This window comes from Pseudoalteromonas sp. 1CM17D (genome assembly GCF_023161805.1).
Taxonomy (GTDB): domain Bacteria; phylum Pseudomonadota; class Gammaproteobacteria; order Enterobacterales; family Alteromonadaceae; genus Pseudoalteromonas; species Pseudoalteromonas atlantica.
On sequence record NZ_JALNTP010000004.1, the window covers coordinates 115,344 to 230,686 of the forward strand.

General features: G+C 41.9%; 93 protein-coding genes, 1 tRNA gene and 1 pseudogene (2 of these 95 cut by a window edge). 33 read left to right on the plus strand and 62 right to left on the minus strand.

What is annotated here, in order from left to right; all coding sequences use genetic code 11:
* The 3 genes in view from trpS to rpe are tightly spaced (at most 33 nt apart) and all read right to left on the minus strand, a layout consistent with a single transcriptional unit that may run on beyond the window.
* On the minus strand, positions 1-725 hold the 5' portion of the coding sequence (trpS, locus tag MSC25_RS09300; protein ID WP_029771853.1) for a tryptophan--tRNA ligase. The gene continues 280 nt to the left of window position 1, outside the view; 725 of the gene's 1,005 nt are visible here — the first part of the coding sequence; its start codon is at positions 723-725; the stop codon falls past the left edge of the window.
* Between the two features lie 33 nt (positions 726-758).
* A complete protein-coding gene (locus MSC25_RS09305) occupies positions 759-1,424 on the minus strand; it encodes a phosphoglycolate phosphatase (RefSeq protein ID WP_055254629.1) in 666 nt (221 codons plus the stop codon).
* Positions 1,424-2,107, minus strand: a complete 684-nt coding sequence (rpe, locus tag MSC25_RS09310) for a ribulose-phosphate 3-epimerase (protein WP_029771856.1) — start codon at positions 2,105-2,107, stop codon at positions 1,424-1,426. Before rpe ends, MSC25_RS09305 begins: the two co-directional genes overlap by 1 nt.
* Positions 2,108-2,532: 425 nt before the next feature.
* Here rpe and MSC25_RS09315 point away from each other — a divergent pair, with 425 nt between their 5' ends.
* Together MSC25_RS09315 and MSC25_RS09320 are read left to right on the plus strand one after the other, a co-directional pair.
* Complete coding sequence (locus MSC25_RS09315) at positions 2,533-2,829, plus strand: hypothetical protein (RefSeq protein ID WP_248443240.1); 297 nt, start codon at positions 2,533-2,535, stop codon at positions 2,827-2,829.
* A gap of 3 nt (positions 2,830-2,832) precedes the next feature.
* Positions 2,833-3,018: a DUF2970 domain-containing protein gene (locus MSC25_RS09320; RefSeq protein ID WP_024032525.1), complete on the plus strand. Its 186-nt coding sequence runs from the start codon at positions 2,833-2,835 to the stop codon at positions 3,016-3,018.
* Here MSC25_RS09320 and MSC25_RS09325 read toward each other — a convergent pair.
* From MSC25_RS09325 to MSC25_RS09365, 9 genes are all read right to left on the minus strand, one after another.
* Positions 2,966-3,832, minus strand: a complete 867-nt coding sequence (locus MSC25_RS09325; protein ID WP_004589353.1) for a Dam family site-specific DNA-(adenine-N6)-methyltransferase — start codon at positions 3,830-3,832, stop codon at positions 2,966-2,968. The two genes, MSC25_RS09320 and MSC25_RS09325, sit on opposite strands and share 53 nt — an antisense overlap.
* Before the next feature lie 53 nt (positions 3,833-3,885).
* Positions 3,886-5,256: an AAA family ATPase gene (locus tag MSC25_RS09330; RefSeq protein ID WP_248443241.1), complete on the minus strand. Its 1,371-nt coding sequence runs from the start codon at positions 5,254-5,256 to the stop codon at positions 3,886-3,888.
* Positions 5,256-6,326 (minus strand): 3-dehydroquinate synthase, encoded by a 1,071-nt coding sequence (gene aroB, locus MSC25_RS09335; protein ID WP_248443243.1) that lies wholly within the window; start codon positions 6,324-6,326, stop codon positions 5,256-5,258. The genes MSC25_RS09330 and aroB overlap by 1 nt, the downstream gene beginning before the upstream one ends.
* A 28-nt stretch (positions 6,327-6,354) precedes the next feature.
* Positions 6,355-6,873, minus strand: a complete 519-nt coding sequence (gene aroK, locus MSC25_RS09340; protein ID WP_004589350.1) for a shikimate kinase AroK — start codon at positions 6,871-6,873, stop codon at positions 6,355-6,357.
* Between the two features lie 184 nt (positions 6,874-7,057).
* Positions 7,058-9,148, minus strand: coding sequence for a type IV pilus secretin PilQ family protein (locus tag MSC25_RS09345; RefSeq protein ID WP_248443244.1), 2,091 nt, complete (start codon positions 9,146-9,148; stop codon positions 7,058-7,060).
* On the minus strand, positions 9,135-9,671 hold the full coding sequence (locus tag MSC25_RS09350; RefSeq protein WP_248443245.1) for a pilus assembly protein PilP: 537 nt from the start codon (positions 9,669-9,671) through the stop codon (positions 9,135-9,137). The genes MSC25_RS09345 and MSC25_RS09350 overlap by 14 nt, the downstream gene beginning before the upstream one ends.
* The gene (locus tag MSC25_RS09355; RefSeq protein WP_096041062.1) at positions 9,668-10,273 is read right to left on the minus strand and encodes a type 4a pilus biogenesis protein PilO; all 606 of its coding nucleotides are present in this window, start codon (positions 10,271-10,273) and stop codon (positions 9,668-9,670) included. Before MSC25_RS09355 ends, MSC25_RS09350 begins: the two co-directional genes overlap by 4 nt.
* Positions 10,263-10,835, minus strand: coding sequence for a PilN domain-containing protein (locus MSC25_RS09360; RefSeq protein WP_096041061.1), 573 nt, complete (start codon positions 10,833-10,835; stop codon positions 10,263-10,265). Before MSC25_RS09360 ends, MSC25_RS09355 begins: the two co-directional genes overlap by 11 nt.
* Positions 10,823-11,902 (minus strand): pilus assembly protein PilM, encoded by a 1,080-nt coding sequence (locus tag MSC25_RS09365; protein WP_096041060.1) that lies wholly within the window; start codon positions 11,900-11,902, stop codon positions 10,823-10,825. Before MSC25_RS09365 ends, MSC25_RS09360 begins: the two co-directional genes overlap by 13 nt.
* Before the next feature lie 131 nt (positions 11,903-12,033).
* On the opposite strand from MSC25_RS09365, the gene MSC25_RS09370 reads away from it, so the two are divergent.
* Positions 12,034-14,547, plus strand: a complete 2,514-nt coding sequence (locus MSC25_RS09370) for a PBP1A family penicillin-binding protein (protein WP_248443246.1) — start codon at positions 12,034-12,036, stop codon at positions 14,545-14,547.
* 54 nt (positions 14,548-14,601) lie between these two features.
* On the opposite strand, the gene metL is transcribed toward MSC25_RS09370, so the two are convergent.
* Together metL and metB are read right to left on the minus strand one after the other, a co-directional pair.
* Complete coding sequence (metL, locus tag MSC25_RS09375) at positions 14,602-16,947, minus strand: bifunctional aspartate kinase/homoserine dehydrogenase II (RefSeq protein WP_248443247.1); 2,346 nt, start codon at positions 16,945-16,947, stop codon at positions 14,602-14,604.
* 6 nt (positions 16,948-16,953) lie between these two features.
* Entirely contained in the window at positions 16,954-18,201 is a 1,248-nt protein-coding gene (metB, locus tag MSC25_RS09380) for a cystathionine gamma-synthase (protein ID WP_248443248.1), read from the minus strand.
* Between the two features lie 268 nt (positions 18,202-18,469).
* Here metB and metJ point away from each other — a divergent pair, with 268 nt between their 5' ends.
* A complete protein-coding gene (gene metJ, locus MSC25_RS09385) occupies positions 18,470-18,790 on the plus strand; it encodes a met regulon transcriptional regulator MetJ (protein ID WP_004589341.1) in 321 nt (106 codons plus the stop codon).
* Between the two features lie 61 nt (positions 18,791-18,851).
* On the opposite strand, the gene MSC25_RS09390 is transcribed toward metJ, so the two are convergent.
* Together MSC25_RS09390 and rpmE are read right to left on the minus strand one after the other, a co-directional pair.
* Complete coding sequence (locus tag MSC25_RS09390; protein WP_029771819.1) at positions 18,852-20,093, minus strand: malic enzyme-like NAD(P)-binding protein; 1,242 nt, start codon at positions 20,091-20,093, stop codon at positions 18,852-18,854.
* Between the two features lie 520 nt (positions 20,094-20,613).
* Positions 20,614-20,829 (minus strand): 50S ribosomal protein L31, encoded by a 216-nt coding sequence (gene rpmE, locus MSC25_RS09395; RefSeq protein WP_004589339.1) that lies wholly within the window; start codon positions 20,827-20,829, stop codon positions 20,614-20,616.
* A gap of 232 nt (positions 20,830-21,061) precedes the next feature.
* Here rpmE and priA point away from each other — a divergent pair, with 232 nt between their 5' ends.
* From priA to MSC25_RS09420, 5 genes are all read left to right on the plus strand, one after another.
* Positions 21,062-23,248 (plus strand): primosomal protein N', encoded by a 2,187-nt coding sequence (gene priA, locus MSC25_RS09400; protein WP_248443249.1) that lies wholly within the window; start codon positions 21,062-21,064, stop codon positions 23,246-23,248.
* An 11-nt stretch (positions 23,249-23,259) separates the two neighbouring features.
* Positions 23,260-23,787, plus strand: coding sequence for an SPOR domain-containing protein (locus MSC25_RS09405; RefSeq protein ID WP_004589337.1), 528 nt, complete (start codon positions 23,260-23,262; stop codon positions 23,785-23,787).
* A gap of 79 nt (positions 23,788-23,866) precedes the next feature.
* The gene (gene hslV / locus MSC25_RS09410) at positions 23,867-24,385 is read left to right on the plus strand and encodes an ATP-dependent protease subunit HslV (RefSeq protein ID WP_004589336.1); all 519 of its coding nucleotides are present in this window, start codon (positions 23,867-23,869) and stop codon (positions 24,383-24,385) included.
* Positions 24,386-24,396: 11 nt separating this feature from the next.
* Complete coding sequence (gene hslU / locus MSC25_RS09415) at positions 24,397-25,725, plus strand: HslU--HslV peptidase ATPase subunit (protein ID WP_004589335.1); 1,329 nt, start codon at positions 24,397-24,399, stop codon at positions 25,723-25,725.
* A gap of 62 nt (positions 25,726-25,787) precedes the next feature.
* A complete protein-coding gene (locus MSC25_RS09420) occupies positions 25,788-26,162 on the plus strand; it encodes a gamma-butyrobetaine hydroxylase-like domain-containing protein (RefSeq protein ID WP_248443250.1) in 375 nt (124 codons plus the stop codon).
* A 31-nt stretch (positions 26,163-26,193) separates the two neighbouring features.
* Here MSC25_RS09420 and MSC25_RS09425 read toward each other — a convergent pair whose 3' ends face one another.
* The 3 genes from MSC25_RS09425 to MSC25_RS09435 all read right to left on the minus strand — a co-directional run bounded on the left by MSC25_RS09425 (position 26,194) and on the right by MSC25_RS09435 (position 29,737).
* Positions 26,194-28,074, minus strand: a complete 1,881-nt coding sequence (locus MSC25_RS09425; protein WP_064386264.1) for a methyl-accepting chemotaxis protein — start codon at positions 28,072-28,074, stop codon at positions 26,194-26,196.
* A gap of 89 nt (positions 28,075-28,163) precedes the next feature.
* Entirely contained in the window at positions 28,164-29,201 is a 1,038-nt protein-coding gene (locus MSC25_RS09430; protein WP_126005648.1) for an MJ1255/VC2487 family glycosyltransferase, read from the minus strand.
* A complete protein-coding gene (locus tag MSC25_RS09435) occupies positions 29,198-29,737 on the minus strand; it encodes a phosphatase PAP2 family protein (RefSeq protein ID WP_064386266.1) in 540 nt (179 codons plus the stop codon). The genes MSC25_RS09430 and MSC25_RS09435 overlap by 4 nt, the downstream gene beginning before the upstream one ends.
* Before the next feature lie 202 nt (positions 29,738-29,939).
* Here MSC25_RS09435 and rraA point away from each other — a divergent pair, with 202 nt between their 5' ends.
* Positions 29,940-30,437 carry a ribonuclease E activity regulator RraA gene (gene rraA / locus MSC25_RS09440; RefSeq protein ID WP_004589330.1) on the plus strand — a complete coding sequence of 166 codons (498 nt, stop codon included), beginning with the start codon at positions 29,940-29,942 and terminating at the stop codon, positions 30,435-30,437.
* Positions 30,438-30,514: 77 nt separating this feature from the next.
* Positions 30,515-31,561: a formimidoylglutamase gene (locus MSC25_RS09445; protein ID WP_248443323.1), complete on the plus strand. Its 1,047-nt coding sequence runs from the start codon at positions 30,515-30,517 to the stop codon at positions 31,559-31,561.
* A 138-nt stretch (positions 31,562-31,699) separates the two neighbouring features.
* Here the strand turns inward: MSC25_RS09445 and MSC25_RS09450 are convergent, their stop codons facing one another.
* On the minus strand, positions 31,700-33,364 hold the full coding sequence (locus MSC25_RS09450; RefSeq protein ID WP_029771746.1) for a GGDEF domain-containing phosphodiesterase: 1,665 nt from the start codon (positions 33,362-33,364) through the stop codon (positions 31,700-31,702).
* A gap of 122 nt (positions 33,365-33,486) precedes the next feature.
* Positions 33,487-34,734: an imidazolonepropionase gene (gene hutI / locus MSC25_RS09455; protein WP_248443252.1), complete on the minus strand. Its 1,248-nt coding sequence runs from the start codon at positions 34,732-34,734 to the stop codon at positions 33,487-33,489.
* A gap of 111 nt (positions 34,735-34,845) precedes the next feature.
* Here hutI and hutC point away from each other — a divergent pair, with 111 nt between their 5' ends.
* The 3 genes from hutC (at position 34,846) to hutH (ending at position 38,850) form a co-directional block, all read left to right on the plus strand.
* Entirely contained in the window at positions 34,846-35,553 is a 708-nt protein-coding gene (gene hutC, locus MSC25_RS09460) for a histidine utilization repressor (protein ID WP_054982938.1), read from the plus strand.
* Positions 35,554-35,620: 67 nt separating this feature from the next.
* The gene (hutU, locus tag MSC25_RS09465) at positions 35,621-37,294 is read left to right on the plus strand and encodes a urocanate hydratase (protein WP_024032171.1); all 1,674 of its coding nucleotides are present in this window, start codon (positions 35,621-35,623) and stop codon (positions 37,292-37,294) included.
* A 2-nt stretch (positions 37,295-37,296) separates the two neighbouring features.
* Positions 37,297-38,850 carry a histidine ammonia-lyase gene (hutH, locus tag MSC25_RS09470; RefSeq protein WP_248443253.1) on the plus strand — a complete coding sequence of 518 codons (1,554 nt, stop codon included), beginning with the start codon at positions 37,297-37,299 and terminating at the stop codon, positions 38,848-38,850.
* On the opposite strand, the gene MSC25_RS09475 is transcribed toward hutH, so the two are convergent.
* Positions 38,828-39,598 (minus strand): NADP-binding protein, encoded by a 771-nt coding sequence (locus tag MSC25_RS09475; protein WP_029773385.1) that lies wholly within the window; start codon positions 39,596-39,598, stop codon positions 38,828-38,830. The genes hutH and MSC25_RS09475 overlap by 23 nt on opposite strands.
* 116 nt (positions 39,599-39,714) lie before the next feature.
* Between MSC25_RS09475 and MSC25_RS09480 the strand changes: the two genes are divergently transcribed.
* From MSC25_RS09480 to MSC25_RS09495, 4 genes are all read left to right on the plus strand, one after another.
* Positions 39,715-41,742, plus strand: a complete 2,028-nt coding sequence (locus MSC25_RS09480; protein WP_029773386.1) for a methyl-accepting chemotaxis protein — start codon at positions 39,715-39,717, stop codon at positions 41,740-41,742.
* A gap of 431 nt (positions 41,743-42,173) precedes the next feature.
* Positions 42,174-44,882: a preprotein translocase subunit SecA gene (gene secA / locus MSC25_RS09485; protein WP_064386276.1), complete on the plus strand. Its 2,709-nt coding sequence runs from the start codon at positions 42,174-42,176 to the stop codon at positions 44,880-44,882.
* A gap of 60 nt (positions 44,883-44,942) precedes the next feature.
* Positions 44,943-45,341, plus strand: coding sequence for an 8-oxo-dGTP diphosphatase MutT (gene mutT, locus MSC25_RS09490; RefSeq protein ID WP_004589320.1), 399 nt, complete (start codon positions 44,943-44,945; stop codon positions 45,339-45,341).
* Positions 45,342-45,346: 5 nt separating this feature from the next.
* The gene (locus MSC25_RS09495) at positions 45,347-46,414 is read left to right on the plus strand and encodes a phosphotransferase (RefSeq protein WP_248443254.1); all 1,068 of its coding nucleotides are present in this window, start codon (positions 45,347-45,349) and stop codon (positions 46,412-46,414) included.
* Positions 46,415-46,568: 154 nt separating this feature from the next.
* Here the strand turns inward: MSC25_RS09495 and MSC25_RS09500 are convergent, their stop codons facing one another.
* The 3 genes from MSC25_RS09500 to pmbA form a co-directional block, all read right to left on the minus strand.
* The gene (locus MSC25_RS09500) at positions 46,569-48,644 is read right to left on the minus strand and encodes a M13-type metalloendopeptidase (protein WP_248443255.1); all 2,076 of its coding nucleotides are present in this window, start codon (positions 48,642-48,644) and stop codon (positions 46,569-46,571) included.
* A 250-nt stretch (positions 48,645-48,894) separates the two neighbouring features.
* Positions 48,895-49,395 (minus strand): DUF721 domain-containing protein, encoded by a 501-nt coding sequence (locus MSC25_RS09505; protein WP_248443256.1) that lies wholly within the window; start codon positions 49,393-49,395, stop codon positions 48,895-48,897.
* 117 nt (positions 49,396-49,512) lie between these two features.
* Positions 49,513-50,862, minus strand: coding sequence for a metalloprotease PmbA (gene pmbA / locus MSC25_RS09510; RefSeq protein ID WP_004589316.1), 1,350 nt, complete (start codon positions 50,860-50,862; stop codon positions 49,513-49,515).
* Between the two features lie 144 nt (positions 50,863-51,006).
* Here pmbA and yjgA point away from each other — a divergent pair, with 144 nt between their 5' ends.
* Entirely contained in the window at positions 51,007-51,540 is a 534-nt protein-coding gene (yjgA, locus tag MSC25_RS09515; RefSeq protein ID WP_004589315.1) for a ribosome biogenesis factor YjgA, read from the plus strand.
* Between the two features lie 112 nt (positions 51,541-51,652).
* The gene (hemN, locus tag MSC25_RS09520; protein ID WP_248443257.1) at positions 51,653-53,026 is read left to right on the plus strand and encodes an oxygen-independent coproporphyrinogen III oxidase; all 1,374 of its coding nucleotides are present in this window, start codon (positions 51,653-51,655) and stop codon (positions 53,024-53,026) included.
* 107 nt (positions 53,027-53,133) lie between these two features.
* Here hemN and MSC25_RS09525 read toward each other — a convergent pair whose 3' ends face one another.
* The 3 genes from MSC25_RS09525 to MSC25_RS09535 form a co-directional block, all read right to left on the minus strand.
* On the minus strand, positions 53,134-53,649 hold the full coding sequence (locus MSC25_RS09525) for a DUF2489 domain-containing protein (protein WP_004589313.1): 516 nt from the start codon (positions 53,647-53,649) through the stop codon (positions 53,134-53,136).
* 12 nt (positions 53,650-53,661) lie between these two features.
* On the minus strand, positions 53,662-54,255 hold the full coding sequence (yihI, locus tag MSC25_RS09530; protein ID WP_054982946.1) for a Der GTPase-activating protein YihI: 594 nt from the start codon (positions 54,253-54,255) through the stop codon (positions 53,662-53,664).
* Between the two features lie 741 nt (positions 54,256-54,996).
* Positions 54,997-55,629 (minus strand): c-type cytochrome, encoded by a 633-nt coding sequence (locus tag MSC25_RS09535; protein WP_004589311.1) that lies wholly within the window; start codon positions 55,627-55,629, stop codon positions 54,997-54,999.
* Positions 55,630-55,909: 280 nt separating this feature from the next.
* Here MSC25_RS09535 and yihA point away from each other — a divergent pair, with 280 nt between their 5' ends.
* Entirely contained in the window at positions 55,910-56,569 is a 660-nt protein-coding gene (gene yihA / locus MSC25_RS09540; RefSeq protein WP_248443258.1) for a ribosome biogenesis GTP-binding protein YihA/YsxC, read from the plus strand.
* A 10-nt stretch (positions 56,570-56,579) separates the two neighbouring features.
* Here yihA and MSC25_RS09545 read toward each other — a convergent pair whose 3' ends face one another.
* From MSC25_RS09545 to polA, 3 genes are all read right to left on the minus strand, one after another.
* On the minus strand, positions 56,580-57,098 hold the full coding sequence (locus MSC25_RS09545) for a DUF1285 domain-containing protein (RefSeq protein ID WP_248443259.1): 519 nt from the start codon (positions 57,096-57,098) through the stop codon (positions 56,580-56,582).
* Positions 57,095-57,682 (minus strand): YceI family protein, encoded by a 588-nt coding sequence (locus tag MSC25_RS09550; protein WP_248443260.1) that lies wholly within the window; start codon positions 57,680-57,682, stop codon positions 57,095-57,097. Before MSC25_RS09550 ends, MSC25_RS09545 begins: the two co-directional genes overlap by 4 nt.
* Positions 57,683-58,391: 709 nt before the next feature.
* Positions 58,392-61,121: a DNA polymerase I gene (gene polA / locus MSC25_RS09555; RefSeq protein WP_029773397.1), complete on the minus strand. Its 2,730-nt coding sequence runs from the start codon at positions 61,119-61,121 to the stop codon at positions 58,392-58,394.
* 524 nt (positions 61,122-61,645) lie between these two features.
* Here polA and elbB point away from each other — a divergent pair.
* The 3 genes from elbB to MSC25_RS09570 all read left to right on the plus strand — a co-directional run bounded on the left by elbB (position 61,646) and on the right by MSC25_RS09570 (position 65,642).
* The gene (gene elbB / locus MSC25_RS09560; protein WP_248443262.1) at positions 61,646-62,293 is read left to right on the plus strand and encodes an isoprenoid biosynthesis glyoxalase ElbB; all 648 of its coding nucleotides are present in this window, start codon (positions 61,646-61,648) and stop codon (positions 62,291-62,293) included.
* A 203-nt stretch (positions 62,294-62,496) separates the two neighbouring features.
* Positions 62,497-62,892 (plus strand): cytochrome c5 family protein, encoded by a 396-nt coding sequence (locus MSC25_RS09565; RefSeq protein ID WP_004589305.1) that lies wholly within the window; start codon positions 62,497-62,499, stop codon positions 62,890-62,892.
* Between the two features lie 182 nt (positions 62,893-63,074).
* Positions 63,075-65,642 (plus strand): diguanylate cyclase, encoded by a 2,568-nt coding sequence (locus tag MSC25_RS09570; RefSeq protein ID WP_248443263.1) that lies wholly within the window; start codon positions 63,075-63,077, stop codon positions 65,640-65,642.
* Here MSC25_RS09570 and rep read toward each other — a convergent pair.
* On the minus strand, positions 65,635-67,653 hold the full coding sequence (gene rep / locus MSC25_RS09575; protein ID WP_248443265.1) for a DNA helicase Rep: 2,019 nt from the start codon (positions 67,651-67,653) through the stop codon (positions 65,635-65,637). The genes MSC25_RS09570 and rep overlap by 8 nt on opposite strands.
* A gap of 161 nt (positions 67,654-67,814) precedes the next feature.
* Here rep and MSC25_RS09580 point away from each other — a divergent pair, with 161 nt between their 5' ends.
* Positions 67,815-68,078 (plus strand): accessory factor UbiK family protein, encoded by a 264-nt coding sequence (locus MSC25_RS09580; protein ID WP_004589302.1) that lies wholly within the window; start codon positions 67,815-67,817, stop codon positions 68,076-68,078.
* Positions 68,079-68,158: 80 nt separating this feature from the next.
* Here the strand turns inward: MSC25_RS09580 and MSC25_RS09585 are convergent.
* From MSC25_RS09585 to ilvG, 8 genes and pseudogenes are all read right to left on the minus strand, one after another.
* Positions 68,159-68,805 (minus strand): annotated as a pseudogene (locus MSC25_RS09585) (short chain dehydrogenase).
* A gap of 8 nt (positions 68,806-68,813) precedes the next feature.
* Complete coding sequence (gene can, locus MSC25_RS09590) at positions 68,814-69,473, minus strand: carbonate dehydratase (RefSeq protein WP_024032154.1); 660 nt, start codon at positions 69,471-69,473, stop codon at positions 68,814-68,816.
* Between the two features lie 64 nt (positions 69,474-69,537).
* Entirely contained in the window at positions 69,538-70,713 is a 1,176-nt protein-coding gene (locus MSC25_RS09595; protein WP_248443266.1) for a methyltransferase, read from the minus strand.
* A gap of 62 nt (positions 70,714-70,775) precedes the next feature.
* Complete coding sequence (locus MSC25_RS09600; RefSeq protein ID WP_248443267.1) at positions 70,776-71,762, minus strand: ABC transporter substrate-binding protein; 987 nt, start codon at positions 71,760-71,762, stop codon at positions 70,776-70,778.
* 144 nt (positions 71,763-71,906) lie between these two features.
* Positions 71,907-73,460 carry a threonine ammonia-lyase, biosynthetic gene (gene ilvA / locus MSC25_RS09605; RefSeq protein WP_096738957.1) on the minus strand — a complete coding sequence of 518 codons (1,554 nt, stop codon included), beginning with the start codon at positions 73,458-73,460 and terminating at the stop codon, positions 71,907-71,909.
* A gap of 2 nt (positions 73,461-73,462) precedes the next feature.
* Positions 73,463-75,319 carry a dihydroxy-acid dehydratase gene (gene ilvD, locus MSC25_RS09610; RefSeq protein ID WP_024032149.1) on the minus strand — a complete coding sequence of 619 codons (1,857 nt, stop codon included), beginning with the start codon at positions 75,317-75,319 and terminating at the stop codon, positions 73,463-73,465.
* 105 nt (positions 75,320-75,424) lie between these two features.
* On the minus strand, positions 75,425-75,667 hold the full coding sequence (ilvM, locus tag MSC25_RS09615; protein ID WP_004589295.1) for an acetolactate synthase 2 small subunit: 243 nt from the start codon (positions 75,665-75,667) through the stop codon (positions 75,425-75,427).
* Positions 75,664-77,313: an acetolactate synthase 2 catalytic subunit gene (gene ilvG, locus MSC25_RS09620; RefSeq protein WP_004589294.1), complete on the minus strand. Its 1,650-nt coding sequence runs from the start codon at positions 77,311-77,313 to the stop codon at positions 75,664-75,666. Before ilvG ends, ilvM begins: the two co-directional genes overlap by 4 nt.
* 866 nt (positions 77,314-78,179) lie before the next feature.
* Here ilvG and MSC25_RS09625 point away from each other — a divergent pair.
* On the plus strand, positions 78,180-79,058 hold the full coding sequence (locus MSC25_RS09625; protein WP_248443268.1) for a TraB/GumN family protein: 879 nt from the start codon (positions 78,180-78,182) through the stop codon (positions 79,056-79,058).
* A gap of 36 nt (positions 79,059-79,094) precedes the next feature.
* Here MSC25_RS09625 and MSC25_RS09630 read toward each other — a convergent pair whose 3' ends face one another.
* The 19 genes from MSC25_RS09630 to deoC all read right to left on the minus strand — a co-directional run bounded on the left by MSC25_RS09630 (position 79,095) and on the right by deoC (position 104,326).
* Positions 79,095-80,507: an ATP-binding cassette domain-containing protein gene (locus MSC25_RS09630; RefSeq protein WP_248443269.1), complete on the minus strand. Its 1,413-nt coding sequence runs from the start codon at positions 80,505-80,507 to the stop codon at positions 79,095-79,097.
* Between the two features lie 77 nt (positions 80,508-80,584).
* Positions 80,585-82,309 carry a response regulator gene (locus MSC25_RS09635; protein ID WP_248443270.1) on the minus strand — a complete coding sequence of 575 codons (1,725 nt, stop codon included), beginning with the start codon at positions 82,307-82,309 and terminating at the stop codon, positions 80,585-80,587.
* A 158-nt stretch (positions 82,310-82,467) separates the two neighbouring features.
* Positions 82,468-84,801: a fatty acid cis/trans isomerase gene (locus MSC25_RS09640; protein WP_248443271.1), complete on the minus strand. Its 2,334-nt coding sequence runs from the start codon at positions 84,799-84,801 to the stop codon at positions 82,468-82,470.
* Positions 84,798-85,163, minus strand: coding sequence for a hypothetical protein (locus MSC25_RS09645; protein WP_029774302.1), 366 nt, complete (start codon positions 85,161-85,163; stop codon positions 84,798-84,800). Before MSC25_RS09645 ends, MSC25_RS09640 begins: the two co-directional genes overlap by 4 nt.
* Positions 85,164-85,281: 118 nt before the next feature.
* Positions 85,282-86,079 carry a VOC family protein gene (locus MSC25_RS09650; RefSeq protein WP_248443272.1) on the minus strand — a complete coding sequence of 266 codons (798 nt, stop codon included), beginning with the start codon at positions 86,077-86,079 and terminating at the stop codon, positions 85,282-85,284.
* Between the two features lie 498 nt (positions 86,080-86,577).
* A complete protein-coding gene (gene tuf, locus MSC25_RS09655) occupies positions 86,578-87,762 on the minus strand; it encodes an elongation factor Tu (protein ID WP_004589660.1) in 1,185 nt (394 codons plus the stop codon).
* Between the two features lie 63 nt (positions 87,763-87,825).
* Positions 87,826-89,940, minus strand: a complete 2,115-nt coding sequence (gene fusA, locus MSC25_RS09660; protein ID WP_024032049.1) for an elongation factor G — start codon at positions 89,938-89,940, stop codon at positions 87,826-87,828.
* 27 nt (positions 89,941-89,967) lie between these two features.
* On the minus strand, positions 89,968-90,438 hold the full coding sequence (gene rpsG, locus MSC25_RS09665; RefSeq protein ID WP_004588211.1) for a 30S ribosomal protein S7: 471 nt from the start codon (positions 90,436-90,438) through the stop codon (positions 89,968-89,970).
* A 97-nt stretch (positions 90,439-90,535) separates the two neighbouring features.
* Positions 90,536-90,910 (minus strand): 30S ribosomal protein S12, encoded by a 375-nt coding sequence (gene rpsL, locus MSC25_RS09670; protein WP_002958885.1) that lies wholly within the window; start codon positions 90,908-90,910, stop codon positions 90,536-90,538.
* A gap of 193 nt (positions 90,911-91,103) precedes the next feature.
* Positions 91,104-95,276 carry a DNA-directed RNA polymerase subunit beta' gene (rpoC, locus tag MSC25_RS09675; protein WP_004588210.1) on the minus strand — a complete coding sequence of 1,391 codons (4,173 nt, stop codon included), beginning with the start codon at positions 95,274-95,276 and terminating at the stop codon, positions 91,104-91,106.
* 104 nt (positions 95,277-95,380) lie between these two features.
* Positions 95,381-99,406: a DNA-directed RNA polymerase subunit beta gene (rpoB, locus tag MSC25_RS09680; protein WP_004588209.1), complete on the minus strand. Its 4,026-nt coding sequence runs from the start codon at positions 99,404-99,406 to the stop codon at positions 95,381-95,383.
* Between the two features lie 272 nt (positions 99,407-99,678).
* On the minus strand, positions 99,679-100,041 hold the full coding sequence (rplL, locus tag MSC25_RS09685; RefSeq protein ID WP_004588208.1) for a 50S ribosomal protein L7/L12: 363 nt from the start codon (positions 100,039-100,041) through the stop codon (positions 99,679-99,681).
* A gap of 75 nt (positions 100,042-100,116) precedes the next feature.
* A complete protein-coding gene (gene rplJ / locus MSC25_RS09690) occupies positions 100,117-100,611 on the minus strand; it encodes a 50S ribosomal protein L10 (protein ID WP_024032046.1) in 495 nt (164 codons plus the stop codon).
* Positions 100,612-100,934: 323 nt separating this feature from the next.
* Positions 100,935-101,639: a 50S ribosomal protein L1 gene (gene rplA, locus MSC25_RS09695; RefSeq protein ID WP_004588206.1), complete on the minus strand. Its 705-nt coding sequence runs from the start codon at positions 101,637-101,639 to the stop codon at positions 100,935-100,937.
* 3 nt (positions 101,640-101,642) lie between these two features.
* On the minus strand, positions 101,643-102,071 hold the full coding sequence (gene rplK / locus MSC25_RS09700; protein ID WP_004588205.1) for a 50S ribosomal protein L11: 429 nt from the start codon (positions 102,069-102,071) through the stop codon (positions 101,643-101,645).
* A 213-nt stretch (positions 102,072-102,284) separates the two neighbouring features.
* Positions 102,285-102,842: a transcription termination/antitermination protein NusG gene (nusG, locus tag MSC25_RS09705; RefSeq protein WP_024032045.1), complete on the minus strand. Its 558-nt coding sequence runs from the start codon at positions 102,840-102,842 to the stop codon at positions 102,285-102,287.
* Positions 102,843-102,846: 4 nt separating this feature from the next.
* Entirely contained in the window at positions 102,847-103,224 is a 378-nt protein-coding gene (secE, locus tag MSC25_RS09710) for a preprotein translocase subunit SecE (RefSeq protein WP_004588203.1), read from the minus strand.
* Positions 103,225-103,356: 132 nt separating this feature from the next.
* Positions 103,357-103,433 (minus strand) — tRNA-Trp (locus tag MSC25_RS09715).
* Positions 103,434-103,582: 149 nt separating this feature from the next.
* Positions 103,583-104,326, minus strand: coding sequence for a deoxyribose-phosphate aldolase (gene deoC, locus MSC25_RS09720; RefSeq protein WP_248443273.1), 744 nt, complete (start codon positions 104,324-104,326; stop codon positions 103,583-103,585).
* Between the two features lie 281 nt (positions 104,327-104,607).
* Between deoC and cysG the strand changes: the two genes are divergently transcribed.
* Genes cysG through cysQ form a run of 6 tightly spaced genes read left to right on the plus strand, consistent with a single transcriptional unit; the run spans position 104,608 to position 111,575 of the window.
* Positions 104,608-106,035 (plus strand): siroheme synthase CysG, encoded by a 1,428-nt coding sequence (gene cysG / locus MSC25_RS09725; RefSeq protein WP_024032043.1) that lies wholly within the window; start codon positions 104,608-104,610, stop codon positions 106,033-106,035.
* 48 nt (positions 106,036-106,083) lie between these two features.
* Positions 106,084-106,983: a sulfate adenylyltransferase subunit CysD gene (gene cysD / locus MSC25_RS09730; RefSeq protein WP_248443274.1), complete on the plus strand. Its 900-nt coding sequence runs from the start codon at positions 106,084-106,086 to the stop codon at positions 106,981-106,983.
* Positions 106,983-108,407, plus strand: coding sequence for a sulfate adenylyltransferase subunit CysN (gene cysN, locus MSC25_RS09735; RefSeq protein WP_024032042.1), 1,425 nt, complete (start codon positions 106,983-106,985; stop codon positions 108,405-108,407). The genes cysD and cysN overlap by 1 nt, the downstream gene beginning before the upstream one ends.
* A gap of 31 nt (positions 108,408-108,438) precedes the next feature.
* Positions 108,439-110,169, plus strand: coding sequence for an SLC13 family permease (locus MSC25_RS09740; RefSeq protein ID WP_248443275.1), 1,731 nt, complete (start codon positions 108,439-108,441; stop codon positions 110,167-110,169).
* Positions 110,170-110,202: 33 nt separating this feature from the next.
* Positions 110,203-110,799, plus strand: a complete 597-nt coding sequence (cysC, locus tag MSC25_RS09745) for an adenylyl-sulfate kinase (RefSeq protein WP_024032040.1) — start codon at positions 110,203-110,205, stop codon at positions 110,797-110,799.
* Between the two features lie 5 nt (positions 110,800-110,804).
* Positions 110,805-111,575: a 3'(2'),5'-bisphosphate nucleotidase CysQ gene (cysQ, locus tag MSC25_RS09750; RefSeq protein ID WP_024032039.1), complete on the plus strand. Its 771-nt coding sequence runs from the start codon at positions 110,805-110,807 to the stop codon at positions 111,573-111,575.
* A gap of 239 nt (positions 111,576-111,814) precedes the next feature.
* Here the strand turns inward: cysQ and MSC25_RS09755 are convergent, their stop codons facing one another.
* The 3 genes from MSC25_RS09755 to MSC25_RS09765 form a co-directional block, all read right to left on the minus strand.
* Positions 111,815-112,096: a hypothetical protein gene (locus tag MSC25_RS09755; protein WP_024032038.1), complete on the minus strand. Its 282-nt coding sequence runs from the start codon at positions 112,094-112,096 to the stop codon at positions 111,815-111,817.
* A gap of 98 nt (positions 112,097-112,194) precedes the next feature.
* Positions 112,195-112,557, minus strand: coding sequence for a hypothetical protein (locus tag MSC25_RS09760; protein ID WP_248443276.1), 363 nt, complete (start codon positions 112,555-112,557; stop codon positions 112,195-112,197).
* 291 nt (positions 112,558-112,848) lie between these two features.
* Positions 112,849-113,646: an alpha/beta hydrolase gene (locus MSC25_RS09765; RefSeq protein WP_348983533.1), complete on the minus strand. Its 798-nt coding sequence runs from the start codon at positions 113,644-113,646 to the stop codon at positions 112,849-112,851.
* A gap of 426 nt (positions 113,647-114,072) precedes the next feature.
* Here MSC25_RS09765 and MSC25_RS09770 point away from each other — a divergent pair, with 426 nt between their 5' ends.
* Positions 114,073-115,343 carry the 5' portion of an aromatic amino acid transport family protein gene (locus MSC25_RS09770; protein WP_248443278.1) on the plus strand. 1 nt of this gene lie beyond the right edge of the window, so only the first 1,271 of its 1,272 coding nucleotides appear in the window; it begins with the start codon at positions 114,073-114,075; only part of the stop codon is in view: it crosses the right edge, with 2 bases visible at positions 115,342-115,343.

A 115,343-nucleotide genomic window follows, 5' to 3' on the forward strand; every position in this document is an offset into this window, starting at 1 on the left:
CCTGGCTTTTCAGTACGGTCAAAGTAAATACGCGCTTGCTCGTCTGAATCGGTTACTGCTTTTTTAAGCTTTTTCTCAATCTTTTTAGGCTCATCTAATAGCATGATGTAGCCATTAGGGTTTTCATCAGACTTAGACATTTTTTTGAGCGGATCTTGAAGGCTCATTACGCGTGCGCCAAATTCAGGAATATATGGCTCTGGTAACTTAAATACGTCACCGTATAAATTATTAAAGCGTGTCGCTATATCACGCGTTAACTCTAAGTGCTGCTTTTGGTCATCCCCTACCGGTACTTGGTCTGCTTGGTATAATAAAATATCCGCTGCTTGCAATACTGGGTACGAAAATAAACCGACGTTTACATTGTTAGCATGCTTAGATGACTTGTCTTTAAACTGAGTCATGCGGTTAAGCTCGCCCATTTGTGCGTAACAATTTAGCACCCATGCTAACTGCGCGTGTTCTGGCACTTGCGACTGTACAAATAAGGCCGATTTTTCAGGGTCTATGCCACATGCCGCATATAACGCTATACCATCTAATACACGAGAGCGAAGAAGTTCAGGCTCTTGGCGCACGGTAATCGCGTGTAAATCAACAAGCATAAAGAAACTTTCGTGGTCTTCCTGTAGCTTTAGCCACTGGTTAATAGCGCCAACATAGTTGCCTATTGTCATACCACCGGTTGGCTGAATGCCACTTAAAACTACTGGTTTACTCATGATTTTCCTTTAGTGTTTAGTTAATTAAAAATTTTAACGCTGTGTTAGTGTTGGTATTATATCTAAGAAGTTATCGCATAGGTACTGTGGATTATAATCCTCAAGATTTTCGCCTTGGTTATAACCATAATCCACCGCTATTACATCAATTTTAGCGGCATGTGCTGCCAATATATCGCTTTTTGAATCGCCAATCATAATAGCCTTACTCGGCTCAACATTTAGCTTGTTACATGCATACAATAAAGGCGCTGGTGAAGGCTTTTTAGCCATATCGTCTCCACACACTATCACTTCAAAGTGACTGGTAAGAGAAAGCTTATCAAGTAGTAGCTCGGTAAATAGGCGCGCCTTATTAGTAACAAGTGCTTTTGGCATGCCCCGCAAAGCACTGAGCCCTGTTTCTACATGCTGATACAACACACTATACTTGCCCACTAGCTGCTCATAATGTTGGTAAAATAAGGCAATGGCTTTTGCACTAAGCGCTTCATCTAAATGTTCGCTAATTTGCATATCGCCGCTGAGTGCACGTTTGACTAGGGTTTCAATACCGTTGCCTATCCAGCTTTCAACCAAGCTTTGGCTAACAATAGGAAACGCTAAATCACTTAGTGTTAAGTTTACTGCTAGGTATAAATCGTAAACGCTATCAACAAGTGTGCCGTCAAGGTCGAACAAAGCTACATCATATTTCATTACTTTACGTTTCCTAACTGCTCACGCATTTGATCAATAACAACCTTGTAATCAGGCTCATTAAAAATAGCAGACCCTGCTACAAACATATCGGCACCTGCTTGCGCTGCTGCGGCTATGTTATCAACCTTAATACCACCATCTACTTCTAGGCGAATATCACGACCCGACGCAACTATACGCTGCTTAGCTTGAGCTAGTTTTTCAAGGGTGTGGGGAATAAAGCTTTGGCCGCCAAAGCCTGGGTTTACCGACATTAATAAAATAGTATCTAGCTTATCAATAACGTGATCGAGGTAGCTAAGGCTAGTGGCAGGGTTAAATACTAAGCCTGCTTTACAACCATGGTCTTTAATGAGCTGTATGGTGCGGTCTATATGCTCGCTGGCCTCAGGGTGAAAAGTAATTATTGATGCGCCGGCCTCTGCAAACAAAGGGATTATACTATCGACTGGTTTTACCATTAGGTGCACATCTATAGGGGCTGTTACACCGTAATCTCTAAGCGCTTTACACACCATAGGCCCAATAGTGAGATTAGGCACGTAGTGATTGTCCATGACATCAAAATGTACTACATCAGCGCCTGCAGCGAGTACTTTATCCACATCTTCGCCTAATTTTGCAAAATCGGCTGACAAAATAGAAGGCGCAATTAAGTATTTTTGTTCAGGGTTTAACATAGTAATCCGTCAATCAGTAAAGTATGCCTTAATGTACCGTAAATGCTGAGGTTTCCCAAGTAATACACTGTAAATTAGGCATAACTAAAAATATCGATTTAAATATATAAGTATTTATTTATGAAAAGCTTTAGGGCGTGTTGAGCTTTAGTGGTTGAGTTTTGGGCAGCATGTTTAATTTTTGGTAAGGCCGTGAGTAGACGCACAAGCTTTGCTTACATGATACAAGTTATTAGTTTACGTAAGAGCAGTTATTGTGCCCACTCGATTACAAACTTCGGGGCGCGATTTAAAAACTCTTAGCTTGAGAGCACACTTTAACTCGCAAGTTTCAACAGGCCTTAGCTATTACAGGTAAATATTAGTTTGTTATTTATACAGCTTTTGTTATTATTAAAGGAGTAACTTAATTTTAGGCTAATATTATGCGTGCATTTAAAACAGGGATCTTAATTGCGTCGGCATTGTTATTTATTGGGGCATTTAGTTTTGCGCCAAGTTCTGAGCAAGATTTAAGCTTAGTTAGCAATTGTCAGCATCAGGCAAGTAGTAAAAACGCTCCAAACACCTTAACGTGTGCGAAAGTAGAAGAAGACTCATCGTGGTTTTCTTGGCTAACAGGCGATAGCCGCAGTGCGCAGTTTCATTATTTAGATTTATTAGAGCTATTAACTAGCACAGAAGACGCTAAGAATACGCCTTCAATAAAACCTCTATTTTAAATAATGCTGCACTTTATTAGCGCGTTGCAAAGTGTGCTAGCAGCATTTTTTGGTGTGCAATCAGAGCACAAACGCCAAGCCGACTTCCAACAACACTCCCCTCTTTTTATTATTGCTTTAGCTGTGCTGTTTTTTGTTATTTTTGTAGTGACAATTTACGCAGTGGTTGCTTGGGTGCTAAATACATAGCCATTAACTCGTCGACCTTGTTGCGTGATCCACCTTTAGGGCTGATAGTACGTTTTACCTGAATTTTACCAAGTGTAGCTTGGCTATAAATTTTTCGCGTCCACACGGTATCGTGGTTAGATATAAGCACTGGCGTATTGTTTTCAAACGCGGCTTGCTCGGCTAAGTTTGCCAAGTTTGCTTGATCGTCTAAATTAAACCCGCCTTTAGCATAAGAGGTAAACGACGCTGTTTTACTTAACGGCACATAAGGCGGATCGCAATAAATAACCGCATTGTTTGGCACAAGCTTAAACACATCATCGTAGCTTAGGCAGGTAAATGTGGCTTTTTGTGCTTTTTCGGCAAAAAAGTACATTTCTTTTTCAGGAAAATAAGGCTTTTTATATTTACCAAATGGCACGTTAAAAATGCCTTTGAGGTTATACCTACACAGCCCATTGTAACCATGGCGATTCATGTATAAAAAGAGCATTGCGCGCTCATATACATCATTGCTTTTATTAAACTGTACACGGTATTCGTAGTAAGCGTCTGGGTGGTTATTTAAATCAACAAATAGTTTTTTAGAGTCACTTATAAACTCATCAGGCGAGCGCTTGAGCTCTTTGTATAAGTTAATTAAATCAGCATTGATGTCATTGAGTAAATAGTGTTTAAAATTACTATTTAAAAATACCGAGCCTGCACCTACAAAAGGTTCTACCAAGGTTTCAGCGTGTTTGCTGGCTTGAGATAAACGTGCATTAATATCTTCAACTAGGCTGTATTTACCGCCAGCCCATTTAAGGAAGGCTCTACTCTTTTGTTGCATTGGTTCTTAACTTCAATCTGCTGTAGCGCGATTTTACACTAAAGTGAGTCAGTTTACTGATCAAGTCGTGCAATTTCTTGTTTTATTTTGCTGATTTTTTTATAAAAAGGCTTGTTCTTTGTAAGCGCACTCGACAAGGCAGACAACGCACTTTTAGCATCAGCGAGTGATGCATAACTGCCAATAGTAACCACCCACCACACTTTATTATTTCGCTTAGTTTGATATACCTTAGCGCGCTGGCTTAAATTATGTTGAATAATAAACTCACGGGTGATTTTTTCCTGTGTAACGGCTAGCAGCTGCACAGTTGTATTATTATCTGGCTGAGCTAAATACCAAGCGTTATCGGATACGTTATTTGAGATTTTAGGCTGCGGGCTTTCTTTATCGTCACTTTCAATTGGCTCAATAGTCTCAGGAGTGTTTAAGCTTTGTGGTAACGCCTCGCTTTGCTCACTTTGAGCGCTTTGTTGAGCCTGACGCGTTAAACTTTGCATTATCGCCGGCACATCGTTTTTATGGGGCGCTACATTACCTTGTGATTTATCGCTGACCGGCTCTAAAGGCAAATCCGCTTTTGATATATCAGAATTAGCATTACTGACTTCTTTATCCGCGCTTGGGGTAGCGGTAATTTTAGAAGCAGGAATAGCGGTAGCTATGTCCTGGCTTTGTTGATTTTGATAGTACGTTTGCCACCACTGGGTCATGTCATTTTTATACAGCAACCCAATGATAAGTAGCATAATTATAATTAACAACGAGATTAAGTGTACTCGCCACGACACTTTATCTTTTTTTACAATATCAGCCACATGCTCGGTTGGTTGCCATGCTAATAATAAGCTGGGGTTGCCATTCGCTTCATTTAAAAATGCGCTAAATACGGGGTCTTCATCGTACGGTAAATTAGGAAAATACCAGCTCATTAGCTGTTTAGATTCATGTGCAGATAAAGGCTCTAAGTAAATTTCAACGGCATTATTAATAGCTAGCTTTGATTGCGAAGCTAGCATGATATAAAGCGTTACAGGGCTATTTTTGGCAAGTAACTCTAATTCCTGTAATAACTCTTCAGATAAGTGCCTTGCATTATCGAGCACCCACAAACAAGCCTCACACGGCTGCTGCTGCAACAATTGGTAAAAGTTTTCACTTAACGATAAATCGTGATCAATCAGCGGAGAGTTAAAGCTTTGCTCTAATATATCACTCATCAGTGATACATCATTTACACTGGCACTTACTTGTACAAATGCTTTATTAAAACTGTTGTATTTGTCGGTGATGAAGGTTTCGAGCATATAACTTTTGCCTAAGCCAGAGGTGCCTAGTAATACAATTAAGTTTTGCCCGTATTCAAATTGCAGAGCGATTCTATCCACCAACGCCGCACGGCTTGGTAAAATTTGCGCCTGCATTATTGCTCGATTAACGCTCTAACTTGGTCGTCTGATACGTCATCTACCAATGCGCATTGACCAAATTGAGTAGGTAAAATAAAGCGGATAGTGCCTTTTTTATTTTTTTTGTCTTTACGCATATGCATTAAAAACTGCTCAGCAGTCATTTCACTTGGGATCTCAGTCGGTAAATTATAAAGCTTGAGTAGCGTTACAATTCTATCTACCTCAGTTTGCGATAAATCACCGCGTGTATGTGCTAATTTAGCAGCAAGTACCATTCCGGTAGCAACAGCCTCGCCATGTAGCCATACACCGTATCCCATTTGCGCTTCAATTGCATGCGCAAAGGTATGCCCTAAGTTGAGTAATGCACGAAGGCCATTTTCTTTTTCATCTTGCGCCACGATAAGCGCTTTAATTTCACAACATCTATAAATAATATGCTGCAAACTTGCTTCATCTAGTTGCTGTAGCTTTTCTACATTTTGCTCAATAAAAGCAAACAGCTCGGTATCGTAAATCAGACCATACTTAATAACTTCGGCCATACCCGCTGCAAATTCGCGCTCTGGTAAAGTGTGAAGTGAATTAGTATCAATAAAAACAGCTTGCGGCTGATAAAACGCCCCAATCATGTTTTTACCCAATGGGTGATTTACCGCTGTTTTACCCCCTACAGAGGAGTCAACTTGTGATAGCACCGTGGTCGGAATTTGAATAAACGGTACACCGCGCTGATAACATGCAGCAACAAAGCCTGTTAAATCGCCAATAACGCCGCCACCTAGTGCAATTAAGCATGTGTCTCGGCCGCAATTATTTTGCAATAAAAAAGCAGATATTTTCTCAAACCATTCAAGTGACTTGTATTGCTCACCATCGGGAATGACATAAGAAAGAGGGTCTAGATCAGCTAACGAATCAAGCAGTCCTTGTAAATATAAAGGCGCAACTGTGTCGTTAGTGATAATGATAGGCCGACAATCACCAATGTGGTGAACAAGGCGGCCATTATCTTGAAGTGCAGATTGACCAATAAAAATAGGATAACTTCGCTCGTCCAAATTAACAGTTAATTCAAGCATGCTTTGTTATTTCCTTTATTATTGGTTTTTAAAAATCTAATTTCTCGATGATTTGGTTAGCAACAACTTTAGCGCTTTGCTCATCGGTGCGTACAACAAAATCGGCAACTTCTTTGTATAGTGGCTCGCGTTCTTCTGCTAAGCGCTCTAGTACATTACGAGGTGCTTCTTCAGTTTGCAGTAATGGGCGACGCTTGTCGCGTTGCGTGCGTGCAACTTGCTTTTCTATAGGTGTCTCTAGGTATACAACGATACCACGAGCCGAAAGCTTGTTTCGAACTTCTTTACTCATTACTGAACCACCACCGGTTGCAAGTACAATACCTTGCATTTCGGTTAAGTCGCCAATAACAGATTCTTCACGAAGTCTAAAGCCTTCTTCACCCTCAAGATCAAACACCCAGGCAATATCTGCACCGGTACGGCGTTCGATTTCTTGATCAGAATCGACAAATTCAAGGTGTAATTGGTCAGCGATGTGACGACCAATCGTGCTTTTGCCAGCCCCCATGGGGCCAACTAGAAATATATTACGTTTCTCAGCCATATCTTTTAGTACAAACGAACTCTAAAATTTGAAATAAAACCCCGCCTAACGACCTGGCCCCAAAATTAAGGAGGGGATTATCTCAGTAATTGGCCGGGTATTTCAAGTCTATTACAATAAAAAGCCATATAACGAGCAATTATTATCAATAAACACTCGTTGACGAACATAAAACCACTAAATTTTAGTCTATTTGTATTTTCGGTGTCACGAAAATAAGTAATTCACGTTTCTCATTAAACTCGCTGGTGCTCTTAAATAAGCGTCCAACATATGGAATATCACCAAGTACAGGTACTTTATTTGTAGTATTAATTATTTGCTGCTGAAAAATACCACCCAGCACAACGGTTTGGCCGTTATCAACCAGCACTTGTGTTTCAATTTGTTGAGTGTCTATCGAAACCGCTTCACCTGTTCCGGTTTGAACCGTTTCGCCACGAGTATCTTGTGTAATAACTAAGTCTAAAATAACTTTGTTATCAGGCGTTATATGCGGTGTAACCTCAAGGCTCAATACCGCTTTTTTAAAGCTTACAGTAGTAGCGCCACTTGAGGCCGATTCGGTATAGGGGATTTCAGTACCTTGCTCAATACGTGCTTTTTGCTGATTAGCTGCAGTAATGCGCGGGCTCGCAATAATCTCACCTTTATTTTCTTCTTCTAAAGCACTTAGCTCTAAATCAATTAAAGTGCCATTAGCCAACTTAGCTATGTGTAAACCAATACTTGCCGCAGGGTTAGTAATAGGTAGGTTTACATTAAGACGGTCTGATAAATCAGGAATAGTGCCATTTGAGATAGACTCAGCTCCTTCAAGCGAGCCAGATATACCATCACTATCTTGTTGATCACTAAATCCCCAACGCACGCCTAAATCTTCTGTGACGTTATCGCGCACTGTTACCATACGTGATTCAATAACAACCTGTTGCACTGGGATATCGAGTGTTTCAATCATACGGCGAATGCTCTCAATGCTCTTCGCTGTATCTTTAATAAGTAATGTATTGGTACGCTGGTCAACCGATACACTGCCTCGGGCAGAAATGATGCTGTTAGTGTCGGTTTTCAGTAAATCCGCAAAATCTTCAGCCTTAGCGTAGTTTAAACGAATATACTCACTGTAAAGCGGCTCTAAATCCTCGACCTTTTGTTTTGCTAGTAAATCTTTAGCTTCACGTGCAGCGAGCTCTTCAGCTGGCGCAACCATCAATATAGAGCCATCCATGCGCTTATCAAGGCCTTTAATACGCAGTACAACATCTAAAGCCTGATCCCATGGAACGCCATCTAAACGAAGTGTAATATTGCCAGTTACTGAGTCACTCGTTACTAAGTTAAACTCGTTATAACCCGCTATGATTTGCAGTACAGCTCTAACCGAAATATCTTGGAAGTTTAAGGTCATTGGACGACCTTGATATTCCTTGCCGCCATCTAAATAGGCATTTTGCGTTTCATCTTTTTCAATGGTTAACGTTAAAATGTTATCTATTTGCTGGTAGGTAAAGGTAAAAGCAGCATTAGGCTCAATAACTACACGGCTTAAGCTATCTTCTTTAAAGGTCTCAATGGTACTTACTACAGTACCAAAATCTAGCACATCTAATTCATACAGTAAGTCGTCTAAAATATCTGTGTGATGAAACTCTGCAATTATGTTTCCACCACTTTCATGTACTTCTATTGCAGCTTGCGTGTCTTGTAAAAATACTAAAACTTTTGCTTCACCTTTTTCACCACGGCGAAAATCAATAGATTGAATCCGATTAATATAAGCGCTTGAGGCATTATTACCATTGCTGCTTTCATCAGAAGCTTGTTCAGTAAGCGGGTTATCAGATACGCGCAACGACACTAAGTTATTATTAACTTGTGTTTCGTATATTTTTAAACGCTCTAAATTTACCGTAACTTTTAAGCCTTGCTCTGTCAGTACGCTGCTCACACTGTTAATACCTGCGTGATCGACCGGCACATTTTCAAGACCCTGTTCTAGTTCTGCACCATCAAATAACATTTCTATGCGTGCTGGTGTGTTGTGTACTTGAATTTTAGGTTGTTGTGTTAGCTCTTCGTCAAATACAAGTTGTAACTCTGTCTCGCCTTTTAGCAAGGGGTTATAACGTACATCATAAAGTAATGGCGCTGCACTGGCTGTTTTTACAACAAAAAGAGCCAATATGACAAATAACACCATTTGAAAACGATGATGCCAAAGTACATCCTTATACATGTGGGTTTTACCTTTTTTATTATTAATTTGCGCCATTATTTGCCGCCTCTAACATTTCCAATTTAGTCAGCCGCTCTTTCCAACAACCCGACCCATCAGGGATTAATTCAACTAGTTCTACATAATCACTACTTACAGACTTAACTTTACCGTCATACGTGCCTAAGTAATTATTTACCGTTATCCTATGCAACGTTTCATCCGCTGCGGTGATCAGTGCCCACATTTGACCGCTAGAGCCTAATGTACCTTTCATTGATAGGTTATCGAGCGGATACTTTTCTAGTGGCTCTCTCACTCTATCAGGGTCAGGGTGTAAACAATTTTTAATTTGCGTTAGTTTATTTTGAATAATTTCAGGCTGTGGAGCCACAAAAGGACTACGCAGCTGCGATGCATTATATTCAAAATGTTCAAACTGCGTTAATTCAGGTATTCCCTCAACTTTAGGCGTGGTGCTGGCCTTAACTTGGTCAATAAATTCTTTTTGCTCAGACGTATCGTCGTTACAACCTACCAACAATAAAACAGACAATGATAATAAAGGGACTAGTCTCACTTTTTAACCCCTTCTTCATAACGATACGTTTTTGCTACCACACTGAATGTTAGTTGCTTTTCACCAGATGATACAATCGAAAAGTCATGTAAACTTACAATTCGTGGTAATTGGGCTACTTTTCCTACAAATTCACCAAACTCATGGTAAGTACCTATTACTTCAATTTTTATAGGCAGCTCGGTATAAAACTCTTTTTCGATTTCAGGTAACCAGCCAATTTTCAAAAATGTTAAACCGCTAGTAGTACCTACATAAGATAAATCGTCTAAAAGGCCAGGGGTTTCATTTGAGGTAGGTAATCGCTTTAGTAGTTGTGAAAACTTATCTTCCATCTCAACCATTTGCTGGCGATATATATCAAGCTTACTGGCTACAGCATATTTAGTTCTGTAGGTAGTACGCAGCTCGACTTCTTTTGCTACCGCGCTGTGATAGCTGTCTATTTCATCAGATACCAATAAGCTGTAACTAAAAAACAACACTAAACCGGCGACAAATAAGCAACAAATTGCTTTTACTGCAACCGGCCATTCACCAATGTTGTCGAGCTCAATTTCATTCCAATCTATTTCATTTAAGGCTTTTAAATCAAGGTTCATCACTTACCTCACCAATTTTATCAAATGGCTTTACATAAAACTCCATATTAAAATCACTGAGTAACCGTGATGTTTGATCGCCTGCCACAATGCCCTGCATGATTGGCCTTTCTAATAGATAAGAGCCTTGTACCTGACGTAGCATAGTAGATAAACGATTGTTTGATTCACTGCGCCCTAACACATGTATTTGTGTACCACGCCGCTCAAGCTTAGTTAAATACACGCCTTGAGGAACAATTTTAGCTACTTCATCCATAATTTGAGTACCTAAATTACGGCTGCTTTGTAGCTCTTCAATCAACCGCATTCGTTGTTGTAAATTCTCTTTTCGCTTATCGAGATCTCTAATCTCACTAATTTTTTTATCAAGAGTACTGATTTCTGAGCTTAAATAATTATTTTTTAAGTTCTGCCCATCTTTTAAACCCGCGTAAAAAGAGCTAAGTAAGTACATACTTGCAAAACTACCTAGTACTACTGCTATTAATATAGTTATAAATTTCTTTTTTGATTCTTCTCGTTGTAGCTCTCGCCACGGCAGTAGATTTATATGTGGCATGATGAAAAGCTCCTCAATGCCAAACCAGTAGCAATTGCAAACTGCGTTCTATTTCTTTGCATTACATTTCTGTCTACTTTTGGCGAAATTTCCATATTAGCGAACGGTTCAGCCACCACAGCATGAATACCGAGCTCTTCAATTAACAACCTATCTAAACCGTCTATCATTGATGTACCGCCGGTTAGCACTATATAATCTACTTGATCTTTACCTGTGGTTGTTAAAAACATTTGTACCGCACGGCGCACCTGTTGCAATAGTGATGTCTGAAACGGTGCCAGCACTTCAAAAGTATAATTAGCAGGTAAATCACCCGTTGTTTTGCCTATTTCGGCCTCATCAAAACTTTTATTATAATAAGATACAATACTATTAGTATATTGGTCGCCACCAAATACTTGGTCGCGGGTATAAATTGTTTCACCCGCTTGAACGACACTCACCAGCATTAAAACAGCGCCAATATCTACCACGGCAACACACTTATTAAAGGCATCACTTGGCAGTTGCTGATAATACACCTCCATCGCTCTACTTAACGCATAGCTTTCAACATCAACCACTTTAGCGGTTAAGTTTGCCGCCTCCAGCGCGCCCACACGGGCTTCAACACTTTCTGTACGCGCAGCAGATAACAACACATTCATTTTACTCGGGTCGGCTTCGTTGGTAGAGAGCTTTTCAAAATCTAAACTCACTTCATCAAGGGGGTAAGGTATTAAGCTGTCAGCTTCTATTTCAATTTGCGACTCTAATTCAGCGTCACTTAATGAAACATCCATAAAAATAACTTTAGTGATAACGGTTTGTCCTGATACAGCCACTGCCGCTGATTTTAACGATTTTGGTAGTTTTCTTTTTAATTTTGTAATTATGTTACCAATTGCTTCGATATCCTGAATAGAGCGCTCGCTCATTGCACCTTTTGGCATAGGTTCAATTGCAAGTGCTTCTAGTCGAAATCCCGTTTCAATTTCACTTAAAAGCACTGCTTTGATAGAGTGCGATCCGATATCAATTCCGACCATCGCAGGTGATGGCTTTTGAAATAGTTGACTTAGCATGTTTGCAACTTGACCTTTGTTTTAATAATAAACAAGTTATAATTTTTATAGTAAAAAATATTATTCATTTTTTAATCAATATATACTAGCAGTCTAAACTCGCAATTGGGAGTCCATTTAGGGAAATATAAGTGATTTTATTAAAAAGAACATTACAATTTTTTATCATTTGCACGTTAATTGGTCTGATCACTTTAATCAGCCTTTATTATTACGTTAAACCTGATATCCCCAGTGTGCAAGTTTTAAAAGACGTGCAATTACAAACCCCTATGCAAGTCTTTACCAAAGATGGACTCTTAATTAATCAATTTGGTGAAAAACGCCGCATCCCCGTTACTATAGACGAAATACCTCAACCTTTAATTAATGCCTTCTTAGCCACAGAAGATAACCGTTTTTATGACCATATTGGTATAGACCCTATTGGTATTGTCCGCTCTGCTATTGTGTTAATTTCAACAGGTGAGAAAAAGCAAGGCGCGAGTACCATTACTATGCAGCTTGCTCGTAACTTCTTTTTAACACGAGAAAAAGCGTATATTCGTAAAGTTAAAGAGATTTTTATAGCTCTACATATTGAAAGTGTATTAACAAAAGACGAAATTCTTGAGCTGTATCTTAATAAAATAGAACTAGGTAATCGTGCATTTGGTATTGGTGCTGCTGCTCAAGTTTACTATGGCAAAGAGCTAAAAGACCTCACTCTTGCACAAATGGCAATGATTGCCGGTTTACCTAAAGCCCCTTCGGCGCTTAACCCAATTCGTAACCCAATTAGAGCTAAAGCACGTCGTAATGTAGTGCTTGGTCGCTTACTTACTGAAAACTATATTACGCAACAGCAATACAACGATGCGGCTAACCAGCCTATCACTGCTTATTTTCACGGTGCTGAGATAGACCTTTACGCCCCTTATATCTCTGAGATGGTTCGTGCTGAGATGGTTGAGCGCTACGGTGTAGAAAAAGCATATAACTCTGGCTTTAAGATATTTACCTCTGTGGAGTCTAAAGTTCAAAAGGCTGCGCAAACAGCTTTAGTTAATAATTTACATAACTATGATATGCGTCATGGCTTTCGTGGGCCTGTAGACGTGTTATGGGATCCAGAAACACAGCCTGCCTTAAGTGAGCAGCAAATTATAGAAAAGCTAAAACCTGTTAAAGAAATAGCTGATTTGCATGCTGGCGTGGTGTTAAATGTGACAGAGAAAACCGCTGACGTTATTTTAAAAAATGGCCAGCGCACCACACTTGATTGGGATAATTTAAAATGGGCGCGCAAATACATTACTCGCTACCGCCAAAGTTTTGCCCCTAAAGCCGCTACTGACATTCTTACCCCAGGCATGCAAATATGGCTGCGTAAAAATGACGACGACAGTTACCTACTAAGCCAAATACCAGAAGCTGCCAGTGCACTTGTTTCACTCGACCCACAAGATGGCCGTATTAAAGCTATAGTAGGCGGTTACAGTTTTGAGCAAAGCCAATACAACCGAGCGGTACAAGCTAAACGCCAAGTTGGCTCTAATATTAAACCCTTTATTTACTCTGCTGCGCTCGAAAATGGCTATACATTGGCCTCTATTTTAAACGACGCGCCAATAAACCAGTGGGATAAAAGTTTAGGTGTAGCGTGGCGACCAAAAAACAGCCCAGCAGTTTATAATGGCCCTATACGTATTCGCCGTGCACTTGCACAATCTAAAAACGTTATTTCTGTGCGCTTACTGCGCGGTGTAGGGTTACAACGCACCGCTGATCACTTGCTTAAGTTTGGTTTTAAAGATGCTGATATCAACCGCAGTGAATCGTTAGCATTAGGGAGTGCATCAATCACGCCATTAGAGCTTGCTCGCGGCATGAGCGCATTTGCTAATGGCGGTCACTTAATTGAACCTTACTTTATATCTGAAATTCAAGATGCTTATGGCAATGTACTATTTAAAGCAAACCCTGCTCTTGCTTGCGATGAAGACGAGCTATTACCCGTCTCTCAAGCAATGGATAGCTTTGCCAACAACCTAGATACCGACACAAAAGATGATACAGCCACGCAACCACGTTGTGCACCACGTGTTATTTCAAAGCAAAATGCTTTTTTAATTGCTGAAGCAATGCACAGCGCAGTATGGGGTGGCGGTAGCTGGACCCATAAAACAGGCTGGAGCGGGACAGGTTGGCGTGCGCAAGCATTAGGTAGACGCGATCTATCGGGTAAAACAGGCACAACCAATGACTCTGTTGATACTTGGTTTAGCGGCTTTAACCGCAATGTAGTAACGTCTGTGTGGGTTGGTTTTGACAACCCAGGTAACTCGTTAGGGCGCTCCACCTATAATAACAACCTAGATAGCAGCCAAATCTCTGGTGCTGAATCGGGCGCCAAAACGGCACAGCCTGCCTGGGTTGATTTTATGAAAGTGGCGCTTGAGGGCACACCAGAGGCGCCAATAGAGCCTCCTGAAGGGCTAGTTTCAATTCGTATCGATTTAAAAACAGGTTTGTTAAGTCATAAAAACGACTACACCAGTCGCTTTGAATATTTTGAAAAAGGCACTGCGCCTACAAAATATGTGCTGTCTCAGCCAACTGATATTTTTGAAGAAGATACAAAAACAGAAGAAGAGTTATTCTAAAAACAAAAACGGCAGCTTACACAAGCTGCCGTTTTACTATTAATATTTGCTGCGCTATTTTAAGTTTTTAACTAACCAATATAAATCAGAGTGCACTCCCGCGGCGGTCACTTCTTTTCCTGCCCCAGGGCCTTGTATTACTAAGGCATTTTCGTTGTACCACTGGCTATTAATAACAAAGATATTATCGCCAGGTGTTAAGTTAGCTAAGGCGTCCCCTTTAGGCGCGTAAGTTATACCTACCTTCGCCGATACTTTACCCTGCTCTAATGCCAATAAACCGGTATACCTAAGTACAGCATCTTGAGCATTTGCCGCATCGGCATGGTGTTTAATAAAGGCATTTAGCTTATCTTTATTCACTAAAAAGTCATCCCATGAACCTTGGGCTAACTCATCAGGCATTAATGCTTGTAAGCTTATATCATCTAAATCTAATTCAATGCCAAGCTCGCGCGCAAGTATTAGCAATTTACGTTGCATATCGCGGCCCGATAAATCCTCGCGAGGATCAGGCTCTGTAAAGCCCATTTTTTGCGCTTCAAGAACAAGGTCAGAAAATGCCACACTGCCATCGTATTTGCTGCATAGCCACGAGAGTGTGCCCGAGAAAACACCTTCAATACGGGTAATTTTATCGCCACTATTTTGTAAATCGGCCAACGCAAAGTTAATTGGCAACCCTGCCCCAACACTAGTGTTGTAGCGCCAATGCAAGTTACGCTCGCTAATACTTTGGCGCAGCGCGTTATACCAATTAGATGCAGCAGTGCCTGCGTACTTGTTAGCACTTATTAAATGGCAGTCTCGCTCAACAAAGTCAGTGTATAATTGGCTAAATTGCTCGCTTGCCGTTATATCAACAACAACTTTGTGCTCGTAATCAAGTTCGTTTAATACACTTAATAAATCCGCCTGCTCATAAGCAACGGCATTATGCTGCCATTGTTTTTTCCACTGTCCGAGTGTAATACCCGAGGCATTAAATAGCATATGTTGCGAGCGAATTAACCCAACTAGCTTAATACTATAATCGCCCGACAATCGTTTAAATTGAGCATCTAGCTGACTTAAAAATTCATCGCCTACATTACCTAAGCCAGCCACAACCAGGGCAACTTCTTGGCCTTTATTAATTAATTTTTCGTGCAATAAACTAAGTACATCGCTTTCTATTAACTGATCAGTTAACAGCAATGTATAGCCTGTATCTTGATGAATAAAACGAGGGTGAATACTTTGCTGATTTAAAACCTCAGCCGCTAATGTACTTAGTGTGTAAACATCTTGCGTAGGCGCAACCACCGCGCAGCCATTTAAATTAGACTCGCTTATATTTGCTCGCCCAGCAAAATAACTCACTACTTGATGCGTTGCACCCGCGGGCACAACTAAGTATGTATCCCCGTTATGTATAAAATGATGAAGGCTGTGCTGAATAAGCTGGCTAACATGCGCCACTTCTCCCGCGTTAAGGCCTTCAACGAGCAGTAAATCAACGTTTTGTAATGTAGTAATAAAACGTTTTTGCTTAGCTTTGCCTTGTTTTACAATATCGGTAGGAGCAGTTTGCACATCAAAACTACTACGTACAGCCAGTTTAATATTACTGTTTTTTAAAGGCGAAAGCGTTTTAGCATGTAACACAGGGTTACCCAATCGAGCTAATAAGTTAGCTTGTTCACGGCACACCTTGTTGTACTTAATCGCCTTTTCAACTTTACGTGGGTCGGCACTAAAGACCCCTGGCGTATCAGTCCAAATACATACATTTTGTGCGTCGCAATAATTGGCCAATAAGGTGGCGCTGTAATCACTGCCATTGCGCCCAAGCGTAACTGTTTTACCATCAGCACTTGCTGCGATAAACCCTGTTACTACGTTAATTTTATTTGCATCAATAACTTGGCTGCATTGCTGTTTGTTTTGCGCATGCAAAAGCTCCCCGCTTGTTACACTAAACAGCGCTCTAGCATCATGAGCACACGCTTGAATGTTTAATTGCGTTAAATAGGCTGCTAATAATCGCGCAGACCACAGCTCACCATGCGCCAGTAAGGCCGCCTCTTGTAACTGCTGCTTGCTGGCTTGCTCTGCTACGTCACTTAGCTCATGCGCTAGCACAGCTAAAGCCGTGTGTTTAGCATCGGCTTTTAATAACTCTTCAATTAATGCCGTTTGGTGATTACTCAATTGCAGCAAAATATCAGCAACGGCTTGCTTATCTTGTTGTTGATAACTTTGCCACAGCGAAACCAATGTATCGGTGGTTTTACCCGCAGCAGATACAACCACGCAATCGCCAGGCTGTGTGTGGCCAATAATTATTTTTGCCACACTTTGATAGCGCTCGCCCGAGCTTAAGCTCGAGCCGCCAAATTTATGTACACTGTTTACCATACTCAATCACCACAAAGCTGGATGAGCAGCCTGCTGCTTTACATCACCATTGGCATTGCCTGCAGCTTTACCAACACGCCCTACATTTTTATTTTGCCCAGGTTTAACTAAGTTAAATACACGCTCAAAATCAGCAAGTAGGTCTTCTACATCTTCAATACCGACCGAAATACGAATTAGCGTATCGCCCACACCCGCCTCTAAACGTGCTTGAGCGTCCATACCTGCGTGAGTCATGGTCGCAGGATGACAAATTAAACTCTCAACCCCACCTAACGATTCTGCTAAGCTAAATTCTTTAAGGCTTGTTAAAAACGCCGCGGCATCATTCACATCGCCTTTAATATCAAAACTAACCATACCACCAAACCCAAGCTGTTGGGCTTTAGCAAGCGCATGTTGAGGATGCGATTCAAGGCCTGGGTAGTAAACTTGGCTAACATACTCAGAGCTTTCTAAGTATTTAGCAATTGCCAGGGCATTTTCTTGGTGCTGTTTTAAACGCACATTTAAAGTACGTAAACCACGTAACGTTAAATAGCTATCAAATGGTGCGCCGGTAATACCAATGTTATTGGCCCACCAAGCAAGCTCATCACCAAGCTCTTGTGTAGCAGCAACAACTGCACCGCCTACAACATCAGAATGGCCGTTTATATATTTAGTGGTTGAGTGCACAACAATATCTACGCCAAACTTAATTGGGTTTTGTAATGCCGGTGATAAAAAGGTGTTATCGGCGGCCACTAATGCACCGCACTGTTTTGCTATATCCGTCACGGCTTTAATATCCGTTAGGCGCAGCACAGGGTTACTTGGTGTTTCTATCCAAATTAATTTAGGTTTAATGGTTAAAATTTGTTCTAGGCTTTCTGGTTTAGTTAAATCAAGTACTTTAAGTTTAAGCAAGCCACGCTTTTCTAAAGACGTAAATAAACGGTAGCTGCCGCCATAACAATCGTGAGGAATAACCAATGTATCATCGTTATTTAATAACTGTGTGGCTAAGTGCACTGCTGCCATGCCCGTAGCAGTAATAATTCCGCGTGCGCCACCTTCAAGCTCTGCTAGAGTGTCAGCTAAAATATCGCGATTAGGATTACCACTGCGTCCATAGTCGTATGCGCGCTTAGTATCAAAATCGGCAAACGAATAAGTCGTCGATAAATAAATTGGCGGTACAACGGCGCCATGATGTTTATCGGCATCAACCCCATTTCGTACAGCAATGGTTGCTTTGTTTTTTTCGCTCATATTCGTCACCTGATTAATTTGGATGTTTAGACGTCTAAAAGAGTAAGTTATCCATTATAATAAGTCAAAGCTTTTAAAGCTCTAGATGGCTAAAAATAACAGATGTGTAAAACTTCAATGAGGCTGTATTTACTATTACAGCCAGCTTATTAAGATAGATTGCTATCTATTATTTGACTATCTTTTTTAAAACGATAGAATTTCACGCATATTTACACGCTTTTTACGCCGTGTGAGAAATTAATAATCTGAGGCAACGATACATCTTATGGCTAAATGGAATGGTGAGTATATTCACCCATACGCAGAACACGGGAAAAAATCAGAGCAAGTTAAAAAGATCACCGTTTCGATCCCGCTAAATGTATTAAAAGTATTAACTGATGAGCGTACACGTCGTCAAATAAACAACCTGCGTCATGCAACAAACAGCGAGTTACTATGCGAAGCGTTTTTGCATGCCTTTACAGGCCAGCCATTACCTAATGATGATGACCTACGTAAAGATAACGCAGAAAAAGTACCTGAAGAAGTTAAAAAAATAATGCAAGAAATGGGTTTAGAAGTGCCTATTTTAGACGAAGAATAAAACGTCTTTTTAAACAAAAAAACCTCAGCATGCTGAGGTTTTTTTGTTTCCGCGCTATATATTACGCCATATAATTTTCCGGTAAGTCAATTTGTGCCACGCCCGACTCAACAGCAGCAATAGCAACCGCCTTGGCTATACGTGGTAATAAACGCGGGTCCATCGGTTTAGGAATAATGTAGTCTGCACCAAATTCGAGCTTTTCTACACCCGCTGCTTTTAATACTTGCTCAGGCACTGGCTCTTTAGCAATACTACGAATAGCTTCAACAGCGGCTATTTTCATTTCATCGTTAATTGCGCTTGCACGTACATCAAGTGCACCACGGAAAATAAACGGGAAACATAAAACATTATTAACTTGGTTAGGGAAATCAGAACGCCCCGTTGCCATAATTAAGTCTTTACGTGCACTGTGCGCAAGCTCAGGTGCAATTTCAGGATCTGGATTTGAACATGCAAACACCACTGGCTTATCGGCCATTAGTTTTAGATCTTCAGGTGCAAGTAAGTTAGGACCCGATACACCTACAAACACATCAGCATCAGCAATTACATCTTGTAGAGTACGTTTATCTGTATTGTTAGCAAAAAGCTGTTTGTATTCGTTTAAGTCATCGCGGCGAGTATGAATAACCCCTTTGCGGTCTAGCATATAAATATGTTCGCGCAGTGCACCACACTTAATTAACAGCTCCATACAAGCAACCGCTGCTGCGCCTGCACCTAAACATACAATAATGGCATCTTCTATTGATTTGCCCTGCACTTCTAAGGCGTTAAGCATACCTGCTGCAGTTACAATAGCGGTACCGTGTTGGTCATCATGAAAAACCGGAATACTGCAACGCTCAATAAGTGCTTTTTCAATTTCAAAACACTCTGGCGCTTTAATATCTTCTAAGTTAATGCCACCAAACGTATCGGCAATATTAGCCACTGTATTTATAAAGTCTTCGGTGGTGCGATGCTTAACTTCAATATCAATAGAATCTAGGCCAGCAAAACGTTTAAATAAAAGCGCCTTACCTTCCATAACAGGTTTAGAGGCTAATGGCCCTAAATTACCCAAACCTAAAATTGCCGTACCATTACTGATCACCGCAACCATATTACCTTTACCGGTATATTTATATGCATTGGCTGGGTCTGCTGCAATTTCGCGCACAGGCTCTGCAACACCAGGGCTGTATGCTAATGCTAAATCTTGCACCGTTTCGGCTGGTTTTGTTAGCTCAATGCTGATTTTGCCTGGAACGGGGTGAGAGTGGTAGTGTAATGCTTGTTCACGAAAATCTGACATAACGCGATGGTATCCTGCAATTTAAGTTAAGTGAGAGGGAGTATGGGGCTAAGATACTCTTATTATTTTTAAATTCCAAGCAATATCAGGTCTATCCTGTTATATGCTATATCCGTTAATTTTAAGTGATTTATCAGCAACTTCGCTAAAAGTTATCAATATTAAACAAATAAAAATTCATTCAAAAAGTGCTTTTTGAGGTTCATTTTGCCCTGCCAGTATTTTTGTAAAATAGCAGAATATTAAAATAGTAAAATGCACCAATATGGCGCGTTTATCACCGTTAAAAACAAATATCGCCACGATAAGCACTTTTAGCAGCTTGGTTAAAAATTAACGTATAAAAAATATAGAGAAGAATTGTGAGTTTGTCTGCAAAGGTTTATGCATATTCAGAATAAGAACAGGAAATAGTTATGCACACGTAGTACGGCAACAATCGGTAATTTTTTAGTAAAAATGATGAATTTTAGGCACAAAAAAAGCACCCGAAGGTGCTTTTTTTACTAAACAGCAATAATTACTTCTTGCTGCTAAGTGCACCGAAGCGCTTGTTGAAGCGATCAACACGGCCGCCAGTGTCTAAAATCTTTTGCTTACCAGTGTAAAACGGGTGACACGCAGAACATACGTCTAGGTGAATGTCTTTACAAAGAGTAGAACGAGTTTCGAATTTGTTTCCGCATGAACATGTTGCAGAAATTGCTTCGTACTTAGGGTGAATACCTTCTTTCATAGGAACCTCTAGTTAAGGCCGCATCGCTCTCCAAACCCGAAGTCTGGCACCATACGTCGTTAAAACAAATTTATAGGCCGCGGATTTTATCCAACTAGCTTGCCCCGCACAAGCTTTAATTACGCTTTTTGCCAAAAAAGTAACCAACCAGCGCTACCGCATCCATTTGTATGTAGGTTTTTAGCCTTATTTTTAGTACATTAAGCTATTACCCTTTATCACATGAGTTGTTATGCGTTTTGTTGAAGTTGCTATTAAAGTTCCGTTACCACGCACCTTTGATTATAAAATAGATGAACAACTCATCTCGCCCTCGGCGCCTATTATGCCAGGGATGCGTGTTTTAGTACCCTTTGGCAATCAAAAGAAAGTAGCGGTTGTTCTTGCTCTTAAAACGCATACCGACGTGCCCGATAACAAAATTAAAGCGGTTACTGAGGTTATTGACCAAACCCCTATTTTATCATCACAGCATTTAGAACTGCTTAGCTTTACTGCACGCTATTATTGCTACCCGCTCGGCGAAACCATACACATTGCACTGCCCGGTGCGCTTCGCCAAGGTGAAAACCCAGATAAAACTAGCATTAACATGGTTATCCTTACCGAAAAAGGCGCAAAGGTTCCGTCGTTAAAAGCGAAAACTCAGTTAAATTTATTAAAGCAACTCGCACAATCGGGTAAGTCGTCGGTAACCGAGCTAAAAGCGCTCGGCTTTAGTAAAAAAACAATAGATGCCCTAATAGATAAAGAGCTTATAACCCAAAGCATTGAGCATGATAATCAATGGCAAAGCGTTGCACCCACGGTCGGCACCAAGCCAGTACTTAATAAAGAGCAAGCCGTAGCATGCACTACAATAAATCAAAGTGTTGGCTTTAAGAGCTTTTTATTAGAAGGTGTAACAGGCAGTGGTAAAACCGAAGTATATTTACAATGCCTAGAAGAAGTCCTTAAACGTGGCGAGCAAGCCTTAGTATTGGTGCCTGAAATAGGCTTAACGCCACAAACTGTTAACCGATTTCGTCGTCGCTTTCCCGATACGCCAATTATGCTATGGCACTCTGCCCTAACCGATAACGAACGCTTGCAAACATGGCGTTTTTGCGAAAAAGGCAGCTGCGCAATTGTAATAGGTACCCGTTCGAGTATTTTTCTACCTTTTTTAAAGTTAGGAATGATAGTGGTTGATGAAGAGCATGACTCTTCATTTAAACAGCAGGATACCTTACGCTACCACGCACGCGATTTAGCCGCTTATCGGGCATTTCAGCACAAAATACCGCTTATTTTAGGCAGTGCCACCCCTGCGCTCGAAACACTGCACAAAGCTATAAACAACAAATACCAACTTTTAAGCCTTACAGAGCGCGCTCAAACTGCGACCGATAATCAGTTTATGTTGCTCGATATGAAAGGCCAGCCCGACCAAGCGGGTATTGCACACGCAAGCCTTGCCACTATGCGCCAACATTTAAACCGTGGTAAGCAAGTTATGGTGTTTTTAAATCGTCGTGGCTTTTCTCCTACGCTAATTTGTCACGAATGCGGTTGGCTGAGTGAGTGCAATCGCTGCAGCACCAGCGCAACCTTTCATAAAGCCATCGGCCAAATGATTTGCCACCACTGTGGTGAGCAACACCCAGTACCTCACCAGTGTCCTGATTGCGGTAGCACACAAATTTTTCCTAACGGTAAAGGCACCGAACAAATTGAAGAATTTTTATCGAGTGAATTCCCCGATACACCCGTAACCCGCATCGACCGCGATTCAACCCGCCGTAAAGGGAGCTTAGAAAAAGCCTTAGAGGAGATAAACCAAGGCGGGGCGCGTATTTTAGTGGGCACACAAATGTTGGCTAAAGGTCATCATTTTGCCGATGTTAGCTTAGTGCTTATATTAGATGTAGATAGCGGCTTGTACTCGTGCGATTTTAGAGCCACAGAGCATTTAGCCCAGCTAGTAACTCAAGTTGCTGGGCGCGCGGGTCGCTCTGGCGAACCAGGCCAAGTATTACTGCAAACCCACTTTCCTGAACACCCTTTATTGCAAGACTTAGTAAATAATGGCTACCAAGATTTTGCCCGCTTTGCTTTAAGTGAGCGTGATGATGCCGACCTTCCACCCATTACTAATATGGCTATAGTTAGAGCACAAGGGCACAGTATTAAGCTCGTTGTCGATTTTTTGACGGATTTGGTTCCTGTTAACGGTGTATCTGGTATACAATTGCTCGGTCCAATTCCTGCCCCACTAGAAAGAGTGGCGGGTATGTACCGGTTTCAATTGCATATTCAAGCGCAAGACCGCAAAGTATTGCATCAGTATCTTGCGCAAATGGTCGACTATTTAAGCACCAGCAAACTTGCACAAAAAGTGCGCTGGAGCCTTGATGTTGACCCTATAGACATGATTTAGGTTAAAGCCAAATGGCACAGCACGATTATATTAATAAAAAACCAGCGGGTAGAAAAAACACCAAGCAAGCCCCTGCTAAAAAACCATTTCCTATACTTTTAGTTGTTATTACTGTTTTGCTTGTAGGCGGCTTTGCTTACGGCTTATGGTTTATTAAAAATAACGCCGACCCTGAGCTTGTTGAGCAGCAGGCGCACCCTAAAACAGCTGAAAAAGTAGAAATAGCTAAACCTCGCGCCCCTAAGTTCATTGAAGAAATTAAAGAGCACGAGATCCAAGTTGAAGTAAGAGAAATTGAGCAAAAAGGCCCCTATGTTATGCAATGTGGGTCGTTCAGAACACACGCACAAGCCGAAACCCTCAAAGCTAAAATTGCCTTTGCGGGCTTAATTTCTGAAATTAAAAAGACCACAGGTACTAATGGTGTTTGGTATAAAGTGCGTTTAGGCCCTTATAAAACAAAGCGCCAAGCTGAAAGCGACAAAAATAAACTCAAGCGAGTGCATGTTGTTAGCTGCGGAATTTGGGGCTGGACTTGAAATTAGTCCATTCACCCATATAACCTCATCATAATCGTTTTTTACAAGCTGCCCCCGCAGCTTGATGATGAGGAATAACATGACCACTATCGTAAGTGTACGCCGCGACAATAAAGTAGTAATTGGTGGCGACGGCCAAGTTTCACTTGGTAATACCGTAATGAAGGGCAATGCCCGTAAAGTTCGACGCCTTTATAATGGCAAAGTAATTGCTGGTTTTGCCGGCGGTACTGCTGATGCCTTTACCCTTTTCGAACGCTTTGAAAGCAAACTAGAAATGCACCAAGGTAACCTCACTAAAGCCGCTGTAGAAATGGCCAAAGACTGGCGTAGCGACAGAGCTTTACGCAAGCTTGAGGCACTCCTTGCGGTTGCAGATGAAACTGCTTCACTAATTATCACCGGTAATGGTGATGTAGTGCAGCCAGAAAACGACTTAATTGCCATTGGTAGCGGTGGTAACTTTGCTCAATCAGCAGCCACTGCCCTATTAGAAAACACCGATTTAAGCGCTCGCGATATCGTAGAAAAAAGCCTGACCATTGCTGGCAACATCTGTGTATTTACCAACAACTTCCAAACAATCGAAGAATTATAATAGGACCCATTATGTCTGCTATGACCCCAAGAGAAATTGTACACGAGTTAGATCAGCATATTATTGGTCAAGCTAATGCTAAAAAAGCCGTGGCTATTGCCCTGCGTAATCGCTGGCGCCGTATGCAACTAAACGATGACTTACGCAGCGAAGTAACCCCTAAAAACATTTTAATGATTGGCCCAACCGGTGTCGGTAAAACTGAAATTGCCCGCCGTTTAGCTAAACTCGCTAATGCGCCTTTTATTAAAGTAGAGGCGACTAAATTTACTGAAGTGGGTTATGTTGGTAAAGAAGTAGAGACTATCATTCGCGATTTAGTTGATGTATCAATTAAAATGACCCGCGAGCAACAAACTAAAAAGTTTAAACACCGCGCAGAAGAAGCAGCAGAAGAGCGTATTTTAGATGCACTTTTACCACCGGCTAAAGATCAATACGGTGAAACGCAGCGCGATGACAACTCATCTACTCGTCAAACATTCCGTAAAAAATTACGCGAAGGCCAGCTTGATGATAAAGAAATAGAAATAGATCTAGCGCAAGCACAGCCAAATGTAGAGATTATGGCGCCTCCTGGTATGGAAGATATGACCAACCAGTTGCAAAGCATGTTCCAAAACATGGGTGGCGACAAACGTACTAAGCGTAAGTTAAAAATTAAAGAAGCCTTTAAGTTATTAACCGAAGAAGAAGCCGCTAAATTAGTTAACCCTGAAGAGCTAAAAGAGCAGGCTATTTTTGCAGTAGAGCAAAACGGCATTGTGTTTATTGATGAAATAGACAAAATTTGTAAGCGTGGCGATTCGTCAGGCCCAGATGTTAGCCGTGAAGGTGTACAACGCGACCTACTTCCACTAATTGAAGGCTCAACCGTTAATACTAAGCACGGTATGGTGAAAACCGACCACATGCTATTTATTGCATCAGGTGCGTTCCAAATGGCTAAACCATCAGACATGATCCCTGAGCTACAAGGTCGTTTACCTATTCGTGTAGAGCTTGAAGCACTAAGTGCTAATGACTTTAAACGAATTCTTACCGAGCCACATGCTTCACTTACTGAGCAGCAACGTGAATTGCTTAAAACTGAGCAAGTAAATGTTGAGTTTAACGATGATGCAATAGAGCGCATTGCTAAAGCCGCTTGGCAGGTTAACGAGAAAACCGAAAACATTGGTGCTCGTCGCTTACATACGGTAATGGAAAAGCTAATGGAAGAAATTTCATACGATGCATCTGAACAAGCTGGCTCTACCCTTACTATTGACGCCGCTTATGTAGAAAAACATTTAGGCGCATTAGTTGAAGATGAAGATTTAAGCCGCTTTATTTTATAAGGTAGGCAAAAATACTATACTAAAAGCCTCCATATTGGGGGCTTTTTAATGGGACATATAAAATGAAACACGTAACAAAAGTGCATTATCATAGCGTGAGTAAAAACCTAGATGTTTACTTTGATGATGACAGTATGGCTGTATTTAGCTGCGAGTTTTTACGCGTTCACTCTCCCTCGGCCGAAGTGCAAGGGCATGGTGCAGAGCCAATGAAGTTGGTACTTAATAAACAACATGTTGGTATAAAAAAGATTGTACCGGTGGGGCATTACGCACTGAGATTAGACTTTGATGATGGCCATAACAGCGGGCTATTTAGCTGGAGCTACTTTGAAACACTACAAGCGCAGCACAAAACCTTGTGGGATAAATACCAAGCGCGTCTTGCCGAGCACGAACAAAACAAAGATAGCGTACCAATAAAGTTTGTTCCCTAAACCTTATTGGCTTTTTAAACGCTACACTGTATTACACTTTAAATTTATCAATAGCCGCAAATAATACGCGCGCTTGTTCAGAGACTTCTTCACTGGTTTGCGCATTATTAACTGCATGCTCAGAGGCATCTTGGGCAATGTCTCTAATGCGTACTACATTTTTGTTCACCTCTGATGCCACCTGACTTTGCTCATCAATAGCAACGGCAATTTGAGTGCTCATTTCCATTATGGTTTGCACATCTTCGGTAATAGCACCCAGTAAATCACCCGCTTTAATCGCTTGTGAAGCACTTTCATCACCTTGCGAGCGACATTGATGCATAATACTTACTACCTCTTGCGTGCGCTGCTGAAGCGTATTAATAATGCCTTCAATTTCACTGGTAGACTCTTGTGTACGTTGCGCAAGCGAGCGTACTTCATCCGCCACAACAGCAAACCCTCGCCCTTGCTCACCAGCACGAGCGGCTTCTATCGCCGCATTCAATGCGAGTAAATTGGTTTGCTCTGCAATGCCTCTGATTACATCGAGCACAGAGCCTATGGTTTCACCGTCTTTTTCAAGTTGCGATACCACACTTGATGCGTTACCTAACGACGAAGACAAATCGCGTATGTGCTTAACCGTAGAGTCTACTTCATTACGCCCTTGCTGCGCGCTTAGATTGGTTGACTCTGCTTTTTTAGCGGCAGCTTCGGTATTATGAGAAATATCTTGAATCGTTGCCTGCATTTGCGTAGCCGCAGTGGCAACCATATCCGCTTCGTGTAACTGCTCTTGCATGCCTGAACTTGTTGCAGAGGTACTTTCAGATAAGTGCTCTGTTGCCACATTTAACGTATTAAGCGCGGTATTCACTTCGTTTATGAGGTTTTTAAAATCGCCTATTAAACTATTAAAGTCCGACGTCATAATGGTAACTTCGTCATTACCTGTTTGCTCTATCATTACGCTTAAATCGTTATTACGGCGTATGTCGTTTATGGTGTGATATACCCGCTCAATAGGCACAATAATTGAGTGGCTAGTAAAGTACACCAGCGCCAACACTATAATGCCCGAAATAACAAATACAACGATGGCAATAAACTGCGCTTGGTCAACGCTTTTCTCAACTTCCAGCTTAGTTGACTCAACAATTTGACCAACAACTTGATCGCTTTTTTCTACGTTAATACGCATAACGCCTAGTGCACCAGAGTCTAAATCTAGCCCTAACTGCGTTTGTGCCTTTACAAGATTTTGAAAAGCACTTTGATACGTATCTATTAAAGGGCTTATTTGCGACTTATAACTACTTTGTAAATCAGCTTGGGTAATTTTTTGTTTAAACGTACTAATAAGTTCGTTAAAGCGAGTTAAGTATTTTGCATCAAAGCGCAGCATAAAATCTTTCTCAGCGCGTCGCAGCTGTAGCATTGCCGATAAAAGCTCAAAGTTATCTTGCTCTTTTAATAGCACCTCAACTTCGTGCACTGCATTTCTGAGCTTGCCATATAACCCATCTTTAGGGTTTAAACCTATCTGCTGCTGTAACCTAACAACCTCTGAAAAATTGTTGTTGTAGTTAGTAATAAGCGTATGAAAATGCTCAATTTGCGCTGTGGTAATGCCCTGCTGTTGCATTACCTCCTGCAGCTTTTTGATTTTAGTGCTTAGCTGTTTAAAATCCTTATCAAATGATGTAAGTGCTTCCTGCTGCTTGTAAAAAAGAAAGTTTTTTTCATGCTTTCTAAGCTCTAGTGCATGTACGTTGAGCTCTTCTGCAAGCTGAATTGTTTTATTCAGATTGAGTGTTACGCGTGACTCATAAATTATCACACACAACAAAATGACCATTGCCAGACCGACTACCACTGCATTAAGTTGCAAACGCCTTTTAATGGTTAAGTTTTGTAAAAAATTCATTGAAAACACCTATATTTAATATTCACTAATAGTGTAGTACGTTCTGGCGCTTTATATTGAATTTTTTATTAACTTTTTATACATATAACTCATGCTTTTAGATTAACATTCCCCCATAAATCTTTATGCAATGAGTGAGTGTCATGCCACTGTTTATTAAGTAGCCATTTAACCAAAGGGGCAGGATCACTGGGAAAATTAATTTGTTTGTTTTGCGGGGCACTATTCCAATCATCCAGCGCTTGCGGGTTTAAATAATTCATTACATGGGCCATTTTCATAGCCCGCAATGTTTGTGCATTTGCATCTTGTTCAAACTGCCCATCGAGAGGTTTAAGTAATAATTTTTTCCCAAGCTTTAAGGCCTCACTTGCCAGCTCAAAGCCTGCATTACCAATTACGCCGCTGGTATTAGCTAAGTCGTTTAAAAACCCCGCACGTGAAGGAGTGCGCAAATGAATATGCCCAAGGGATTTATCCTGCGCATGCGGGTGGTAACAGTAAAACTCTTTTTCTGGGAAGTCCTTTAAATAATCAATAATGTTGTCGAGGTTCTCAAAGGGTAAATACACCAGCACTTTATTCATAACGGCGACAGGATTGCCATGGTCATGGTTTGCAATAAAGGGCGGTATAATATTATCTGCAAAAGGCTGCCAATGTACGCCTAAATAGGTGCTTGCTGGCGCGTAGTGCTTAATAAGAGATTTTCTAAATAAACCGCGGCCAAACATAGGCACGCTATTAGATAAAAAAGCCGCCTGGTGACTAATACCGACTACAGGTACGCCTGCGCGCTTTGCAGCCCAAGCTGAAATAGGCTCAAAGTCATTTAAGACGAAATCGTATTTTTTTACATTAAATGATTTTATATCGTTAACTAACTTACACACTCGGGCATTTTTTAATGTTTGATAGCTTTTTACTTGGCCGTTTTTAGTGCTAAACGATAACCCCCGGAAGGTTTTGTAATCAGCAAAGTCCTGCATATCAAAGTAGTCTTTTTCAGGGCGTCCTGAAAAAACGTAATCTACATCTATACCTAACTCTTTAAAACAACTTGCCATAACACGGGCGCGCGTAATGTGGCCATTACCTGTGCCTTGTATGCCGTATAATATCTTCATACAGGCACCACCAAAGCTAGCGCAAATAAACCGCATGAACTGCCAATAACGGCGCCTATTATTATATCTGCCGGAAAATGTACGCCTAATACTACGCGAGAAACCGCCACCCCCGATGCCCAACTAAACCAAAGCCACGCATACTCTGCAAAAAAGTGACTCAATATTACCGCAACTAAAAATGCTGCTGCACTGTGCCCAGAAGGCAAACTAAATTTGTCACTAGGCACAATATACGCATTACTGACTAAGCAATCACAGGGGCGGATTCGGCCGAAGCTACGTTTTGCTAAAAAATAAATAGGCCTTTCAATTGCAAACCCCAGTAACACCGATATTGGCAATAACTGATGCTGATCATTGGCACTTAACCACCAAATGGCGCCACACATAAGTAAATATAAACCACCATTACCACTTTTAGATAAACCAAGCGCAGCCGTTTTCAGCCATTTGGGTGAATTATAATTAAACAGAGTTAAAAAGAGTTGTTCATCCATTTGAGCCATTTTTTTAAGCACGTTATTGTCGTTCATTATTCACCCTTAGCTGCACAATATCTAACCATAGTTAAAGCTTAGTGGCAGAAAATAACAATTGAGTGACGCTTTTAAGACACTATTGTTGCCATTTCTAATTTCGGCATTTTTTGAATAAATTTACTGCTATTAAGTCGTTGTTATTGCATATAAGGAGGGTATACTGAGGGTAACTTATGTACCCTTTGAGGATAAAATAATGGATTACAGCACTTCTGACTTATGTGACTTTTTTGCCGATGTGGTTGACGTGCTTGAACCGATGTTCATCAACTTTGGTGGTCGACACACGTTTGGCGGCCGAATTAAAACGGTTAAATGTTTTGAAAATAATGAACTGATCCGTGAAATACTCTCACAAGACGGTACTGATCAAGTACTACTTATCGATGGTGGTGGCTCAACACGACGCGCCCTTATCGACATTGAACTTGCAGAGCTTGCGCTTGATAACAACTGGAACGGCATTATTGTATTTGGTGCTGTGCGTCATGTAGATGAGTTAGAAGAAATTGATTTAGGTATTCAAGCGATTGCATCAATTCCTGTTGCCGCCGACAGCGAAGGCGCTGGTGAAGATGGTATTGGCGTTAACTTTGCTGGTGTGTCGTTTTTTGATGACGATTTTATCTATGCAGATAGTACTGGCATTGTATTATCAGCAGAAGAACTTGAACTAGAAGTTATCGAAGAATAAAGTAACAAGCAGTGCTCAACAGAGCACTGCTTAAGCCACCACGAATAATTTTTGCTGCTCAATACGGATTCAACACAGTGCACCCTACCTTAAAAGTGTATGATGAAAACGCCGTTAAACCCTACTGCTCCACACGCGTTAACGAAACAAAAACCTGGCAGTCTGTTGCTCTATTAGACACCCATGTAAATGTACAACAAGCACTTAACGATGCAGCGCAATTTGGTATTCGCTACGTATTAATTGGTATATGTGAAGATATAGGCCCTCGCGCTAATTTAGGCAATGGCGGCTCACATCAAGCTTGGCCCGCTTTTTTACAATACTTTTTGAACCAACCAGTTAACCAGTTTAACGCGACCCAGCAGGTATTGCTGTTAGGCGAAATTGACGTTGATGATGTAATGGTGCAAGCCCAAGGCTTAAATAACCAGCATACTCAAGAGCTGGCTCAACTACGTAAACTATGCGCAACAATAGATGAGCGAGTAGAGGCGGTATTAACACTTATATTTAATGCGGGCCTTGAGCCTATTATTATCGGCGGTGGGCACAATAATAGCTTTGGCATACTCAATGGTTTAAGCAAACATAGTGGGGCTTCAGTTAACGCTATAAATTTTGATCCCCATGCAGATTTACGGCCTTGCGAAGGTCGCCACAGCGGCAATGGCTTTAGCTATGCTTTGAAGAAAAATGCATTGCAGCAATATCATATTATTGGTCTGCATGAGCAAAAAAATAACCAAGCCATTTTTGACTTAATCGCACAAAATCAATGTAGTTTTCACAGCTATCAAGCTATTAATATACGCCGAGAAATATCACTAACCGATGCCGTACAGCACGCCTTAGCAACGTTTAATAATGCGCCACTTGGCATTGAACTCGACTTAGACAGTATTTCATTTTTACCGGCCAGCGCGTATACATGCTGCGGCTTTAGCGTTAGTGATGCTGAGCATTATGTGTATTTAACAGCAAAACACAGCACCGCCCGCTACCTACATTTGTGTGAAGCTGCACCGCTAAATCACCCAGCTGGGTTAACAGCAGGTATGCAAAGCTGTGGGCAAATTATTAGTGCATTAGTTAATGCCTACTTACATGCAAAAACGCGTTAATTTCAATTAGCTTAATTAACCGCTGCATTTATAAGGCAGCTGAATTACGTTACTGGCTTAGCTAAAAATGGTGAGTAATTCTATCGCAGCGAATTGCTGAGTTCCCCTTACAAAATAATTATTGCAGCTGGGCATAACTTATTGTGTTTGGTGGGCCTGCCACTGCTTTAGCCAACTCATTAAGCCAATGCTGCTTAACGGGTGGCCAAAATAATAACCTTGTGCTGCGTGCGCTTTTAAACTTTTTACAAACTTTAATTGGTCTAAGGTTTCAACGCCCTCAAAAATAACCTTGGTATTTTGTTGGTTATGCATTTCAACCATACCGCCTACTAGGCTGCGTATATTATTTTGATTGCTAAAATCTGCAGTAAGCGATGGCGCTACCTTAATGTATTCAACAGCTAGATTTGGCAGCTTAGAAAGAACAATGGGGTTATCGCCTAACCCATCAACGCATATTTTTAAGCCTATATTATTTAATCGGGCAATCATCGCACGGCCCTTATTATCTAAATCTGTGAATATATGCAGCGGGCATTCAACAATTAAATCTCCGTGCTGTAAGTTGTGCTCACTCACCACACTATCTACAAACTCAACAAACTCTTCGTTAAGCATTTCGGGGCCAAATAAGTTAATGCTCAGCGGTATAGCAATTCCCTCTATACGCAACGCCATGGCAAGCTCTGCGGCCCGCTCTATAACAAATTTAGCCAGTGGGTAAGCTAAACCCGCAATATGAATATCATCAATAAATCGGTGGGCAGATAAAATACCTTGTTGAGGGTGCTGCCAACGCAACAGAAGTTCTAAAAACTCAATTTGGCCGTCGTCATTGCGAATAATTGGCTGAAAATAAAGTTCAAGCTCGCTTACAAAATCAATATTAGCCAGCTCTTTTAAACGGGCTTGCTGCTCAAGTTGCTCAACCATCATTTGTTGGTGGTACACAACCACTGCTTTTTTAGGCTGACTATCAAGGGCTAAGTAAGCACACGATACTAAGTTATCAAAGTTAGCGTCTTGCTCATCGCAATTAACGTAACTCGCCCTTGCTTTTACCTCTACGGTACAATTAGCGACGTTAAACGGTTTAAGTGTTGCGCCAATAATTTGCTCAATGATGTGTTCATGGCTATGTTTGTGCACAGCTAAGCTGCAAATAAAGGCAAAGTTAAGCCCGCCTAAATGCGCCAATTTTTCTTGGCCACCTAAGTCAATCACATTGTCGTTATTTAGTAAGTCTTTTATTCTGTTGGCCGATTGTGCCAAAAGCAAATCACCAAAATCTCTGCCTATGTGCTGATTAACTTGCTCAAACCCTTCTAGACGAACAATCACCAGTGCTGCTTCTAGCTGTTTTTCTTTACACCAGCTGTAATAGCCTTGGCGTAATTGCTGTTTATCTGCAAATGCAGCAAGAGGAGAGTCATCTTGGTACGGTTCAGGCTCATTAATGTTATGCGAATCTTCAACTTTGGGCTCTTCTTCCTCGCTCATTAGCCCTACAACCGCTAGCAGAATAATAGCCACCACCACCCAAAATAGGGGCACATCCATAAGTAAATGCGCTGAAAACAACACCACAAATAGCAACCCTGAAACGGCGCTTGTGATAATCATGCTCCAACTATTACGCTCAAACGCTTGCCATAAATGAAAGCAAAAACCAAAAGCGAGCAATATTGCTAACCAAGCAGCCCCGCTACTTAAAATGGCTAAACCGACAGCGCCTGTACATAAGTAACTAAATTTAATACTGGTATTTTTAACCGCAAATAACGTAGCGACCATCGCCATTAACAGCGCGCCGCTAAAAAATATTGGAAAGTTACTGTCAGTCAAAATACTCAAGCTTACGCCACTCCACTAGCTATAAAATTTAATAAAAGCATGTTAAATATGGACAAAAATAATACAAACTAATTAATTCTACCCAAAATCCATAGATTTAACAGTTTATTTACGCCAAATTGGTAACTTAATTGTGCAGGGTGACCTATTTGCCAGTGCGCAATATCAGCCCTTGCACCAACCTTTAGCACGCCTCTGTCTTTTAAACCTAGTGCCTGCGCTGCATTGCGGGTTACTCCTGCAAGGGCCTGCTCAGGGGTGAGCCTAAATAAAGTACATGCCATGTTCATCATTAATTGCACAGAACATAAAGGCGAGGTGCCTGGGTTAAAGTCACTGGCAATAGCAATAGGCACATTGTATTTTTGCAGCAAATCGATGGGAGGAAGCTGTGTTTCTCGTAAAAAATAAAAAGCCCCAGGTAATAAAACAGCCACAGTGCCAGCCTCTGCCATGGCTTTTACACCGTTTTCATCAAGGTACTCAATATGATCAGCTGAAAGGCCTTTATACTCAGCCACCAGCTGCGCGCCCTGCTGATTAGAAAGCTGCTCAGCATGGCATTTTACCGGCAAGTTATGTTTTGTAGCTGCATCAAACACTTGTTTTGTTTGTGCAAGACTAAAGCCTACATTTTCACAAAATACATCCACAGCATCGGCAAGGTTATTAGCCACTACCTGCTCAAGCATCTGCGTACATACTAAATCAATGTATTCATCTGCACGGCCTTTGTATTCAGGGGGTAGCGCATGTGCACCTAAAAACGTGGTTTTAATATCAATAGGATGATGCTCATTAAGCAAACGCGCCACTTCTAAAATTTTTATTTCGTTTTCAACATCAAGCCCGTATCCCGACTTTATCTCAGCAGTCGTTACGCCCTCGGCAAGTAAAGTGTTTAAGCGATCTTTTGCATCAACAAATAACTGCTCATGATCTGCCGCGCGAGTGGCCTTAACGGTACTGGCTATACCGCCACCTTGTGCAGCTATTTGTTCATAGCTTACACCTTGTAAGCGCTGCTCAAATTCCTCAGCTCGGGAGCCTGCAAATATTAAATGTGTATGGCAATCAATAAGCCCAGGTGTTAACCATTGCCCTTTAATACTTAATGTAGGGGTAGCAAAGGCATCAAAACTGGGTAAGTTTGATTGCTCACCTAACCATACAATTTCGCCGTTTTTAATCGCCAGTGCCGCATTTTCTATAGCCCCATAAGGTGCATCAATTGTGCTATCCATGGTTGCTATGTTGGCATCAGTCAATAATAAGTCGAGATCTTCCAAGGCGTAACCCGTTGTTTTATTTTGCATACTTAGCTCCCTACCGTGCTTAAAATACAGTCTAACAATACATCTTGTATATACAAGATAATTATGCCATCTTTATTAAATAGTTTATTTTAAGTACAGCTAATAATAGTAATGACCACACCTAAATTTGCACAAATAAAACAATTTATTGTCGATAAAATAAAAAATGGCGCATGGCAAGAAAACCAACGTGTCCCTTCAGAAAACGAGCTTAGCAGCCAATTTTCTGTAAGCCGTATGACCGCACGACGTGCACTGAGCGAATTAACAGATGCCGGTATTTTAACGCGCAGCCAAGGGTTAGGTACGTTTGTAGCAAGTTTTAAATCGCAGTCGTCACTACTTGAAATTAAAAACATAGCCGATGAAGTAAAAGAACGTAACGGGCAATACAGCTGTAGTGTGCAAGTGCTTGAATCAATCAATGCGGTAGCACCCATAGCCATTGCGCTTGGCGTTGAAGTAGATAGCCTGGTGTATCGCAGTGTGCTTGTACACAATGAGAACGACAAACCACTGCAAGTAGAAGAGCGATTTGTAAACCCAGCTTTAGCCGCGGGTTATTTACAACAAGACTTTAGCGCCCTCACCCCGCATGAATACTTATCGAGCGTAGCGCCGCTCACACAAGCGCGCCACACAGTGGAAGCGGTTATGCCCAACTCGCAAATGTGCCAATGGCTTAACCTGTATAACGAAGAGCCCTGCTTACAGGTTATTCGTCGTACTTGGTCTACAAAAGGCATAGTAAGCTTTGCTCGCTTAGTATCACCGGGCAGTAAATACCGTTTGGGCGGGCACTTAACATTTAAAAAATAATAACAACGTAACGCGCAAGGGCGTTTTTTTGTAGCTGACCATCTTGTATATACAACAGGAGAAATTCATGAACAACCGGCTCGACACACACCGAGAAATCCGCGCGCCTCATGGCGATAAAATTAGCGCTAAAAGTTGGCAAACCGAAGCCGCTAAACGCATGTTAATGAACAATTTAGACCCTGATGTGGCAGAGCACCCTCACGCGTTAGTGGTATATGGCGGTATTGGCCGTGCAGCAAGAGACTGGCCAAGCTTTGATAAAATAATTGAAACCCTTGATAGGCTCGAAAACGACGAAACCCTGCTTGTGCAATCGGGTAAGCCCGTGGGCGTATTTAAAACCCACGAAAACGCGCCGCGCGTTCTCATTGCTAATTCTAACCTGGTGCCACATTGGGCAAACTGGGAGCACTTTAATGAGCTAGATAAAAAAGGCTTAATGATGTATGGGCAAATGACCGCGGGCTCTTGGATTTATATTGGCTCACAAGGCATAGTGCAAGGCACTTACGAAACCTTTGTAGCAATGGCAAAACAACACTTTGGCGGTAATGCAAAAGGTAAATGGGTTTTAACAGCAGGCCTTGGCGGTATGGGAGGCGCACAACCACTCGCCGCGACGATGGCAGGCTTTAGCGCATTAGTTGTGGAATGCGACGAAACCCGTATCGATTTTCGAATTAAAACCGGCTACGTTGATGTAAAAGCCACGACACTTGAGCACGCGCTTGAGCTAGTTACCGATGCTTGCATTAAAGGTAAGGCATTATCGGTAGGCTTATTAGGTAATGCTGCCGATATTTTTACTGCACTGGCAAACAGCAATATTACCCCTGATATAGTGACCGACCAAACCTCAGCGCACGACCCACTCAACGGCTACCTACCGCAAGGTTGGAGCATGCAACACGCAGCAAAAATGCGTGAACAAAACCCACAGGCAGTGGTTAAAGCCGCTAAGCAATCTATGGCAGTGCAAGTAAACGCCATGCTAGCACTTCAAAAAGCCGGTGCTGCCACTACCGACTATGGCAATAACATTCGCCAAATGGCATTTGAAGAAGGCGTTACCAACGCGTTTGATTTTCCGGGCTTTGTGCCTGCTTATATCCGTCCGTTATTTTGTGAAGGAATTGGCCCATTTAGATGGGTTGCGCTTTCAGGCGACCCCGAAGACATTTATAAAACCGATGCAAAAGTGAAAGAGCTTATCGCAGAAGATACCCACTTACATAACTGGCTTGATATGGCGCGTGAGCGCATTCAATTTCAGGGGTTGCCAGCGCGTATATGCTGGGTTGGTTTAAAAAACCGGGCTCGCCTTGCACTGGCCTTTAACGACATGGTTAAAAATGGCGAGCTTAAAGCGCCGGTTGTAATTGGTCGCGATCATCTCGACTCTGGCTCTGTAGCAAGCCCCAACCGCGAAACCGAAAGTATGCAAGATGGTTCAGACGCCGTTTCTGATTGGCCGTTACTTAATGCTTTGCTTAATACTGCGGGTGGCGCAACGTGGGTGTCGCTGCACCATGGCGGCGGAGTTGGCATGGGCTTTAGCCAGCACGCAGGCGTGGTTATTGTTGCAGATGGTAGTGAACAAGCTGCGCAACGCATAGCTCGTGTGCTTTGGAACGACCCTGCTACCGGCGTTATGCGCCATGCTGATGCAGGCTACGATATTGCAAAAAATTGCGCGCAAGAGCACCACCTAGATCTCCCTATGCTAAACAAGGAATAGTCATGATTTCACACACTCTCACACCAGGGCAGTTAGACTTAAGCACCCTAAGAAAAATTAATGACTCAGCTGTCACACTTAACTTAGTCGATGGCGCCAGTACACAAATAGCGGCCAGCGCACAAACTGTTCAAAACGTAATAAACAAACGCCAAACGGTGTACGGTATTAACACCGGCTTTGGCTTATTAGCCAATACAAAAATAGCTGATAACGAGCTTGAGCTACTGCAGCGCAGTATTGTGCTTTCGCATGCTGCCGGTATTGGGGAGCTCATGGACGACAGCACTGTAAGACTAATGATGACTTTAAAAGTAAACTCTTTGTCTCGGGGCTACTCAGGGATACGCCTAGAGGTGATCGCATTTTTTATGCAACTACTGTGCAGTGAAGTGTACCCGTGCGTACCACAAAAAGGGTCTGTGGGTGCTTCGGGCGATTTAGCGCCTCTTGCTCATATGTGCCTTCCACTATTAGGTGAAGGCAAAATGCGCCACAAAGGTGAAATTATAAGTGCTGCTCAAGGGTTAAAAATTGCCAATCTTTCACCTCTTACATTAGGCGCAAAAGAAGGGCTGGCACTGTTAAATGGTACACAAGCCTCTACCGCGTTTGCGTTACAAGGGCTTTTCACAGCAGAAGATTTATATGCACAAAGCTGTGTTATAGGCTCTATTAGCATAGAAGCCGCAATGGGTAGCCGTGCGCCCTTTGATGCACGCATTCACGAAATACGGGGGCAACGCGGGCAAATTGATACGGCCAGTGTATTTAGAGAGCTACTTAGTACTGAATCACAAATTAGCCAATCTCACGTAAACTGCGAGAAAGTGCAAGACCCTTACTGCCTTCGCTGCCAACCTCAGGTACTCGGCGCGTGTTTAACACAAATTCGCCACGCCGCAGATGTGTTGTTTTGTGAATCAAACGGCGTTACCGACAACCCACTAGTATTTGCCGATGTGGGCGATATTATATCCGGTGGTAACTTTCATGCAGAGCCCGTTGCTATGGCAGCTGATAACTTAGCCATTGCGATTGCCGAAATAGGCGCGCTGGCAGAGCGAAGAATCGCGCTACTTATTGATTCAAACCTCTCTACACTGCCACCTTTTTTAGTTGAAAACGGCGGAGTTAACTCAGGTTTTATGATTGCCCAAGTAACCGCGGCTGCGCTTGCCTCCGAGAACAAATCGCTTGCGCACCCCGCCTCGGTAGACAGCTTGCCAACATCAGCAAATCAAGAAGATCATGTCTCTATGGCAACCTTTGCAGCAAGGCGCTTAAAGGAAATGGCCAATAACACCCGCGGGGTATTAGCAATTGAATGGCTTGGAGCTGCTCAAGGGCTTGAGTTTAGAGCCCCACTAAAACCTTCACCGCAAGTAGAAAAAGCAAAAGCTCTGCTGCGCGAGCATGTAAGTTACTACGATAAAGACCGCTACTTTGCCCCCGATATAGAGGCAACCAATACGCTTTTAGCACAAGGGGCATTGTGCGACTTTATTCACCACAACCCACTACCATCGCATTTTAAATTCCATGCTGATAGCTAAAACCTAACGCCTCAATTGCTGAGCCAAGTACTTTGCGCTCAGCACTTTCATTACTGGTAAAAGTTGGCATTTCGCCGCCATGCTCTGCACACTTTTGTGCATAATAATTCGCTTTAGTTGGGTGCGATGGATTTACCACGTTATAAATATTTTGCCCCGAATTATAGTTTTCTATTACCGCAAAAATGGCGTTTATCACATCTTGTTGATGCACCATATTAACCACCTGCTGGCTCGATGAATTTAATTCTTTCCCAGCAACAAAGCGCCCTGGCTCGCGGTTAGGTCCTAATAACCCTGCTAAACGCAGTACTTTACCATCTTGCTCAAGCACCTTTTCTTCGCCATCGTATAGTTTTATTTGTCGCTCATTAGTACAACTTATTTCACTGCTTTCAGTGTAAACACCTGGCTCTTGGTCGTACACACCGGTAGATGAGCACAAAATAAAGCCCTTTGCATTTAATTGTTTAGAAAGTGAAAGTGCAGCGCTTAGTGTTTCTGGGTAGTTACTTTCGCTGTGTCTGCTTCGTGGGGGGATTGCACACACCCAGTAAGCATCGTGTAAATCTATTTGGTGTATTAGTTGCCCATCAATCAGTACAAATTGACGCTGAAAATCGTCTGTGTGCTGATCACTTCTATGCGTACCTTGTACCTGCCAACCCGCCTGTTTAGCTTGTAGGCACAAAGTATGACCCAACCAGCCAGCGCCTAATACTACTAATTTATTAGCTTTTGTTTCCATTTTTGCATAACCCTTCATTTTAAACGCATAATTAGTGCTTTTTATCTAACTTCATAGAGATTTAAAGTAAGATATGATTAGATATAACCTACTAAAAAACAATAATACGTGCACTTATGCTAAATAATTTATCATTACGGAAGAAAATATTATTATTGATTGGTGGCACCATCACCATTTTGCTAATTATTGCTTCAACATTTTTTGTAAATCACATCGCTAACCTTTCCAGAGTAAACATTGAGCGCGAAGCTCAAAGCTACCTACAAAGCGAACAACTTTCAATGCAAAGCTACTTTGCAAAGTATGGCAAGCTGGTTTCTACGTTTGTTAATAACCCGCATTTAGTTAATTTTTTTGAAAATTGGGATACTCGCGACCAGCCGATTAAAAACGCCCCCGGCTACAACGAAGTTAATCAAGATTTTGTACGCATTAGCTCAAATGACGAAAATGTACTGTCGGCGTTTTTCGCATCAGCAACCACTGGTGAATACTTTAAAGAAAACGAGCGTACCAGCCATTACAATGGCCAACCTTACTACGCCTATAAACGTGGTTGGTGGCAAGAAGCCCTGCAAATTAATAAACTTTACGTAGGCCCTATATCGGTCGATTTAACCACTGGGGTTGCCTCAGCAGTTGTACAACAGCCGGTATACAACGCACAGCGTAAACTTATTGGTATGGGCGGCGTTGATTTACAGCTTAATAAAATCAACGATATGGTTGAAGGTATTCGCTTTAACGGTCAAGGCTATGGCTTTTTACTTGATGGCAATCAAAAGGTTGTACACTTTTCAAATGCTACCGGCCATAAGCTGTCTAACACCGACGAAGGCCCTAAAGGTAAAGAAGGGCTAGATGGCCTTGAAAGCCAGTTTAATAATACTTCAGGCTTTACAGAGCTTAATGCACAAATGCGTAATAACCTCGAAGGCAGCCAATTGGTGACCTTAAAAGGAGAAGAGTATTATGTGGTGTATCATCGCTTACAACTAGAGCAACCTTATCTAGATTGGTATGTAGGTATACTGATCCCAACCAGCATGATTGAAGCCCCCGTTAATGAGGCGGTTACCACCACAACCACCGCAGTGGTGATTATTTTAGTGATCATTTTAGCAATGATATTATGGGCAACCCACATGATCTCGCAGCCTATTACCACTTTAACTAATATAATGCGTGATATTGCATCGGGCGAAGGCGATTTAACCCAAAAGATTAATATTACCAGCCAGGATGAGGTCGGCCAGCTTGCCAATCACATGAATACATTTATTGATAAGCTACGCGCCATGATGTTAGAAACAGCCGCACAAGCTGAGCAGTTAACCAATGCCGCAGCGCAACTTAAAAACGTATCTGCTCAAACCAACACCGAAATACAGCAAGAAAAACAACAAGTAGACAGCGTAAGTGCCGCCGTGACCGAAATGGCCAGCACTGTACTTGAAATATCGCGTAACGCACAGCATACCAACAGCGCCGCCGAAGAAGTACAAGCTATTACTGCCGAAGGGGCTGACCGCTCAACTCAAGCACAACGTGTGATGACCGAACTTGCGCTACACATAGGTGAAGCGTCTAAAGTGGTAGCAGGGCTTGAGCAAGAAAGTAATAACATTGGTGCATTGGTGGATGTAATTAACTCCATTGCCGATCAAACCAACTTACTTGCTCTAAATGCCGCCATTGAAGCTGCGCGTGCAGGTGAGCATGGCCGTGGTTTTGCGGTAGTTGCTGATGAAGTACGTTCACTGGCAAGCCGTACGCAAGAATCAACAGACGATATTCGTAATATGATTTCTCGCTTACAGCAAATTGCCCAACAAGCGTCGGTAATGATGCTACAAGGGCAAGAGCAAACTGAAGGCTCAGTATCGCAAACAAAAGAAGTACTAAGTTCATTACAAAACATTGCTCAGTCGGTAACTAAAGTGCAAGACCAAAGCCACCAAATTGCCACTTCAACCGAGCAACAAACCGTTGTCGCAGAGGATATTAATACCAGCCTTGCAGCAATTAATGGCTTAGTAAACAGCACAGCTGATCACGCACACATTTTAGCAGATGAAGCGCGCGATTTAAGCGATCTTGCTGTTGCCTTAAACAAAACGGTTAATCAGTTTAAACTTTAAAAAGCACAGCGTAATAAGGTGGGTAACTAAGTATAAATTAACCCACCTAGGGTGTGTTGAGCTTTGTAGATTGAATGAATTTCAATCACCCAAGGCCTGCATGCCCTAGCACTCTTGTTTTTAAATTTTTTAACACCATATCTTCACAACTTGCTGCTATTTTTTAGCGTAATTAAATCAGTTAAAGTGGTTTTTACGCATCAGATCAAATTTTTCTGTTTTTAATACACATCTTTTAGTTGAGATAGTTTGTTGTTTGGCAGAGTCTGGTATAGTAGCACACGTATTAAACAGTGCTTTGAGGCTCTTTAATACAAAATTGCTAATTAATATGTTCTACAGGTTATGTAAAAGTACATATTAATTACCAATTGTAAAAAATGGGTTAGCCGACACTCGGTTAACAAAGAATACATTGTAACGGTTTTATCATGATATCTAATTTATTTACCAAGATTTTTGGTAGTCGCAATGACCGCACTATTAAAAACCTAAGAAAGACGGTCGCGCTAATTAATGCGCTAGAAACGCAATTAGAAGCGCTTTCTGATGAAGATTTAAGAGCTAAGACAGCTGAGTTTAGAGAACGTTACGATAACGGACAAAGCCTTGACGACATTCTACCTGAAGCATTTGCTGTGGTACGCGAAGCGTCAAAGCGTGTAAATGGCATGCGTCACTTTGACGTACAGCTATTAGGCGGCATGGTTTTACATCAAGGTCGTATTGCAGAAATGCGCACCGGTGAAGGTAAAACCCTCACAGCCACACTTCCAGCCTACTTAAATGGCTTAACAGGCAAAGGCGTGCACGTAATTACCGTGAACGACTACCTTGCTAAACGTGATGCTGAAACAAACCGCGAGTTATTTGAGTTCTTAGGCCTTACTGTGGGCTGTAACGTACCAGGCATGATGCCACAACAGAAAAAACAAGCTTACAGTGCCGATATTACATACGGTACTAATAACGAATTTGGTTTTGACTACCTACGTGACAACATGGCATTTAGCATTGATGAGCGTGTACAACGCCCACTGTTTTATGCGGTAGTGGATGAAGTGGATTCAATCTTAATTGATGAAGCGCGTACACCACTTATTATCTCAGGCCCAGCTGAAGATAGCTCTGAGCTATACATCGAAATCAATAAAATTGTGCCGCTTTTAGAGCTTCAAGAAAAAGAAGACGAAGAAGGCATTGAAGGTGATGGCGATTACACAATCGACGAAAAGTCTAAGCAAGTTCATTTAACTGAGCGCGGTCAAATTAAAGTTGAAGACTTATTAACTGAACGTGGCTTGATTGAAGAAGGCGACTCGCTTTACTCAGCCGGTAGCATTACCTTACTGAGCCATGTGTATGCCGCACTTCGTGCCCACAAGCTTTATCAAAAAGATGTTGATTACGTTGTTAAAGAAAACGAAGTTATCATTATCGATGAGCACACAGGGCGCTCAATGGAAGGTCGTCGTTGGTCTGAAGGTTTACACCAAGCTGTTGAAGCTAAAGAAGGCGTAAAAATTCAAAACGAAAACCAAACGCTGGCTTCAATCACCTTCCAAAACTACTTCCGTTTATACGAAACCTTAGCCGGTATGACAGGTACAGCCGATACTGAGGCATTTGAGTTTCAATCTATTTACGGCCTAGACACGGTTGTTATGCCAACTAATAAGCCGATGATCCGTGATGATCGCGCCGATTTAGTTTACCTAACACAAGAAGAAAAATACGAAGCTATTTTAGCCGATATTAAAGATTGCCAAGAGCGCGGACAGCCTGTGCTTGTAGGTACTATTTCGATTGAAAGCTCTGAGTATTTATCGCAGTTTTTACGCAAAGAAAAAATTAAGCACAACGTACTTAATGCTAAATTCCACGCGCAAGAAGCTGACATCGTATCGGATGCAGGCTTACCAGGTACTGTAACAATTGCAACCAACATGGCCGGTCGTGGTACCGATATTGTGCTTGGTGGTAACTGGAACAGCGAAGTTGAAAAACTAGAAAACCCAACAGATGAGCAAATTGCTGAAATTAAAGCGGCGTGGAAGATTCGCCACGATGCAGTAATTGACGCTGGCGGTTTACACATTATTGGTACTGAGCGTCATGAATCGCGCCGTATAGATAACCAATTACGTGGCCGTGCTGGTCGTCAGGGTGATGCCGGCTCTAGCCGTTTTTACTTATCGATGGATGATGCGCTAATGCGTATATTTGCCGGCGAGCGCATGACTAACATGATGCGTAAACTAGGCATGCAACGCGGCGAAGCCATTGAGCACCCTTGGGTTAACCGTGCAATTGAAAACGCTCAGCGTAAAGTAGAAGCACGTAACTTTGATGTACGTAAACAATTACTTGAGTACGATGATGTAGCAAACGATCAACGTCGTGTTGTTTACTCTCAACGTAACGAACTGCTTGAAGAAGGCGATATTTCAGAAACCATTACAGCAATCCGTGGTGATGTACTTGCCGGTGTTATTGATCAATACATTGCACCACAAAGTCTTGCTGAAATGTGGGATATCCCAGGCCTTGAAGAGCGCTTAAAACAAGACTTCCTGATTGAGCTACCTATCACGCAGTGGTTAGCTGATGACAATAAACTATACGAAGAAAAACTTCGTGAGCGTATTGAGCAAGCGGTTGAGCAAGCTTACAAGCAAAAAGAAGAGCAAGTTGGCGACTCTGTACTACGTCAGTTTGAAAAAGCGATTATGCTTCAAAGTCTTGATCAGCACTGGAAAGATCACCTTGCTGCAATGGATCATTTACGCCAAGGTATTCACTTACGTGGCTATGCACAAAAGAATCCTAAGCAAGAATACAAGCGCGAGTCGTTTGAGCTATTCACCGAAATGCTTGAAAACTTAAAAGTTGATGTAGTGGGCATTTTAAGTAAAGTACAAGTTCGTGCCGAAGAAGATGTTGAAAAAGTAGAAGAGCAACACCGTAAAAGTGAAAATGCCCCTCGCGAGTACCAACACGAAGAAGCTGAACATGTAGGCGGTGAAGCACCTCAAAGCGCAACTGTAATGGCAAGAACAGCGCCTAAAGTTGGCCGTAACGATCCGTGTCCGTGTGGCTCAGGACAAAAGTTTAAGCAATGTTGTGGTAAATTAAAGTAACGACGCATTGTATGTAATTAAAAAGCGACGCTAGCGTCGCTTTTTTTATGGAGAAAAAACATGACAACAAAAATTGTAAATGTAGCGGTAGGCGTAATAAAAAAAAATAACGCCATCTTTATCTGCAAGCGCGCTGATGAGCAACATCAAGGTGGCTTATGGGAATTTCCAGGCGGGAAAGTAGAAGCTGGCGAGAGCGTATTTGCTGCACTTAAGCGTGAGCTAAGTGAAGAAGTTGGCATTACTATTCATAGCTCTAGCCAACTGATGGTGATTGAACATGACTATGGCGATAAATGTGTAAAACTTGATATTCACGTTGTGAGTAACTTTAGCGGTGAAGCACATGGCGCCGAAGGGCAACCAAGTGAATGGGTCGCTATTAATGAGCTTAGTAACTATGAGTTCCCTGCTGCTAACGCCGAGATTATCGAAAAAATACAAGCGCGATACGCCTAAAGCACATGAATACAGCAATACAAAATAAATTAAGTGAGCTATTAGCGCTAAACCCTGAGCTTACTCAGGTGAGCTCTTTAGGCAGTGGACATATAAACACCACGTGGCTGTTAACTAATGCTGCGCAGCAATTTGTTGTTCAAAAGCTCAATACCCATGTATTTAAAAACCCAGCACAACTGGTCAATAACGCCCAGTTAATTGAGCAGCACCTAAGCGCTAAACAACAAGCAAATACTTACCCGCTCGACATTGTTAAGCATATAAGTACTTGCCAAGGTGAATACCTTATTACAATTAACAACGCGTACTATCGCGTGCTTAATTTTATTAGCCATAGTGTTAGTGAAGATGTGGTTACAGAGCCCCATCACGCACAGCAAGCCGCATTTGCATTTGGCACCTTTACACGTGCCTTGCTCGATTTTAACGCATCAAGCCTCTACCCTGTTATTACTGACTTTCATAACTTAGCTATGCGCTTTGAGCAGCTTAATACAGCTATTAGCACCGCCACTAAAGAGCGGCTGCAGCAGTGTAAAAACGACATTGACTACTGCATTGCACAACAGCATTTAGTAAAAGAGCTCGCTGACGTAACAGCCGATTTGCCCACCCGGGTGTGCCACAACGACACTAAAATAAATAATATGCTGTATTGCAGCAATACATATAAAGCTAAAGCAGTTATCGATTTAGATACGTGTATGGCAGGCTTTTTATTGTATGACTTTGGAGACATGGTGCGCACATTTTGCTGCGCTGAGGCAGAAGATTCAATTAATCTTGATAAAGTGGTTATTCGCAAAGAGGTATTTACAGCGCTTGTTAAAGGCTACCTTGCCCCCCTTAAATCGGCTATTAGCAACAAAGAGCAAGCAAGTTTGCTACTTGGCGCTAAAGTTATGCCGCTAATGCTCAGTGTGCGGTTTTTAACTGATTACTTAAATAACGACGTGTACTTTAAAACCACCCATGCAGAACATAATTTAGAACGTGCGCAAAACCAGCTGGCTTTGTATAAAAATATTTTAAGCAATCAAAGCTGGATGCATAAAACACTCATGCAGTAGCCCTAAATTAAGTATTATTGCGCATTGGTATTAGTACTCAGTATTTAAATATAAAAAAGCCAGCAAGCTAAACACTTACTGGCTTTTATTTATCAACCTAAATGCTGGCTAATTTATCTCTTAACCAGATTCAAGTTAACTAACAGGCTATCAATTACCAAATTTTTACGCGGTCTTCTGGTTTGATATACATTTTGTCGCCTTCTTTTACGTCAAACGCTTGGTAAAACTCAGGCATGTTCGACAAGATACCGATAACACGGTAGTGACTTGGTGAATGCGGGTCTGTCATTAAGCGGTTACGTAGCTCTTCATCGCGGTACTTACGACGCCAAATTTGTGACCAACCCATAAAGAAACGTTGATCGCCGGTGTAGCCATCAATAACAGGCGCTTTGTTCTCACCTAACGATAATTGATACGCCTTATAAGCCACCGTTAAACCACCTAGGTCGCCAATGTTTTCGCCAAGGGTAAGCTCGCCGTTAACACCCGCATCTTCAAACGGTTTATATTCGTTGTATTGCGCTACTAACGCACCGGTACGCTCTTCAAACTGTTTAAGATCAGACTCACTCCACCAGTTACGTAAGTTACCGTCACCATCGTATTTAGCACCTTGGTCGTCAAAACCGTGACCTAGCTCATGGCCAATTACTGCGCCAATTGCACCGTAGTTTACAGCGTCATCGGCTTCTAAATTAAAGAACGGTGGCTGTAAAATAGCAGCTGGGAATACAATTTCGTTATTTACTGGATTGTAGTAAGCATTCACTGTTTGTGGCGTCATATGCCACTCAGAGCGGTCCACTGGCTTGCCTAATTTAGCAATCATGTCGCTATAAGCCCACTGACTGTAACGTATGTAGTTACCCACTAATTCATCAGGGTTAATGCTCAGCTGTGAGTAGTCTTTCCACTTATCTGGGTAGCCAATTTTTGGGGTAAATTTGTTTAGCTTTTCTTGGGCTGCAAGCTTGGTTTCAGGGCTCATCCACTCCAGGTTTTCAATAGCAACGCCGTAACCTTTAATAACGTTATCTACCAGCTCTTCCATACGTGCTTTTGCTTCAGGCGGGAAGTTATCTTTTACGTATACTTTACCTAAAATTTCGCCAAGTACGCTGTTAGATGCATCAACCGCTTTTTTCCAAAGTGGCGCTTGCTCTTTTACGCCGCGTAATGTGGTGCTGTAAAAATCAAATTTAAGATCAACCAAGTCAGTGCTCAGTAACTGCGCGTAACCACTTACAAAATGAAACTTTAAGTAGTTTTTCCACGTTGCTAAATCTGTTTCTTTGTACACATCAGCAAACCCTTCTAAGTAGCTTGGCTGACGTACAATAATGTCTGAGGTATCTACCCCAGCACTTTTGAAAAACGCAGCTAAATCAAAGTCGCCTGTTAGCTTATTTGCCTCAGCTACGGTCATTTTATTGTATGACTTAGTTGCATCACGGCTTTGTACTCTACTCCATTGCGCCTCAGCTAAAGCGCTTTCAAATGCGATAACGCTTTTCGCGGCATCAGCGGCATTTTCAACGCCAGATTTAGCTAAAATATCGGTTATGTATTGCTCGTAAGATGCGCGAATTTTAGTAAATTTTTCATCATCTTTTAAGTAATAGTCACGATCAGGTAAGCCAAGTCCAGATTGCGATAAGTACAACGCGTATTCACTTGAATTTTTAGCGTCGTTATTTACAAACCAGCCAAATGGTAAGCTCGCACCTTGCTGCTGAATTTTAGCCATTAAAGGAGCAAGGTCAGCTTTTGAATCTAGGCTATCAATGGTATTAAGTGAAGGTTGTAAAGGTGTAATACCTAACTCATCACGTGTGTCTTTATCCATGTAGCTTTTGTAAAAAGCACCAATTTTGTACTCATCGCTGCCTTTTTTAGCACTGCTATTATTAGCGGCACTTTCAAGCGCTGTTTTCATCGCTTTTTGCGACTCGTCGTATAATTGTGTAAACGAGCCGTAGTTCGACTTATCGCCAGGGATCTCTGTTTTTGCAAGCCACTGTCCATTTACATGGTAATAAAAGTCATCTTGTGCACGAACCGACTCATCCATATTGTCAAGGTTTACACCTAGCTCAAGCGTTTTTTCTGCCGGTGCTGTAACGGCAGCGGTGTCGGCTACTTGCGTTTCTTGTTGTTTTTCACCGCAACCTACTAGGCCCAGTGCAAGTGCGATACTTGCAGCGGTAATAGTTACTTTTTTCATAATTATTCCGTTTGTTAGTAAAGAATAAAATATCTATTTCATTAAACTATTGCATGCCAGAGAAAAAATAAAAGCGCCCTGTGATGCTTTCACTTAATGAAATTAATATTTAGGCGGTTAAAACAACACGCCGAGTTTGTATGATAAACCCCATTAAAGAAACAATAAAATAGAATATGTAACAAAGTATTTTCTATGAGACGAGGTAACAAAATAGCCCTACCAACAACCATAATCGCGCTTTTGGGAGTTATTTTTTACCATGGCGAGCAAGGCGCTCTAGCTTTTCTTTCAGCGAAGGGGGCGCTGATGCGGCAATGGCATTAAGGTAATCTGAAGTTTGCTGGCTCATTTTTCTTGAATTGCCAGGTGCTTTACCTGCGGGGCCGGGTTTACCTGCGGGGCCGGGTTTATCTGCAGTTGGGCTTAAGCGCGCTGTTGCTTGAGGGTTTGCAACAATTTTAATTTGTCCGAGCTCTGCCATGCCTCCCGCTCTAAAATGCGACTGCATATCCATTTTTAAATAATTAAGTTTAAGGGCAATTGCCGCCGATACAGCTTCAATCATCAACGTGCCATCGCGGTAATTACTCACACGGCATTTTTCAGCAAGCTTTGGGCCTAAAAACTCTTTAAGCAACACCTGTTGCTTATCAAGCGCTTGGCTTTTACCTGCATAAGCCGATAAGCGATTATTAAGGCCTGCCATAATGTCAGTCAGGGGTTTTGGTGCGTACCTATCTTTAGCCATTCAACACCTCAAAAATTTAAATAAAGCACGTTTAAGCCAAGCGTTTAAATGCTCGGCTTTAATATGTGCTTTTATATTATACCAATTCGCTTAATTAAGTATTATTGCTAATTGCTATTAAGCGCCTGCTATTTGCATTTGCTCTATAAGTACTGAGCCGGTTTGAATGCCGCCTCTGCGCTCAATATCGCCCCCTATGGCCGAAATACCTTTAAACATGTCTTTTAAATTTCCGGCAATGGTAATTTCACTAACAGGGTACTGAATTTCACCGTTTTCTACCCAAAAACCAGCTGCTCCACGCGAGTAGTCACCCGTAACGGTGTTTACGCCTTGCCCCATCAGCTCGGTAACTAATAAGCCTGTTCCCATGGTTTTTAATAAAGCCGATAAATCGTTGTGCGTTTGCTCAACTAACCAGTTATGAATACCGCCTGCATGGCCTGTTGGAGCCATATTTAGTTTACGCGCTGCATAACTTGCTAATAAGTAGGTTTGCAGCTCACCGCCTTGAATAATTTCACGGTCAATCGTTTTTACCCCTTCGCTATCAAAAGGCGACGACGCTAATCCTTTTAATATATGAGGACGCTCAGCAATATTAACGTTCTTACTAAATACCTGGGTGCCTAGGCTGTCGAGTAAAAAGCTCGATTTACGATAAAGCGCCCCGCCGCCAATTGCCGACACTAAATGGCCAAACAATGAGTTGGCAATATCGGCTCTAAAAATAACAGGGACTTTCATAGTACCCAGCTTTTGGCTATTTAGTTTAGCCAGAGTTTCGGTGGCGGCTTCTAGGCCTACCGCAGCGGCGTCGTTAAGTCCGCCCTGATCGCGAGCAACAGTATAAGCAGAGTCGCGCTGCATGTGCTCGCCTTCTTTGCCTATTACCATAGTGCTAATGCTGTGGCGCGTACGTGGAAAACCAGCAATTAAACCATGGCTATTACCATACACACGTAAGCCTTGGTGCGATGAAAAACTTGCACCATCTGAATTAACAATACGCTCATCAGCATTTAAAGCGGCTTGCTCTGCAGCGTGACATAGCTCAATACCTTGCTCAGGGCTTACATCCCACGGATGATATAAATCAAGGTCCTTAGGGGCAAACTCGAGCAATTCTTTATCGGCAATACCATTAAAAGGGTCGTCTGAGGTAAATTTGGCAATATCAATGGCTTTTTCTACTACCGTGCGCAGTGTTTTTGGGTTTAGATCAGCAGTAGACGCCGAGCCTTTATTATTCCCTACATAAACACTGATACCTAAACCACCATCTTGGTTAAACTCTATGGTTTCTACTTCACCCATGCGTGTGCTTACCGATAAACCCGATGTGCTAGACATAGCAGCTTCTGCGGCAGTGGCACCCAATTTTTTAGCATGCTCGAGCACTTCAGCTACGGCATCTTTTACTTGAGAGATTTGAGAATAAATTGGATCGTGTTGTTGGCTTTTCATAAATTAAGTCCTGAGCCTTAAGGCAATATTGCACGCATTTCTTATCTTTAAATGCTAACACACTCACTGCACCACATCAGCTAATATTAATCACTAAAAGAATCGCGTATAATGGCAAAAGTTATTTTTACTTAAGAGCACCCCATGGCGAAGAAAAAAGGCAAGCCTGCTGAAATTGAAGAAGAAATTATTTACGTATCAAAAAGTGAACTAAAGCGCGACGCGCAAGAGTTTCATCAGTTAGGTTCTGAAATTGCTAAAATGGGGAAAAAGCAACGCGAACGCTTACCACTCAATGACGATTTGAAAGCAGCCATGGTAGTTGCTGATAAAATCAGTAATAAGAGCGATGCGTACCGCCGCCACTTAAATTACATTGCTAAAACGCTACGCACAGTAGAAAACGTTGAAGAAATTAAAGCCATTATTGATGTAATGCTTAATAAAAATAACCAAGCTGAGGTTTTAATTAAAAAAATTGAGCAATTACGTACCGACTTAATTGAGCAAGGCGATGATTTAATTAACGAAACTATTGAGCAATACCCAACCCTTGAGCGCCAAAAAATGCGCCAATTGGTACGCAACGCCGCTAAAGAAGTTAAAGCTGAAAAGCCAGGCAAGGGCTATAAAGAATTGTTTCAATACTTAAAAGATGCCCACAACATAACGTATTAACAAAAAATACTATTTTAAAAAGGTGCTTAGGCACCTTTTTTGTTGTAGATCAAAACCCCTCCCTTAAAAGCTTTTTATACTCAACACCTCATTAATACATAAGGTGCGCGTGATGATAAAGCTTCCAAAATGGGATCAAACTCTTATAAATAAGTATAACGTGTCAGGGCCACGCTATACCTCCTACCCTACCGCTTTATCTTTAAGCGAGGGGTATCAGCAACAAGACCTTGTTAGCGCTATAAAATCATCCTCTAGTCGCTCACTTTCTTTATATATTCATATCCCATTTTGCAGTGAGCTTTGCTATTACTGCGGATGTAACAAGGTGATCACACGCCATCAGTCTAAAGCCGATGTATATTTAGATTATTTAACAAAAGAAATAGCAGCGCATGCCCCTTTATTTAAACACTACACAGTGGAGCAATTACATTTAGGGGGTGGTACGCCAACCTTTTTAACTGTAAAGCAAATGACGCGCTTAATTAACTTATTAGAGCAGCACTTTCACTTTACCCGCAACACTGAGCGAGGCATTGAAATAGACCCACGCTCCCTTACTAAATATATGCTTATACACTTACGGGTTTTAGGCTTTAACCGCGTATCCTTTGGTATTCAAGATTTTAACGATGAGGTACAGCAAGCGGTTAACCGCACGCAGCAAGTAGATACCGTTAAAGCACTGATAACCCAAGCCCGCGAGCTTGGCTTTAAGTCTATAAATGCAGATATGATTTATGGCCTACCTAAACAAACACCCCACAGCTTTGAAAAAACAATAGCGCAACTAATTGCCTTAAACCCAGATAGAGTCTCTGTATTTAATTACGCACATTTACCAGAGCACTTTGCAGCGCAACGTAAAATAAAAGAGGCTGACTTACCCAGTGCCCACGACAAGCTAACCATGCTTAAAAACACCTTGGCGCAAATGACCTTTGCAGGCTATCAGTTTATTGGTATGGATCATTTTGCAAAAGCCGACAACGAACTTGCAGTCGCGCAAAATAAAGGGCAGCTACATCGCAACTTTCAGGGCTATACCACTCACGGTAATTGCGACTTATTAGGTTTAGGGGTCTCGTCTATTTCGCAAATTGGCACGGCCATTTTACAAAACCAAAAAGTGCTTAAGCATTATTATCACGCAATTGAAACGCAAGCCGGCAGTGCTATACATAAAGGAATGCATTTAACGCACGATGATGTAATACGCGCGGAGGCTATTAAATCACTTATTTGCCAGTTTGAATTAGACACGCACGCATTTTCGAAAAAGCATTCTATACATTTTAATGAGTATTTTGCGGATGCGCTGTTAGCGCTAAAGCCTTTAATAGACGATGACATGGTGCATATAAACGATAAGGTAATACGCGTCACGCCTCGCGGAAATCTATTTATTCGTATTATATGTATGTGCTTTGATGCTCACTTACAAAAGCAAATAAGTAAAACCCGTTTCTCACGTGTGATTTAATTAGTGCTATTCCAATTCGCTTATCACGTTTGAGGTAGTAAAAACGTGTCGATAAGCAGGCATAAAAAAAGCAGACCTGAGTCTGCTTTTTGTATTTTCTATAGGGGTTAATTAAACACGATGTTTTCGCTGCCCGGCGCAGCTTTAAACTCAACAATGATTTTGTCGCAATCGGCTTTAATCTCATCACTAAAGTTTTCTTCAGCTCGCCAACGTGCTGTATCTTGCTTAAAAATCTCTTTTTTAGAGTATTTTTTGCGTGCATCGTGAGTCGGCATTTCTTTCACAACGTTATACATTTTATAAATGCCTGGGTACGCTAGCGTTAAATCTCGCTCATCTTCAAAAGCGTACTGAGACATTAAAACCCAAATTCGTAAACAGCCTTCAGAGTACTCACATTGCTCTTCAGCCATTGCACGAGCAATAAGATGGATGCTATCTGCAAGTTTAGCGTTACGCTTTAAGCGCGACTGCTTAAGCTTTTGCTGTTGCTCAGCTTGCTTTTGCGCAATTAACTTTTTTTGCGCGTTAAGCTTATAGAGCAACTGACCTGCATAAAATGCTAAGCCAGCAATAATAACAGCACCTACAAACAAGGCTACAATCACTGCGGTACTCATTAAGCGCCCTTACTATTTGTCGTCATCATCATCTAGCCACTCATTGGCTAAATCATCTGAAAGGTACTTATCGAAATCTGAGTTACCGTCGCTTTCGAAGTTATCTTCAAAATCATCTTCAAACTCGTCTTCATCTTCGATACCTAGTAACTTACAAAGTACTTGGTGGCGAGCAATACGGCTATTAAAGTACTTCGCATCTTTACCCGTCAGCATTTCACCTTGCTCATGGCGCTCAACGAGCTTAAGTAAACGCTCATCGTTTTCAAGCGCTTCTAGCTCTTGCTCAGGCGTAAGCTCTGGCTCTGTAACCTTTTTAAGCTCAACTGTTGGCTTTAAGTTACGCTTCATTTCTACTTGCGGCTGTGGTGCACTAGCCACTAAAGGCACGGCTTTTTTACTGCCGACGCGCTTATCTTTTGGCGCTGAGTTTGCTTTTTTAGTATCGCTATCTAATAGCTCAGGTGCATTACGAGAACCAGGCTTAGCGCCCTTTGGCTTTTTAACTCGTTGCTCTTTTAACGCACGCATTTCTTTAAGCTTATCTTGGCTTAAACGAACAGGGCCGTTTGAAGGAATTTTGCGTGATTTTTTCTTTCTACTCATATCTTGATCATCTCACTTAAGAGGTTTTGAGCGAGGCACATAACATGAGCATCGCAGTGCTGGCCTAGCCAGAAGAATTCGATTTGCGCATTAAAGCTTGGGTTGCTCGTTGAATTAGCGCATTAGCTTATTGCTAAACGGTGGGTATTGTAACAGGACAAATAAAAAGGCGGTAGAGAAAACATCTCTACCGCCTACTAATCTGAGCGCCATTATCTGGACACTTCTCCCTTCGACTTTTTTTAGTCTTTATTATTTTTATTATTATCAGTCCGTATTGTTATTATTTTAACCTTCCTTGTTACATTCCATTTTGTTTTTATTATTAAACTTCCTTGAGATTTTATTATTTACGGTCATCCTGACGCTTTCTTGTTATTTCCTTTTGTAGCACCTTCAATGTGCTATTCAGTCGTGTCGCGCCATTTTCCTTTAGCATAATCCATGTTGTTATTGTTGTTTTGCGACAGTGGTTAATTTACCCGTTAATATCTTTGTTACAACTGGTTTATATAATTTTTCTTACATAGAGCACATATAAAAAACAAAAAACTTATAATAAACATAAATTTAACTGTAAAAATATTTTTAAAATAAGTTATTTCTTACAAAATAGCATGGCAAATGTCTCACAAACTAAAGGGTGATATCGTTAAAATGTGGACACAAAAAAAGCAGCGTAAGCTGCTTTTTAATCATATTACATAGTATTACACTAGCTAATACTAGATAAATACGACTTTAGTGTAAGCCACCTAAGTATTGAGATAGTACTTCAATATCTTTATCAGTTAGCTTTTTCGCTATATCTTGCATCATACCGTTATGGTCGTTTTTACGGGTTCCATCACGAAACTTCTCTAGCTGAGCTTTAATGTACTCTGGGTGCTGAAAAGAAATTTTAGGAAACTTAGCAAGAGACGAACCATTGCCTCGCGGACCATGACACGCCGCACAAGCCGGAATACCACGTTCAGCATCGCCTGCTTTGTAAAGCATTTGACCAACTTCAACCACGTCTTTAGGGGTGGCGCCTTCAGTCATGTTCAATGAAGAAAAATAAGCAGATAGGTCTTTCATGTCTTGTTCGCTAAGTGGCATAGCCATCGCGCTCATTACAGGATCCATACGGCCTTCTTTACCGCCTGAAGTCATACCTAATTTTAAATCCTTAAGTTGTTTAAGGATGTAATCTGGGTGCTGGCCTGCAAGTTTAGGGTAAATATTAACCGGTGCATTACCGTCTGGGCCGTGACAAGCCGCACACGTTGCTGATTTTTCTTTACCTGCGTTTACATCGCCATCAAATGCTGTTGCGTTGCTTGCTGACAACGCACCAAGCAATATTGTTAAAGATAGTGCTATTTTTTTCATGGTGAATTCTCTGTTTCCGACCCTGTATCATCTACAATATGGATGTTGTAATTCATGTATTCTACACGATAAAAAATTCTCTGGCACGTTTTCTACTCATATTAAGCTTATAATTTATAGGGTTTTGACCTAGATTAACCTTTAAGCAGCTTTAATAGTGCCATTTATAGAGTTTTTAGGTGTTTAAATACGCTTTTTAATACATCCTTTATAGTATAAAATACGCGCCCTGAGTGAATTTAGCTCAATAAGATTAACTTTTACGTTTTTAGGAGAGCCTGTGCTCAAATCTCGTATCAAATATAATACTGCGTCTTTTGTAACAAGCGCGCCAGACATCACTAAATTACCTGCTGATACGGGAATTGAAGTCGCGTTTGCAGGTCGCTCTAATGCAGGTAAGTCAAGTGCTCTTAATGCACTGACAGATCAAAAACTTGCTCGTACCAGTAAAACGCCAGGTCGTACGCAGTTAATCAACACCTTTGAGTTAGGTGAAGTAGACGATATGCGCTTAATCGACTTACCCGGTTATGGTTTTGCTAAAGTACCTATTGAAATGAAAAAGAAGTGGCAAAAGTCACTGGGTGAGTACCTACAAAAACGTCAAAGTTTAAAAGGTATTGTTATATTAATGGATATTCGCCACCCATTAAAAGATTTAGACAAAGATTTAATTAACTGGGCTATTGGCAGCGAAATCCCGGTATTGGCGCTTTTAACTAAAGCCGATAAGCTCAAGCAAGGTGCGCGTAAAGCACAAGTACTGCAAGTACGCCGCGAATTAAGTGAACTAGACGGTGACATCACTGTACACGCTTTTTCATCACTTAAGGGAACAGGTTTACCAGAAGTCGCTAAAAAGCTAGATGAGTGGTATTTAGGGCCAATTGTGGCTGTTGCACCGCCGCAAAGCGATGAAAACAGCTCAGACGCTTAAAAATAAGCACCTATGAAAGATAAAACTTTCCCCCTGCTGATTTTATAAAATAGCCGCGCTCATCAGCGTCGGCTATTTCAGCCCACTGATAAAACACACTTCGTGATACCCGCGCGCTACACCCATAAGGTAATTGCAAATAAGGCACCGCTGCATTTTTATAGTTTTTTATATAAAGAGGCTGCTCAGCACTGATTAACCATTGCCGTGCTAAATTATCTACACAACACATAACCTGCCCTTGCGCTGTGCTCTCAATATGCCAGCTTACGATAACGAAAGGCGCATCTTGCACCTCTATCGCTATTTTTTCGATGGGTGTTTTTAAATAAAACTGCTCACCTTCTTTGCATAAAACACTGGCAAACAGTTTTACCATCGCAGGGCGAGTAATTTCGCTGCCATCGTAAAACCACTGCCCTTGCTCGTTAATCATAATCGGCAGCTCACCACACTGGGTAGGCTGCCAACTATCAAACGGTTTGCTAGGCTCGCTTAATTGCTTACTAAGCGCCGTTAACGAGATCACTGTTTTTTAAGTGTTAGCGCAAAAGTAACTGGTACGGCTGTAGCAACTGCAGGTAAACCAGCTAATTGCTGTAGCTTTTTAACGCCTTCGGTCACACCAAAGTCTTGGCTATTTACAATCACAGGCGTAAACGACGACACGCTTAAATCGCCATTTTCGGCACTGCTAACAAGTACATTTATTTTTAATGGCTTTTTATTACCATGAAAATCAAGCTGTGCATTAACCTCTTTTAATACATGCTGGCCCGGCTTTTTAATATTACTTAATTGCTTTTTTAAATCCGCGGTTAAAACTGCATGAGGAAACTTAGCCGCTTCAAATACAAATTGAGTTAAACGTTCATTGCGAATAGGGATCAGTGTTTCTGCAGAGGTTAAGTCTATATTTACACTAAAAGCACCACTGTCTGAAAGTGTTCCTTCTAGGTTAGTAAAATGATGTGCCTCAGCAATCGAGTCTTTTTTGATAGAAACAAAACTTAATTGGCTCTTGTCATTGACTAGCTGCCAATCTGCATGAGCGGCATTAGACAAAGCAACACTTGATAACGATAAACCGATAATGGCTAACGTTTTAAACATAACGCACTCCTAAAATAAAATGAGAATAATAGCGCTTTCGATACTATCACCTGAAATAGGGGCAAACCACCTCAAATTAAAGACGGCGCTAAATTACTTAGCCCGTACTGTTATTAAAAAATTAATAACGATATAGCAGCCTATAACTGATGCTTTTTAGGGCCATACCGCTACATCCACGCTAATCATTGCGTGAGATAGCTTTACTTGCCTACGTTTGCTTTATAACTGCTTTATACATATACCCGTTTGAGGGCGCGCAAGGTATGGCACAAAAAATAATAAACATAAATGAGCATAAAGTGTGAATAGTAAAAAAGCGCTTAGCGGTGCTATTTAGCTTTAAAGGGCAATCTAATGAGGAAGAAAAAGCAGCCTGCTTAAAACAAGCAGGCCGATATAGCAAACTGGGGAGAAGCTATCAATTTGTTGCACCTTTTCAGATGCATCATCAACAGGATGTCCTACAGGATGAGGACGCGCGCACTTTAGCAAAAGCGCGCATAAAAATACAATGATATTCCGCCAAAATAGTTCGAATTGACGAACATATAACTATTTAATACAAATAGTTGCTTAAATTAACCTACTTTTAACTAAACTTTGTTTACGCGTAGAAATACTTATATCGATTCGCTTAATTGAGTGAGTTATTTAGAGGCAATAAAAAAGCGCCTTGCGGCGCTTTAAAATATAAGCATGTTTTAGGTTAGTGGGCTTGTTCCCAGTTTTCACCTTCGTCAGCTTCTACAATTAAAGGAACATCTAAGCTAGCCGCTTGCGACATTAGCTCACAAATCTGCTTTGTGTATGCTTGCGCACAATCGGTTTTAATCTCAAACACCAATTCATCATGTACTTGCATAAGTAACTTAATGGTATTGGGAGCTTGTTGATTAACCCAGCTATGCACGCTCAGCATTGCTTTTTTAATAATATCAGCGGCTGTACCTTGCATTGGTGCATTGATTGCTGCGCGTTCGGCGCCTTTACGGCGAGCTCCATTACGTGCATTAATTTCGGGTAAGTGTAAACGACGCCCAAAAATAGTTTCTACGTACCCGTTCTCGGCCGCTTTTTCGCGGGTTGTTTCCATGTACTCAAGTACCCCAGGGAAGCGCTCAAAGTATTTATCTATGTAGTGCTGCGCTTCGTGGCGTGGTACATCAAGCTGACGCGCTAAACCAAAGGCTGACATGCCGTAAATTAACCCAAAGTTTACTGCTTTAGCTTTACGGCGCATATCTGTGGTTACATCCTCTAGCTCAACCCCAAATACCTCAGCAGCGGTTGCACTGTGCACATCTAACCCATTAGCAAAGGCATTTAGTAGCCCTTTGTCTTGCGATAAATGCGCCATAATACGCAGCTCAATTTGACTGTAATCGGCAGCCACAATTTTATAGCCTTGTGCCGCTACAAATGCCTCACGTATACGACGTCCTTCTTCAGAACGAATAGGGATATTTTGTAAGTTAGGATCGGTAGAACTCAAACGCCCTGTGGCCGTAACAGCTTGATGATAAGAAGTATGCACGCGCTGTGTTTTCTCATTAACCATCAATGGTAATTTATCAGTGTAGGTTGATTTAAGCTTAGATAAACCACGGTGCTCAATAATCACCTTAGGTAGTGGGTAGTCATGGGCAAGTTCTTGTAGCACTTCTTCAGCCGTTGAAGGTGCACCTTTAGGTGTTTTTTTAATGACTGGCAGCTCAAGTTTTTCAAATAAAAGTACTTGCAGCTGCTTTGGCGAGCTTAGGTTAAATGGTTCGCCAGCTATCTCAAACGCTTCTTTTTCAAGTTCAAGTAAACGCTCGCCTAAACGCTGGCTGTGCGCCGCCAGCATGTTGCTATCAATTGCTACGCCGGTGCGTTCAATATCAGAAATAACATTCACTAATGGCATTTCTATTGTTTCAAATACTGACTTTAACTTCTCATCAGCTTCTAATTTTGGCCAAAGTACTTGGTGTAAACGCAGTGTAATATCGGCATCTTCTGCTGCATAAGGCGCAGCTTGCTCAAGCTCAATTTGATTAAAGGTAAGCTGCTTTTTCCCTTTGCCGGCTATATCTTCAAAGCTAATGTTTTTATGGCCTAAGTATTTAAGCGCTAATGAATCCATGTCATGGCGAGTGCCCACGCTATTAAATACGTACGACTCAAGCATAGTATCAAACTTAATGCCATTGAGCTCATAGCCTGCATTAGCCAGTACGCTCTTGTCGTATTTTAGGTTTTGCCCTACTTTAGCTTTGTTAGCATCGGCGAGGATTGGCCCAAGCTTTTGCATTACATATTCAAGGCTTAATTGCTCTGGTGCACCCGGGTAATCGTGTGCAATTGGTAAGTAAGCAGCTTCGCCTGCTTTTACAGCAAAGCTCATACCTACTAACTGCGCTTGCATGTAATCAAGGCTGGTTGTTTCGGTATCAAAGGCAAATAACTCAGCGCTATTTAGCTGCTCAATAAGCGTATCAAATTGTGATTCGGTTAAGATAGTTTCGTAATGAGCGTCTTCTACTTTTGGCAGTTCATTTGCCTCAGTAGGGAGCGCTTTTTCTGCATCTTTTGGATTATCAAGCAGCTCAGCTAACCAGCGACGGAACTCACACTCACCATACAGTGCAATAAGCTCATCTTTATTTGGCTCTTGTACTTTAAAGGTATCTAGGTCTGACTCTACCTCAACATCACATTTAATGGTGGCAAGCTCATAACTAAGTGGTAAATGATCAAGGGCGTTTGCAAGCTTCTCACCAATCTTGCCTTTAATATCGCCGGCATTATCAATTACACCTTGAAGCGATCCATATTTTTGTAGCCATTTAACAGCTGTTTTAGGTCCACAGCCTTCAACACCTGGGATGTTGTCAACCTTATCACCCATTAGCGCTAAATAGTCGATGATTAGCTCAGGACCCACACCAAATTTTTCAACAACGGTTTGAGGATCTGAAATGCTGTCGGTCATGGTATTTATTAGCGTAACATGCTCGTTAACTAGCTGAGCCATGTCTTTATCGCCTGTAGAAACCAATACATGGCGCTTTTGCTCAGTTGCTATTCGCGAAAACGTACCAATAACATCGTCGGCTTCAACCCCTTCAATACTAATTAGCGGAAAGCCCATCGCTTTAATAATACTGTGCAGTGGCGCTATTTGCGTTCGTAAATCGTCAGGCATAGGCGGACGGTTAGCTTTATACTCGCTATACATATCGTTTCTGAACGTTTTGCCTTTGGCATCAAACACCACCACCATGTGGCTCGGATCATATTGTTTGATCAAACTTTTAAGCATGTTTACCACGCCATAAATAGCGCCAGTTGCTTCACCTTTAGAGTTGGTTAAATGCGGTGGAGAATGATAAGCACGAAATAAATATGAAGAGCCATCAACTAAAATTAGCGGGTTTTCGGGGATCTGAGCCATGGTGAATTTGGATCCTAAATACAAAAAAGTAATATTATTACAAGCATGCCATAAGGTTGTGAATAAAACGACAGTGAATTACGCTTAGTAGCCATAATTATTGCGGAGCAACCTGTGGATAACTTTGTAGATAACAGCCACGAGCTATTCCTCCAATGCATAATAAAATGCTTAGAAAAATAAATAACTGCTTGTTTTGTTTAAAAAAGATAATACGAGGTTCTTTTTTTATTATTTTAAAACCAATGTGGAAAAAGGTTTTCTAACTGATACATCCGCTGTTAGTCACTTTAGTTATTTGTATCCATTTAAATAACCGGAGGAGTATTCTAGCATAATGGATCAAAGATCATAGCGATCCTTTATAATTTTTTTTACGAGCGCACTGGCAAAAATGGCATAAACCGCAATACAACTTGCACTGCGAATACTTTTTAAACTAAAAAATTATTTTAGTGTGTGTTTTGGCCCGTGTTAAACTTCACCCAAACGACTTATTTAAAATACTTAAGGAGCACAAAAGCATGAAAAAGATAGCTGTAATATTAGCCGGCTGTGGTGTGTACGATGGCAGTGAAATAAACGAAGCAGTATTAACACTGCTGCACATAGCTAAAAACGGTGCTGCATATCAATGTTTTGCTCCTGATATAGAACAACTTCACACTATTAATCACCTCACCGGTGAAGAAATGCCAAGCAACCGTAATGTACTCGCTGAGGCAGCACGCATTGCCCGTGGTGATATAAAATCATTAAGCGAATTAAAGGCATCTGAATTTGATGCGTTAATAGTACCAGGGGGATTTGGCGCCGCTAAAAACTTATGTGATTTTGCCGTTAAAGGCGCTGATGCGCAGATAAACGACCTAGTATTAGAGGCCTGTAAACAATTTGCTAATACACAAAAAGCCGCTGGCTACATGTGTATTGCGCCGGCTTTAATTCCGTTTATATATCCCAATGCTACTTTAACCATAGGTAATGATGAACAGACCGCAAGCGCTTTAACCCAGCTAGGCTCTACACACGCAGCCTGTGCGGTTGATGATATTGTGATTGATGAGGACAATAAACTCGTTACCACCCCTGCTTATATGCTGGCGCAGTCTATTTTAGATGCCGATGCGGGGATCGAAAAACTGGTTAAAAACGTACTAGCATTAGCTTAAATAGTGATTTACTAAGCCACCGATTATAAATGTTTGTTAACTGAAACATGCAATTTTATTGCGTTAACGCAAAAATTAGTCAGTTTTATCGATAAAAACACCAGTGGGCGTTTTATAAATTGTTACACAAAGGTATAATCGGTTTAATTTCCGTCATCTATAATCGTGATTGATCACGTTCAAATCGAAGTGAGCAAGGCAAAATGAAAAAACTATCAGCTGCAGCATTATTAGTGCTAGCAACCACCGCATACGCACAGCCATATGATAACTCTATGACTGAAGATGCGATAAAAAAACGTTTAGCACCAGTTGGCGCTGTTTATCTTGAAGGCGAGAAAGCTGCTGCAGCCGCAGCTCCTACTGGCCCTCGCTCTGGTGAGCAAGTGTACCAAGGCGCATGTTTTGCCTGTCACGGTACTGGCGCACTAGGTGCACCTAAATCAGCTGATGACTGGGCACCGCGTATCGCTAAAGGTAAAGATGTACTGCTTGATCACGCTATCAACGGTTTTAATGCGATGCCGCCAAAAGGAACATGTATGGATTGTTCTGATGATGAGATTAGCGCAGCTATTGATTTCATGACATCTAAATAATTTAATTAAGCCCCTGATAACTAGGGTGATTAATTTAAAAAGGCCTATTTTTATAATAGGCCTTTTTTTATTCCTAAAATAATCTTTTTAGTTGCTGTTTTAGGGCATTAGTTACTTGACGATCGCAACTAAAAGTGAAATTATACGTTTAATAAACATACAATAATAAAATAATATGATTCATGTCATCGGAAGATAAACCCGCGGCACCGAGTAAACTAGCGCACCAAAATAAACGTCTTAAAGCGCTATTAGAAAAGTATAAGCAATCTCACCACTTACAAAATGCCCTGATCCAGCTATCAGAGCAAGCAAGCTCTGTTGCCGAATTAACCTTACTTTACCCTGCTATCCATGACATTTTACAAGCATACCTACCTAGTAAAAGCTTTTACGTGGTGCTTGCTAATCAATATACTCATGCCCTAGAACTTTCTTATTTTTGCGATGAAAAAGATGGTATATCAGTCGCCCTCAATCAAGATAATAGTTTTGAAGAAGGCGCTACAGGCTACGTTTATAAGCTTGGCAAAACCACCTGCTTTACCAAACAAGAGATGCAAAGCGCTGCACAAAACGGCTTATTTAAAGCACTAGGCTCACCTGCTGAGTACTGGGTTGGTGTCCCTATTTATCAAGAGCAAAACATTATTGGCGTACTTGCTGCGCAAAGTTACGATAAACACCAAGATTACAGCAGCCAGCAAGTGCATTTACTCGAAGTAATGTCTTTATACTTAGCCACAGCCATAGAGCGAGTTAAAAAAAGAGAGCTGCTCGAATCTGAAGTAAAAATTCGTACCCGCGCGCTCACGCAAAGTAATGATGCGCTAAACCTAGAAATTGAACAACGAAAACGCGCACTACAACGCCAGCAAATTTTGTTTAAAATATCGGAGTTGGCAACACAAGCGCAAAACTTAGATGATGCCTATGTAAAAATTCATCAAATAATAAAAACCATTACATACGCAGAAAACTTATACATTGCACTTTATAACAAAGAGACTGGTTGGATTAGCTTCCCGTACTGTGTGGATGAATTTAAAGACAACACCGAGCCGAGGCCGTTTGCAAAAGGTTATAGCGAACTGGTTATTAGCAGCGAGCAGACCCAACTTATACACCCTAGTAGAGCCAAAGAGCTATTAGAAAGTGGTGATGTACAACGAAATAAGCCAGTACCAGAGGAGCAAATGGCCACCAGCTGGCTAGGTGCTCCGCTTAAAACATCGCAAGGGGTTATCGGCTTAATTGCATGCCAAGCGTATAATAATAATCATATTTTTAGCAAAGACGACTGCGAGCTTATTACATTTGTATCACACCAAATTGCCACGGTTTTACAAACTAAATTAGCCACTCAAGCACTTAAATCTAGCCACCAAGAGTTAGAGTATCGAGTTAACGAAAAAACAAAGGCGCTGCAACAAGCTAACCTACATTTACAAATGCAAATTGATGAGCGTAAAAAAGTAGAGCAACAGCTTTATCATGATGCGCATCACGACTCATTAACGGGCCTGCCTAATCGTAGCTTGTTTTTAACCCAGCTAGAAAAAACACTGCAGCATTACCATCGCTTTCCTGATCATCACTTTGCTGTGTTATTTATTGATTTAGATAAGTTTAAAGATATAAACGATCAACTAGGTCACCATGCCGGCGATCAATTTTTAATAAGTGTGGCTGATTTATTTTCGCATTGTATTCGCGAACACGATTTACTCGCTCGCCTTGGTGGTGATGAATTTGTAATTTTGCTTACCCACTTAACAGAGCTACAACAAGCAGAAGATGTAGCTGATCGCATTATTAATATAATGAAAAAGCCATTTTGCAGTAAAGGTACCTGCATTCAAAGTGGTGCAAGTATTGGTATAACGTACTCAAATTCAAGTTATCAGCATACCGATGAAATTATTCGCGATGCCGATGCTGCTATGTATTATGCTAAAAATGCGGGGCGCGACCGCTATGAGCTGTTCCACCCGTTATTAACGCAAACACTAACAAGTGCAGAATCTCCAGCACAGCACCATCTTGATTCACTCCCGATGAGTTTTAGAAGTGCAGATATTATAAACCTTGATGAACAACAGCAATCAGAGTCACTGTTTGAAGCCTTTGGCGAACACCCTGTATTAGGCTATACCAGTTTTGAAGTGCTGAAAAAGTTTGCAACCGATAAAGAGCAGCACCTCCAAGTTGAATTAGAACTCTTGCAGCACGCCTACGCCTTAGCGGCAAATGTAGCCATGGTATTATTGCCATGCTCAGGGCTACTTTTAGAAGCGCTTGAATTTAATTTATTTACTGAGGTATTAAGTAAGCTGCAAGGGCAAAGCCAACTGTGTTTATTGTTTGACGACCAAGAAATACGTTACGCCTGTGCAACTCAGCTAGAAAACCTTAAAAAGCTCTCGCAGCTTGGCTACAGCATTGGCTTAAATAACTTTGCAAAAGACCGCTGTGAGCTAAATGCACTGACCGACATTACCTTCGATTATGTACTACTTAGCTCAACCTTTAGTAAACGCGTACTGCAACAAGAAAGTTTTAACTTGCAATTACAAGGTGTACTGGCAATCACTCAGCTAAAAGGCATAAAAGTTATTGCCAAAGGCCCTTCTATACTCAACTTTAGAGCCTTGCTAGATAAATACGGACTAAACTTATTTGTTGCTAAGCAGCAAGGCTTATCGGAGTCAGTAGCGGCTAATAACAACGCCGCGCAGTCTATTAACTAGGTTTTTTCAGCATCGCCCTTAAGTTAGCGACCCGTGCTTGGCCTTTTTCCATGCGCTCAGCTTGCGAGCTTGGGGCTTTTTTGTTTTCAAACGCTAGGTCATCTTGTGGTAACTCTTGCACAAAGCGGCTTAGCTCTGTTTGTGAGGTTTCGCCAAACTGACGACGTATTTTTGCATACGTTAGTGTCAGCTCTTGCTGGGCCCGTGTGATCCCTACGTATGCTAAACGGCGCTCTTCATCTACGTTTTCTTCGTCAATACTTACTTGGTGTGGCAATAACCCCTCTTCCATCCCAACCATAAATACGTACGGGTATTCTAAGCCTTTAGATGCATGCAAAGTAAGTAACTGTACCGCATCAGACTCATCTTCTTCCTCGTTACGCTCTAGCATATCGCGAAGCGTTAATTTACTGACCACTTCAGGTAAGGTCATCGGTTCGTTATCGGCATCTCCGGTGAGCATATCGGTGATCCAACGATACAGCTCAGAGACGTTTTTCATGCGCATTTCTGCCGCTTTGGCACTTGGCGATGACTCATATAAATACGCTTCGTAGTTAATATTACGTACCAAGTCTTTTACCGCTTCGAGTGTATCGCTACGCACTGCATTATCTGAAAGCTCAACAACCCAACGTGCAAACCCCGAAAGCGCATTTAAGCCACGCCCTTTAAGGCGGTAGCCTAGGTCGTTATCAAAACAGGTGGCAAATAAGCTTTGGTGTTTTTCGTTTGCAAGTGTGCCTAGCTTTTCAAGTGTAACGGTGCCTATTTCACGGCGCGGCGTATTAACAATGCGTAAAAAAGCGTTATCGTCGTCTTGGTTAACCAACAAGCGTAAATACGCCATAATATCTTTAATTTCTGAACGCGAAAAAAACGACATTCCGCCACTAATTTTATAGGGAATGCGGTTACTCATTAATGATTTTTCAAAACCGCGTGCCTGGTGATTACCGCGATACAAAATAGCGTAATCTTTATAGCTGGTGCGCTTCATAAATTTATGAGAAATTATTTCAGCAACAACTCGCTCGCACTCATGCTCTTCATCCCTACAGCCAATCACCTTAATCGGCTCACCGTAACCAAGTTCACTAAATAGCTTTTTTTCGATATCGTGCGGATTATTGGCAATTAAAATATTTGCTGCTTTTAGAATGCGCTGGGCACTGCGGTAGTTTTGCTCAAGCTTTATGAGCCTAAGGCCGGGGTAATCCTTACTTAACAGTACCAAGTTTTGGGGGCGGGCTCCGCGCCATGAATAAATAGATTGGTCATCATCCCCTACCACAGTAAAACGCGCTCGCTCGCCTACTAATAACTTAACAAGCTGATACTGGCTGGTATTCGTATCTTGATATTCATCCACCAGCAAATACCTAAATCGTTGCTGCCAACGCTCTCGTGAGGTGGCATTACTACTCAGTAATAAGGTGGGGATCATTATTAAATCGTCAAAATCCAGTGCGTTATATGCTCGTAGCTGATTTTGATAACGCGCGTAAAGCTGCGCAAATAACGTCTTTTGCGCATCACGTGCTTCGCGTATAGCTTGCTCTGGCAAGATTAATTCGTTTTTCCAGCTGCCTATTTGCATTTTTAATAGATTAAGTAGGTCTTTGTCTTTTTTAAGTTCGTCTTCGGTTAAATCACCTAACAGCTGGTTAGTATCTTGGTCATCAAACAGCGAAAAACCTTCTTTAAAGCCAAGCGTTTTGAGCTCTTTTTTAATTATTTCAAGCCCTAGGGTATGAAAGGTTGATACCCACAGCCCTTTCGCCTCTTGCTTATTAAGCGTTTGTAATACACGCTCGCGCATCTCTTTGGCCGCTTTATTCGTAAACGTTACCGCAGCAATATTACGTGCTTTGTACTCGCACTTTTGCACCAAATAAGCAATTTTGTTAGTGATTACGCGGGTTTTACCTGAGCCTGCACCCGCGAGTACTAAACACGGACCACTAATATATTTTACTGCTTCATCTTGTTTTGGATTGAGTTTCATAACGACCATGGAGTTTTAAAAGGCAGCTAATTTTACCGTAACCACTGATACAGGCATAGCCATTAGATTAATTAATTCCATTGTGGTGATCATGTATTAAATACCTTAGGTATAAGGTAATATTAGTCATTATCATTTTAGGGCAACAGCAAGGGACGATTATGATCAATCCAGCAAAACTTGAAGAAATTGCTAAGCAAATCACCAACAACATGCCGCAAGGTGTAAAAAACCTAGCAGATACACTGGAAGGTAAAACCAAACAAGTTTTACAAAATAAGCTGGCTGAAATGGACTTTGTTAGCCGCGAAGAATTTGATGTGCAAAGCCAAGTACTTATTCGTACTCGTGAAAAACTCACTGAGCTTGAAGCAAAAGTTGTGTTACTAGAGCAACAACTAAATGCTAAAAATAACGCCGAGTAGCACGTATTTACGTATGTATACTCAGCCACATAAAAAGCAGCCAAGGCTGCTTTTTTGCTTTTAGTTTTAACATTTACCCACTATGTATTAAAAAGTGCCTCTAATACATAGTATTGCAGTGGTTGTTGCTGCGCCAAACTTACAGCGCACATTTTTAGCGCCACTTGCTTACCCGTAATGGGTTTATAACGTTTTAAAAAAGGAAGTTGAGTAATAACAGGTAACACAAATGCGCCTATTTGCTCAGCTATTCGTGTATCGTTTCGCTCACCAATTAATAAAGACGGCTGGAATATACTTACTTTTGCAAAGCCCAGCGTTTTTATGTGCTGCTCAAGCTCGCCTTTCATTTTTAAGTAAGGGCTGATGCTGTGCGCATTAGCGCCGCTTGATGACACCAAGCAATAATGGCTCACTGCATTGTTTGCCGCCATTTGCGCCGCAATAAACTGATAATCAAAATCAACTTTACGCTGCGCGCGGTTGAGCCAGCCTGCTTTTTAGTAGTGCCCAAACACGAAAAAAACACATCCCCTTTAAATAACGCGCAGTAGTTGGTTAAACAATCAAAATCAATAAGTTGATTAGTGAGCTTAGTATGTTCAACGTCCAGCTTACGGCGAGTTATAGCAATCACATGGCCAAACGCAGGGCTTTGCAGTAAAAGCGTTAATAGCTCACTCCCCACAACCCCTGTTGCCCCTATGATTATCGCCGTTTTAGTCATTGCTTAAATTACTCGCAACCGGCTTTAGCGAGTACATGTGCAACGGCTTTTTTATACACATCGCCTTCTTCATCGGCGCAGGTTACAACCGATGATAAATCGTGCAAGTGGCCGTTCTCTAATCCGTACACCCAACCATGAATCGTGAGCTCTTGGCCTTTATCCCATGCATCTTGAACTATGTTTGTCCTACACACGTTACGTACTTGCTCAATAACGTTTAGCTCAATTAAACGGCTTAAACGCTGTTGCTCATCCATTGCATTAAGCTGCTCTAAGTGTTTTTCTTTTACATCGCCAACATGGCGTAACCAGTTATCAATAAAACCAAATTTGGCGTTATTTAATACCGCTTGTACACCGCCACAGCCGTAGTGGCCAACCACCATAATATGTTTTACTTTAAGCACCTCTACCGCGTATTGCATTACCGATAAACAGTTATGGTCAGTATGTACCACCACATTAGCTACATTACGGTGTACAAATAATTCACCCGGCAGTAAATCAACAATTTGGTTGGCAGGAACACGGGAGTCTGAACAGCCAATCCACAAGTACTCTGGGTTTTGTTGCATTGATAATATTTTAAAAAACTCAGGGTTGGCTTCGGTTGTACGTGCAGCCCAACGTTTGTTGTTTTCGAATAAATTTTTTAGCTTTCTCATTGCATCTCTTATTTAGGACGGGATAGAAATTACACCCCAGAAAAGACAAATAATGAGCGCCTTTTTAGTTGGTGTTTGCAAGAATTAAAATATTGCGAGGAGTTAATTGTTTCTCACAAAAGGTGGTAACTGAAACGTGATAACCTTGCTGTTGCAAATATAAAGCACGATCGAGCACAAGCCAAACTTCTATTGCTCTTCTAAACACATGTCGAACCAGTTCGATTCGCTCTGTTACTTTTTTACGCGCCTTACCAATTAATAAAAACTTATCGTAATCAGTATCTTGAGGGATACTTATAGACTTTTTATCCCCCGCCCAAGCACAAAACTGTGCAAACGTATCAGAGAACACGGCTTTGTTAACGGAAGGCACACTCACGTAATATTGTTCATGAGTGAGCGACTTTCGAAGTGCGTCAAACCCTAAGCGCCATTCCACCTCAGTTTTTCGTATTTTAGCTACACGTGAAGGAGCTGTAACTGTTTCTTGCAGCGCCAATTTTAAATCGCGGTGCGTTAAATTAAGCTTACTAGCAAGAGCAAGCTCACTCATTGCCTGATAACAACTATCGGTAAATAAGTGATAACAGCACGGCGAAAAACTAATACGTTTCACCCTAGCGGCGCTGGCGTGCTGCATAAATGTTTGGTGCAATGCGCCACATGCATGCAGTGCAACCGCATGTGTGTCGGTATTAAAAAAATGGCGTGTTTCATCTTCAAGCACATTAGCTTGGCTAAATTTCATCGCCAAACCTTGCTTGCGTGCACTGTGCTCTCCTTGCTCGCAAAGATGCCCTTGTAGCTCAACACTATGTACGCTTTGCGCGCCGTTATAAGCAAGCATTCGGCCTAAATGCCCTTTGCCTGCGCACCATTCTAGTACAGGCTGCGTGCTACTCGTTAATGCTGAAACAAAGTCTTGCAGTTGCTCAAACTTACGCCCTTTAATACCGTTACTTATCCAAAACGGGTATTCACTGCGTTGCTGCTGGCTTTTTGGTAAATTACACAGCTCAGGTAGCTGCTCTACCCCGGCAATAAACGGGCTAAAAAATTGATAAAGCTGTTGCTGATCGTTATCAAGCCTTGCGACATCTTCATCTGATAAGTTATTTAACGCCGCTTGTAGCTCAGGCCACGGTAATTCATCAAAATCAAATGCTGTACATTGCCAATATTCGCGGGTATTCATTAGCACTGCATCGAGTGCTGCAAACTGCTCAGCTAGGTTCATAACAACTTAAAATAGTAAAAAGACGTTTAATTATACCAGTTGCGCAGAGCAGCATTAAGCGGTTATTTTTTTCCAAGTATTAAACGCAAATAAAGGGGGATCGAAATAATACTCACAATAAAGGCGGCTATTAGCATCCACGACAGTTGTAATCGCTCTGGCTCTTGGTATTTATAAACAAACCCAGCTTTGTGCTCGTCAAATTGCGTTTGCTTAATGCCATAATAATCAGCAATTAAGCGCCACTTGGCCATCGACATATTCCCTAAATGGGTCGTAGGCGGCATTATGTAGTCTTTCAATACTTCGGCTTCATAAGCTAGCTGATGAAAACTTTTGTTTGGCGCATAGACTTGCTGAGTAATTGCAATGGCTTCATCCATATTCATCATCGCATAGCGCCAACCTTTTAAGCTCGCTTGGTAAAACTTTTCGACCGTTTGCGGGTGCTTTTTAAGCATTGATTCGCTGGTAAATAGCACATCACCATACACATCCATACCATAGCGCTGTGGGCATATAAGGCGGTGCGATACCCCTTGCTGAGTCATAAAGTAAGGCTGAGTGGTGACATACACTTGCATTGCATCAAGTTTGTTTTCTTGCCACGCTTGTAGCGCGGGCTCATCGCCTTCGTATACCTCTAAGGTAGCAATATCAATACCGCTGCGTTTTAGCATAACTAGCAGCTCGGTACTGTCTTTTTTACTCACTTCGGTAATACGTTTAGCGGTAAAATCGCGGGGGTGAAAAATATCAGAGCTGTCTTTTACCATCCAACAGTATGGGGAAAACTGCAAAATAGCCGCCATTGCTACAAACGGTTGGCCGTTTACTCTTTGTTGTAAAATACCCGAATGCGCTACGCCAAACTGGGCTTCTCCTCTTGCTACAGGCGTGAAAGTGTCAGGCATTTTAGGATTGGCTTCGCGTATGGTTACATCTAGTCCGGCGTCTTTGTAATAGCCTTTTTGCTGAGCCATATAATAGCCGGCGAACTGAAACTGGTGGGTCCATTTTAGTTGTAAAGTGACTGATTCTTGAGCCATTAGTTGGCTGCAAAAAAGCAAAATTACAAATATTAATCCTTTAATAAGCAACTGGGTGTTCCAAATAGTAGTCATTAGCTGTAACTATATTTAAAACACACGATAAAGCAAGCATGCAAACGTGCATACTTGCTTATAAAAACCCTAAGCTGAAGCTAAATTGTCAACGCTTGGGCTTTGTGGCTGAGAGGTTAAAAACTGCGTAAAACACGGGTTATGTGTTTCATCTTGTACACTGTAACCTAAGCGGTTTAAGTGCTCGTTAAACATATCAAATTGGCTTGGCTCAATAGCAAAGCCCGCCAGTACATTTCCGATAGAACCCCCATGATTGCGATAATGAAATAAAGTAATATTCCAATTGCTACCTAGGGTATCTAAAAAGCGCGCAAGGGCTCCTGGGTATTCCGGAAATTCAAACCGTAATAACCTTTCGTGTAACTGCTCCGGTGCTTTACCCCCTACCATATAACGTACGTGTAATTTAGCGAGTTCGTTATCTGATAAATCGCAAAATTGGTAGTCGTTGTTAGTTAGGTCTTGTTTTAGCTCGTTGAGTTCTTGCTCACCCTGGCGCAGGGCAATACCTACAAATATTTGCGCTTCACCGGGGCCTGCATAACGGTAGTTAAACTCAGTAATAGCCCGACCACCTAAAGAGGTGCAAAACTGCTTAAAGCTGCCTTTTTCTTCTTTAATGGTCACCGCAAGTAGCGCTTCGTTTTTTTCACCAAGCGCAGTACGCTCAGCCACATAACGTAAGCGATCAAAGTTTAAGTTAGCACCCGAAAGCACCGCTGCTAAATGCAGCCCTTTTAAGCCCGATTGCTGGCTCCACTTTTTCAGCCCTGCGGTTGCAAGTGCCCCTGAGGGCTCTGAAATTGCGCGAGTAGAGACAAAAATATCTTGCATGGCGGCACAAATTTCATCGCCACTGACAGTTACAACTTCATCGCAAAATTTTTGCGCTAAGCGAAATGTTTCACTGCCAATAATTTTAACCGCTACGCCATCGGCAAAACTGCCAACACGGTCAAGCTCAACAGGCTCGCCCGCTTTAAGCGCGGCTTGTAAACATGCACTTTCGTCAGCTTCTACGCCAATGACTTTTATATCGGGGCGTAATGATTTGATATAAACCGCCATACCAGCAAGTAAACCACCACCGCCAACAGGGATAAATACCGCATCAAGCTCGTTGAGTTGCTGCATAAGCTCGCGAGCCACTGTGCCTTGCCCCACAATTACGTCAGGGTCATCAAAAGGCGGTACAAATACGCCATTGCGTTGCTCTGTTAGTTCAAGTGCATGTGCTTTTGCAGCATCAAAATGATGGCCATGTAAAACCACTTCACCGCCCAGCGCACGTACCGCACTTACTTTTATTTCAGGCGTGGTAACTGGCATAACAATAGTGGCTTTATGGCCAAGGTGTGAAGCACTAAGCGCCACACCTTGTGCATGGTTACCCGCAGATGCCGTAATAACAACAGACCCTTTTGGTAACTTGTTTAATTTATTATAAGCACCGCGTAACTTAAACGAATACACGGGCTGTTGATCTTCACGCTTTAACCAAACATGGTTGCCTAATTTATCACTGAGGTCGCGCATTTCGCTGACCTCAGTCACTTTAGCTAGCGGTTCCATATTGGCCTGAATAATAGCGCGAAAATAATCGAGCTCTTGAGAAACCATAATTAGCTAAGCTCCTCCAGTTTGGCTAAATCACGTACTGCGCCTTTATCGGCACTGGTTGCAAGTAATGCATACGCTTTTAATGCCGACGATACATAGCGGTCACGATCAAGCGGCTTATACGCTTGCTTACCACGCGCTAATTGCTTTTGTTTACGTGCTTCTAGCTCTTCATCACTTAATGCAAGGGTGATTTCACGTGTTGCGATATCAATGATAATTTTGTCACCATTTTCAACATACGCAATAGCACCGCCACTTGCCGCCTCTGGCGATACGTGGCCGATTGATAAACCAGAGGTGCCGCCCGAGAAACGACCATCGGTGATCAAGGCACATTTTTCAGCAAGGCCTTTTGATTTTAAGTAGCTCGTTGGGTAAAGCATTTCTTGCATACCTGGGCCGCCTTTAGGGCCTTCGTAGCGAATAACCACAACATCACCGGCTTTTACTTCGTCGTTTAAAATACCTTCTACTGAATCATCTTGTGATTCGTACACCACGGCTGTGCCTTCAAAATGCAGCATTTCGTCCACTACGCCTGCGCTTTTAACAATACAGCCATCAACCGCTAAGTTACCTGAAAGCACAGCTAAGCCACCATCTTGTCTAAAGGCATGCTCAACACTACGGATACAACCATGCTCTCGGTCGTTATCGCCTTCATCCCAGCGGCACTCTTGGCTCATTGCTTTTGTAGTACGAATACCGGCAGGGCCTGCACGGTAAAACTTTTGTGCTGCTTCGTTTGTAGGGTCAGTCGCATCCCACTTTTTAACAAGCTCACCCATCGTCATACCCGCTACGTGGTTTACCGATAAATCAACTAAACCCGCTTTACCTAGCTCACGTACAATTGCCATCATGCCACCAGCGCGATGCACATCTTCTATGTGGTACTCAGGTGTAGCTGGGGCCACCTTACATAAAAATGGGGTTTTACGAGAAAGCTCGTCAATGTGCGACATATCAAAATCTACACCGGCTTCTTGTGCCGCTGCTAATAAATGCAATACGGTATTAGATGAACCACCCATGGCAATATCAACCACCATAGAGTTCATAAAGGCTGTTTTGTTTGCAATTGCACGCGGTAACACGTCATGGTTGTCTTTTTGGTAGTACTCGCGGCACAAGTCAACAATGCGAGCGCCGGCTTCTACATACAGTTGCTTACGATCTTTATGCGTTGCAAGCGTTGTTCCGTTACCCGGTAGTGCAAGGCCAATAGCCTCTAATAAACAGTTCATTGAGTTGGCAGTAAACATACCCGAACACGAGCCACAGGTAGGACACGCAGAGCGCTCTACTTGCTCTGAATCAGCATCACTTACTGTTTCATCAGCGCCTTTTACCATGGCATCAACTAAATCTAGTTTAATATCGATGTTAGCAAGTTTGGTTTTACCCGCTTCCATTGGCCCGCCCGATACAAAAATAACCGGTATATTTAAACGTAGCGCTGCAAGCATCATCCCTGGGGTGATTTTGTCACAGTTAGAAATACAGATCATCGCATCGGCGCAGTGGCCGTTAACCATGTACTCAACAGAGTCTGCAATTAAGTCGCGAGAAGGCAGTGAGTAAAGCATACCACCGTGGCCCATTGCGATACCGTCATCAATTGCGATGGTGTTAAATTCTTTTGGAACGCCGCCCGCTTGCGTGATTGTTTCCGCCATTAGCTCACTAAGCTGATTAAGGTGTACATGCCCTGGTACAAATTGCGTAAACGAGTTAACTACAGCAATAATAGGTTTACCAAAGTCGGTGTCGGTCATGCCTGTTGCGCGCCATAATGCACGTGCGCCTGCGCGTTTACGTCCTTCAGTTGTTGTTGCACTTCTTAATTTAGCCATAGTTACCTCTGTTTTGCCGCTGTGTAAGCGGGCATTCCTCATTCTAAAAATTGTTGAGTTACTGATGGTTATATTCAGTAACGCGTAAATGTGTTTCGTTAGCAGTTACACTGCTTGTTGCTGTAAATTTTCTAAGCTGATTTCTTTCACGTCTACCAACTTATTTAGCTGGCTGGTTAATAGATGAATAGGCTTATCGCTATCGACCGTCATTGCTATCGTATATTGAGCTTCATCTGTATTAAGCTGAAAATGCGTAAGGTCAAAACCACGGTGACGCACAACACGTAAAAAGCGCTCCACCGCAATACTTTGGTTTTTCAATGCAATAGTTAAGCTGTGTTTCATTGTGCTTTCTCCGTAATCATTTCGTCATTTGCAGCCCCTGGTGGTACAAGCGGCCATACGTTTTCTTTATCATCTATACAGGCATGTAAAATATACGGCCCTTCGCTGTTTACCAGTGCAGTGATTGCATCGTCTACTTCGTTGGCTTTAGTAATAGTTTGCCCAGGAATACCAAATACCGCCGCTAACTGAACAAAGTCAGGGTTATCTGAAAGATTGGTTTCAGAGTAACGCCCTTCAAAAAACAGTTCCTGCCATTGACGAACCATACCTAAGCGTTGGTTATCTAATATTAGTATTTTTACTGGTAAATTGTTACGACGTATAGTGGCAAGCTCTTGAATGTTCATCATGATTGAGCCATCACCCGACACCGTTATTACAAAATCGTCTGGGCGTGCTACTTGTGCGCCAATAGCCGCTGGTAAACCAAAGCCCATAGTGCCTGCGCCACCACTACTTAAGTGATTACTTGGGTGGTTAAATTTCATATGTTGCGCCACCCACATTTGGTGCTGGCCTACATCGCAGCACACTACGCCTGTTTTTGGCATACGCTGGCTTAACTGGTTCAATAAATACGGGGCAAATACTTTTTCGCCTGGGTAGTCGTAACGCCATGCGTGTTTTTCGCTCATGAGCTTATTTGTATCGCACCATGCTTTAGGTGTTACAACACACTCAAGTGCGGGTAATGAGGTTTTTAGATCAGCAATTAAGGACGCTTTAGCAGGTTTGCGTTTACCTACTTCGGCCGCGTCAATGTCTAAGTGAATTACTTTTGCTTTGGCTGCAAATTTAGCTAAGTTGCCCGTTACGCGGTCATCAAAGCGCGCACCTATACATACAAGTACATCACACTCTTGTACTGCTATGTTAGCCGCTTGTGTGCCGTGCATGCCTAGCATTCCTAAGTAGTGCTCGTAATCTGGTAACACACTGCCTAGCGCTTTTAATGTTGATACTGCTGGCATTTGTGTTTTATTTAAAAACTGCATTAACTCATTTTGCGCATCGGCGGCTTGCACGCCACCACCTACATACGCTACAGGCTGCTTTGCTTCAGTTAATAACTGGTTTGCAATGGCCACTTGGTTTAAATCAAGCTGTGGTAAATATTCATCAGCAGCTAACCAAGGTTTAAAAGGCACTTGCGCCATTTGAATATCTTTTGGAATATCTACAAGCACAGGGCCTGGGCGACCACTTTGAGCTAAGTGCATGGCTTCTTGTAATATTTCAGCTAAGTCTTCTGGGCGCTCTACCATGTAGCTATGTTTAGTACACGACAGTGACATACCTAGTACATCGACTTCTTGAAATGCATCTGAGCCAATAGCGGCAGTCGGTACTTGACCTGTAATTGCTAATAATGGCACTGAGTCCATCATTGCATCGGCAAGAGCTGTTATTAAGTTAGTAGCGCCTGGGCCTGAGGTAGCAAAACAAACGCCTAATTTGCCTGTGCTGCGAGCATAACCCACTGCGGCAAAGCCAGCGCCTTGCTCATGGCGAGTAAGGTAATGCTTTACAGGCGCGCCATACAGCGCATCGTAAATGGGCATAATAGCTCCGCCAGGGTAGCCAAATACTTCATTTACGCCGTGCTTGGCTAATAAATCGATTGTTAGTTCTGCGCCTGTCATTAATTAATCCTCATTCCTCAGTGACAACCCAATTACATACTTACTTAAAAAACTTATAGCTAATACCAATCCGCAATAATACTTAATTATTTTTAGGGGGCTAAAAGTGTCGCTATCTGCGTTAAAAAATTCTCATTTAGAACAACTAAATAGCGAATTTTTTGCCTAGCTATCAACACGTTTATCTATCCTCAAAATAGATCACTTAATTAAGCGAATTGGTATAAAATCTTTAAAACTTTGTGCTTAAAACTAAAAAGCCCTCCGAACGGTTAGGTGCGGAGGGCTTTTTAATGCTTAAGTTTATAGCACTACGAAGCCCTCGCGGGAATAATCACCACGATAATAATCAGGACTAGGTTAAGTGCATTTGTAAGCATGTAATTAATACCAAAATGTGTTCATTTGTTACGAAGTAATACTCTTCGCTCTGTATATGTATTTGTACCGCGCTGAGGCGAGTAAGTCAACACCAAACTTAATTCAACAAAAGAGCAAAAAGCGACTTTAAACGGATTTTAAATTCACAATAAAAGGCTTAAATGAAAAATTTATACCTTAATTTGCAGCAAGTAAATTCACTAGCCCCATAATAGCCATATAGGGCTTGATTAATTTTTGATACATTGTAGTACAAATAACAGCGCAGCACGGTAAATAACTTAAAACTTTGCTAATTAGGCAGGTTTACTCCGCAAGCCCTATTACGCACCACTCAATTACATTCACCCTATTTAAATAAGGTGCCCTAGTGCAACTAAACTCATAAGCGCATTTAAAAGTGTTTAATATAACCAAATAGGTTTATTAAAGCGCTTTAATTTAAGCTAGTATTTAGGCAACTCAATTAGATTTAAGGACAAACCATGCAAGCCCTCTCTCGAATTAGTCAGTTCTTTATACTGGCACTTTTTATAGCAACTAGTTTTAATAGTGTCGCAGCACCGGCATTATTTAAAGTAGAAAAAAACGGTACTAGCTCTTACTTGTTTGGCACGGTTCACGTAGGCGATGCCAGCATGAAAGGCTTACCAGAAAAAGTAACTAAGGCTATAGATCAAAGCGAGCAAGTTGTTGTTGAAGTAGATATTAGTAAACTCACGCCTTTGCAAATGCAGCAGCGTTCAATGCCCTTTATGATGCTTAAAGATGGCAAAACATTACAAACAGAACTCTCAAAACAAAACTACAATAAGCTTAAAGACTACTTTGCTAAAAAATCGATTGATATAGCTATGTTTAATGGCCTCAAACCTTGGGCTGTAATGGTAACCATGATGCAGATTGAATTTCAAAATGCAGGGTTTTCTGACCAAACAGGCATAGACAAGCAAGTACTTGCTTACGCTAAAAAGCAAAATATCATGATTGGAGAGCTAGAAACACTAGAGCAGCAACTGCAAATGTTTGATGGCATGGCTTTGCTCAGTAATGAAATGATTGAAGAAACGTTTGAACAGCTTGCCGATATTAATACTTATTTTATTAAGTTAGTAAACGCCTGGAAAAATGGTGATATGGATACGCTGACTGAATACTACAACATGAGTTTTGACGAGAGTAACTACGGTGAAATAAGCGAGCAAGTTATGCTAGTTAATCGTAATAATAAATGGGTGGAGCAATTAGTGCCTCGCTTAACTAACGAAAAGCTATTTATTGCTGTAGGCGCGCTGCACTTACCGGAGCAGCATGGTTTAATTAAACAGTTAACTGATGCAGGCTTTACCATTACTCGCCTATAACGTGGCGTTAAAGGTTGGGCATATTCAGCCCAGCCTTTAATTAAAATCTTCCATTTTTAAATAATGCTCAATCCCTTTAATTTTGTCTGCCGCATGGTGATTTACATAAATAACGGTGCTGGTATTTGCGGCACAAATTTTCTCTATTAAAATTAGTACTCGCTGTCTATTTGCTTCATCAAGCCCTAAGCAAGGTTCATCTAAAATGAGTAACGTGGGGTGTTTTACCATAGCACGCACTATTAATAGCATGCGCTGATCGCCGTATGAAAGTTGCGTAAATGAGCTATTTTGTTTATCGCCTAACCCAATCAACGCTAACCATTGCTTAGCTGTATTTACCTGTGACTCTGTTGGCTTTTGATATAAGCCAATGCTGTCGTAAAACCCAGAAATAACCGTATTCAATGCCGATATACTTACTCGATAATCCATATGCAGTGCATTTGATATATAGCCAATATGCTGTTTTATATCCCAAATACTTTCACCGCTTCCGCGTTTAAAACCAAATACCTGAATATCATTGCTGTAGCATTGAGGGTTATCGCCAGTTATTAAATTTAATAAGCAGGTTTTACCTGAGCCATTTTTACCACTCAATTGCCAGTGTTGATGTTTATTAATTTGCCAATTGAGATTTTTAAATACATCAACCCCAGCGTAGCTAACCTTTGTATTACTAAGCTTAACCAATGTATCGGCGGTATACTCTGCACGGCCTTGGGAGTCATCCGGTTGAGGTATTTCTAAAGCGGTATGGGTTAAATGCAGTAGTTTAAGCAAGTCAGCACGCTGCTCTGCGTTTGGATTATTAAGTACATGCTGCAACTGCCCCTGATTTACATAAGCGTAATGAGTAATAAACGGTGGGATTTCATCAAGCCTATTTAACACAAACACAAAGTTAATTGTTGAGCTAAGTGTTTCTAATAAAGTGTTTAGCACCTCACACGAATGTTTATCTAAGCCATCATATGGCTCATCTAGTACCACTAAATCAGCATGACTACTTAGCGCATTTATAAGTAGGAGTTTACGGGTTTCGCCGGTAGAGAGATCTCTAAAATGCCTCTCTAAAAGGTCGCTGTAATTAAAGGCATCTATTAGTTTTTTACGTAGCTCATGGTTGTAGCTACTATTTTGAGGGAAGATAAAATCTTTTACTAAGCTGTGATGTTCATGCTCAATTTCGTTTTTGATTAACTGCTTTTGCACATCAGATGACACAAGCTGCGTACTATTAAAGGTACTTTTAAAAGTACCACTTTGCTGCTTAGCTTCACCCGTTAATGCGGCGCTCAATGCCGATTTACCTGCGCCATTAGCGCCTAATAATAGCCAGTGCTCACCAGCATTCACTTGCCAACTTAAGTCATTAATTGTGTAACGGCTTTTACCTTGCCCTTTTAAATAACCACTAAATTGTTCAAATACAATACTTTGCACAATACTGCCTTCACCATAAGCTAAATAAACAACTTAACGTATAGTAAATTGCTTTAGCAAGCGTATTTAATTGCGTATTAATTTATTTCATTAGCTATGCACACATTTACCAATGCATCAGCCACTGCCTGCTTACTTATGGGTTTATGAATATGTTCACTCGCGCCATATTCATAAATTAAGTCCATGTCTTCGGCTGAGGTATTTGCTGTAACAACGATTATCGGCATGGTTTTATTTAGCTCTTTGCGTATTTTTTTAGTCGCTTCAAAGCCATCCATGACCGGCATGTTTAAATCCATAAACACCACATCATAGTCAGCCTTACCTACCTTTTCGCAGGCTTCTAGGCCATTTACAACGCATTCATAGTCCACACCTAACGTTGCCAAAATACGTGTGAGTAACAAGGTGTTTAATTCGTTGTCTTCAACCACAAGGCAAAAAAGCTTTTTTTCGACTTCTCTTTCTGTTTGCTGGTTAGTAATTTCAATCGGCAAGTTAAGCGTAACATGAGCGCCACTCGCTGCGTTGTTTTTAAATGAAAGCGAACCATGCAGCGCTTTAACAACATACTGCGCCCGTGTTAATCCCGTTCTTAGGCCTTGAAAGTGGTTAGTTTGTTTAAATGAGTCAAACTCTAGTTCTGTTATTTCGCTAGAAAAACCACACCCACTATCATTAACGGTTAATTGTAATTGCGAGTTTTGCATGTTTGCAGCAACTTCAACCTCGCCCTTGTCGGTAAACTTTATTGCATTGCTAATTAGCTCGGTTAATACATGCTGTAAGCGCTGATGATCTAACTTACAAAAACAATTAAGAGACTCATCAAAATGAGTGATTAATGTTAGCCCTTTTTGCTGCGCTGCATACTCATACGCCAACACCACTTTGTTTATGGATTCTAAAAGGTTTTCGTTTTTAAGAATTGGCGCCCACTTTCCTGTGCTTAGTGCTTGTAGGTCTTGTAGCTCATCAAGCATAGATAGAAGTCTAAGGGCGCAGTAGCTTGCTTGCGTTTTAATATTTTGCTGTTCGGAATCGATGGTTAGCTCATCAATCGACGTAATTAATCCCTGTAACGGTGTTCTAAATTCGTGGCTTGCTCTGGCAATAAAGTGCTCTTTGTTTTGGCTCATTTGCGCTACAAAGTCCTTTTGTTTTTGAAGAGCTGTTAAGGTGCGTTCCACCTCTTTTTCCATCGGCATAAACACAAATCTTAGCTCAACGAGCAATAACACCATGGCGACTAACCAGCACAGCAATTCTAAATTAGACACGCGGTTAACTTTTTTTACTGCATGTTGCTCAAATAAAGTAACCGCGCGGTCAAGCTTAGCTAGTAGGTTTTCTACATGTGCTACGTTGAGCACCTGTGTGTCTACCTCGCCTTTTTGGTACAGCAGCCAACTAGCTTGGGCAATAAATTCATTCACTTCGCTATCTAGATTAGCTGGCTCAGCAAAGTATAACTTTACTAATTCTGGCGTTAAATAACGGTAACTACTACCTTGCTTAGTAAGTAATACCTCATGAGCTGTTTTAAATTGTGCGAGAGAGTGTTCGAGGGAATTGGTATGGGTAGCAACATCGATTCGTGATGAAAGAAGTGCATTGCTATGCCAAGCAATTTTTTGCGAGAGCATGCGCTGCTTACCTGCCATATTAATAATTTTGGCATCGTACTTTTGTACAGAAAAGCCATACTGCAGCAACAATGCTGAGCCACTTATTAACAGAGCAATAGCAATAAGCGCCCATCGGTAACGCTGTCTTACATTGGCAATAATTTTAAACATACAAGGCCGCTTTTTTATTTTAAGTGTAGCCTATATATAGAAAACTCAACATCAGCTTTAGTAATTATATAAATAAAAAGCCCAGTAACATGACTGGGCTAAATGTATTAAGTGTGAGGCAAAAAGGGCAATACTTGCGACACTTTTGTAATTACCAGTTAGCGATTTTCTAATCGGTTGTAGTCAAACATACCAAATTCAACGCCGCGATACTCTTTAGCTACTTGGTGCATTATGTCGCTGTATTTCCAAAACTCTGGATGTGAGCGACGAATACCAAATTTTACTTTTAATGCAGCATAATCTGCTTCAATTTGCATCATAGGTAATAGCTGTGCAAATTCACCCATTTCATTTTGATCATTTAAGTACCAAATAGCCGCAGGGTAATCACCAATAAAGCCTGGCACTAGGGTTGCGGTATCTTCATCATAAGCGCGCTGCCCATCTTCATTTAATAAGCTGGAAATATTGTAATGCGCGTTGTGATGAATAAGCGTATAAGCTTTATGTGAAGCATCGTCTTGCTTAACCAAAATATACGATAACTGCGGTAATAAATTTATAGCTTTAGCTGGCATATTGTTTAGTGCATTTAATGGCGTGGGTACTTTTGTGTAGTCGTAGTGCTCACTCAGTACTGGCGCTAAAGTTTGCTTAATTAGCCCATACAGCTCGTGTTGTGGATCATCCGTTTTATATTCAATACCGCTAGGTTGGCTAAACTCTCGGTTGTTTTTAAAAAACTTAGATAAGCTTGGCGGAGACTTTCTATACCAGCTTTTTTTAATTTGATGGCGCTTCGCTTCAGGCAATAAAGCCAAAAAGTTTTGCTCACCCTCTAAACGTAAAAAGTCCATGTATAGGCGGGTCACTAATTGGTGACCGATATTTCCGTATACATCAAAGCCTGCAACAAGTAAGTAATGAATACGCTCAAATAGCGCATAATCTAATACCCACATAGTTTTAGGCTCTTGACCAATAAAGCCTTTCACCACCGTGGCACTATCAAAATGGCGAAATATTGTAAGCGCTGCATTTTTGTTATGCCCTTCACCTTTCCACAATAGGTCGGTGGTTAAATGCTCTCCGTTTTTAAACATCTCGTTAGCCAGCTCAACTTTGGCTTGTAAGTATTTTTTCTCACGCACTGAGTATTTAACCCAGCTAGAGATAGGCAATGCATTGCTTTCTTCTGCTGCAGGTAATTCAAGGGCTTCTTCGTGCTGAAGCAACATATCTTCCACTGCTGGAGTCGCGACTTTTTCAGGGTCTGCAAAGGCAACCCAAAAATGATCGTTAATCACATTAAGTGCAATTTGGCCGCGGCATACAGGACCCTTAATAAAGCCCATAATAATTAGCTCAGCCTCATCGAGCATAAATTGATACTTAGAATTAATAGGAATTACTTCAAACGTTTTAAAAGGATTAGATGCCGCCTCGCTCTTATAACTTGGCATTTTAGTAACCGTATAATCGGGAGCTATAAATTGCTCATAAATACGTGCAAGCTTTGCATCATCAAGCTTTAGCGGTAAATGTGTTTTTGATAAAACAGTTGAGCGGTCCTGTAGTAAACGGTAATACACACGATTCACTTTAGGGTCATCGTATGGTCGGCGCGTATTAATTAGCTTAATTTCTTCGCCTGGCGGCGTACTTGAACGAACCAGTTTAAAAAAGCTCTGTGGTTTATCAGAACCAAAATAAATATGGGCTAAAAACCAATGCTCGTAAATATAACGTGCGGCTAATTGGTATTTTAAGCTGTCTTGATTTAAAAACGCTTCCCAGTTTTTAACGTTTGTTAGCTCGGCTTTGGTGGGCGGTTTAATATGCGCCATTTTTCCACCGTCTTTAAGCCATTTTTGTAAATGATAAAATTCCTGGCTAGACACGCCCGGTAAACCGTAAGGCATACCGCCATGAGGCTGCTCTGCAGCTAAACGATCGAATTCTCCCATAGTGGCGCACGTTTGAGAGCGGCTAAGTGAAAAGTCAAATTCGTCATCAAGAATTTCATTCTCTGGTAAGGGTGCGCTTTGCTTAAGCACTAATGAATTAAATAACACCCCACCGGCAAGGTTTGCTTCTGGGTTTTGGTCACGTTCGTTAAGTACCGGAGTAAAGCCCTTTTTACGCCATTGCTCAGTGCTGGTTGCATCAAATAACAACCGGCTTGGTGTAGTGGCTAATAGCCGTGTACCATCATAAACAAGCTCTTTGCTTAGCCCTCTATCTATCCCTTCAGGGGAAGAAAGCTTTAGCTGGCATGGCGCATCATAACAGCCATGGCATACTACACAGCGTGTATCTAGCACAGGTTTTACTTCTTGCAAAAACTCGGCACCAGCACCTGTATCATGCGGCACTATACGCTGCTGCGTTTGTTCATCACCAAATAAGTCGTTGTAGTGAGCATTGCCTAAATAAGCACACCCGCTGAGGATAATAAGGACGAATGTACTGATCAGAATTTTTTTCATTCTTCATCCTCATCACCCAGGTCGAAGGTTGGCATCATATCCATTTGTGGAGAGACAAAAGTCTGGTTGTCGTGGGTATTTAACACCACACTTAACAGTGGGCCGTGGGTCAGCGTTATTTGTGCATCGTGCTCTTGGTTTAACAACGCATTAAATTCGCTGCTATGCGGCGCAAGCTCATACTCTTTTAAACTAATAGCGATACTGCTATCAGGTGCTGGGTTTTGGCATATCTGCGTCAGTAGCTCATCATCAAGAGCAAATGAAATGTCTAAATCGGGCTTTTCTACATCTCGCTCACTAAGCGACTCATTTAAAATAAATAACGGTAAGGTTAATTTACTATCTTGTTCAAATTCCATTGTGCTCTCTTGCTGACTGACGGTGTAATTACCCGCCATTATAGCAAAAAAGCACATAATTACTGCGCCTAAATAACCACACTAAAGTCTAAAATTTAGCCTTAAGCGCTGTTAATGACTAAGCTTTAATATCATCCATTGCCGATTCAATAATAGAAAATACGGCGCCTTGAGGGTCGCAAATAACACTAAAACGCCCTACATCAGGAATATCTGTGGCAGGTACACATACTTGCCCTCCAAGAGTCGCCGCTTTTTTTACATAGCTATCGCAGTTATCCACGGCGAAGTAAATCATCCAATGGGGAGGTACGCCTTGTGGCCACTCATCAGTCATTTGTAGCATGCCTGCTACCGGCTTACCTGCAACTAAAAACAAGGTGTAATCCATACCTTCCATAGGTTTTGTTTCACTTTTCCACCCCAATAGTTCACAGTAAAAATGACGGCTTGTTTCACTATCGCGCGTTGCCATTTCATGCCAATAAGGCGTGTTGAGCTCACAAGGACGCTTACATCCTATATGCTCTTTACCTTGCCACAATGCCACCGTGGCACCCGCGGGGTCTTTAAGCATTAACATACGCCCTGCATCCATAACATTATGAGGGCCTGCTATAATTTGCGCACCGAGCTCTTGCGCCTTAATTGCACATGCATCAACATCATCTACGGCAATATAGGTAAGCCAGTAGCTAGGCGTAGAGGCTACTTGCTCTTTAGGCATTTGATACATGGCAGCAATATCGTCACCTTGCTTTTGTAGCATAGTGTAATACTCATCATCGCCAATGGGCTGATCATCATTTCCCCACTCAAACAACGAGGTATAAAAAGCTTTCCCGTCTTGCCAATTATGAGTACACAGTTCAGCCCAGCAAAATATACCTTGCGGATAGTTATTTTTATTATTCATCGCCCATTTCCTGTTGTAAATTTAAGCCATTTTTAGCTTAGGCTAATACCCTGTAAGTGTCGATAGTTATTCACTCAATAAACCCCCTTACACACCAGTGACCACTTCTACTCGGGCTTTGTAAAGCCAGCCCAAACAGCATTATTTACATTAACGCAAAGCAGCTAAAAGCTGATAGCTAAACACTAATCACTTTTCTTCAGGCATTAAAAAACCCGAGGCTAAGCTCGGGTTTTTATAGAATTAATTAACTTAAACGTTAACTATTACTCATTGAAGGTTGCTACGTTGCACCTACGCCTAAAGGTAATAGCGCCACCGATGTGACCTCTTTTTAGTATTAATTAGCTAGGCTAATTTTTACTCATTGAACGTTGCTACATAGCACCTACGCCTAAAGCTAATAGCGCCACCTTCACATGACGTAAATTTCAGGCATTAAAAAACCCGAGGCTAAGCTCGGGTTTTTATAGTATTAATTAACTTAAAAGTTAATTATTACTCTACGATAGTTGCTACAACACCAGCACCTACAGTACGGCCACCTTCACGGATAGCGAAACGAAGACCTTCGTCCATCGCGATTGGCGCGATTAGAGTTACTGTCATCTTAACGTTATCACCAGGCATTACCATTTCTACGCCTTCTGGTAACTGTACGTCACCTGTTACGTCAGTTGTACGGAAGTAGAACTGTGGACGGTAACCTTTGAAGAAAGGAGTATGACGACCACCTTCATCTTTAGAAAGTACGTATACTTCTGAAGTGAATGTAGTGTGTGGGTTGATTGAACCAGGCTTAGCTAGTACTTGACCACGTTCAACGTCTTCACGCTTAGTACCACGTAGAAGTGCACCAATGTTCTCACCAGCACGACCTTCGTCAAGAAGCTTACGGAACATTTCAACACCAGTACAAGTAGACTTAGTAGTCTCTTTGATACCAACGATTTCAACTTCGTCGTTCACGTTGATGATACCAGCTTCAACACGACCAGTTACTACTGTACCACGGCCTTGGATTGAGAAAACGTCTTCGATAGGCATGATGAATGGCTTATCGATGTCACGCTCTGGCTCTGGGATGTAAGAATCTAGTGCTTCTGCAAGCTCAACGATTTTGTCTTCCCACTGCTTTTCGCCTTCAAGTGCTTTAAGAGCAGAACCTTGAATTAGTGGTAAGTCATCACCTGGGAAGTCGTATTCAGAAAGAAGTTCACGAACTTCCATTTCTACTAGCTCAAGTAGCTCTTCGTCGTCAACCATGTCACATTTGTTCATGAATACAACGATGTAAGGTACGCCAACCTGACGAGAAAGTAGGATGTGCTCACGCGTTTGTGGCATAGGGCCGTCAGTCGCAGCTACTACTAAGATAGCGCCGTCCATTTGAGCAGCACCAGTGATCATGTTTTTAACATAATCGGCGTGTCCAGGACAATCTACGTGTGCGTAGTGACGAGTTGGTGTATCGTACTCAACGTGAGAAGTTGAGATTGTGATACCACGCTCGCGCTCTTCTGGAGCGTTATCGATTGATGCGAAATCTTTAGCAACACCGCCGTATACTTTTGCAAGTACGTTAGTGATTGCTGCAGTTAGTGTAGTTTTACCGTGGTCAACGTGGCCGATTGTACCAACGTTTACGTGCGGTTTTACGCGTTCAAACTTTTCTTTTGCCATCTTAAAAAAATTCCTAATTAAGAAATTAAAGCCTGACTCACTATTGAGCCAGACAAGCTAAAATCATATAACAGCGCGAGCTGAAATTATTGTATCTGCAACATTTTTAGAGGCTTCAGCGTACTTCAAAAACTCCATAGAGTAAGAAGCACGGCCCTGTGTTGCAGATCGTAAAGCAGTTGCATAACCAAACATTTCAGAAAGAGGAACCTGAGCATTAACTTGCTTAAGTCCACCTATTGCATCTTCCATGCCTTCGATTATGCCGCGACGACGGTTTAAGTCGCCAACTACATCACCCATGTTTGAGTCAGGAGTGATTACTTCAACCTTCATCATTGGCTCTAAAAGTACAGGGTCAGCTTTAAGCGCCCCAGCTTTCATTGCCATTGAACCTGCAATTTTAAATGCCATTTCATTCGAGTCTACATCATGGAATGAACCATCATATAAAGTCGCTTTAACGCCAAGTAATGGGTAGCCTGCCAGTACACCTTGAGACATTTGCTCTTGGATACCTTTGTCTACCGCAGGGATAAATTCTTTTGGAACCGAACCACCTACAGTTTCGTTAACGAACTCATAAATTGGTGCTTCATCATCCGAAATATCCATCGGTTCAAGTTTAACCCAGACGTGACCATATTGACCACGACCACCTGATTGACGTACAAATTTCCCTTCAACTTCAACAGTTGAACGAATAGCTTCTCGGTATGCAACCTGCGGCTTACCAACGTTACATTCAACACTGAATTCACGTTTCATACGGTCGACAATGATATCAAGGTGAAGTTCACCCATACCAGAGATTATAGTCTGGCCTGATTCTTCGTCAGTTTGTACACGAAAAGACGGATCTTCTGCGGCTAGTTTACCTAGTGCAATACCCATCTTATCTTGGTCAGCGATTGTGCGAGGCTCAACCGCAACAGAGATAACTGGCTCTGGGAACTCCATACGCTCTAGCGTAATGATAGAGTTCGGATCACACAGTGTCTCACCTGTTGTTACGTCTTTAAGACCAATAGCTGCCGCAATATCGCCTGCGTAAACTTCTTTGATCTCTTCACGTGAGTTTGAATGCATCTGTACGATACGACCAAATCGCTCACGCTTACTTTTAACTGGGTTATAAACCGCGTCACCCTGTTTAACAGTACCAGAGTAAACACGGAAAAAGGTTAAAGTGCCAACAAACGGGTCTGTTGCAATTTTAAATGCAAGTGCAGCAAACGGCGCTTTATCATCAGCTGGACGTTCTTCCTCAGTTCCATTTTCTAGGATACCTTGGATTTGTTTCACTTGTGTTGGTGCAGGCATGTATTCAACAACGCCATCAAGCACAGCTTGAACGCCTTTGTTTTTAAATGCACTACCACACGTAATGGGAACAATTTCGTTCGCTAATGTGCGTTGACGTAAGGCAGATTTAATCTCTGCTTCACTTAACTCTTCACCTTCTAAGTACTTATCCATTAGTTCTTCAGAGGCTTCAGCTGCACTTTCAACTAAATGAGAGTGCCATTCTTGAGCGAGCTCTTGAAGTTCTGCCGGTATTGCCTCATAAGAGAAAGTCATACCCTGGTCCGCTTCGTTCCAGTTAATGGCTTTCATTTTTATAAGGTCAATAACACCTTTAAAGTCGTCTTCAGCGCCAATTGGCAACTGGATTGGAACAGGCGTTGCTCCAAGACGAGATTTCACCTGGTCTACAACCGTTAAGAAGTCAGCGCCGGTGCGATCCATTTTATTTACGAAGATCATTCTTGGAACTTCGTATTTGTTCGCTTGGCGCCAAACTGTCTCAGTTTGCGGCTGTACACCTGATGAAGCACAAAGAACAACTACCGCACCATCAAGTACACGTAAAGAACGCTCTACTTCGATAGTGAAATCTACGTGTCCTGGAGTATCAATGATATTGATACGATGGTCGTCAAATTGCGCGTCCATCCCTTTCCAGAAACACGTTGTTGCAGCAGAAGTGATTGTGATACCACGCTCTTGTTCCTGCTCCATCCAATCCATAGTTGCGGCGCCATCATGTACTTCACCGATCTTATGAGAAAGACCTGTGTAGAACAGAACACGTTCTGTTGTGGTGGTTTTGCCTGCATCTACGTGAGCTACTATGCCGATATTACGGTAGCGCTCAAGTGGAGTTGTACGTGCCATATGATCCTCTTAAAGGTTAAGGACAGATTACCAACGGTAATGTGCGAATGCTTTATTCGCTTCAGCCATACGGTGAACGTCTTCACGTTTCTTAACCGCAGTGCCTTTGTTGTCAGCAGCGTCAACGATTTCTTGAGCTAAACGTAAGCCCATAGATTTTTCGCCACGCTTACGTGCAGCGTCTACTAACCAACGCATACCTAATGCGTTGCGACGTACTGGACGTACTTCAACTGGAACTTGATAAGTTGAACCACCAACACGGCGAGATTTAACCTCTACCTGTGGACGGATGTTATCAAGTGCAGATTCAAAGATTTCTAGGTGCGACTTGCCTGATTTCTCAGCAGCCACGTCTAGCGCACCATAAACAATTTTTTCAGCAGTAGATTTCTTGCCGTCTAACATTACGATGTTAACGAATTTAGCAAGAAGTTCCGATCCGAACTTAGGATCTGGAAGAATTTTACGTTGACCTATTACGCGTCTTCTAGGCATTTTGTATCTCCGGTTTATTCAGGTTTGTCCTTTTGGAACAATCACCCAAAACAATAATTAATAATATTTAGTGCTTGGCCTTACTAACGGAAAACAATTAGCCTTTAGGGCGTTTTGCACCGTATTTAGAACGAGCTTGACGACGGTCGCTAACGCCTGCACAGTCAAGTGCACCACGTACAGTGTGAAAACGCACACCTGGTAAATCTTTAACACGACCACCACGGATTAGGATTACACTGTGCTCTTGAAGGTTATGACCTTCACCACCGATGTATGATGTTACTTCGAAACCGTTAGTTAAACGTACACGAGCTACTTTACGTAACGCTGAGTTTGGTTTCTTAGGTGTAGTTGTATATACGCGAGTACATACACCACGCTTTTGCGGACACGCTTTAAGCGCAGCTGAGTTACTTTTAGTAACCTTGCTACGACGTGGCTTACGCACTAGCTGGTTAATAGTTGCCATTTAAATAGCTCCTGAAATTAAAATTACTACTGAAAAAAATAAAAAAATCCGCCCTTTTTACAAGCTTGTAACATACATGCAAGTAAATGGGTGGCGGAATTTTAATGAGCAAAGTTTAACCTGTCAACCTAAACTCATCGTAAGACAGTAGATAACTGTCTTACGATTTATTAATCTGTTGATTAATAAGAGTTTATTGATTTCCAGATAAATCTGCGTTCAGAGCATCTGTTAGTGCTTGAGTTGCCTCTTCTGCACTTACTGTTTGCTCTTCAACAACTTCACCCTGCTTGCGGCGAGCCATACGGTCTTGGTGATACGCAAAGCCAGTACCGGCTGGGATCAGACGACCCACAATTACGTTTTCTTTCAGACCGCGAAGCTCATCGCTCTTACCATTCACTGCGGCATCTGTAAGAACACGTGTTGTTTCTTGGAAAGACGCTGCCGAGATGAAAGATTCGGTTGCTAGTGATGCTTTCGTGATACCCATAAGTTGTATTTCAAACTTCGCTGGGATTTTACCTTGTTTTTCAAGGTCACGATTAGCGATATTAACGCGAGCTACTTCAATTTGCTCACCCGCTAAGAACTCAGTATCACCGCCGTCAAGGATGGTACATTTACGTAGCATCTGACGAATAATTGTTTCAATGTGCTTATCATTGATCTTAACGCCCTGCAAACGGTAAACCTCTTGCACTTCGTTAACAATGTAGTTAGCAACATGAGTCACACCACGTAGGCGTAAGATGTCATGTGGTGATTCAGGGCCATCGGCGATAACTTCACCTTTAGACACTTGCTCACCTTCAAACACGTTAAGTTGACGCCACTTAGGAATCATCTCTTCGTAATGATCGCCTTCAGCTGGTGTAATAACTAAACGTTTCTTACCTTTAGTTTCTTTACCGAAGCTAATAGTACCGGTGATTTCAGCTAAGATAGCTGGATCTTTTGGCTTACGTGCTTCAAATAAGTCGGCTACGCGTGGTAGACCACCCGTGATATCACGAGTTTTCGAACCTTCTTGCGGAATACGTGCAAGTACGTCACCTGGGTTTGCTGTAACGCCATCTGTCACTTCAATCGTAGTGAATGAAGGAAGACGTGTTTCTTGCAAGCCGCGCTCTTCACTTTCGATGATAAGCTTAGGCTCTTTCGCATTTACTTTAGCAAGGTCTTTAACAACTACACGGGTTAAGCCGGTTAGTTCATCAGTTTGTGCTTCAGTATTTGAGTCATCAATATCGCTGAACGAGATTTTTGACTTATGCTCAAGAACGATTGGGTGACTATGCGGGTCCCAAGTAGCAACGATGTCGTTACCTTGAACTTCTGCATTGTCTTGTACTGTTAGTACCGCACCGTAAGGTACTTTATAACGCTCTTTTTCACGACCGAAGCTATCAATGATAGTGATTTCAGTTGAACGTGAAGTAATTACAATCTTACCGTCGGTATTAAGTACATACTTAGCGTTATGTAGTTTTAACGTACCGTCAGTTTTAACTTGTACATTGTTTTCAGCTGATGCTCTTGATGCCGCACCACCGATGTGGAATGTACGCATCGTAAGCTGTGTACCCGGCTCACCGATTGATTGTGCCGCGATAACACCTACTGATTCACCCGCGTTGATGATATGACCACGTGCAAGGTCACGACCATAACACTTAGCACATACACCAAAGTCGTTATCACAGGTGATAACAGAACGTACGCGAACTTCATCTACTGAGTGCTCTTCTAAAAGGTCACACAGTTTTTCATCAAGCATGATATTACGTTCTACTAATACAGTATCTGTATTAGGGATAACCACAGGCTCAGCTACAACACGACCTAGTACACGTTCGCGAAGTGCTTCTACAACGTCACCACCTTCAATAAGCGGTTTCATTGTTAAGCCATCTTCTGTGCCACAGTCGTCTTCATTGATTACCAAATCTTGTGCAACGTCTACTAGACGACGCGTTAGGTAACCTGAGTTAGCTGTTTTAAGTGCTGTATCGGCAAGACCTTTACGCGCACCGTGCGTTGAGATGAAGTACTGTAGTACGTTTAGACCTTCACGGAAGTTAGCCGTGATTGGCGTCTCGATGATTGAACCATCTGGACGTGCCATTAGACCACGCATACCTGCTAGCTGACGGATCTGAGCGGCACTACCACGAGCACCTGAGTCGGCCATCATAAACACTGAGTTAAATGACGGTTGCTCTTCTTCTTCACCTTTGGCATTGATAACCGTGTCTTTAGACAAGTTGGCCATCATTTCACGTGATAAGTTTTCATTTACACGTGACCAGATATCGATAACTTTATTGTACTTTTCACCAGCCGTTACAAGACCTGATTGGAATTGTTGGTTGATTTCAGTTACTTCAGCTTCAGCTGATTCAATGATTGATGCTTTAACTGGTGGGATAACTAAGTCATCGATACCAATTGAAACACCTGACTTCATTGCGTAGTGGAAACCGGTGTACATAACTTGGTCAGCAAACACAACAGTGTCTTTAAGGCCTAGACGACGGTAACACTCGTTTAATAAGCCAGAAATCTGCTTTTTACCTAATGCTTGGTTGATTGACTCAAACGGCATGCCTTTAGGTAAAATTAGAGACAGAATTGCACGACCAACAGTAGTGTCGATAAGCGTTACAGTGTCTTCAACAACACCTGCTTCGTTAGTGATTGACTGACTAATACGCACTTTAACGCGCGCGTGAAGTTCTGCGTTACCACTACGGTATGCTTTTTCTGCTTCTTTAGGATCTTTAAATACAATGCCTTCGCCTTTCGCATTAATTCGATCGCGCGTCATGTAGTAAAGACCTAATACAACATCCTGTGAAGGAACGATGATTGGCTCACCATTCGCTGGAGATAGAATGTTGTTAGTAGACATCATTAGTGCACGAGCTTCTAACTGAGCTTCAAGCGTTAACGGTACGTGTACCGCCATTTGGTCACCATCGAAGTCGGCGTTGTAAGCCGCACATACTAATGGGTGTAAATGGATTGCTTTACCTTCAATTAGTACAGGTTCGAACGCTTGGATACCTAAACGGTGAAGTGTAGGTGCACGGTTAAGTAATACTGGATGTTCACGAATTACTTCGTCTAGTACATCCCATACTTCCGCTACTTCGCGCTCTACCATTTTCTTAGCAGCTTTGATTGTCGTAGCCATGCCGCGACGCTCTAATTTGCCATAGATAAATGGTTTGAATAGCTCAAGTGCCATCTTCTTAGGAAGACCACATTGGTGAAGCTTAAGTGTAGGACCAACCGTGATTACAGAACGGCCAGAGTAATCTACACGCTTACCAAGTAAGTTCTGACGGAAACGACCTTGCTTACCCTTGATCATATCAGCAAGAGATTTAAGCGGACGCTTGTTAGAACCTGTAATTGCACGACCACGACGACCGTTATCAAGTAGCGCATCTACCGCTTCTTGTAACATACGTTTTTCGTTGCGTACGATAATATCTGGTGCAGCTAAATCTAATAGACGCTTAAGACGGTTATTACGGTTAATAACACGACGGTAAAGGTCGTTTAGATCAGATGTCGCAAAACGACCACCGTCTAGTGGTACTAATGGACGTAAGTCAGGTGGCAATACTGGAAGTACTGTCATGATCATCCACTCAGGGTTATTACCTGATTGGTGGAACGATTCCATTAACTTAAGACGCTTAGTGATCTTTTTACGCTTCGTTTCAGAGTTAATTGTTGGTAACTCTTCACGCATTTCTGCAATTAATTGGCCAAGATCAAGTTCACGAAGCAAGTCTAATACTGCTTCTGCACCCATCTTAGCTTCAAACTCATCACCGTGCTCTTCAAGTGCATCTAGGTATTCTTCTTCACCTAATAGTTGACCACGCTCAAGCGTTGTCATACCAGGCTCAGTTACTACGAATGATTCGAAGTAAAGAACACGTTCAATATCACGAAGTGTCATATCAAGCATTAAGCCAATACGAGACGGTAATGATTTTAAAAACCATATATGTGCTACTGGGCTCGCAAGGTCGATATGACCCATACGATCACGACGCACTTTTGTAAGTGTAACTTCAACGCCACACTTCTCACAGATCACACCACGGTGTTTAAGGCGTTTATATTTACCACATAAACACTCATAATCTTTCACTGGGCCGAAAATACGGGCACAGAATAAGCCATCGCGCTCAGGCTTGAAAGTACGGTAGTTAATAGTCTCAGGTTTCTTTACTTCACCGTATGACCATGAACGAACCATGTCTGGTGAAGCAAGACCAATGCGAATTGCATCGAATTCTTCGGTCTTATTTTGTTGCTTCAGAAACTTAAGTAAGTCTTTCACCTTAGCTCTCCTGTCGGAGTTAATCTTGAGGGCGGATAATCTCGCCCCTACATTCTATTCAGCCGTAACAGATGCTGCAGGGTTAACTGCAGCATCTAATTGGCTTAATTTTCTTCCAACTCGATGTTGATACCCAGTGAGCGGATTTCTTTCAACAATACGTTGAACGATTCTGGCATACCTGGTTCCATTTTATGGTTACCATCAACGATGTTTTTATACATCTTAGTACGACCGTTCACGTCATCCGATTTCACTGTTAGCATTTCTTGTAGAGTGTAAGCAGCACCGTAAGCTTCAAGTGCCCATACTTCCATCTCACCAAAACGCTGGCCACCGAACTGTGCTTTACCACCCAGCGGCTGCTGAGTAACAAGGCTATAAGAACCAGTAGAACGTGCGTGCATCTTATCGTCAACCAAGTGGTTAAGTTTAAGCATGTACATGTAACCAACAGTTACTTGACGTTCAAACTGATCGCCAGTACGGCCATCATAGAGTGTAACCTGACCACTTCTTGGGTATCCACCAAGCTCTAGCATGTCTTTGATTTCGTCTTCTTTAGCGCCATCAAATGCAGGAGTAGCGATTGGTAAACCACCTTTTAAGTTATCAGCTAAACGACGAATTTCATCATCAGAGAAGCTAGCAATATCTACTTCTTGACGAGATTCACCGATTTCATAAGCTTGCTTGATGAATTCACGTAGCTCATGTAGCTCACGTTGTTCCTTCATCATTTCCTCTAAGCGCTCACCAATACCACGTGCAGCTAGACCCATATGTGTTTCAAGGATCTGACCGATGTTCATTCGTGATGGTACACCTAGTGGATTTAGTACGATATCTACCGTACGACCTTTATCATCGTATGGCATATCTTCTACTGGTACGATAGTCGAGATAACACCTTTGTTACCGTGACGACCCGCCATTTTATCACCCGGTTGGATACGACGTTTAACAGCTAGGTATACTTTAACAATCTTAAGTACGCCTGGTGCTAAGTCATCACCTTGAGTAATTTTACGACGTTTGTTTTCAAACTTCTTATCGTATTCAGCTTTAAGCTCATCGTACTGTGCAGCTAGTTGCTCAAGTTCAGCTTGCTTGTCTTCTTGTGCAAGGCTTTGAGTAAGTAGCTTTTCAGCATTTAGTGACGCTAAGTTGTCTTCATCGAAGCCTGCTGCAGCAAGTAGCTTGCGAGCACGGTCTAATACACCGGCTTCTAAAATACGGAACTCTTCGTTGAAGTCTTTCTTCGCTTCGCGAAGCTGCATGTCTTCAACTTCTAACGCACGCTTATCTTTTTCAACACCATCACGGGTGAAAACTTGTACGTCAATTACAGTACCAGTTACAGAGTTTGGTACACGTAAAGAGCTGTCTTTAACGTCAGACGCTTTTTCGCCGAAGATAGCACGCAGTAGCTTCTCTTCAGGTGTTAATTGCGTCTCGCCTTTCGGAGTCACTTTACCTACTAGGATATCGCCGCCTTTAACTTCAGCACCAATATAAACAACGCCTGATTCATCAAGCTTGCCTAGCGCAGACTCACCCACATTCGGGATATCTGCAGTGATCTCTTCAGGACCTAATTTAGTATCACGGGCAACACACTGTAGTTCTTGAATGTGGATAGTCGTTAGACGATCTTCTTCAACTACGCGCTCTGATAGTAAGATTGAATCCTCGAAGTTATAACCGTTCCATGGCATGAATGCCACGCGAAGGTTTTGACCAAGGGCTAAGTCACCTAAGTCAGTCGAAGGACCATCTGCTAACACGTCACCACGAGTAACCGGTTCGCCAACCATGCACGTTGGTTTTTGGTTAATACATGTATTTTGGTTAGAACGTGTGTATTTAGTAAGGTTGTAAATGTCGATGCCCGCTTCACCAGGAATACGCTCATCGTCATGTACGTTTACAACGATGCGGCTAGCATCGGCGTACATTACTTCACCACCACGTTTAGCAACAATCGTTACACCAGAATCTTTCGCTAGTGTTAACTCAATACCTGTACCTACTAACGGCTTATCCGCTTTCAATGTTGGTACTGCTTGACGTTGCATGTTTGAACCCATCAATGCACGGTTAGCATCATCGTGTTCTAGGAACGGGATAAGTGCTGCCGCTACAGAGATCACCTGTTGTGGTGATACATCCATATATTGCTGGTCCATGCGACCCATAAAGGTAGATTCACCTTTGTGACGACACGGAATAAGTTCATCAACAAACTCATTGGTTTCAGTTAAGTTTGAGTTCGCCTGTGCGATAACAAACTGACCTTCTTCAATGGCTGATAAATAATCAACTTCATCAGTTACTACACCATCTACCACTTTACGGTAAGGTGTTTCTAAGAAACCGTAATCATTTGTACGTGCGTACGTAGATAACGAGTTAATTAGACCGATGTTTGGACCCTCAGGAGTCTCGATTGGACATACGCGACCATAGTGAGTTACGTGAACGTCACGTACTTCAAAGCCAGCGCGCTCACGCGTTAGACCGCCCGGACCTAATGCAGAAATACGACGCTTATGCGTTACTTCTGATAGCGGGTTATTTTGGTCCATAAACTGTGATAACTGAGACGAACCGAAGAACTCTTTAACCGCTGCCGAAATAGGCTTAGCGTTAATAAGATCTTGTGGCATTATCGCGTCAAGGTCACCTAAGCTTAAACGCTCACGTACAGCACGTTCTACACGTACTAGACCAACACGGAATTGGTTCTCAGCCATTTCGCCAACACTACGTATACGACGGTTGCCTAAGTGGTCAATATCATCAACATCGCCTTGACCGTTACGAATAGCAATTAATACTTTCATAACAGACACGATGTCTTCTTTGCTTAATGTGCCAGGGCCTGTGTCTGTATCGTAACCAACACGGCTATTGAACTTCATACGACCTACAGTAGATAAGTCATAACGTTCTTCAGAGAAGAATAAGTTCTCGAATAAGGCTTCAGCCGCGTCTTTCGTCGGTGGCTCGCCTGGGCGCATCATGCGGTAAATTTCTACTAATGCTTCTAAACGGTTGCTAGACGAGTCAATATTTAATGTATTTGACATGTAAGCGCCGCTGTCCACTTCATTGATGTATAACGTCTCAATTTTAGTGTGACCTGCTTTAACCAATTCAGCCATCAACTCTAGTGATAGCTCGTCATTAGCGTTTGCAATAACTTCACCTGTTGACTCATCAACATAGTTTTTAGCTACAATACGGCCAATGATGTACTCATGTGGTACTTCTAATTGATTAATGCCTTTTTTCTCGATGCTCTTGATGTGGCGAGCCGTAATACGACGACCGCTTTCAACAAGTACTTCACCGTCTTCGCCTTTGATATCAAAAGCGGCAGTTTCACCACGTAAACGTGAAGGCACAAGTTCCATAAGAACTTTACCGTCAGTTACTTCAAACGCGGTAGTATCGAAGAACATATCTAAGATTTCTTCGCTAGAGTACTCAAGTGCACGTAAAATAATAGACGCCGGTAATTTACGACGACGGTCTATACGTACATATAAGTTATCTTTTGCATCAAATTCGAAGTCTAACCATGAACCACGGTAAGGTATAACGCGTGCGTTATATAATACTTTACCCGATGAATGGGTTTTACCGCGGTCGTTATCAAAGAATACACCAGGGCTACGGTGTAGCTGAGAAACGATAACACGCTCTGTACCATTGATTACAAAAGTACCGGTATCAGTCATGAGCGGAATTTCGCCCATGTAAACTTCTTGCTCTTTAATGTCTTTAACTGTGCCTGGAGCTTCTTTGTCCATAACTACAAGACGCAGTTTCACGCGAAGTGGAGCAGAATAAGTCACACCGCGAATTTGACATTCTTTTACATCGAATACTGGCTCACCAATACGATAACTTACGTATTGAAGCTCAGAATTTCCCGAGTAGCTTTTAATAGGGAACACAGAACGGAAGGCTGCTTCCAAACCATGATCGCCATCAGCGTCTGGGACTAAGAATTTTTTAAACGATTCTAACTGTGTCGACAGTAAGAAAGGTATATCCAAAACTTGTGGACGTTTACCAAAATCCTTACGGATACGTTTCTTTTCAGAATAAGAGTAAGCCATGGGGTTCCTCAGCTTGCTGATCTTTGACCCGACCTGTTCTTGTAAGAACAGACTTAACTGGCATCTATGCCAAGATTTACAACATTTAATTGTTGTTCTAATTAACTCCGCCTTAGCAACACTAGCAAACTATAAAGCGTTGAAAGTAAAGAGAAAATCAGATTTTATTTGAGCTACAGGAATACATAACTCTATAGCGCAAAAAGGCCGGTGATTAAATAATCACCAGCCCTTGCCTGATTACTCAGGCAGCGAACCTAGCGTGAGCTAGATTACTTAACCTCAACTTCAGCACCAGCTTCAGTAAGGTCTTTTTGAAGTGCTTCAGCTTCTTCTTTAGATACACCTTCTTTGATAGGTGCAGGAGCAGCTTCAACAAGAGCTTTCGCTTCTTTAAGGCCTAGGCCTGTTGCGCTACGTACAGCTTTGATTGCCGCAACCTTGTTAGCGCCAGCGCCAGTAAGGATTACGTCAAATTCAGTTTTCTCTTCAGCAGCTTCAGCAGCAGGACCTGCTACCATAGCAGCTGCAGCAGTTACGCCGAATTTTTCTTCCATTGCTTCAACAAGAGCAACAACGTCCATTACTGACATTTCAGCAATTGCGTCAAGGATTTGGTCTTTAGTTACAGACATTACAAATTTCCTAATAATTAACGGACTCTAGGTCCAAATAAATTTACACCGAAAGAGAGGTTAAACAGCTTAAAATTAAGCAGCTTGCTCTTCTTTCTGTACACGTACTGCTTCAATTGTTTTACACAATTTGCCAGCAGACGCTTCTTTCATAGCGCTCATTAAGCGTGCAACAGCTTCATCGTATGTAGGTAATGTAGCAAGCATTGCTGCATCTACAACATTTCCTTCAAAAGCGGCCGTTTTAACTTCGAATTTCTCATTCTTTTTCGCGAAATCTGCGAAGATACGCGCAGCAGCACCAGGGTGCTCTGATGAGAAAGCGATTAAGCTTGGACCAACTAACGAATCAGATAGACATTCAAATTCAGTACCTTCAACAGCACGTTTTGCTAGAGTGTTACGAACAACTTTCATCCATACACCAGCTTCACGAGCTTCTTTACGAAGGGCTGTAATTGCGCCTACTGCTACACCACGAGAATCTGCAACAACTGCAGAAAGAGCACCATTGGCTGCTTCGTTGACTTCAGCAACAATTGCTTTTTTGCCTTGAAGATTTAAAGCCATGGGTGTTACTCCTGGTTTAATGGGTCACCGACACTCGGCTTCCCTGTTTTACTCTTCCCTATCAACAAACTTGATAGAGATGCTTTTTACGGCGAGAGCCAGAAGAGATTAGGAAAAATCTATCTGGGGATTCACACCGTCTACGTAGGTAATATTAAGGCCGAAGCCGCCTACGGTCTTGGACGGAAGCCCAATTTATCGCATCACTCAAGAGCTTAGCGAAATTATGGACTTCAACCCGAATTCTTTACTTGTTAAATAATAAATTATTCAACAAAATGGCGCAAAATTATAGTACAAATTTCACGCCATGTAAACACCTATTAAGCTACAGAAGTGCTTAAAGTGTTTTGGTCAACAGCAACACCTGCGCCCATTGTTGTAGAGATGGTTACTTTCTTAACGTAAACACCTTTAGCTTGAGAAGGTTTAGCCTTCTTAAGCGCAACGATTAGAGCTTCAAGGTTTTGTTGAAGTTGCTCAGCAGTGAAATCAACCTTACCAATAGTAGTATGGATGATACCATTTTTGTCATTACGGTAACGTACTTGACCTGCTTTCGCATTTTTAACTGCTTCTGCAACGTTAGGCGTTACAGTACCAGTTTTAGGGTTAGGCATAAGACCACGTGGACCTAAGATTTGACCTAGTTGACCAACAACACGCATAGCGTCTGGTGATGCAACAACAACGTCAAAATCCATCTCGCCTTTCTTAACTAGTTCAGCAAGATCTTCCATGCCTACTAATTCAGCACCGGCTTCTTTTGCAGCTTCTGCATTAGCGCCTTGAGTGAATACAGCAACACGAACATCACGGCCAGTACCGTTAGGTAGTACAGTTGCACCACGAACGTTCTGGTCAGATTTACGAGCGTCAATACCAAGGTTAACAGCAACGTCAACACTTTCTACGAATTTAGCTGTCGCTAACTCTTTTAAAAGAGCAACTGCTTCATTGATTTCGTAATCTTTAGTTACTTCCACTTTTTCGCGGATAGTACGCATACGTTTAGTTAATTTAGCCATTTCTTAGTCCTCTACGTTCAAGCCCATCGCACGCGCAGAACCTGCGATAGTGCGAACCGCAGCGTCCATATCAGCCGCTGTAAGGTCAGCTCGTTTTGTCTCAACGATCTCTTCAAGTTGAGCACGAGTTACTGTGCCTACTTTTTCAGTGTTAGGACGGCCTGAGCCTGATTTGATACCAGCAGCTTTCTTAAGTAAGTAAGCAGCAGGTGGCGTTTTCATATCGAACGTAAATGAACGGTCACCGTAAACAGAGATCACTACAGGAACTGGAGCGCCTTTTTCGATAGACTCTGTACGCGCGTTAAACGCTTTACAGAATTCCATGATGTTTACACCGTGTTGACCTAGTGCAGGACCTACTGGAGGACTAGGATTAGCCATACCAGCGGCAACTTGTAGCTTGATTAAAGCTTCAACTTTTTTAGCCATTATAAATACCTCATTTGGTGGGTCTTAGCCTTGTGCGCGCGAGGACGCGTACTCTAACGGCTTCCCAGTTTAAAAATTGGTTTCGTACTTTTTGCGAGCAAAAATAAATTTTTGCCTTAATACAAAAAGGCCGCTGATTATAAGTTAATCAGCGGCCTTTTTCAAGCTTCGTGCCAAAATTTAAGTAAATAATGACGAAGCTTTTTTAATCAATTACTTATCTTGTTCAACTTGACCAAATTCAAGTTCAACCGGTGTAGAACGACCAAAAATAAGTACCGACACTTTCACGCGGCTCTTTTCGTAGTCAACTTCTTCAACAACACCGCTAAAGTCAGCAAATGGACCATCAGTAACACGAACAACTTCACCTGGCTCAAATAATGTAGCTGGTTTAGGTGCTTCAGCGTTTTCTTGAAGACGGTTAAGAATGCGTTCTGCTTCTTTAGAACTAATAGGCGCTGGGCGGTCAGAAGTACCACCAATAAAGCCCATTACACGTTCAGTGCTGTTCACTAAGTGCCAGCTTGCATCGTTCATGTCCATTTGTACTAGTACGTAACCTGGGAAGAATTTACGCTCAGATTTACGCTTTTGACCGGCGCGCATCTCAACAACTTCTTCTGTTGGTACTAATATTTCACCAAAGCTCTCTTCAAGACCTTCAATTTTAATGTGCTCTGATAACGTTTGCGCTACACGCTTTTCGTAACCAGAGAATGCTTGTACAACGTACCAGCGTAATTTAATTTCTTTGTTCTCATCCGACATGGGATCAGATCTCCAATCCAGTTAAAAAGCCTACAGCGCGGAATAAAATACCATCTAATCCCCAAAGGATAAGCGCCATAATCACTGTTGCAACCATTACGATTAATGTCGTGTGGGTAGTTTCTTGACGCGTTGGCCAAACAACTTTACGTACTTCGATGCGTGCTTCTTTAGCAAATGCTAAAAAGTCACGGCCTTTAGCGGTTTGCGAGGCAATACCTAAACCTGCTGCTATAGCAACCACAACGCCAATTGCACGTAGTAATACAGACTGATCTGCAAACATGTGATTACCAACAACTGCGCCTGCAAGTAGCGCGATTGCTACTAACCACTTTACCGACTCCATCGCACTTGATGGTGTTTCTACATTCGTGCTCATAATATTATTACCTTAACTACAGACACAACAACCCTACACAACGGCAGGGTTAATCCATTAAAATCTAAACTTAAAAACAGACTTATTTAAACCGATTTTTAACCCCAGACTTACTCAACTTATGAGTAAAAATGGCAGGGGCGGAGAGATTCGAACTCCCAACCGTCGGTTTTGGAGACCGCTGTTCTACCAATTGGAACTACGCCCCTGCAAAGTGGATGCCTATTATACTTACGCAAATCATTAACACAAGCCTAAAAGATACCCACATAGGAAAATCTAATTAATTAATTCCATTATTGTTTCGCCTGCCAATCATTTACTCTCTTATATAAAGGCGTAGTGCTTAATTTAATGGTTATTTTTCTAATACTTTATATACATCACTTAGTAAGCTTGATGCGCCAAACCTAAATGTAGCGGCTTGTAAGTAGTCATCGCCCATAATTGAGCGTGTCAGTGCTAAATACTCCTTTGCATCAATAACAGTTTTAACTCCGCCTGCGGCTTTAAAACCAACAACCTTACCCGATTGTTTAATAGCGCTGAGCATCACGTTTGTTGCGTTAAGCGTTGCATTTACAGCCACTTTACCTGTGCTGGTTTTTACAAAATCAGCCCCGCCTTGAATAGCTAAGTTTGTAGCTTTAGTGATTAGCTCTGCAGTTTTAAGTTCGCCACTTTCTATAATTACTTTTAATTGCGCTTTTGTACCACAGGCTTTTTTACTTTGAGTTACATACTCCAGCACTTTGCTGTGCTCGCCAGCAATAAGTGCTTTATATGGGATCACTAAATCTATTTCATCCGCGCCGCGCTCAATTGCTATCAGTGTTTCGTTTATCACATCGCTCAGTGGCGCATCACCACTAGGAAAATTTGTAACCGTTGCTACTTTTACATGGTTTAGCTCACGCGCAGCCAGTGCTATTTTTGCATCATCTACAAAATCACTGTAAACGCATACTGCAGCAGGCGTGCCCAATTTAGGGTTAATACTATTTACAAGCTGCTGAATATCACTAGCCGTGTCTGAGGTGTTTAGGCTTGTTAAATCCATAAGCGACACAGCTAAGTGTGCATCGTTGAGTTGTTCAGTCATACGTAATCCCTTTAAGTAGGCGATAAATTAGGTTTAGCGCCATAGTAACAAATTAACGTAATCTCGCTATAGCTCATAACCAAACACTATAAGCACATTATTTTGCGTGTAATGCGCGTTAATCCCCTATAGATTAAGGCTTAAACCTAAAACAACCACCCATTATAACTTTTGGTTATATAAACTTGGTTTTAATTATTTTTTACTTACTAGTGCGCGCTATATTCTGCCACCTGCTCAATAGCGTTTTATTTTAGATTTTACTTAGAGGTGTTAACCACGTGCAGTATTTACCTATCTTTACCAAACTCGACAATAAACCAGTGCTGGTTGTTGGCGGTGGAGAGGTCGCATTACGCAAATGTCGCGCGTTTTTAAAAGCCCGCGCAAATGTAACCTTAGTGGCACCTTGGTTTTGTGATGAACTAAAAGAACATGCACAAAACAATGAAGTAACGCTTATTGATGCCTATTTTGATGAGTCGCACCTTGATGGCAAAATGCTGGTTATAGCAGCCACAGACTTAGACGAAGTAAACAACAATGTATTTGAGCTAGCAAACGCACGCAATGTATTTGTAAATGTGGTTGATGACCAACCTAAATGTACGTTTATATTCCCATCAATTGTAGACCGTGATCCAATAACCATAGCTATTTCAAGTGCAGGCACCGCGCCAGTACTTGCTCGGCGACTACGTGAAAAGCTCGAAACGTTAATCCCACAACACATTGGCCCACTGGCTACTTTAGTTGGCAGTTTTAGAGACAAAGTAAAACAGCGCTTTAAGCACTTTGCCGATCGCCGCCAGTTTTGGGAAGGCGTGTTTGATTCATCAGTCGTAAGCAAAGTGCAAACAGGTAATACCGATGCAGCACAAGCACAACTAGAGCAAATGCTTGATGCCAAAGCCGAGCCAGAAGGCGAAGTATATGTAGTGGGTGCAGGCCCAGGCGACCCTGAGCTTTTAACACTTAAAGCATTGCAGTTAATGCAGCAAGCCGATGTCGTTGTATACGACTATTTAGTGTCTGATGAAATTATGGAATTAGTACGCCGTGATGCCGATTTAGTTTGCGTAGGTAAGCGTATGGGCGATCACAGTGTAGCGCAAGAAGATACCAACCAAATGCTGGTTGATTTTGCCAAGCAAGGCAAAAAAGTATGTCGCATTAAAGGCGGCGACCCATTTATTTACGGCCGTGGTGGTGAAGAAGTACAAGTACTAGCTGCCAATAACGTTAATTATCAAATAGTACCGGGTATAACTGCCGCCGCTGGTTGTAGCGCGTATGCGGGTATTCCGCTTACTCACCGCGACCATGCACAAGCCATCCAGTTTGTAACAGGACATTGTAAAAAAGATGGCCAAGAGCTCGATTGGCAATCGCTTGCTAAAGCGCATCAAACTTTAGCTATTTATATGGGCGTTATTAAATCGCCACATATACAGGCTCAGCTTTTAAAACATGGCCGTAGCGCTAATACGCCAGTTGCCATAATCGAAAACGGCACGCGCAAAAACCAGCGTGTTGTTACGGGGCAATTAGGTGAGCTTGCAGATTTAATAGAGCGCAACAGTGTTGTATCGCCAGCATTACTTATTATTGGCGAAGTAGCCGCCCTGCACTCGCAGCTTGCGTGGTTTGGCCAAAACGAGCAAACCAGTAGCTTTGCTCAGCCGCTAACCGGCGTATCAAATACATAATTATATTTTACTTAATCACTTTTAATCATTTTAGTAGGACGACTAACAATGGCTTTAACTCACCTTCAGCAACTTGAAGCTGAAAGTATCAAAATCATGCGCGAAGTCGCCGCTGAGTTTGAGAACCCAGTAATGCTTTACTCTATTGGTAAAGATTCATCGGTACTTTTGCACTTAGCGCGTAAAGCATTTTACCCTGCAAAAATTCCGTTTCCGTTATTACACGTAGACACCAACTGGAAGTTTCGTGAAATGATTGAGTTTCGCGATCGCCTTGCAAAAGAATACTGTTTTGACCTGCTGGTACACAAAAACCCAGAAGGCATGGCAATGGGCATTAGCCCGTTTGAGCATGGCTCGGGTAAACATACCGACATAATGAAAACCCAAGGCTTAAAGCAAGCGCTAGATAAATACGGCTTTGATGCTGCATTTGGTGGCGCACGCCGCGATGAAGAAAAGTCTCGCGCTAAAGAGCGTGTTTACTCGTTCCGCGATAAACACCACCGCTGGGACCCTAAAAACCAACGTCCAGAGCTTTGGAATACTTACAACAGCCAAGTTAACCCAGGTGAGAGCATTCGTGTATTCCCACTGTCTAACTGGACCGAGCTTGATATTTGGCAATACATTTACCAAGAAAACATTGAAATGGTTCCGCTTTATTTAGCGAAAGAGCGCCCAGTAGTAGAGCGCGACGGCACCTTAATTATGGTTGACGATGAGCGCATGCCACTTGCTGAGGGCGAAGTACCACAAATGAAGTCGGTACGTTTTCGTACTTTAGGCTGTTACCCACTTACCGGTGCAGTTGAATCTACAGCCAGTAACCTAACAGAAATTATTGAAGAAATGCTGCTATCTACGTCATCTGAACGCGAAGGCCGTGTAATAGATCACGACTCAGCAGGCTCAATGGAGAAGAAAAAACGTGAGGGGTATTTCTAATGTCTACCAATACTAACGACACCATTAACGAAGTAAAAGAGATTGGCATAGACGCCTACCTAGCACGCCAACAAGATAAAAGCTTATTGCGTATGCTTACCTGTGGCAGCGTAGATGACGGTAAATCAACACTGATTGGCCGCCTACTGCACGACAGCCACCAAATTTATGAAGATCAGCTAGCTGCTCTTCATAAAGATAACGAAAAAGTAGGTAACGCAGGCGAAGAGCTAGACTTAGCGCTACTAGTAGATGGCCTACAAGCTGAGCGCGAGCAAGGTATTACTATTGACGTAGCGTACCGTTATTTTTCAACGGCTAAGCGTAAATTTATTATTGCCGACACCCCAGGGCACGAGCAATACACACGCAACATGGTAACAGGCGCATCAACAAGCGATGTAGCCATTATTTTGGTTGATGCCCGCTACGGTGTGCAAGTACAAACTAAGCGTCATAGCTTTATTTGTGACTCGCTAGGTATTAAACAGTTTGTGGTCGCGATTAATAAAATGGATATCGTTGATTTTGACGAAACCGTTTATGAAAAAATCAAAGCCGATTACCTTAAATTTGCTGAGCAACTTAACGTATCAAACATTAAGTTTGTGCCTATGTCGGCGCTTAAAGGCGATAACGTAGTAACCCGCTCTGCTCATACGCCTTATTACACTGACAAGCCATTGCTTGAGCTTTTAGAAGACTCACCAGCGGCCGAAACCGATACCGGCTTTGAAGCTCGCTTACCTGTGCAATATGTAGTGCGCCCTAACTTAAACTTCCGTGGTTTTCAGGGCACATTGGCATCAGGTAAATTACAAGTTGGCGATGCAATAAAAGTATTACCGTCGGGTAAAACATCAAGCATTAAAGAAATTGTGACCTTTAATGGCAACCTAGATCACGCAGAGGCCGGCCAAGCAATTACCGTTACCCTAAATAGCGAAATTGATATTAGCCGCGGCGATGTCATTGTGCCGCAAAGCTCAAGTGCAACGGTTACTAATCTTATACAAGCTAAACTTGTGTGGATGCACGAAGAGCCGCTGGTACTAGGTAAAAGCTACAACATTAAACTAGGTAGCAAAAATACATCAGCCGTGGTTAAAAAGATTGACCACACTATTGATGTAAACACTTTAGAGCACGGCACAGCCGATTCACTTCAGCTAAACGAAATTGCCATTGTCACGCTTGAACTAAGCGAAACAATATTAGCTGATGAGTATCACAACAACCACGAAACTGGCTCATTTATCCTTATCGACCGTTTATCTAACTTAACGGTTGCCGCAGGTATGATTGAGCAAGTACTAAAAAGCGAAAAACAAAACAGCGATTTCAGCGACTTTGAAATTGAGTTTAATAGCTTAGTACGCAAGCACTTCCCACATTGGCAAGCGCTTGATATTTCAAAACTGTAAGTATAAAAATGTCTGTTAGGAATATAAAAGCATGGTAGAGCAGCTCGTTTTAACAGGCATTATGCTTACTTTAGTTGGGTGCCTTTTTGGCACCCGCATTAATCCAGCATGGTTATTTGTAAGCGCTATTGGTACGGGTTATTTAACAGGCCTGATTGACCTTGAAAGCATGTTAGTAAACTACGCAAACCCGTCGCTCATTACCCTCGTATTATTAGTGCTGGTTTCAATCGCTATTGAAAAAACCACACTCATACAACAGCTTTCCCAATCGTTATCTAAAGGGAGTTTAGTAAAGTCGGTAACAAAGCTTGGTTTATCAACCGCGTTTTTATCGTCATTTACTAACAATACCGCGGTTGTGGCATCGCTTATCACCGCCATAAAAGACAACCCAAATCATTCACCCTCAAAGCTACTATTACCGCTGTCGTACACCGCTATATTAGGCGGCACCATTACACTTATTGGTACATCAACCAATTTAATAGTGAACGGTTTTGCCGTAGATGCAGGCATGGCGCCACTGGGCTTTTTTGATTTTACCTTAGTGGGCATTGGCGCATTAAGTGTGGGCCTCATTACTATTTTAGTGATGCTCAAATACCTGCCCGACAACGGCAAAAACACACAAGAGGTTATTCCCTTTTACTTAGAGGGAAAAGTGCAGGCAGACTCTAAACTTATTGGCCGCACCGTAGAAGAAAACGGCCTACGCGATTTAAAAGATTTATTTCTCGCCGAAATTATTCGTGGCGATGAGCGCATATACGCAGTAACACCTCAGCAAATTATTAGACAAAACGACGTACTGCTGTTTGTTGGCGATATTAAATCGGTGCCCTTATTAAGACGCTTTGACGGATTAAAAGTGGTGCACGACAACCACGAAAAAGACATAGAACACTTAGTTGAAGTGGTTGTAAGCCAATCATCAAAGTTTATTGGCAAAACCGTAAAAGAGGCGCGTTTTAGAGAGCAGTTTCATGCCGCTGTTATTGCCATTCGCCGAGGGCACGACCGCTTACAAGGCGGCCTTGGGCAAGTGCAATTGCAATTGCAAGCCGGCGACTCCTTAATACTCGCCCCAGGTAAAAACTTTTACTCTTTACCTAATTTAAACCGCGAATTTGTGTATATATCGGGGTTTGACTTACAAACACATCTAAAACCTAAACAATCTAATATTGTATTGGCAGGCTTTGCCGCCGTGTTAGGGTTAAGCATTGTAGGTATAGTTCCTTTAGTAAAAGGCCTGCTGGTGTTACTCATTGGCTTATTGCTTAGCGGTACAGTTAAACTGAGCGAAGTAAAACGTCGCTTTCCCATTGAGCTACTCGCCGTTGTAGGCAGTGCCATAGGGCTTGCTAAATTAATGATAGAAACCGGGCTTGCCGGGCAAATATCAGATGCCCTATTTATGGTACTAGGTGATTTTGGCCCTTATGGCGCGTTTATCGCCATATTTTTAATGACCGTATTATTCACCGAGCTGATTACTAATAATGCCGCAGCAGCGCTTTCATTTCCTGTGGCTTACTCGCTAGCAGTGGGTTTTAATGTAGACCCACTGCCCTTTATTATGGCGGTAGCGTTTGGTGCATCTGCCAGTTTTATATCGCCGTTTGGGTATCAAACAAACCTTATGGTTTACAGCGCGGGTAACTACCGCTTAAAAGATTACATAACAATGGGCTTGCCCCTTTCTATTATTTATTCAATCACGGTATTAACCTTGATCCCGCTCGTATTTCCTTTTTAATACGGGCGCTTACAGTACAAGAGACACACCACTATGGATGAAAATATTGTTTGGCATAACTACGCAACCACAAAAGCACAGCGTAGTGAGCAAAAAAAGCATAAACCGGCCATCTTATGGTTTACCGGTTTTTCTGGCTCTGGCAAAAGCACCGTAGCAAATGCATTAGAAGCGGCGCTTAATCAGCAAGGTGCGCACACTTACCTGCTTGATGGCGACAACGTACGCCACGGCTTATGTAAAGACCTTGGCTTTAGCGACGAAGACCGCATCGAAAACATACGCCGCGTTGGCGAAACCGCAAAACTAATGACCGATGCCGGCCTATTAGTGCTTACCGCGTTTATCTCGCCATTTAGAGCAGAGCGCGACATGGTGCGCAGCCTAGTCGATGACGGCGAGTTTATTGAAGTATTTATCGATACCCCGCTTGATGTATGCGAAAGCCGTGACCCTAAAGGCTTATACAAAAAAGCCCGTGCAGGTGAGATTAAACACTTTACCGGTATCGACTCAAGCTACGAAGTACCCAACAACCCAGAAATAATTTTAGATACCAGTAAAAACACCCTAGACCAATCGGTTACACAACTGATAACGTATCTAAAACAAAAGCATATTATAGGTTAACCCCAATGAACCAAACCGAGCTACTAGAAGAAACCCTCATCCTTGCCCGCAAAGCAGGCCAAGCCATAATGGGGATTTACGAAAAGGACTTTAACGTTGAATACAAAGCCGATGAAAGCCCAGTAACCGACGCCGACTTAGCAGCTCATAAAGTCATTGTTACAGGGCTAAAACAGCTCACCCCCGACACACCTATACTTAGCGAAGAAAGCGCTGATATAAGCTGGGACATTCGTCAAACATGGAAAAGCTACTGGTTAGTAGACCCAATCGACGGCACTAAAGAGTTTATTAAAAAGAACGGCGAATTTACCGTAAATATAGCCCTAATCGAAAACGGCAAACCTGTGCTTGCTGTCGTTGATGCGCCCGCGCTTGGTGTATCGTACTTAGCCAGTAACGACATTGGCGCGTTTAAAGACAAAGGCGATGAGCGTATTGAGCTTAAAGTAACCACCAAACCTAATAAAGGGTTAATCCGCGTGGTTGGCAGCCGCTCACACCCATCACCCGATTTAGCCGAGTTTGTAAAACGCTTTGACGACGTTGAAATGGTCTCAAAAGGCAGCTCACTAAAATTATGTTTAGTGGCCGAAGGCAGCGCCGATATTTACCCGCGCTTAGGCCCAACCTGTGAGTGGGATACGGGAGCTGGCCATGCTATTGCTGAAATAGCCGGCGCTAAAGTAACCAAGCTCGATGGCAGCCCACTTATTTATAACACCAAAGATGAGTATTTGAATCCGTATTTTGTAGTGAGTGCGGTGGAAGAATAAAAGCTAAGAGCTTCGAGCTGTCAGCCTCGGGCAGCTCAATGTAAACCTAAACACCGTAGGTTGGGTTGAGTGGAACGAAACCCAACAAGTACCCGTTAACCATCCTCGCTATTTCGCACTAAAAAACTTGTCTACCAATTGATAAAGCGTACTGAAACACAGCAACGTTATAAACATACCAAGTGATAATATAACCTTTTCTTTTAGGGGTTGTTCAAGCTTTTGGGCTAATATGCTTTTTAAGAAATAAAGAAAGTAAAATAGGTGCACGCACCAATACCTATAATCAGCATAAAGAGCCGCTTTATTAAATTACCTTCAGTAGGAGAAATTTCCTCACCGGTATATGGTGCATAAATACTTCTATTTAATATAAATGCATAGATATATCTATAACAAAAGAAAAATACAAACACACAAAACAACAACTTTTCTACTGACTCAAAACCTATGAAAAAAGCAGCTCCTAACATAAACCATACTATGCCGAGCAATATAACAATGGCTTTCTTTTTATCCATACTGACTGCCTTTATTTATAAACTTTAATAGTCGTTTTAGTTAACATATTTGGACGTGTTGAAGCCTGTGAAAATCTAAGTAAGGTTTTTAACCTTTATTAAATTGCGTTGTTAGCGATGGAATTTATAGTCGGTAACCCTAACTTTTTGGCTATTGCTGCAAATTGAGCTTTTGTGTATGGCCCATAAACAAACTCCTTGTGTTCAGCAAACTTGTTATCTTTGATTTTATCAATATAGTAAAAAGCACAAGTTTTATGCGGACAAGCATAAACCGAAATATATTGCTCGTTAGACTTAATATTTATTGGTTCATCCAGTCGCCCAATATATGCGCCCTGACCAAGGCTGTAACCTAACCTTTTGGTACCGTCAATGTAATACTTTTTATAAGGTTGCTCCTTCCAAATTGGAGAACACCCACTAAGAAGTAATGTTATTAAAACTAAAAATGTTCTCACACACTTCCCTGCATTCTAGTAACTTGCTCAAATTACACCCTTATAGTTAACATGAGCGTGTTCTTATTTTGTGAACATCTATTAGTAACAAACTGTGTAAGTGTTTGCCAATTATAAAATTATATTAATCGAGGTATTTTACTATGTGTAAAAGAGTGTGGCATGAAGCAATACAGTGTTTTTAGCTTAAGGATAAAGACAAAAGAATGACCGTTTCCAATCAACAAGTGATGGCTATTATACGTTTTTAACACTTGCCATTGATTAAACGCTTTTTAAGAGCTACGACCTTTATCGGTTTTGCTGGGCGATAAACGCAAGCGAATGCTGATTGAATAAATCAGGGCGCTCTACGTTGCAAACATGGCCGCAATGGTGAATAGTTTGCAGTACGCTATTTTTATGGCGTTTAACCATTTCTTTAACAGGCCCAAGGAACATATGATCTTCCTTCCCCATAATATAGAGAATGGGGATATCGATATCTTTTTCTTTGAAATACTGCATTAAAGGATTTACGTCCATGGCTAGTTTAAACCACTTTATAAACTCTTTTTGGCATAAGCGTTTTGCTTCACGAACAAACAAAAGTCGAGATTCTTTATGGCGCTTTTTCGGCATCATAATAAAAGCAAATAAGCGATACAGCCACATATAAGGCAAGTAGTGTTTAAAAGTATTACCTAAATAAACCAAGGTATTGCTGCGAGTATTAAACCGAGTAACCGCTCCACCTAACACCATGCTAGAAACATATTGCGGCGCAATTTCAGCAATATTGCGAATAAGAATGGTGCCCAATGAAATACCAACAAAGTGTGCACTGGGAATGTTGTTATGATCTAGCACATCGATAATGTCTTTAGAGACCTTATTAAACGAATAATTATTATCAACAAAGTTTTGCACTAAGTTATTCGATTTACCGTGACCGCGAAGATCGAGCAACAACACATTATATTCTTTTTTATAAGCTTTAAGCTGTCGAAACCAAATTGCCGAGCTACCACCTGCGCCATGAACAAATACAACCCATGTTTTACTGGTTTCGTGCGCAAAAGTAGTATGAAAAAGAATGTCTTTGCTCATTGCAGTTAGCGGCCTGTTTACTTCGTTTGGCATATTTAATTGCAGGAAGTATAACGGAGTTTAGAATAAATCTCTTATGAAGTTCTAAGCAATGGCTTCTACTTAACAGATTTTATAAACAAACTTTGATTTTTAGTTGAAACCAATAAAAATGGCCTCTCCTATTTTCACGTTATGAAATCCGCCTCTTGGCTTTACCGCTCGAATGACGCTATGGCGTGTTGGGTTTCGCTTCGCTCTACCCAACCTACAACTGTGCTGGTTCGGGTATTTGTTTATTTTTACAGCGCTGTTTCGTATTCATGACACTTTTGGTGCAACGGCGTCTAATTAATTAGTCTACAACCCCCCTCAAAACATGAAAATTTTAGCTAAAAACTATATTCTTGCGCGCGATTATTATTTAAATAATGGATGAGTACACACATGACACCATCACAAGATGCAGCGCTTTCAAATGCATCAACAACAGGTGAACACACACCTACTTCTAAATGGAACCTGCACGATACGCAGTGGACGTTAAGCCTTTTTGGTACCGCCGTTGGCGCGGGCATTTTATTTTTACCTATTAACATTGGTATAGGTGGTTTTTGGCCGCTTATTATTATGGCGTGTTTAGCCTTTCCAATGACCTTTTTAGCACACCGTGGCTTGGCCCGCTTTGTGTTGTCGTCTAAAAACAAAGATTCAGATTTTACTGATGTTGTTGAAGAGCACTTTGGTGTAACGGCGGGTAGGTTAATCTCTTTATTATACTTTTTATCTATATTCCCCATTTTGCTTATTTACGGCGTAGGCTTAACCAATACCGTTGACAGCTTTATGGTGAACCAAATGGGCCTTGAGTCACCTTCTCGCGTGTTGCTTTCGGGTGTATTAGTTGCCGGTATGATTAGCCTAATGATGGGCGGCGAGCGCTTAATGCTTCGCGCGTTCGCTATTTTGGTCTATCCGCTTGTGGGGATTTTATTTTGCTTATCGCTCTATTTAATCCCTAGCTGGCAAATGCCTGATATGAGCTTACCTGAGGCGGGCAGCTTTACTAAAACGCTGTGGTTATCTATTCCTATTATTGTGTTTTCGTTTAGCCATGCGGCGGCTATTTCAAGCTTTGTGAACGTGCAGCGTGGGCATTATGGCAATCAGGCCACTAATAAGGCTGAGGCTATTTTAAAGCGCACTAGCTTACTACTTATTGTATTTGTACTGCTGTTTGTGTTTTCGTGCGTGCTTTCGCTTACTAGCGAGCAAATGGCGGCTGCTAAAGCGGCTAACGTATCGATTTTATCTTACCTTGCTAATATCACCAGTAACTCGTATATAGCGACTCTTGGGCCGCTGGTTGCCTTTATTGCGATTACGTCATCGTTTTTAGGGCACTTTTTAGGTGCACGCGAAAGCTTTACCGGTTTGGTGACTAAGCAAACCAGCTTAAGTGCAAAAGTAGCCGACAAAATTGGCGTATTAATTATGTTTTTTGCTATTTGGTTTTGCGCGGTTAAAAACCCAAGCATTTTAGACATGATGGATCAGCTCTCTGGCCCTATCATCGCGATGATTTTATTTATTATGCCAATGATTGCCGTATACAAAGTGCCTGCGCTGAGTAAATACCGCAACCGCTTAAGCACATTGTTTGTACTTGCTGTGGGCTCTCTGGCCGTATGCGCGCTTATTTACAGCATGCTTAATTA

Excerpts from the sequence above, each read along its gene's own strand:
- MSC25_RS09755 (WP_024032038.1), bottom strand. The coding sequence starts at position 112,096 with ATGGATAAAAAGAAAGCCATTGTTATATTGCTCGGCATAGTATGGTTT.
- MSC25_RS09365 (WP_096041060.1), bottom strand. The coding sequence starts at position 11,902 with ATGCTAAGTCAACTATTTCAAAAGCCATCACCTGCGATGGTCGGAATT.
- hslV (WP_004589336.1), top strand. The coding sequence starts at position 23,867 with ATGACCACTATCGTAAGTGTACGCCGCGACAATAAAGTAGTAATTGGT.
- rpmE (WP_004589339.1), bottom strand. The coding sequence starts at position 20,829 with ATGAAAGAAGGTATTCACCCTAAGTACGAAGCAATTTCTGCAACATGT.
- MSC25_RS09320 (WP_024032525.1), top strand. The coding sequence starts at position 2,833 with ATGCTGCACTTTATTAGCGCGTTGCAAAGTGTGCTAGCAGCATTTTTT.
- MSC25_RS09390 (WP_029771819.1), bottom strand. The coding sequence starts at position 20,093 with ATGTCAGATTTTCGTGAACAAGCATTACACTACCACTCTCACCCCGTT.
- MSC25_RS09505 (WP_248443256.1), bottom strand. The coding sequence starts at position 49,395 with ATGGCTAAAGATAGGTACGCACCAAAACCCCTGACTGACATTATGGCA.
- MSC25_RS09525 (WP_004589313.1), bottom strand. The coding sequence starts at position 53,649 with ATGAGTACCGCAGTGATTGTAGCCTTGTTTGTAGGTGCTGTTATTATT.
- cysD (WP_248443274.1), top strand. The coding sequence starts at position 106,084 with ATGGCTTTAACTCACCTTCAGCAACTTGAAGCTGAAAGTATCAAAATC.
- ilvA (WP_096738957.1), bottom strand. The coding sequence starts at position 73,460 with ATGGTTTCTCAAGAGCTCGATTATTTTCGCGCTATTATTCAGGCCAAT.
- secE (WP_004588203.1), bottom strand. The coding sequence starts at position 103,224 with ATGAGCACGAATGTAGAAACACCATCAAGTGCGATGGAGTCGGTAAAG.
- MSC25_RS09565 (WP_004589305.1), top strand. The coding sequence starts at position 62,497 with ATGAAAAAACTATCAGCTGCAGCATTATTAGTGCTAGCAACCACCGCA.
- rpsG (WP_004588211.1), bottom strand. The coding sequence starts at position 90,438 with ATGCCTAGAAGACGCGTAATAGGTCAACGTAAAATTCTTCCAGATCCT.
- pmbA (WP_004589316.1), bottom strand. The coding sequence starts at position 50,862 with ATGAAAAGCCAACAACACGATCCAATTTATTCTCAAATCTCTCAAGTA.
- yjgA (WP_004589315.1), top strand. The coding sequence starts at position 51,007 with ATGGCGAAGAAAAAAGGCAAGCCTGCTGAAATTGAAGAAGAAATTATT.
- aroB (WP_248443243.1), bottom strand. The coding sequence starts at position 6,326 with ATGCTTGAATTAACTGTTAATTTGGACGAGCGAAGTTATCCTATTTTT.
- rplL (WP_004588208.1), bottom strand. The coding sequence starts at position 100,041 with ATGTCTGTAACTAAAGACCAAATCCTTGACGCAATTGCTGAAATGTCA.
- rpsL (WP_002958885.1), bottom strand. The coding sequence starts at position 90,910 with ATGGCAACTATTAACCAGCTAGTGCGTAAGCCACGTCGTAGCAAGGTT.
- MSC25_RS09635 (WP_248443270.1), bottom strand. The coding sequence starts at position 82,309 with ATGTTTAAAATTATTGCCAATGTAAGACAGCGTTACCGATGGGCGCTT.
- MSC25_RS09495 (WP_248443254.1), top strand. The coding sequence starts at position 45,347 with ATGAATACAGCAATACAAAATAAATTAAGTGAGCTATTAGCGCTAAAC.
- MSC25_RS09420 (WP_248443250.1), top strand. The coding sequence starts at position 25,788 with ATGAAACACGTAACAAAAGTGCATTATCATAGCGTGAGTAAAAACCTA.
- MSC25_RS09650 (WP_248443272.1), bottom strand. The coding sequence starts at position 86,079 with ATGAATAATAAAAATAACTATCCGCAAGGTATATTTTGCTGGGCTGAA.
- can (WP_024032154.1), bottom strand. The coding sequence starts at position 69,473 with ATGAGAAAGCTAAAAAATTTATTCGAAAACAACAAACGTTGGGCTGCA.
- metB (WP_248443248.1), bottom strand. The coding sequence starts at position 18,201 with ATGAGCGAAAAAAACAAAGCAACCATTGCTGTACGAAATGGGGTTGAT.
- MSC25_RS09345 (WP_248443244.1), bottom strand. The coding sequence starts at position 9,148 with ATGGCGCAAATTAATAATAAAAAAGGTAAAACCCACATGTATAAGGAT.
- MSC25_RS09740 (WP_248443275.1), top strand. The coding sequence starts at position 108,439 with ATGGTAGAGCAGCTCGTTTTAACAGGCATTATGCTTACTTTAGTTGGG.
- metL (WP_248443247.1), bottom strand. The coding sequence starts at position 16,947 with ATGGTAAACAGTGTACATAAATTTGGCGGCTCGAGCTTAAGCTCGGGC.
- hslU (WP_004589335.1), top strand. The coding sequence starts at position 24,397 with ATGTCTGCTATGACCCCAAGAGAAATTGTACACGAGTTAGATCAGCAT.
- MSC25_RS09645 (WP_029774302.1), bottom strand. The coding sequence starts at position 85,163 with ATGGAATTTGAACAAGATAGTAAATTAACCTTACCGTTATTTATTTTA.
- rep (WP_248443265.1), bottom strand. The coding sequence starts at position 67,653 with ATGAAACTCAATCCAAAACAAGATGAAGCAGTAAAATATATTAGTGGT.
- MSC25_RS09325 (WP_004589353.1), bottom strand. The coding sequence starts at position 3,832 with ATGCAACAAAAGAGTAGAGCCTTCCTTAAATGGGCTGGCGGTAAATAC.
- MSC25_RS09580 (WP_004589302.1), top strand. The coding sequence starts at position 67,815 with ATGATCAATCCAGCAAAACTTGAAGAAATTGCTAAGCAAATCACCAAC.
- MSC25_RS09425 (WP_064386264.1), bottom strand. The coding sequence starts at position 28,074 with ATGAATTTTTTACAAAACTTAACCATTAAAAGGCGTTTGCAACTTAAT.
- polA (WP_029773397.1), bottom strand. The coding sequence starts at position 61,121 with ATGGCTCAGATCCCCGAAAACCCGCTAATTTTAGTTGATGGCTCTTCA.
- MSC25_RS09315 (WP_248443240.1), top strand. The coding sequence starts at position 2,533 with ATGCGTGCATTTAAAACAGGGATCTTAATTGCGTCGGCATTGTTATTT.
- cysQ (WP_024032039.1), top strand. The coding sequence starts at position 110,805 with ATGAACCAAACCGAGCTACTAGAAGAAACCCTCATCCTTGCCCGCAAA.
- rplA (WP_004588206.1), bottom strand. The coding sequence starts at position 101,639 with ATGGCTAAATTAACTAAACGTATGCGTACTATCCGCGAAAAAGTGGAA.
- mutT (WP_004589320.1), top strand. The coding sequence starts at position 44,943 with ATGACAACAAAAATTGTAAATGTAGCGGTAGGCGTAATAAAAAAAAAT.
- MSC25_RS09480 (WP_029773386.1), top strand. The coding sequence starts at position 39,715 with ATGCTAAATAATTTATCATTACGGAAGAAAATATTATTATTGATTGGT.
- elbB (WP_248443262.1), top strand. The coding sequence starts at position 61,646 with ATGAAAAAGATAGCTGTAATATTAGCCGGCTGTGGTGTGTACGATGGC.
- MSC25_RS09305 (WP_055254629.1), bottom strand. The coding sequence starts at position 1,424 with ATGAAATATGATGTAGCTTTGTTCGACCTTGACGGCACACTTGTTGAT.
- MSC25_RS09435 (WP_064386266.1), bottom strand. The coding sequence starts at position 29,737 with ATGAACGACAATAACGTGCTTAAAAAAATGGCTCAAATGGATGAACAA.
- hutU (WP_024032171.1), top strand. The coding sequence starts at position 35,621 with ATGAACAACCGGCTCGACACACACCGAGAAATCCGCGCGCCTCATGGC.
- MSC25_RS09405 (WP_004589337.1), top strand. The coding sequence starts at position 23,260 with ATGGCACAGCACGATTATATTAATAAAAAACCAGCGGGTAGAAAAAAC.
- rpe (WP_029771856.1), bottom strand. The coding sequence starts at position 2,107 with ATGTTAAACCCTGAACAAAAATACTTAATTGCGCCTTCTATTTTGTCA.
- MSC25_RS09600 (WP_248443267.1), bottom strand. The coding sequence starts at position 71,762 with ATGGCTCAAGAATCAGTCACTTTACAACTAAAATGGACCCACCAGTTT.
- rplK (WP_004588205.1), bottom strand. The coding sequence starts at position 102,071 with ATGGCTAAAAAAGTTGAAGCTTTAATCAAGCTACAAGTTGCCGCTGGT.
- MSC25_RS09330 (WP_248443241.1), bottom strand. The coding sequence starts at position 5,256 with ATGCAGGCGCAAATTTTACCAAGCCGTGCGGCGTTGGTGGATAGAATC.
- MSC25_RS09355 (WP_096041062.1), bottom strand. The coding sequence starts at position 10,273 with ATGAACCTTGATTTAAAAGCCTTAAATGAAATAGATTGGAATGAAATT.
- aroK (WP_004589350.1), bottom strand. The coding sequence starts at position 6,873 with ATGGCTGAGAAACGTAATATATTTCTAGTTGGCCCCATGGGGGCTGGC.
- rraA (WP_004589330.1), top strand. The coding sequence starts at position 29,940 with ATGGATTACAGCACTTCTGACTTATGTGACTTTTTTGCCGATGTGGTT.
- hutH (WP_248443253.1), top strand. The coding sequence starts at position 37,297 with ATGATTTCACACACTCTCACACCAGGGCAGTTAGACTTAAGCACCCTA.
- rplJ (WP_024032046.1), bottom strand. The coding sequence starts at position 100,611 with ATGGCTTTAAATCTTCAAGGCAAAAAAGCAATTGTTGCTGAAGTCAAC.
- ilvG (WP_004589294.1), bottom strand. The coding sequence starts at position 77,313 with ATGACAGGCGCAGAACTAACAATCGATTTATTAGCCAAGCACGGCGTA.
- nusG (WP_024032045.1), bottom strand. The coding sequence starts at position 102,842 with ATGTCGGATGAGAACAAAGAAATTAAATTACGCTGGTACGTTGTACAA.
- MSC25_RS09640 (WP_248443271.1), bottom strand. The coding sequence starts at position 84,801 with ATGAAAAAAATTCTGATCAGTACATTCGTCCTTATTATCCTCAGCGGG.
- priA (WP_248443249.1), top strand. The coding sequence starts at position 21,062 with ATGCGTTTTGTTGAAGTTGCTATTAAAGTTCCGTTACCACGCACCTTT.
- fusA (WP_024032049.1), bottom strand. The coding sequence starts at position 89,940 with ATGGCACGTACAACTCCACTTGAGCGCTACCGTAATATCGGCATAGTA.
- MSC25_RS09450 (WP_029771746.1), bottom strand. The coding sequence starts at position 33,364 with ATGGCGATGGTCGCTACGTTATTTGCGGTTAAAAATACCAGTATTAAA.
- cysC (WP_024032040.1), top strand. The coding sequence starts at position 110,203 with ATGGATGAAAATATTGTTTGGCATAACTACGCAACCACAAAAGCACAG.
- MSC25_RS09550 (WP_248443260.1), bottom strand. The coding sequence starts at position 57,682 with ATGTTTAAAACGTTAGCCATTATCGGTTTATCGTTATCAAGTGTTGCT.
- cysN (WP_024032042.1), top strand. The coding sequence starts at position 106,983 with ATGTCTACCAATACTAACGACACCATTAACGAAGTAAAAGAGATTGGC.
- ilvD (WP_024032149.1), bottom strand. The coding sequence starts at position 75,319 with ATGGCTAAATTAAGAAGTGCAACAACAACTGAAGGACGTAAACGCGCA.
- deoC (WP_248443273.1), bottom strand. The coding sequence starts at position 104,326 with ATGACTGAACAACTCAACGATGCACACTTAGCTGTGTCGCTTATGGAT.
- MSC25_RS09570 (WP_248443263.1), top strand. The coding sequence starts at position 63,075 with ATGTCATCGGAAGATAAACCCGCGGCACCGAGTAAACTAGCGCACCAA.
- MSC25_RS09360 (WP_096041061.1), bottom strand. The coding sequence starts at position 10,835 with ATGCCACATATAAATCTACTGCCGTGGCGAGAGCTACAACGAGAAGAA.
- metJ (WP_004589341.1), top strand. The coding sequence starts at position 18,470 with ATGGCTAAATGGAATGGTGAGTATATTCACCCATACGCAGAACACGGG.
- MSC25_RS09430 (WP_126005648.1), bottom strand. The coding sequence starts at position 29,201 with ATGAAGATATTATACGGCATACAAGGCACAGGTAATGGCCACATTACG.
- secA (WP_064386276.1), top strand. The coding sequence starts at position 42,174 with ATGATATCTAATTTATTTACCAAGATTTTTGGTAGTCGCAATGACCGC.
- MSC25_RS09500 (WP_248443255.1), bottom strand. The coding sequence starts at position 48,644 with ATGAAAAAAGTAACTATTACCGCTGCAAGTATCGCACTTGCACTGGGC.
- ilvM (WP_004589295.1), bottom strand. The coding sequence starts at position 75,667 with ATGAAACACAGCTTAACTATTGCATTGAAAAACCAAAGTATTGCGGTG.
- MSC25_RS09595 (WP_248443266.1), bottom strand. The coding sequence starts at position 70,713 with ATGAACCTAGCTGAGCAGTTTGCAGCACTCGATGCAGTGCTAATGAAT.
- MSC25_RS09535 (WP_004589311.1), bottom strand. The coding sequence starts at position 55,629 with ATGAAAAAAATAGCACTATCTTTAACAATATTGCTTGGTGCGTTGTCA.
- yihI (WP_054982946.1), bottom strand. The coding sequence starts at position 54,255 with ATGAGTAGAAAGAAAAAATCACGCAAAATTCCTTCAAACGGCCCTGTT.
- MSC25_RS09625 (WP_248443268.1), top strand. The coding sequence starts at position 78,180 with ATGCAAGCCCTCTCTCGAATTAGTCAGTTCTTTATACTGGCACTTTTT.
- hemN (WP_248443257.1), top strand. The coding sequence starts at position 51,653 with ATGATAAAGCTTCCAAAATGGGATCAAACTCTTATAAATAAGTATAAC.
- MSC25_RS09765 (WP_348983533.1), bottom strand. The coding sequence starts at position 113,646 with ATGAGCAAAGACATTCTTTTTCATACTACTTTTGCGCACGAAACCAGT.
- hutI (WP_248443252.1), bottom strand. The coding sequence starts at position 34,734 with ATGCAAAATAAAACAACGGGTTACGCCTTGGAAGATCTCGACTTATTA.
- MSC25_RS09475 (WP_029773385.1), bottom strand. The coding sequence starts at position 39,598 with ATGGAAACAAAAGCTAATAAATTAGTAGTATTAGGCGCTGGCTGGTTG.
- tuf (WP_004589660.1), bottom strand. The coding sequence starts at position 87,762 with ATGGCAAAAGAAAAGTTTGAACGCGTAAAACCGCACGTAAACGTTGGT.
- hutC (WP_054982938.1), top strand. The coding sequence starts at position 34,846 with ATGACCACACCTAAATTTGCACAAATAAAACAATTTATTGTCGATAAA.
- rpoB (WP_004588209.1), bottom strand. The coding sequence starts at position 99,406 with ATGGCTTACTCTTATTCTGAAAAGAAACGTATCCGTAAGGATTTTGGT.